Annotated in this window: 102 protein-coding genes, 2 pseudogenes and 1 riboswitch (2 of these 105 running past the window's edge); of the genes and pseudogenes, 50 read left to right on the forward strand and 54 right to left on the reverse strand. The window is 55.6% G+C overall.

The genetic code is table 11. From position 1 onward, the window contains the following. Positions 1 to 519, forward strand: the 3' portion of a protein-coding gene (locus JMJ16_RS31675) for a tyrosine-type recombinase/integrase (RefSeq protein WP_201388087.1). The gene continues 495 nt to the left of window position 1, outside the view; 519 of the gene's 1014 nt are visible here — the last part of the coding sequence; its start codon lies off the left edge, out of view; it ends in the stop codon at positions 517 to 519. A 540-nt stretch (positions 520 to 1059) separates the two neighbouring features. Here the strand turns inward: JMJ16_RS31675 and JMJ16_RS31680 are convergent. Further along, entirely contained in the window at positions 1060 to 1275 is a 216-nt protein-coding gene (locus tag JMJ16_RS31680) for a helix-turn-helix transcriptional regulator (protein ID WP_201388088.1), read from the reverse strand. 303 nt (positions 1276 to 1578) lie between these two features. On the opposite strand from JMJ16_RS31680, the gene JMJ16_RS31685 reads away from it, so the two are divergent. The 3 genes from JMJ16_RS31685 (at position 1579) to JMJ16_RS31695 (ending at position 4704) form a co-directional block, all read left to right on the forward strand. Further along, positions 1579 to 2214: a hypothetical protein gene (locus JMJ16_RS31685; protein WP_201388089.1), complete on the forward strand. Its 636-nt coding sequence runs from the start codon at positions 1579 to 1581 to the stop codon at positions 2212 to 2214. A 3-nt stretch (positions 2215 to 2217) separates the two neighbouring features. Further along, positions 2218 to 2439 (forward strand): hypothetical protein, encoded by a 222-nt coding sequence (locus JMJ16_RS31690; RefSeq protein ID WP_201388090.1) that lies wholly within the window; start codon positions 2218 to 2220, stop codon positions 2437 to 2439. 243 nt (positions 2440 to 2682) lie between these two features. After that, the gene (locus tag JMJ16_RS31695) at positions 2683 to 4704 is read left to right on the forward strand and encodes a recombinase family protein (RefSeq protein WP_201388091.1); all 2022 of its coding nucleotides are present in this window, start codon (positions 2683 to 2685) and stop codon (positions 4702 to 4704) included. Here the strand turns inward: JMJ16_RS31695 and JMJ16_RS31700 are convergent. The 8 genes from JMJ16_RS31700 to JMJ16_RS31735 all read right to left on the reverse strand — a co-directional run bounded on the left by JMJ16_RS31700 (position 4679) and on the right by JMJ16_RS31735 (position 12575). Further along, positions 4679 to 5383: an efflux RND transporter permease subunit gene (locus JMJ16_RS31700; RefSeq protein ID WP_236601758.1), complete on the reverse strand. Its 705-nt coding sequence runs from the start codon at positions 5381 to 5383 to the stop codon at positions 4679 to 4681. The two genes, JMJ16_RS31695 and JMJ16_RS31700, sit on opposite strands and share 26 nt — an antisense overlap. A gap of 175 nt (positions 5384 to 5558) precedes the next feature. After that, positions 5559 to 6158, reverse strand: a complete 600-nt coding sequence (locus tag JMJ16_RS31705; RefSeq protein WP_201388092.1) for a TetR/AcrR family transcriptional regulator — start codon at positions 6156 to 6158, stop codon at positions 5559 to 5561. Between the two features lie 212 nt (positions 6159 to 6370). Next, a complete protein-coding gene (locus JMJ16_RS31710) occupies positions 6371 to 7972 on the reverse strand; it encodes an aldehyde dehydrogenase (NADP(+)) (protein WP_201388093.1) in 1602 nt (533 codons plus the stop codon). Between the two features lie 97 nt (positions 7973 to 8069). Continuing rightward, the gene (locus tag JMJ16_RS31715; protein ID WP_201388094.1) at positions 8070 to 8987 is read right to left on the reverse strand and encodes a dihydrodipicolinate synthase family protein; all 918 of its coding nucleotides are present in this window, start codon (positions 8985 to 8987) and stop codon (positions 8070 to 8072) included. After that, a complete protein-coding gene (locus JMJ16_RS31720) occupies positions 8984 to 10264 on the reverse strand; it encodes an NAD(P)/FAD-dependent oxidoreductase (protein WP_201388096.1) in 1281 nt (426 codons plus the stop codon). Before JMJ16_RS31720 ends, JMJ16_RS31715 begins: the two co-directional genes overlap by 4 nt. Next, positions 10261 to 10524, reverse strand: coding sequence for a (2Fe-2S)-binding protein (locus tag JMJ16_RS31725; RefSeq protein WP_201378605.1), 264 nt, complete (start codon positions 10522 to 10524; stop codon positions 10261 to 10263). Before JMJ16_RS31725 ends, JMJ16_RS31720 begins: the two co-directional genes overlap by 4 nt. Continuing rightward, positions 10517 to 11641 carry an FAD-binding oxidoreductase gene (locus JMJ16_RS31730; RefSeq protein WP_201388098.1) on the reverse strand — a complete coding sequence of 375 codons (1125 nt, stop codon included), beginning with the start codon at positions 11639 to 11641 and terminating at the stop codon, positions 10517 to 10519. Before JMJ16_RS31730 ends, JMJ16_RS31725 begins: the two co-directional genes overlap by 8 nt. Further along, positions 11625 to 12575 (reverse strand): proline racemase family protein, encoded by a 951-nt coding sequence (locus JMJ16_RS31735; protein ID WP_201388100.1) that lies wholly within the window; start codon positions 12573 to 12575, stop codon positions 11625 to 11627. The genes JMJ16_RS31730 and JMJ16_RS31735 overlap by 17 nt, the downstream gene beginning before the upstream one ends. Positions 12576 to 12716: 141 nt before the next feature. Between JMJ16_RS31735 and JMJ16_RS31740 the strand changes: the two genes are divergently transcribed. Both JMJ16_RS31740 and JMJ16_RS31745 read left to right on the forward strand, forming a co-directional pair. Then, on the forward strand, positions 12717 to 13508 hold the full coding sequence (locus JMJ16_RS31740) for an AraC family transcriptional regulator (RefSeq protein ID WP_201388102.1): 792 nt from the start codon (positions 12717 to 12719) through the stop codon (positions 13506 to 13508). Between the two features lie 127 nt (positions 13509 to 13635). Continuing rightward, positions 13636 to 15219, forward strand: a complete 1584-nt coding sequence (locus JMJ16_RS31745; RefSeq protein WP_201388105.1) for a diacylglycerol kinase family protein — start codon at positions 13636 to 13638, stop codon at positions 15217 to 15219. Between the two features lie 69 nt (positions 15220 to 15288). On the opposite strand, the gene JMJ16_RS31750 is transcribed toward JMJ16_RS31745, so the two are convergent. The 21 genes from JMJ16_RS31750 to JMJ16_RS31845 all read right to left on the reverse strand — a co-directional run bounded on the left by JMJ16_RS31750 (position 15289) and on the right by JMJ16_RS31845 (position 32432). Further along, positions 15289 to 15819, reverse strand: a complete 531-nt coding sequence (locus tag JMJ16_RS31750) for a cupin domain-containing protein (protein ID WP_201388108.1) — start codon at positions 15817 to 15819, stop codon at positions 15289 to 15291. A 156-nt stretch (positions 15820 to 15975) separates the two neighbouring features. Then, positions 15976 to 16728: a hypothetical protein gene (locus tag JMJ16_RS31755; protein WP_201388110.1), complete on the reverse strand. Its 753-nt coding sequence runs from the start codon at positions 16726 to 16728 to the stop codon at positions 15976 to 15978. An 81-nt stretch (positions 16729 to 16809) separates the two neighbouring features. Beyond that, positions 16810 to 17124 (reverse strand): DUF5808 domain-containing protein, encoded by a 315-nt coding sequence (locus JMJ16_RS31760; protein ID WP_201388112.1) that lies wholly within the window; start codon positions 17122 to 17124, stop codon positions 16810 to 16812. Positions 17125 to 17296: 172 nt separating this feature from the next. Continuing rightward, positions 17297 to 18409, reverse strand: coding sequence for a hydrogenase expression/formation protein HypE (gene hypE / locus JMJ16_RS31765; RefSeq protein ID WP_236601759.1), 1113 nt, complete (start codon positions 18407 to 18409; stop codon positions 17297 to 17299). Between the two features lie 15 nt (positions 18410 to 18424). Beyond that, entirely contained in the window at positions 18425 to 19579 is a 1155-nt protein-coding gene (hypD, locus tag JMJ16_RS31770; protein WP_236601760.1) for a hydrogenase formation protein HypD, read from the reverse strand. Next, positions 19563 to 20273, reverse strand: a complete 711-nt coding sequence (locus JMJ16_RS31775; RefSeq protein ID WP_201388116.1) for an SIS domain-containing protein — start codon at positions 20271 to 20273, stop codon at positions 19563 to 19565. Before JMJ16_RS31775 ends, hypD begins: the two co-directional genes overlap by 17 nt. Before the next feature lie 159 nt (positions 20274 to 20432). After that, a complete protein-coding gene (locus JMJ16_RS31780; RefSeq protein WP_201388118.1) occupies positions 20433 to 20717 on the reverse strand; it encodes a HypC/HybG/HupF family hydrogenase formation chaperone in 285 nt (94 codons plus the stop codon). Beyond that, positions 20714 to 21337, reverse strand: a complete 624-nt coding sequence (locus JMJ16_RS31785) for an SIS domain-containing protein (RefSeq protein ID WP_201388121.1) — start codon at positions 21335 to 21337, stop codon at positions 20714 to 20716. The genes JMJ16_RS31780 and JMJ16_RS31785 overlap by 4 nt, the downstream gene beginning before the upstream one ends. 50 nt (positions 21338 to 21387) lie before the next feature. Continuing rightward, positions 21388 to 21660, reverse strand: a complete 273-nt coding sequence (locus JMJ16_RS31790; protein WP_007904667.1) for a HypC/HybG/HupF family hydrogenase formation chaperone — start codon at positions 21658 to 21660, stop codon at positions 21388 to 21390. 18 nt (positions 21661 to 21678) lie between these two features. Beyond that, positions 21679 to 24036, reverse strand: a complete 2358-nt coding sequence (gene hypF, locus JMJ16_RS31795) for a carbamoyltransferase HypF (RefSeq protein ID WP_201388123.1) — start codon at positions 24034 to 24036, stop codon at positions 21679 to 21681. A gap of 116 nt (positions 24037 to 24152) precedes the next feature. Next, entirely contained in the window at positions 24153 to 24809 is a 657-nt protein-coding gene (gene hypB / locus JMJ16_RS31800; RefSeq protein ID WP_201388125.1) for a hydrogenase nickel incorporation protein HypB, read from the reverse strand. A gap of 5 nt (positions 24810 to 24814) precedes the next feature. Next, on the reverse strand, positions 24815 to 25180 hold the full coding sequence (gene hypA / locus JMJ16_RS31805; RefSeq protein ID WP_201388127.1) for a hydrogenase maturation nickel metallochaperone HypA: 366 nt from the start codon (positions 25178 to 25180) through the stop codon (positions 24815 to 24817). 33 nt (positions 25181 to 25213) lie between these two features. Then, complete coding sequence (locus JMJ16_RS57350; RefSeq protein WP_374229110.1) at positions 25214 to 25315, reverse strand: hypothetical protein; 102 nt, start codon at positions 25313 to 25315, stop codon at positions 25214 to 25216. A 22-nt stretch (positions 25316 to 25337) separates the two neighbouring features. Continuing rightward, complete coding sequence (locus JMJ16_RS31810) at positions 25338 to 25931, reverse strand: hydrogenase maturation protease (protein WP_201388129.1); 594 nt, start codon at positions 25929 to 25931, stop codon at positions 25338 to 25340. Further along, positions 25928 to 27235, reverse strand: a complete 1308-nt coding sequence (locus JMJ16_RS31815) for a hypothetical protein (RefSeq protein WP_201388130.1) — start codon at positions 27233 to 27235, stop codon at positions 25928 to 25930. The genes JMJ16_RS31810 and JMJ16_RS31815 overlap by 4 nt, the downstream gene beginning before the upstream one ends. Beyond that, entirely contained in the window at positions 27232 to 27882 is a 651-nt protein-coding gene (locus tag JMJ16_RS31820; RefSeq protein WP_201388132.1) for a DUF6084 family protein, read from the reverse strand. Before JMJ16_RS31820 ends, JMJ16_RS31815 begins: the two co-directional genes overlap by 4 nt. Continuing rightward, complete coding sequence (locus JMJ16_RS31825; protein ID WP_201388134.1) at positions 27870 to 28565, reverse strand: DUF5947 family protein; 696 nt, start codon at positions 28563 to 28565, stop codon at positions 27870 to 27872. Before JMJ16_RS31825 ends, JMJ16_RS31820 begins: the two co-directional genes overlap by 13 nt. Beyond that, positions 28562 to 29128 (reverse strand): NifU family protein, encoded by a 567-nt coding sequence (locus JMJ16_RS31830; protein WP_201388136.1) that lies wholly within the window; start codon positions 29126 to 29128, stop codon positions 28562 to 28564. The genes JMJ16_RS31825 and JMJ16_RS31830 overlap by 4 nt, the downstream gene beginning before the upstream one ends. 171 nt (positions 29129 to 29299) lie before the next feature. Continuing rightward, complete coding sequence (locus JMJ16_RS31835) at positions 29300 to 29521, reverse strand: hypothetical protein (protein WP_201388138.1); 222 nt, start codon at positions 29519 to 29521, stop codon at positions 29300 to 29302. Positions 29522 to 29551: 30 nt separating this feature from the next. After that, positions 29552 to 31348 carry a nickel-dependent hydrogenase large subunit gene (locus JMJ16_RS31840; protein WP_201388140.1) on the reverse strand — a complete coding sequence of 599 codons (1797 nt, stop codon included), beginning with the start codon at positions 31346 to 31348 and terminating at the stop codon, positions 29552 to 29554. Positions 31349 to 31403: 55 nt separating this feature from the next. Continuing rightward, positions 31404 to 32432 (reverse strand): hydrogenase expression protein HypE, encoded by a 1029-nt coding sequence (locus JMJ16_RS31845; protein ID WP_201388142.1) that lies wholly within the window; start codon positions 32430 to 32432, stop codon positions 31404 to 31406. 852 nt (positions 32433 to 33284) lie between these two features. On the opposite strand from JMJ16_RS31845, the gene JMJ16_RS31850 reads away from it, so the two are divergent. From JMJ16_RS31850 to JMJ16_RS31900, 11 genes are all read left to right on the forward strand, one after another. Beyond that, positions 33285 to 33953, forward strand: a complete 669-nt coding sequence (locus JMJ16_RS31850) for a LysM peptidoglycan-binding domain-containing protein (RefSeq protein ID WP_201388144.1) — start codon at positions 33285 to 33287, stop codon at positions 33951 to 33953. 361 nt (positions 33954 to 34314) lie between these two features. Beyond that, entirely contained in the window at positions 34315 to 34929 is a 615-nt protein-coding gene (locus tag JMJ16_RS31855) for a TetR/AcrR family transcriptional regulator (RefSeq protein WP_201372033.1), read from the forward strand. A gap of 219 nt (positions 34930 to 35148) precedes the next feature. Beyond that, positions 35149 to 36786: a DHA2 family efflux MFS transporter permease subunit gene (locus JMJ16_RS31860; RefSeq protein ID WP_201388146.1), complete on the forward strand. Its 1638-nt coding sequence runs from the start codon at positions 35149 to 35151 to the stop codon at positions 36784 to 36786. A 163-nt stretch (positions 36787 to 36949) separates the two neighbouring features. Continuing rightward, entirely contained in the window at positions 36950 to 37603 is a 654-nt protein-coding gene (locus JMJ16_RS31865) for an HlyD family secretion protein (protein ID WP_201388147.1), read from the forward strand. Positions 37604 to 37646: 43 nt separating this feature from the next. After that, entirely contained in the window at positions 37647 to 38114 is a 468-nt protein-coding gene (locus tag JMJ16_RS31870; RefSeq protein ID WP_201388149.1) for a hypothetical protein, read from the forward strand. A gap of 132 nt (positions 38115 to 38246) precedes the next feature. Further along, a complete protein-coding gene (gene murD / locus JMJ16_RS31875; protein WP_201388151.1) occupies positions 38247 to 39635 on the forward strand; it encodes a UDP-N-acetylmuramoyl-L-alanine--D-glutamate ligase in 1389 nt (462 codons plus the stop codon). Positions 39636 to 40306: 671 nt separating this feature from the next. After that, entirely contained in the window at positions 40307 to 40519 is a 213-nt protein-coding gene (locus tag JMJ16_RS31880; RefSeq protein WP_201388153.1) for a hypothetical protein, read from the forward strand. Between the two features lie 518 nt (positions 40520 to 41037). After that, on the forward strand, positions 41038 to 42621 hold the full coding sequence (pckA, locus tag JMJ16_RS31885) for a phosphoenolpyruvate carboxykinase (ATP) (protein WP_201388155.1): 1584 nt from the start codon (positions 41038 to 41040) through the stop codon (positions 42619 to 42621). 290 nt (positions 42622 to 42911) lie between these two features. Beyond that, entirely contained in the window at positions 42912 to 43625 is a 714-nt protein-coding gene (locus tag JMJ16_RS31890) for a TetR/AcrR family transcriptional regulator (RefSeq protein ID WP_201388157.1), read from the forward strand. Positions 43626 to 43837: 212 nt separating this feature from the next. Further along, positions 43838 to 44767 (forward strand): ABC transporter ATP-binding protein, encoded by a 930-nt coding sequence (locus JMJ16_RS31895; protein WP_201388159.1) that lies wholly within the window; start codon positions 43838 to 43840, stop codon positions 44765 to 44767. Continuing rightward, the gene (locus JMJ16_RS31900; protein WP_201388161.1) at positions 44754 to 46403 is read left to right on the forward strand and encodes an ABC transporter permease subunit; all 1650 of its coding nucleotides are present in this window, start codon (positions 44754 to 44756) and stop codon (positions 46401 to 46403) included. Before JMJ16_RS31895 ends, JMJ16_RS31900 begins: the two co-directional genes overlap by 14 nt. A 73-nt stretch (positions 46404 to 46476) precedes the next feature. Here the strand turns inward: JMJ16_RS31900 and JMJ16_RS31905 are convergent, their stop codons facing one another. The 3 genes and pseudogenes from JMJ16_RS31905 to JMJ16_RS31920 form a co-directional block, all read right to left on the reverse strand. Further along, positions 46477 to 46827: a hypothetical protein gene (locus tag JMJ16_RS31905; RefSeq protein WP_201388163.1), complete on the reverse strand. Its 351-nt coding sequence runs from the start codon at positions 46825 to 46827 to the stop codon at positions 46477 to 46479. Between the two features lie 136 nt (positions 46828 to 46963). Next, a pseudogene (locus JMJ16_RS31915) lies at positions 46964 to 48558 on the reverse strand (alpha-amylase family glycosyl hydrolase). Between the two features lie 362 nt (positions 48559 to 48920). Further along, positions 48921 to 49214: an antibiotic biosynthesis monooxygenase gene (locus tag JMJ16_RS31920; RefSeq protein WP_201388169.1), complete on the reverse strand. Its 294-nt coding sequence runs from the start codon at positions 49212 to 49214 to the stop codon at positions 48921 to 48923. Between the two features lie 248 nt (positions 49215 to 49462). On the opposite strand from JMJ16_RS31920, the gene JMJ16_RS31925 reads away from it, so the two are divergent. After that, complete coding sequence (locus JMJ16_RS31925) at positions 49463 to 50482, forward strand: hypothetical protein (RefSeq protein ID WP_201388171.1); 1020 nt, start codon at positions 49463 to 49465, stop codon at positions 50480 to 50482. Between the two features lie 83 nt (positions 50483 to 50565). On the opposite strand, the gene JMJ16_RS31930 is transcribed toward JMJ16_RS31925, so the two are convergent. From JMJ16_RS31930 to JMJ16_RS31975, 10 genes are all read right to left on the reverse strand, one after another. Next, the gene (locus JMJ16_RS31930; protein ID WP_255553270.1) at positions 50566 to 52788 is read right to left on the reverse strand and encodes a protein kinase; all 2223 of its coding nucleotides are present in this window, start codon (positions 52786 to 52788) and stop codon (positions 50566 to 50568) included. Next, positions 52788 to 53015 carry a protein kinase gene (locus JMJ16_RS56160; RefSeq protein ID WP_201388173.1) on the reverse strand — a complete coding sequence of 76 codons (228 nt, stop codon included), beginning with the start codon at positions 53013 to 53015 and terminating at the stop codon, positions 52788 to 52790. Before JMJ16_RS56160 ends, JMJ16_RS31930 begins: the two co-directional genes overlap by 1 nt. Before the next feature lie 92 nt (positions 53016 to 53107). Continuing rightward, entirely contained in the window at positions 53108 to 55966 is a 2859-nt protein-coding gene (locus JMJ16_RS31940) for a hypothetical protein (RefSeq protein WP_201388175.1), read from the reverse strand. A 458-nt stretch (positions 55967 to 56424) separates the two neighbouring features. Further along, positions 56425 to 58977, reverse strand: a complete 2553-nt coding sequence (locus tag JMJ16_RS31945) for a protein kinase (protein WP_201388177.1) — start codon at positions 58975 to 58977, stop codon at positions 56425 to 56427. A 274-nt stretch (positions 58978 to 59251) separates the two neighbouring features. Then, on the reverse strand, positions 59252 to 59800 hold the full coding sequence (locus JMJ16_RS31950) for a hypothetical protein (protein WP_201388179.1): 549 nt from the start codon (positions 59798 to 59800) through the stop codon (positions 59252 to 59254). Between the two features lie 389 nt (positions 59801 to 60189). Beyond that, a complete protein-coding gene (locus JMJ16_RS31955) occupies positions 60190 to 60462 on the reverse strand; it encodes a hypothetical protein (protein ID WP_201388181.1) in 273 nt (90 codons plus the stop codon). Between the two features lie 293 nt (positions 60463 to 60755). Further along, a complete protein-coding gene (locus JMJ16_RS31960; RefSeq protein WP_201388183.1) occupies positions 60756 to 61238 on the reverse strand; it encodes a hypothetical protein in 483 nt (160 codons plus the stop codon). 451 nt (positions 61239 to 61689) lie between these two features. After that, on the reverse strand, positions 61690 to 62112 hold the full coding sequence (locus tag JMJ16_RS31965; RefSeq protein ID WP_201388185.1) for a hypothetical protein: 423 nt from the start codon (positions 62110 to 62112) through the stop codon (positions 61690 to 61692). Between the two features lie 299 nt (positions 62113 to 62411). Then, positions 62412 to 63200 (reverse strand): type I methionyl aminopeptidase, encoded by a 789-nt coding sequence (gene map / locus JMJ16_RS31970; protein WP_201388187.1) that lies wholly within the window; start codon positions 63198 to 63200, stop codon positions 62412 to 62414. 214 nt (positions 63201 to 63414) lie between these two features. After that, positions 63415 to 63714: a helix-turn-helix transcriptional regulator gene (locus JMJ16_RS31975; RefSeq protein ID WP_201388189.1), complete on the reverse strand. Its 300-nt coding sequence runs from the start codon at positions 63712 to 63714 to the stop codon at positions 63415 to 63417. 339 nt (positions 63715 to 64053) lie between these two features. Between JMJ16_RS31975 and JMJ16_RS31980 the strand changes: the two genes are divergently transcribed. From JMJ16_RS31980 to JMJ16_RS32010, 7 genes and pseudogenes are all read left to right on the forward strand, one after another. Continuing rightward, positions 64054 to 64539 (forward strand): hypothetical protein, encoded by a 486-nt coding sequence (locus JMJ16_RS31980; protein WP_201388191.1) that lies wholly within the window; start codon positions 64054 to 64056, stop codon positions 64537 to 64539. Between the two features lie 142 nt (positions 64540 to 64681). Further along, positions 64682 to 65059 carry a hypothetical protein gene (locus tag JMJ16_RS31985; RefSeq protein ID WP_201388193.1) on the forward strand — a complete coding sequence of 126 codons (378 nt, stop codon included), beginning with the start codon at positions 64682 to 64684 and terminating at the stop codon, positions 65057 to 65059. A gap of 513 nt (positions 65060 to 65572) precedes the next feature. Next, positions 65573 to 66939: pseudogene (locus tag JMJ16_RS57355) on the forward strand (cystathionine beta-synthase). 325 nt (positions 66940 to 67264) lie between these two features. Further along, entirely contained in the window at positions 67265 to 67699 is a 435-nt protein-coding gene (locus JMJ16_RS31995; RefSeq protein ID WP_201388195.1) for an archease, read from the forward strand. 516 nt (positions 67700 to 68215) lie between these two features. Further along, positions 68216 to 68425, forward strand: coding sequence for a hypothetical protein (locus JMJ16_RS32000; protein WP_201388197.1), 210 nt, complete (start codon positions 68216 to 68218; stop codon positions 68423 to 68425). Between the two features lie 141 nt (positions 68426 to 68566). Then, positions 68567 to 69586, forward strand: a complete 1020-nt coding sequence (locus JMJ16_RS32005) for an RNA ligase (ATP) (protein ID WP_201388199.1) — start codon at positions 68567 to 68569, stop codon at positions 69584 to 69586. A 207-nt stretch (positions 69587 to 69793) separates the two neighbouring features. Further along, positions 69794 to 71251, forward strand: coding sequence for an RtcB family protein (locus JMJ16_RS32010; protein ID WP_201388201.1), 1458 nt, complete (start codon positions 69794 to 69796; stop codon positions 71249 to 71251). Positions 71252 to 71319: 68 nt separating this feature from the next. On the opposite strand, the gene JMJ16_RS32015 is transcribed toward JMJ16_RS32010, so the two are convergent. Beyond that, positions 71320 to 72117, reverse strand: a complete 798-nt coding sequence (locus JMJ16_RS32015; RefSeq protein WP_201388202.1) for an AraC family transcriptional regulator — start codon at positions 72115 to 72117, stop codon at positions 71320 to 71322. Positions 72118 to 72191: 74 nt separating this feature from the next. On the opposite strand from JMJ16_RS32015, the gene JMJ16_RS32020 reads away from it, so the two are divergent. Then, positions 72192 to 72506 (forward strand): hypothetical protein, encoded by a 315-nt coding sequence (locus JMJ16_RS32020; RefSeq protein WP_236601761.1) that lies wholly within the window; start codon positions 72192 to 72194, stop codon positions 72504 to 72506. A gap of 55 nt (positions 72507 to 72561) precedes the next feature. Here JMJ16_RS32020 and JMJ16_RS32025 read toward each other — a convergent pair whose 3' ends face one another. Further along, positions 72562 to 73866: a sugar MFS transporter gene (locus JMJ16_RS32025; protein ID WP_201388206.1), complete on the reverse strand. Its 1305-nt coding sequence runs from the start codon at positions 73864 to 73866 to the stop codon at positions 72562 to 72564. 413 nt (positions 73867 to 74279) lie between these two features. After that, positions 74280 to 74732, reverse strand: a complete 453-nt coding sequence (locus JMJ16_RS32030) for a metalloregulator ArsR/SmtB family transcription factor (RefSeq protein ID WP_201372123.1) — start codon at positions 74730 to 74732, stop codon at positions 74280 to 74282. A 277-nt stretch (positions 74733 to 75009) separates the two neighbouring features. On the opposite strand from JMJ16_RS32030, the gene JMJ16_RS32035 reads away from it, so the two are divergent. The 6 genes from JMJ16_RS32035 to JMJ16_RS32060 all read left to right on the forward strand — a co-directional run bounded on the left by JMJ16_RS32035 (position 75010) and on the right by JMJ16_RS32060 (position 82887). Then, complete coding sequence (locus tag JMJ16_RS32035) at positions 75010 to 77451, forward strand: cation-translocating P-type ATPase (protein ID WP_201388208.1); 2442 nt, start codon at positions 75010 to 75012, stop codon at positions 77449 to 77451. A gap of 31 nt (positions 77452 to 77482) precedes the next feature. Continuing rightward, the gene (locus tag JMJ16_RS32040) at positions 77483 to 79864 is read left to right on the forward strand and encodes a DUF2298 domain-containing protein (protein WP_201388210.1); all 2382 of its coding nucleotides are present in this window, start codon (positions 77483 to 77485) and stop codon (positions 79862 to 79864) included. A 15-nt stretch (positions 79865 to 79879) separates the two neighbouring features. Further along, positions 79880 to 81088 (forward strand): PQQ-like beta-propeller repeat protein, encoded by a 1209-nt coding sequence (locus JMJ16_RS32045; protein WP_201388212.1) that lies wholly within the window; start codon positions 79880 to 79882, stop codon positions 81086 to 81088. A gap of 167 nt (positions 81089 to 81255) precedes the next feature. After that, positions 81256 to 81522 (forward strand): universal stress protein, encoded by a 267-nt coding sequence (locus JMJ16_RS32050; protein WP_201388214.1) that lies wholly within the window; start codon positions 81256 to 81258, stop codon positions 81520 to 81522. Beyond that, positions 81516 to 82223 (forward strand): universal stress protein, encoded by a 708-nt coding sequence (locus JMJ16_RS32055; RefSeq protein ID WP_201388216.1) that lies wholly within the window; start codon positions 81516 to 81518, stop codon positions 82221 to 82223. Before JMJ16_RS32050 ends, JMJ16_RS32055 begins: the two co-directional genes overlap by 7 nt. 70 nt (positions 82224 to 82293) lie before the next feature. After that, positions 82294 to 82887: an HdeD family acid-resistance protein gene (locus tag JMJ16_RS32060; RefSeq protein ID WP_201388218.1), complete on the forward strand. Its 594-nt coding sequence runs from the start codon at positions 82294 to 82296 to the stop codon at positions 82885 to 82887. Here the strand turns inward: JMJ16_RS32060 and JMJ16_RS32065 are convergent. Further along, positions 82884 to 84629 carry an aldehyde dehydrogenase family protein gene (locus tag JMJ16_RS32065; protein ID WP_201388220.1) on the reverse strand — a complete coding sequence of 582 codons (1746 nt, stop codon included), beginning with the start codon at positions 84627 to 84629 and terminating at the stop codon, positions 82884 to 82886. The two genes, JMJ16_RS32060 and JMJ16_RS32065, sit on opposite strands and share 4 nt — an antisense overlap. A 201-nt stretch (positions 84630 to 84830) precedes the next feature. Further along, positions 84831 to 85211 carry a hypothetical protein gene (locus JMJ16_RS32070; protein WP_201388222.1) on the reverse strand — a complete coding sequence of 127 codons (381 nt, stop codon included), beginning with the start codon at positions 85209 to 85211 and terminating at the stop codon, positions 84831 to 84833. A 384-nt stretch (positions 85212 to 85595) separates the two neighbouring features. Here JMJ16_RS32070 and JMJ16_RS32075 point away from each other — a divergent pair, with 384 nt between their 5' ends. Continuing rightward, complete coding sequence (locus tag JMJ16_RS32075; RefSeq protein WP_201388224.1) at positions 85596 to 86621, forward strand: NAD(P)-dependent oxidoreductase; 1026 nt, start codon at positions 85596 to 85598, stop codon at positions 86619 to 86621. Here the strand turns inward: JMJ16_RS32075 and JMJ16_RS32080 are convergent. After that, positions 86616 to 88013, reverse strand: coding sequence for a glycosyltransferase 87 family protein (locus JMJ16_RS32080; protein ID WP_201388226.1), 1398 nt, complete (start codon positions 88011 to 88013; stop codon positions 86616 to 86618). The genes JMJ16_RS32075 and JMJ16_RS32080 overlap by 6 nt on opposite strands. A 427-nt stretch (positions 88014 to 88440) precedes the next feature. Between JMJ16_RS32080 and JMJ16_RS32085 the strand changes: the two genes are divergently transcribed. The 4 genes from JMJ16_RS32085 to JMJ16_RS32100 all read left to right on the forward strand — a co-directional run bounded on the left by JMJ16_RS32085 (position 88441) and on the right by JMJ16_RS32100 (position 92137). Next, complete coding sequence (locus JMJ16_RS32085; RefSeq protein WP_201388228.1) at positions 88441 to 88926, forward strand: redoxin domain-containing protein; 486 nt, start codon at positions 88441 to 88443, stop codon at positions 88924 to 88926. A 198-nt stretch (positions 88927 to 89124) separates the two neighbouring features. After that, positions 89125 to 89290: riboswitch (FMN riboswitch) on the forward strand. 219 nt (positions 89291 to 89509) lie between these two features. Beyond that, positions 89510 to 90379, forward strand: coding sequence for an ABC transporter permease (locus JMJ16_RS32090; RefSeq protein ID WP_201388230.1), 870 nt, complete (start codon positions 89510 to 89512; stop codon positions 90377 to 90379). Positions 90380 to 90520: 141 nt separating this feature from the next. Next, the gene (locus tag JMJ16_RS32095; RefSeq protein WP_201388232.1) at positions 90521 to 91540 is read left to right on the forward strand and encodes an ABC transporter substrate-binding protein; all 1020 of its coding nucleotides are present in this window, start codon (positions 90521 to 90523) and stop codon (positions 91538 to 91540) included. Positions 91541 to 91783: 243 nt separating this feature from the next. Beyond that, entirely contained in the window at positions 91784 to 92137 is a 354-nt protein-coding gene (locus JMJ16_RS32100; protein ID WP_201388234.1) for a hypothetical protein, read from the forward strand. A 101-nt stretch (positions 92138 to 92238) separates the two neighbouring features. Here the strand turns inward: JMJ16_RS32100 and JMJ16_RS32105 are convergent, their stop codons facing one another. After that, positions 92239 to 94299 carry a serine/threonine-protein kinase gene (locus JMJ16_RS32105; protein WP_201388236.1) on the reverse strand — a complete coding sequence of 687 codons (2061 nt, stop codon included), beginning with the start codon at positions 94297 to 94299 and terminating at the stop codon, positions 92239 to 92241. Between the two features lie 577 nt (positions 94300 to 94876). Further along, positions 94877 to 96826, reverse strand: coding sequence for a serine/threonine-protein kinase (locus JMJ16_RS32110; RefSeq protein WP_201388238.1), 1950 nt, complete (start codon positions 96824 to 96826; stop codon positions 94877 to 94879). A 669-nt stretch (positions 96827 to 97495) separates the two neighbouring features. Between JMJ16_RS32110 and argC the strand changes: the two genes are divergently transcribed. The 8 genes from argC to hisF all read left to right on the forward strand — a co-directional run bounded on the left by argC (position 97496) and on the right by hisF (position 106855). Further along, positions 97496 to 98563, forward strand: coding sequence for an N-acetyl-gamma-glutamyl-phosphate reductase (argC, locus tag JMJ16_RS32115; RefSeq protein ID WP_201388240.1), 1068 nt, complete (start codon positions 97496 to 97498; stop codon positions 98561 to 98563). 95 nt (positions 98564 to 98658) lie between these two features. Beyond that, positions 98659 to 99528, forward strand: coding sequence for an acetylglutamate kinase (argB, locus tag JMJ16_RS32120; protein WP_201388242.1), 870 nt, complete (start codon positions 98659 to 98661; stop codon positions 99526 to 99528). Positions 99529 to 99775: 247 nt separating this feature from the next. Beyond that, the gene (locus tag JMJ16_RS32125) at positions 99776 to 101308 is read left to right on the forward strand and encodes a HisS family protein (protein ID WP_201388244.1); all 1533 of its coding nucleotides are present in this window, start codon (positions 99776 to 99778) and stop codon (positions 101306 to 101308) included. Beyond that, positions 101305 to 102384: an ATP phosphoribosyltransferase gene (gene hisG / locus JMJ16_RS32130; protein ID WP_201378396.1), complete on the forward strand. Its 1080-nt coding sequence runs from the start codon at positions 101305 to 101307 to the stop codon at positions 102382 to 102384. Before JMJ16_RS32125 ends, hisG begins: the two co-directional genes overlap by 4 nt. After that, positions 102381 to 104729, forward strand: a complete 2349-nt coding sequence (locus JMJ16_RS32135; RefSeq protein WP_201388246.1) for an HAD family hydrolase — start codon at positions 102381 to 102383, stop codon at positions 104727 to 104729. The genes hisG and JMJ16_RS32135 overlap by 4 nt, the downstream gene beginning before the upstream one ends. Positions 104730 to 104747: 18 nt before the next feature. Then, positions 104748 to 105359 (forward strand): imidazole glycerol phosphate synthase subunit HisH, encoded by a 612-nt coding sequence (gene hisH, locus JMJ16_RS32140; protein WP_201388248.1) that lies wholly within the window; start codon positions 104748 to 104750, stop codon positions 105357 to 105359. After that, positions 105356 to 106078: a 1-(5-phosphoribosyl)-5-[(5-phosphoribosylamino)methylideneamino]imidazole-4-carboxamide isomerase gene (gene hisA, locus JMJ16_RS32145; protein ID WP_201388250.1), complete on the forward strand. Its 723-nt coding sequence runs from the start codon at positions 105356 to 105358 to the stop codon at positions 106076 to 106078. Before hisH ends, hisA begins: the two co-directional genes overlap by 4 nt. Positions 106079 to 106087: 9 nt before the next feature. Further along, complete coding sequence (hisF, locus tag JMJ16_RS32150; RefSeq protein WP_201388252.1) at positions 106088 to 106855, forward strand: imidazole glycerol phosphate synthase subunit HisF; 768 nt, start codon at positions 106088 to 106090, stop codon at positions 106853 to 106855. Positions 106856 to 106925: 70 nt separating this feature from the next. Here the strand turns inward: hisF and JMJ16_RS32155 are convergent, their stop codons facing one another. Next, positions 106926 to 107333, reverse strand: a complete 408-nt coding sequence (locus tag JMJ16_RS32155) for an NUDIX domain-containing protein (protein WP_201388254.1) — start codon at positions 107331 to 107333, stop codon at positions 106926 to 106928. A 148-nt stretch (positions 107334 to 107481) separates the two neighbouring features. Next, positions 107482 to 108918: a helix-turn-helix transcriptional regulator gene (locus tag JMJ16_RS32160; protein ID WP_201388256.1), complete on the reverse strand. Its 1437-nt coding sequence runs from the start codon at positions 108916 to 108918 to the stop codon at positions 107482 to 107484. A 325-nt stretch (positions 108919 to 109243) separates the two neighbouring features. Here JMJ16_RS32160 and JMJ16_RS32165 point away from each other — a divergent pair, with 325 nt between their 5' ends. The 5 genes from JMJ16_RS32165 to JMJ16_RS32185 all read left to right on the forward strand — a co-directional run bounded on the left by JMJ16_RS32165 (position 109244) and on the right by JMJ16_RS32185 (position 114304). Then, positions 109244 to 110983 carry a cellulase family glycosylhydrolase gene (locus tag JMJ16_RS32165; protein WP_201388258.1) on the forward strand — a complete coding sequence of 580 codons (1740 nt, stop codon included), beginning with the start codon at positions 109244 to 109246 and terminating at the stop codon, positions 110981 to 110983. A gap of 257 nt (positions 110984 to 111240) precedes the next feature. After that, complete coding sequence (locus tag JMJ16_RS32170) at positions 111241 to 112107, forward strand: TrmB family transcriptional regulator (protein WP_236601845.1); 867 nt, start codon at positions 111241 to 111243, stop codon at positions 112105 to 112107. A gap of 23 nt (positions 112108 to 112130) precedes the next feature. Next, positions 112131 to 113405: an adenylosuccinate synthase gene (locus tag JMJ16_RS32175; protein ID WP_201378375.1), complete on the forward strand. Its 1275-nt coding sequence runs from the start codon at positions 112131 to 112133 to the stop codon at positions 113403 to 113405. Between the two features lie 165 nt (positions 113406 to 113570). Then, positions 113571 to 113960, forward strand: a complete 390-nt coding sequence (locus JMJ16_RS32180) for a PIG-L deacetylase family protein (RefSeq protein WP_201388262.1) — start codon at positions 113571 to 113573, stop codon at positions 113958 to 113960. After that, positions 113957 to 114304 (forward strand): PIG-L deacetylase family protein, encoded by a 348-nt coding sequence (locus tag JMJ16_RS32185; RefSeq protein ID WP_201388264.1) that lies wholly within the window; start codon positions 113957 to 113959, stop codon positions 114302 to 114304. Before JMJ16_RS32180 ends, JMJ16_RS32185 begins: the two co-directional genes overlap by 4 nt. A 104-nt stretch (positions 114305 to 114408) precedes the next feature. On the opposite strand, the gene JMJ16_RS32190 is transcribed toward JMJ16_RS32185, so the two are convergent. Continuing rightward, on the reverse strand, positions 114409 to 115343 hold the 3' portion of the coding sequence (locus JMJ16_RS32190; RefSeq protein WP_201388266.1) for a bifunctional cytochrome P450/NADPH--P450 reductase. It continues 2308 nt past the right edge of the window; 935 of the gene's 3243 nt are visible here — the last part of the coding sequence; the start codon falls outside the window, past its right edge — the gene reads right to left on this strand; its stop codon occupies positions 114409 to 114411.

The raw sequence follows: 115343 nt of genomic DNA on the forward strand, positions 1-115343 counted from the left end.
ACCTCTGTCAGTGTCGCACATGCCGGTATGCTAAAGAGCCAGCCTGACGATAAACAAGGCCGTCGTGATCGTGCTATGATGTGCCTCTTCTTAGACCATGGGCTACGCTGTGGAGAGCTAACAGCCTTATTAGTCGAGAATATAGACCTACAGGCAGGTACTATTACCTTCTATCGTGAGAAGGTAGATATGATACAGACGCACAACCTCACACCTGACACGCTAAAGGCGCTTATGGCCTATCTGCCTGATGTACAAGGGCCTTATCTCTTTGGTGGCTACAAAGGGAAGGCTATCACGACCAGAGCTATTAATAAACGTGTGGGAGAGCTAGGGAAGGCCATAGGGCTAGAGGCGCTAAGTCCCCATGATTGTAGGCATTATTGGGCTACTGTCGCAATGAGGAACGGTACAGACGTGAAAAGCCTACAGGTAGCGGGGGGATGGAAAAGCCCACACATGCCCCTACGCTATGCAGAGGCGACTAGCATAGCCAACCAGGGCGTAAAGCTGTCATAGCCTAGCCCTTGCCCCCTCCTCTGCCTTTCCCCTGGTGATATGCCAGAGGATATATTTATGCCTCATTACGTAGCATCTCATCACGCACACATGCCATTTAATCGCTCTGAGAGCCTAAATAGACGTTTTTATATATGGCAGTAATGCCGACTATTACACGCGCTACTATAGGGGCCTAGATTTGCGTCTCAGGGACAAATAGCAATATCCTTGCTACATGTAAGGCTGAAAGAAGGCAAAGAGAGGCCCCTGGAAGAAAGGAGAGCAACCAGGGGCCATAGCAACAACCAAGGAGTTAGAGACAACGCCCCTCACCGGAGGCTTTTATTTATCGTGTTGTACACCCTATTCTACCATACAGAGATGCAAATATACGCTATTTACGGCCCCCTCTCAAATAAACGCGCTACAGTGGGCAAGAAGGGGCTTGCTATAGCTGGCTGGTATCTTCCATAGTCATGGTAGCGTTAAACCCTCGGATTTGCGTTGTAGAGCCAAGGAATAGCATTGTAGGGCATTCAATGAGAGGCGTATAAAGACCTACGCCCCTGGTATATCTGGCACGTCTTCTATGAGATCAGCAGAGGGAACGCTAAGAGCCTGTGCCAGTTTAGCGACAATAAGCGTAGATACCTCTTTCGTAGGATCTTTATAAATACGTCGTAGCGTTCTTATGTCGATATCTGCTTTTCTGGCAAGCTGTGCCATCTTGAAGCCTTGCTTCTCAGCCTCTTCTTTAACCCGTAATTTAATCATATAAGCCCTCTTTGCATGTCGTGTTGTTCGCATTCTAACATGTTGCCCCTCTTGACGGGCAGTACATTGAATGGCTATCATTGTAATAGATGCTACGATTGTAGCACGTTGAAAGAGAGCCTTTAACAGAGGGCCTTAGTATGCCAGAGAGGAGGGCATAGAGAAGCCCCCTTGTGTGTACTAGACACAAGAGGGCCATTGTCGAGAAACCTTTTAAAACCGTTCGTAGCAGTTCTTTGGGCCTCTCTACGCCTATTCTTGCATAGGGAGTGCCCTACCGTCAAGGAAAAGGCATAACAGCACATGTATAAACCTGTTAGAGATCTTCAGGGGCAAGAAGAGCCAACGACTAGCAAGGGCAAAGGCAAGCTAGAAGTCCGTTCCCTCTCTCGCCATAACTGGTATGAGGGTGATGAGGTCGTACTTGTTCCCCGCGTAAAGGGCCATGGTATCAAGGGCAAGCATAAGTCAGTCAAGACACGGCCTATCTATGAGGCTGAAGAGCCAGAGGAGCCAGAGGCCCGCCCCCGTCAAAGTAACGCTCTCCTCATCATAGGGGCTGGTATGGCAGGCGCATTGCTTCTCATATGGCTAATGGTCATGGTTGTAATTCCCCTATGGAATGGCTTACAAACGCAGTGGCACTACGGAGATAGCCACGTATCCCACTACGATTTAGGGGAGCATCACTTTGTAGGTGAGGTGTATAGGGGCTATGTTACTGTGTACGACATTCCACAGGGACACCCCGAAAAGTCTCGCGTCTTTATGCTTCAGAGCGCTACTGATAACGCAGTTGTGCAGTTTGAAGCCAGAGACGCTAATAGCGACGGTATACCAGATATCACGGTTGGTACAGAGGGTTCTAGTATCGGCATAACCCTCTACGGGTATAAAGACGGTAGTTACAACCAGCAACCCCCACAGGAGGGCAAGTAGACTATGATCGTGTTACATCTCCCCTTTGATCTAGAGCACCCCGCTTTGAGGGCTGGCTATGAGAGTGCTAGGCGTCCAGCATTCCAGGCTGATAAACCAACCAACGATATAGACTTTGTGCGACTGGTAAGGGATAGTTGCGAAGACGACCCCGCTACACTTGCCTATCACGTGGGCTTCTTAATCGGCTTGTTTGCTGTTCCCTACGAAGAGCAGCAACCATAGGCTAACCAGCTTCTAGCCTCTCAAAGATTAGAAATTGTCTGGAGAGGCTAGAATAGCCCTTCCACTAGGAATATTCCTACCTCTTCTTTGTATCTAGGTAATTAGGAGCATTAATACATAGATGCAAGAGGTAGGAAGATATGAGCCAGGAAGAAAAGCTAAACAGGATAATGCTTATCCTATGCCAAGTGTGTTTAAGATTAGAGGCTGAAGACGAAGCCAAAGAACTAGAGGAGATAAACAATGCCACGAAGCTACGCGAAGAAGGAAAAAACAGCGATTAACCCTAATGCGTATGTAGACGAGCATCTAAATTTCCCCCTTCAACAAGGGGTTATTATCACCTATGCAAGACAGAGCAAAGAGGAATACTACGGTAACGTCTCTACTGAGATACAAACAAAGCACATGCTAGAGCACGCTAGAGGGCTATGTGTTGCCCCTGATAAGCAAGTAGTATTTATTGATGAGAACCTACAGGAAGATGGCTCTATCAAGTCTATTAGCGGGACGTGGGGGGCTGATAAGCGTAAGGGGTTAGCCGCTCTCTACGAAGCGATAGCCAACGGGGTAAATGGTCAGCGTGTCGCCCTGGTGCTTGCCTTTGCTGAAGACCGTATGTTCAGGGATGATAGTGCTATTGAGTATAACAACTACATCCAGATCGCACATAAATACAAAGTGCAGACGAAGATGTTTCAAAGTGGCAAGATTTACAACTTTGCTAACCAGTGGGATAAAAAGCAGTTTCGTGACAAGTGTGAGTGGGCTGCTGACGAACTGACTACGAAGATATTAGGCCGTATGCTAGGTGCCAGGGAGTACATGACCACTATGGGACAGTATAGCGGCCTCGGTAGCTTGCCTCTTGGCCTCGTGAGGGGAGAGGGCAAACTGGACGAAGAAGGGAAGCCTAACAAGTACTATCGCAAGCCTGTGCCTCTAGAGCCTCATGCCAGCAAGATTAAAGAGCTATTTGAAGCCTACTACGAGAATGGAAGCCCACGCACCGTATACAACGAGCTGGTGAAAGATCGTTACGTATTTACCCCGCTTCCTGAAGGCACACCTGACTTCTATTCTTCAACCTTCACTTCGGAGGGGGCTAGACTCTCCTATACCGGTCTAATCTCCATTCTAACCAACCCCATGTACATAGGCTGGTGGTACGATAGCGTCAATGGTCGTTGGTTAAAAGACAACCACCCGGCTATAGTGAAGCCGGACGTATTCTGGTATGCCTTCAATCGACTCTCAACCACTAATCTAGACGGTACTCCTAACCATGGGCGTGTACGTGTGCAAGCGCAACGGGAGGGCAAGATAGAGGCGAAAGGGGGCATACTGGAGGGGCATATATACCACCGGGATAGTGCAGTGAAGGTGTATTGTACTGTACGCAAGGGAATAAAGCATTACGACCTTGTAGACAGCAAGGGATATGGAGAGAAGAGCGCCTTTATGTCTATTCGCTGTGCTGAGATTGACGGGGTAGTGTTGAAGCTACTTAAGCAAAAGTTGGCTCAAGATGGAAGGCTACAGGAGTTTAAGAAATACGAAGAAGAACTTGCAAAGAAAAGGAAGGACAGAATTACAGCACGTGCTGTTACCCTGGCAGCTCTCGAAGCTCAGATGACAGACCTTAAGGGGCGCATTAAACGAGTCAAGACTCTTGACTTGATCGAGTCGTTAGACGCTGACTATGCAGAGTTGGCTGCTGAGAAGAAGCGGCTACTAGAAGAGCCTGAAGAGACGAATGGCAAAGGGAAGAATGGTAAAGGGAAAGGCAGGCGCTACGACTACTTCACCTTATTGGAGAGGCTAGGCCCCCAACTAGGCGCACTCAAAGATGATGAGCACAAGATATTCATAAAGGCCACTTGTGATATTTACCTAGAGGCCCTGTCGCCACGGTTTTACTTGCTTTCTATCCACTGGCAAGTGTGGGGGCAAGAGGTGTACATAATGGAGAGGGAAAATAGAGGGGCTGTCAAGTTTACCACAGAAGAAGACGATCTTATCAGACAGCTATACAATACCGTCTACTCCCCTGACGACATTACGAAGCGCCTTCCTACTCGCATATGGGGTGCTATCAAGAATAGGGCCTTTGCTTTGGGAGTAGCCAACAGACCGCGATTAGGGGATGTGATCGACAAGAGAATATGGAAGTTTTCACAAGAGGAGATAGCAATACTAGACCAGTATGGGGTAAAGGAGTTAAATGGGTACGCCGAAGTCACAAAAGATATAACCCCGTCGTGATAGGAATAGTCTTGCCATCACTCGTTGTCGAGCCAGCGGGGAGGGTGATGTTATTGGCCTGTAGGGCACCCTGTAACTGGCTAAAGCTCACACCATGATCTTTCAACTTCTGGAGATCAACTGTGATGGTTACGATCTGTGTGCGCACGCCAGTGACATTGACGGTACCAACACCATCGATGCGCTGCAAATCTGGCACCACATCATGCTTGAGTGCGTCAGCCAGCACCTGCTGATCCTCATCCGCGCTCACTGCGAGTTGGATGATGGGGAGGTCGGTGAAGCTGAAGCTCTGTACCTGCGGCGTCACATTGCTCGGAAGGCTGGTCTGTGCTTTATTCATGCGCTGTGTGACGGTCTGGGTCGCGCTATCAATGTCGGTTCCATAGTCGAAGGAAACGACGAGGACCGCTGTTCCCTGATTGGAGTAAGACGTGACTTTTTGTACGCCTTTAATGCCCTGAATATTTTGTTCCAGGGGATTGGTGACATCGCGTTCGACGACGGAGGGCGATGCGCCTGGATAGACCGCGACAACCGAGAGCGCTGGGTACGTAATGGAAGGAAAGAGTTCCTGCTTGAGGGATGGAATAAGATAACCACCCACCAGGAGGATTGCGATGGTCAGTAATGCGACCGCACTTCTATTAGCGAGGCTGAGCCTCGAGAGGTATGACATACCTCGTGATCTCCTTTCATAATGGCCGCGAGGCACATTATTGAAACAGTGATGGCTGTAGAGATGAAAAAAGTTCGCAGGCTCTGGTAACGGCAAGATGTTTACACATAATGGCCTGTTCAGAGCATGCTCTGGATTGGTATACGCGTAGAAACGCTAGCTTCTGTCAGATATCTCAGGACTGCTCCTGCGCGTGAGGATGGTCCGGAACGTAGGTTTGCAGGACTTTGCGAACCTCTGCCTCCATCTGCTCTGGCGGTGTCTTCACCTCAAGGAAGACATAGCCAAAGATGAGGCCCAGGCCCAGGCAATGCAGCAGATCCGCCGTTGCCTGGGAACCTTGGAGTTGCACCTCTTCCTGGCAACGATCTCTGTCACGCTGGCGTAAAGAGGCAAAAAAATCTCGTAGACGCTCGCCGATGTCGGGTCGATGGATGGAAGAAGAGGCAAAATGGAGTAACAGCAGGTAGAGTGAGCGGTCAGCATCAACTGATTGGCAAAGAGCTTGAAAGAAACGATTCAGAGAGCGCGGTGTTCCCTCTTCCGACTGTGTTTCTTTAAAACGCGCATGCAGTCGCTGAATGACATCTTCCAGAACGGCAAATAAGATCTCGTCTTTATCTTTGAAGTGATGTGTCAGGCCGCCAACCGATATATCAGCCTTTTTGCATATATCGGCGATAGTTGTCTCGGCCCATCCTCGCTGCGCTGCGAGTTCTTCAGCGGCTTGAATGATTTGCCTGCGCCGGATGGAGCGGATGTCGATCCTGCTCATAGGCTCTCCTGTGCTCTCCTTCTCGTCCCTGTTGCTATCACCTTACAGAATTATCGTTCGATAAACAGAATATACATTCTGTCCAGGTAATCGTCAAGCCTATTAGGAGTAAGGGATGAGGGGAAGGTGATGTGATATGCCCTGGCGGCCGCAGGCTGCCAGGGCATATCACATCACCTTCCCCTTTTTCTGGCTTATGAGCAGGCGCGATGCTAAGCGTGCTGCGGCGCTGCTATTGCGTCGCGTGTCCATGCGCCGTCGATGACGCGCCAGGCATGGGTGGGATTCTCATCCTGAAGTTCATGTGGCAGGCGCGAGGGGCGGACATTGTCATAGCTTTGCAAGACTGTGAAGCGACTGATAGAGGCTGGGATGCCGACGGAGGTAAAGCCCGCGTGCCCCGTGGAGGGGAAGGGTCCGCCATGCTGCATAGCCGGGCTGACCTCGACGCCCGTAGGCATTTTGTCATTGAGCAGGCGCCCCACGCGCTGACGCAGGACCGGTTCCAGGCTCTGGTACAGGGTCTCGTCGACGCTTCCGGTGTGACTGTAGATGGCGCCGGTCAGGTTGCCCTCCAGGTGACGCGCAATCTCCACCATTTGCTGCTCATTCTCGACGACAACAAAGAGGCTGGCGGGGCCAAAGACTTCGGTTTGCAAGGCCTCGCTCTCGCGCAGGAACTGTTCCCCGGAGACGCGAAGCAGGGTATTGTTGAAGCGGAAGCCCTGCCCCTCTACAGGCGTTCCACCTGTGAGTAACTCGGCACCATGCGCGGTAAGTGCCTTGAGACTTTCCTGTAGCCCACTAGAGGTGCGCTCGTTGAGCAGGACGCCTGGAGCTTTCTCCTGAAAGAGTGCGGCCACGCGCTGGACAAACGTCTCGCTCTGGGGGCCACCAGGGAGGACCACGAGTCCGGGATTGGTACAGAACTGGCCCGTGCCCATCAGGCATGAGGTGGCGAATTCGTTTGCCAGAGCCTCCAGGCGCTCTTCAAGCGCTCCCGGAAGGATAAAGATTGGATTGACGCTTGAGAGTTCGAGATAAATGGGCTTGCCTGCTCGGTCCGCAGCCGCTTTCAAAGCCAGTCCCGCGGGGCGTGACCCCGTGAAGCCCGTGGCACCAATCAGGGGATGGGAGACAAGCTCCAATGCGAGCTCGTTGGGGAAGTGATAGAGCAATTGAAATGTGCCTGCTGGCAGGCCAACGCTTTGTAGTGCCTGCGAGGTCAGCTCCGCTAGCAGACGTGTCGTTCCTGGATGGCCAGGATTGGCCTTGGCGATGACGGGATTACGTGCCACGAGTGCAGCGGTAAAGTCGCCTCCGGCCACGGCATTGAAGGCGAAGGGGAAATTATTGGGGCCAAAGACGACGACTGGCGCTCCCAGAGGGGCATGGTATGAACGAATGTTACGTTTGGTATCGATGACGGGATTGGTCCAGGACCCTTCGTGAGCAGCCTGCGCCCCCAGGCGGAGCTGGTTAGAGGTGCGGGGCAGCTCGTTTGAGTTCAGGCGTGGCTCTTTTGGTAGACCGGTCTCGCGGTGAGCGATCTCGACCAGGGCCACGCGGTTGACTTCAATCAACTCCGCGAACTGTTCGAGAAAGGCTGCGATCTGCTCAGGCGATGTCGATGAGAGCACCTCTGCCGCCTGGTGCGCGGCCATGATTGTCTCATAGACATCCTCTTTGCCAGAGATGGGGTAGCTGCCTTCCAGGGCCTGCCCCGTGCTTGGATCAACTGCCTGAAAGTGTCCTACCGGGTTGTGCGCCTCGCGCCATTGTCCTGCGATAAAGACTGGTTGGGTGCTACTCATCGTCTCGCCTCCTTGTGGCTTCTCGTAATCTATGCGAGTGAGCGAAGCCAGTTCTACATCGCTCACTCGCTATCGCTCACTCGCTTTTTGGCATTGCTTAATTTAGGACTGGCCTGTGCTTCAGAGCCTCCTCGATGATCTGCCTGGCGCTGGCAAGCTCCTCTCCTTCCAGTTCGAGGCGTGGTCCTCGCACCTGGGCGCTGCCCATGCCGACCATCTCCTGGGCCAGTTTAATAAGCTGGACAAACTTGGGAACCGTGTCCAGGCGTAGCAGCGGCAGGAACCAGTTATAGAGCGCTTCGAGCTGCGCGTGGTCTCCCTGTCCCAGGCGGGCCTGCTGTGCAAGCTGGAGGAGCGCGACCGATTCGTGGGGGAAGGCATTGACCAGGCCAGCGATCCAGCCCACGGCGCCTGCTTGCACTGCCTCGACAAGGCAATCATCAACGCCCACAAGCAGCTCTAGACGCTCGCCAATCAGGGCTCGAATGGCCGCGATGCGCCGCACATCGGCGCTGGATTCTTTGACAGCCTGCAGGTTGCTATGTTCACGCGCCAGTTCCGCAATCTGTTCGGGCAGAAAGTCGGTCTTATAGGCCAGTGGATTGTTATAGAGCATAGCTGGCAGCGAGGTCGCGCGTAAAACCGCGTCGACGTGTGCCTTCATCTCGCGCCAGTCTGTCGAGTAGACATAGGGTGGGAGGACCATGAGACCACTACAACCTATGTGTTCCGCGGCTTGTGCCAGGCGTACCGCCTCTGTGGTAGAGAGCGACGCGATACCAGGAATAACTGGGACACGGTCTCCGATTGCCTCAAGGGCCGTTTTGAGCAGGGTAATCTTCTCTTCAAAGCTTAGAGTTGCCCCTTCCCCAAGTGAGCCGAGTGGTACAAGCCCTATACATCCCGCATCGACCAGCCAACGACAATGGTTGGCAAAGAACGTATAGTCAATTGTATCATCTCTATTGAATTTTGTGGTAATAGCCGGAATAACGCCTTGCCAGTTGACTTTCATCGAGAAATCTCCTTTGAGTGTGTGTCTTGCATGGATGCGAGACTTGCTATGCGTGTGGAAGCGAGAGGGGGACGGATGGAATCCTGGGTCCAGCCAAAGAGAAAATCAGTCGCGGCGCCACAGACGCGCCCCTGGCAGGGACCCATCCCACAGCGTGTCTGTAGCTTGGCACCACGCCAGCTTGTATGTTGTTCAAGCTCGCCATAAGTAACGTCTTCACAGCGGCAGACAATAGTTCTGGCATCGGCCAGGGTGCGCAGCTCCGGGCGGAGCGCGAAATATTTGGTTTGCAGGGTGGCGAAAGCGCGTGCGCGTACGCGTCGAGTGAAGAGCTGGCGCGCTTCCTCGAAGCATTCAGTCGCAGCCAGGCCCGCAATCTGCCCCTCAAGCAGAGAGAGCTCCAGTCCACCGATACCAGTAACCTCGCCCGCGCAGTAGATGCCAGGCTGGTTCGTTTCCTGCCACTCATTGACGTGGACTAACCCTTCCTGACGCTCACAGTTAAGCGCAGCTGCCAGCTCCACGTTGGGCGCGAGCCCAAAGCCACAGGCCAGGTAGTCACAATCCAGGGCCAGGCTTCGCTTCCCATACTGGAGAATGACCGCCTCAAGTCGCTGGTCGCCCAGGGCTCGCGTAACCCAACAACTAGTTTTTAATGGTACTCCTGCCAGCTCGCGAGCGAAGCCAGCAGCTTGCCAGAGGTACGAGGTGTGGCGTGGCAGGTGGAGCGCGAAGCGCGCCAGGTTGCTCCGTGAGGTCTGCTCTGCGATCAGGCACACCCGGGCACCCTGGTGCTTGAGGTAGACCGCCACCGCCAGGAGGAGCGGCCCACTACCAGCGATGACGACTCTTTTTCCTGCGATTGGAAGACCTCCCTTGACCAGAGCCTGAAGACCACCCACTCCCATGATACCAGGCAGCGTCCAGCCAGGGAAAGGGAGAAAGCGCTCGCGCGCCCCCGTCGCCAGAATAAGCTTCTTATAGCACAGCTCCAGCGAGCCATCGGGAGTTTCTACAAGCAGTTTTCCAGGCTCAAAGGACCCGATGACACGGGAGCGCATATAGTGAGTGATGCGCTCATTTTTGCTCTTTAAGAGCCAGGAGTGAGCCTGGATCCCTGGCTGCTTTGTATGGTCTGCGCGCCAGATTTGCCCACCGGGTGCGGGATTATCGTCCACGAGGGCTACGCTAGCCCCACCTTGGTAGGCGCTACTGGCTGCGGCCAGTCCTGCTGGACCCGCGCCAATGACCAGGACATCAAAAGAGGTGTGTTTCATGTTGTCGTCACCACCATTCCTTCCTCGCAAAGTGTCTGGCAACTCAGGGTGTGCTCTCGCTGGTTGATTGTGACCCGGCACTCGTAGCAGATGCCCATGCCACAAAGAGGAGCGCGAGCTTCTCCCTGTACCGAATGGCGATAGGCCTCCACGGGGAGCCGGGCGATGGCCGCAGCCACCGTACTACCCACGGGAACGCGAATGGCCTGTCCATTGATTGTAAGCTGGACGTGATGATGCATGAGTTGTGTATCAGTCATGTGTCGCCTCCTCCAGCTTGCGGGTTGGGAGATAAGGCCCCCAGGGAATGGCTGAGGGTCGACCAAGCATCTGAGACGCGAGCAGGTGTGCCGTGCTTAGAGAGGTGGTGATGCCCAGCCCCTCATGCCCGGTCGCCAGCCAGATATTTTCGCGCTCTGGGTAGGGGCCAATGAGAGGGAGTCCATCGGGTGTGGCTGCACGCAGCCCGGTCCAGGCGCGAATGCAAGCGCAGTTTCCTAAGTCTGGCAGGTACTCAAGCGCTCCGGCGAGCACCTTTGCCAAGATAGACTGCTCTATCTCGCGGGAGGCGACGCCTGGCTGGCGCGAGGAGCCGATGAGGATCTGCCCGGTTGCGCGTGGCTGGACGTTGAAAGAGACAGTATCGCCGCTGGCTGCATGGGCGTTTTTGACGTAGCCTAGCTCTACCAGTTGGTGGCGTAGAAAACCTGGATAGCGATCCGTGATCAGGAGATGGCCTTTCTTCGGCTCGATGGGGAGTCCTGGTACGAGTGCGGCCGCTCGGACGCCATTAGCTAGAACGACCTTTGAGCCACTGATCACCTGACCATCCTCCAGACGGACGCCATCATTCAGGACATGGGTTACCTGCCCATAGAGCAGCCTGGCGCCGTGTTTCTGTGCTTGCTGGAGCAGCCAGTTCGCGCTACGCGGGGGATAGACAACGCTATCGCTGGGGACCAGAAGCCCTCCCGCCAGACCCCGGCGTAGACGTGGCTCCAGCTCATAGAGCTGTGTCGCGTCGAGGACAGAGCTGGGAATCGTATGTGTCGCATATAGGCTGTGCTTGTGCTCTACCTCCTGCATCTCCTCGGCATTGGCGGCTACCCAGATTGTGCCACAGCGTGTGTACTCGTGCTGGTCGGGCGCCTCCTGGACCAGCTCGTCCCAGAGTAATTGCGAATGGCGCGTGAGCGCAAGCTGGGCGGGACTGTCATCCATGACAACGATATGACCCATGCCTGCCGCCGTCGCGCCGCTACCCACCGTATCGCCTTCGAGGATGCCTACGCTGCAACCCCCTTTAGCGAGCTCCAGGGCGCATGCCGTACCCACGATTCCCGCGCCTACGATGAGCACGTCAAAGGTCTTGCCCATAGCGAATCCCCTTCCAGAAAGGATCGTGCTCGTCAAGGACCAGTCTCCCTTGCAGGGTGACGAAGGCTTCCCCGGTAATCTGGGGAGAGATCCGCCCATTCTCTACCTGGTAGCTGGCTATAAAACGGCTGCCGATAATGCTCTCCTGTATCCAGGACTCTCCTGGAGCCAGTTTGCCATCGGCTGCCAGGCAAGCCACTTTGGCGCTGGTCCCGGTCCCACAGGGGGAGCGGTCATAGGCTTTGCCCGGGCAGAGCACGAAGTTTTTGCTTTGTGTGCCGGGGGAACCCGGACCAAAGAGTTCAATATGGTCGATGAGTGCGCCCTGTGCTCCGGTGATGCCTGCGCCTTCCAGAGCCTCGCGAATGCGCCAGCAGAAGGCGGTGAGTTGCTCAACACACTCAAAACTGAGTTCTTGCCCATGCTCCTCTACCAGGAAGAACCAGTTGCCACCCCAGGCGATATCACCCTTAAGAGGACCATAGCCCGCTACGTCAATGGTGACCTGGCTGGCATAGCGATAGCTGGGCACGTTGTGAACGGTAACGCGTCCATCCTCATGCAACTCAGTTGTGACGATTCCAACCGGGGTTTCGATCAAGTGCCGCCCGGGCTGAATACGTCCCAGGTGCGCCAGGGTTGCGACCAGGCCAATGGTTCCATGTCCGCACATGCCCAGGTAAGAAACGTTATTGAAATAAATGACGCCAGCGCTACAGCGCGGATCGACTGGCTGACAGAGGAGGGCTCCCACCAAAACATCTGAGCCGCGTGGCTCATTGATAACGGCGCTGCGGAACCAGTCAAACTGCTCGCGAAAGATACGTAATCTCTCAGAGAGGCTCGTCCCCGTTCCCAGGTCCGGCCCACCCTCAAGCACGACGCGTGTTGGCTCACCCGCAGTGTGTGAGTCAATCACATCGACATAGCGCATGTCTTTACCACCTTCTCTTTGTCTCGTACAAGTCGGAGCTTAAGATTCTTGTATGCCTTTATCTTATGCGCTAGGAAGGCATAGTTTCTTGTACAATTAAGGGAAGATATATGCGGATTTTGGCATAAGTGAGGTGCGAGAATGTCTTCGTTCCAAACAGAGGCGCGCTCAAGGCAGTCGGTGGAGTGGGTAATGTCTGCTCGCCAGCAGCTCGCGCACGCGCTCATTGACCCCTTTTTCGTCGAGGTGCTTTTTGATCAATTGTCCGATGTCGTTTTCTTTATCAAAGACCTGCATGGTAGATACCTGGTGGTCAATGATACATTGAGGCGGCGCTGTGGGTATAAGCGGAAGAGTGAGCTTTTAGGCTGTTCATCCCTGGAGGTCTTCCCCGCCGAGCTGGGGGCGATCTACCTGGCTCAGGACCTCGAAGTAATCAGACAGGGACGAGCGATCTCGAATCGCCTTGAGCTTCACCTGTATAACGATGGTGCGCGTGGCTGGTGTCTGACACATAAGATTCCCTTGCTTGACCAGAACTCTCAGGTCGCCGGGCTGGCCGGTATTTCGCGCGACCTGCATATGCCCGATGAATCTCACCCTGTCTATCAGCGTCTCTCTGAGGTCGTAGCTCATATTCAGCGTTTCTATGCTCAACCGCTCAGGCTTGAGGATCTGGCTGCGATCTCACACCTCTCTGTATCGCAACTTGAGCGACATATGCAGCGTATTTTTGAACTAACCCCCAAGCAATTTATTATTAAAACACGTCTCGAAGCGGCGACACGCCTGCTGGAAAGTGATGCCTCCATCACGACCATTGCCCACGCCTGTGGTTATACCGATCACAGCGCATTTTCAAGGCAGTTCAGGCAGGTCGTTGGTCTCGCCCCCGCCAAATATAGGGAGCTTTTACGTAGCCACAGTAAGTGAAGGAGTGCTTTGCTGCATCCAGTCTCGGTCTGCTCACGTAAATAGAATAGAGCGAATACAAAGTGGAAAATATGTTGAAGAACGGTTTAAAAAACATCGCATACTTGTAAAAAAGAGGATTGGTATTATGCAAAGCGAAAAAGCATTATTGGCGATCAATCCCCGGGCAGGGCAGAACGTTACCAAGATTCCGGATGTCGTCTCAGTGCTCTCTGCGGCTGGCTGGGAGACCGAGGTGGCCCTGAAGCAGTACGGCGGCCAGTCGATTGAGATGGCGCGTGAGGCCAGCGAGGATGGCCACGATCTCGTAATTAGCTACGGTGGTGATGGAACAGTCAACCAGGTGGTAAATGGTATTATGCGCGCGAAGAAGCCTGGCAAGAGTGTGGTGGGCGTCATTCCAGGCGGTACCGCAAACCTGTGGGCTGGTGATATTGGTGTGCCAACTGAACCTGTCAAGGCTGCCCTGGCATTGGTGAATAGCGAAGTTCGCCGTGTCGATGTGGGCCATGTGGAAGTTTCTTCAGTCTCTTTCCCGGAGAACGTAGAGTCTCAACGAGCGACACAGAACGGGAAGAAAGCGAAGAAGCGCGCGCGCAAGCAGGTTGGTTCACGTGTGCGCAACCATTTCTTGCTCATGGCGGGTTTGGGTTTTGATGCCGAGGTGATGCGTCACGCTCCCAAGCCGCTGAAGTATCGACTCGGTCCGCTTGCCGTTGGTCTGACGGTCGCGCAGAAGTTGCCTGACCATCAGACTTTTCCCATTGAGATTCGTGGTGTTGGTGAGAGTGGGGAGAGCGATATGATCTGGCAGGGCGAGGCGCTCCAGGTTATTATCGGTAACACTCGTCGCTATGCCATGGTGCTGGAGACCACACCTGAAGCTTATATTGATGATGGTGTACTTGATGTCTGTATCATCGTAGGTGGCGATCCTGTCTCAACCATGCAGCAGGTAGGTTCGCTGTTACTGCGCCATAAGCCTCACAACACGACGAGTCAATACTTCCATGGCTCGCACCTGGAGATCAAGGTTCCGGCCTCCGTGCCTATGGAACTGGATGGAAGCGCGGTCAAGCTCAAAGACTACGTAAGCAAGGAAGATTACGAGCTGATTGGCCAGGTGGAGGACTCCAGCCAGGTGATGGTTTCCTATCGTTTTGATGCGCTCCACAAGGCGCTTCCCATGGCCTTCCCCTGTACCTACAATGAGGAATTGTTCCAGCATCCCCGGCGACACAAGAAGCTGGATCTGGAGCAAGAAGAGGAACATAAGGCCAGTAACATTGGTGATAAGAAGAAAGATGATCCCGCACAGACCGAACTGCAAGAGGCAACCGAGCGAGCCATTTCGCAGCCAGAGCATTCTGTAGACGTGGAGAAAGAGAAGCGCCAGGAAGAGATTCGTGCTGAACTGCCGAGTCTTGTTACCTCGCTCTTCGAGAATGGGCGCAAGGTGACCGTGATAGGAAAGGCGCAACACCCAGAGAAACCCGGTACCTATATCGTGGCGGGTACAACGATAAACGCCTTGACCAGCGAGCAGAAGCCCGCCGCGGTCATTATTGGTAACAATACCGAGGTCTTTGACCAGAACGGCCAGCATATCCTCAGCTCTGCCGTCGCGGATATTCAGGAGGGTGGCACGATGGTAGTTGAGGGCAAACGCAGCAAGCTTGGGGTGATCAAGGCTACGCGCGTGGTCCTTTAAGGGTAAGGTAGGAGGTGTGAGATGGCCCCTGGTTGTCGCAGGCAACCAGGGGCCATCTCACACCTCCTATTAAGCCAAAAAACTGATGCCATATTGGCGGGCGAGCTTCTTCAGGCCCTCTGGCGTCAGTTCATCCTGACGAATGCGTTGCCCCATGGTGATAAAAAAGTCTTCCAGCCCGGCTGGAGTGACCATGATCAGGACATGCCAATGCCCAGATCCTGTGGTGTGAAAGGTGTGGGGGATGTTGCGTGGCCCAAAGATGGTCATCCCTGGACTGGCGGAGACGAGATTATCGCCAATACGGAACTCATACTCGCCTTCGAGGATGTACCATGTCTCATCCTCACGCGTGTGGACATGTAGTGGTGGCCCGACATTGGGAACCAAAGAGTAGGCATTGATCAGGAAGAAGGCTCCCCCTGTCTCCTTCCCTGTCAGGGTGATCGCGGTCGGATCCCCAGGAGAGCCCGCGATACCGATTCCTTCACCAGGCTGCCTGATGAGTGGCTGGAGAGCAGGGAATGTCCGGACCTGTGTATGTGCCTCTTGGCTCGTGTTGCGCTTCCTTGCCTCATAACCTATTTTGTTATCTGGCATGCAGTCACCCTTTCTGCTTGAAGAACGGGGAACAGGGAGACATTGGCTTCTTGAATGCAACAGAGAGAGGCCAGCTATACTGGCGCTTCTCTGACTAGTATAGTCCCATAAAAAAGAGCTTGTAGGGGTCCATACCAGCATGAGCCCTACAATGTGTTATTCTATTTCCAGTTTAGCTGAGGCGCGACGTCGAGAGAATTTTTCCAGGCTCTTGTGGACGTAGCGGGGGAGGAATAAGCCCGCTAGAAAGGCGATACCAGCCGCGACAATAGGTAGATAGGGGGTTGCAAACGTGTGGGCTAGCCACACGCTTAGGAGTAGAAAGAGTCCTGTGAGCAGGCCACCTACCAGGCTGACAATTATTCCTTTGAGCAGAGAGCCAAAGATGGTATCGCCAAGCTCGCGACGAAAAACCTGTGCCCCTATCTGCTTGAGCAAGGCGCTTCTCTCTTGCGGCTCAAGCGCCTCGATGGCACTGACCAAACGAGCGCGCTCCTCTTTGGAGAGCTTGCGTGTGAAAAGCGAGCGTAGCATGTGCAGAAAAGCGAGCAGGGCAAAGAGCAGGAAGCCAAGGAAGAAGGCTATCAGGGTGGCGAGCGTGGTCAAAAAAGCTGAGCCTGGGGCTTGTAATAGCGCCAGCAGGAAGACACAGGCGACCGCCGCCACGATATAGATAGCTGACCAGAGGATGCCTTTGACATAGTGCTCTATAAGCAGTTTGAGCGCCAGGTGCGGTACCTGGTGTTTGAGAAACTGGATGCCAGCCGCCCCCAGCACCTCACTCTTCTCTTTTGTACCCAGCGATCGCGTCGCTTTAAAGAGAATCTCAACCTTCTCCCGCGTCGTAATGAGAGGGAGCTTGCTCTGAATAAGCTGGTGCGAGCTTACATGCTCTGGCGGCTGGTTCATTGTCTTATGTGCTTTCCTCAGAGATAAGAGCCAATGTTCTATATGCTGAATTGAAGCAGAAAAACATTGGCCCTTTATCTCTTATACGCGACTAAGCTCACGTTCCGCTTCATTGCGTGATTTGGGGTGCACAAGAGGATAGAAGTTGATGGTCCAGCCTACGCCAAAGATATGAGGCGTGAAAATGCTTGAGGTGTTGGGGTTCCACATTCGCTCACGGATACGCTCAGGCGTGGGGGCGCGGAAGTCATAGGGCACGCCCAGGATCTGCCCTTCCCAGGTGCGCTCCTCTTGCGGTTTGCGCAGTTGCTCACTCAGGGCGGCCCCGGTCAGTGCGATTACGGCCACGCCAAGGGCAAAGCTTTTAGCATCGAACTTTTTCCGTCGTCGACTCATGGTTTGTATGTCTCCTTGTTTTTCATCTTGATAATGAGCGTGGTACGCCCTGGTGCGCATGCGCACTAGGGCGTACCACGCTCATTATGGTCAGGTGCATGCACGTGGTACTCATAATCATTTACGTGTATCGGTATTCCCGGTTGCAATGGATATGCTCTCTCTGCTATTTCTAACAGATGCGCGGCAGGGGATCACCCACCAGCATGTCCAGGACGCGCAGGCCGCCGATATCAGTATGCAGGAAGACCATGCCGGGCGGCTCTGCTTGCACGGTGCCTATCAAGGCCGCCTCGCGCCCCAGTGGGTGTGCGTGGAGCACATCAAGGGCGTGCTCAGCCTGCTCTGGCGCGATGACTGCCAGTAGCTTGCCTTCATTGGCGATGGTCAGGGGATCGAGGCCGAGAATCTCGCAGGCGCCACGCACTCCAGCATGAACTGGGATGGCGTGTTCTTCGAGGCCAATTGAGACCTCTGAACTCATGGCCATCTCATTGAGCGAGGTCGCGACGCCTCCGCGTGTAGGATCCTTCAGACAGTGCACGCCCTCGCCCACGGCTGAGAGCAACGCCTCAGTCAGGGAGTGTAGCGGCGCTGTATCGCTCTCGACGTCGGTCTCGATATCGAGAGCCTCGCGCGCCATCATGATTGCGATGCCGTGATCCCCTACAGGCCCGTTGAGTAGGATCTTATCCCCCACTCGCAAGAAGTTCTGTCCCATGTTCCAGGTGGCCTGAATGTGCCCGACACCGGCAGTATTGATAAAGAGACCATCGGCCTTGCCGCGCTGAACGACCTTGGTATCTCCCGTCACAATTGCGATTCCCGCTTCGCGGGCGGCGTTTGCCATCGAGTCGACGATGCGGCGTAGCTCGCTGATGGGAAACCCCTCCTCCAGGATAAAGCCCGCCGAGAGGTAGAGCGGCCTGGCACCTGCCATGGCCAGGTCATTGACTGTGCCATGGACCGCGAGCTTGCCGATATCGCCGCCGGGAAAGAAGAGCGGACTCACCACATAGGTATCGGTAGTGAACGCCAGTCTTGGCTGTTCGACAGTGACGGTGAAGATCGCTGAATCATCCATGATATCTAGCATAGGATTAGAAAAGGCCGGTGCGAAGACGCCCTCAATGAGGTTATGCGTGGCCTTGCCGCCGCTGCCATGGCTCAAGGTAATGCGTTCATCTCGCAGGTAGAACTTGTGCTTGCGCGCCTGCCGCGTGCGCTCAATCTTTTGTAAAACGCTCTCAACCATGTCCGGGCTGCCTGGGATATGTGCTTGCATCGCGACCCCTCCTCTTTATGAACGGGTGGGAATAGTAGCGTTCGATTCTATATGCAGGCGGGAGCGCTCAGCCGCCATCGAGAAGCGTCCATAGTTAAAGTAGGCGGCGCAGGCCCCCTCCGGTGAGACCATGCAGGTGCCAATGGGTGTCTCAGGGGTGCAGGCCGTGCCAAAGACCTTACACTCCCATGGCTTGATCACGCCCTTGAGCACTTCGCCACACTGGCAGGCCTTGGGATCGGCCACGCGGAGCCCAGGCACGTCGAAGCGTAGCTCGGCATCCCACTCCGCGAACTCCGGGCGGAGCTTCAATGCGCTATGCGTGATAAAGCCCAGTCCGCGCCACTCGAAGAAGGGGCGTAGCTCCATCGTGCGTGCCATGGCCTCCAGGGCTTTGATGTTCCCCTCCGGGCGGACGACACGTGTATACTGGTTCTCGACCTCTGAGCGCCCCTCGCTGATCTGCTTGACGATCATATAGACAGATTGAATAATGTCGAGCGGCTCAAAGCCTGCGATGACGACTGGCTTGCGATGCTGCTGCGCAATAAAGTTATAGGGCCGCATGCCGATGACCATGCTCACATGTCCAGGTCCGACAAAGCCGTCCAGGCGCAGATCGGGCGAGTCGAGGATGGCCTTGATGGCGGGAATGATGGTCACGTGGTTACAGAAGACCGAGAAGTTATGCACACCTTCGGCCTTGGCGCGCAGGAGTGTGACCGCTGTTGAGGGCGCTGTCGTCTCAAAGCCGATGGCGAAGAAGACCACCTGGCGGTCGGGATATTGACGGGCCAGCTTAAAAGCGTCCAGGGGTGAGTAGACGAAGCGCACATCGGCTCCCTCTGCTTTGGCATCCAGCAAACTCCCCTTAGAACCCGGGACGCGCATCATATCGCCAAAGGTGGTGAAGATGACGTTATCCATGCGCGCGATCGCCAGGGCATCGTCGATGCGGCCCATGGGCAGCACACAGACGGGGCAGCCTGGGCCATGCACCAGGTCGATATTGTGTGGTAGGACGTCCTCAATCCCATGTTTATAGATGGTGTGAGTGTGCCCGCCACAGACCTCCATAAGCTTGAGCGACTGACCCTGGCTCAGGCGATCTACTTCCGTGGAGATGCGCTTCGCCAGTTCGGCGTCGCGGTATTCATCGATGTATTTCATGCCCATTCGCTTGCTCTTTCTGTTGCTGCTCGTTGAGCAGGAAGTGTATTATTTCAAGGAGCGTGTGATAGACGGTGGCCTGCGCCTCCTGAATGCGTGGAATATGATCGCTTGGTGAGTTGATGCAGTAGTCAAGGGCCTTCGAGCGCAGCATTTTCCCGCCCTCATAGCCTGTCAGGCCGATGGTCAGCATCTGTTGCTTTTTGGCTTGCTCCAGGGCCAGAAGGACATTCGCGGAGTTGCCACTGGTCGAGACGCCCAGCGCGATATCGCCGGGATGGCCAAAGGCGATGACCTGGCGTAGGAAGACGTTTTCATAGCCTACGTCATTGCCTACTGCCGTGACGACGGCGATGTCATTGGTGAGGGAGATGGCTGGCAGAGGCCTCCCACCTGGAAAGGGTGGGTCCAGCAGCTCGGCCACGATATCCTGGGCGTCGGTCGCGCTGCCACCGTTGCCAAAGGCCAGGAGCAGCGCTCCATTGGCGAAGGCGTGCATCATGGCCTCGCCCGCGGCGACGATCTGTTCTTCAAACTCCGCGAGCGTGGCCCGCCTGAGCGCCACGACCTCGTGGCATTTCTCCAGTGTAGAGTGTCGTACCTCTGCCAGCACCTCTGCTACATCAGCTTTGCCCCCTTCAAAGAGGAAGGGGTAGAAGAGCTTGTCGTATTCCGAACCTTGTGCTTCACTCATCGCTTTCTTCCTCCTACTTTCTCTCCAGCACAGGATAGCCCCTGCCTTGCCCTCATTGGTTAATTCACGCAATGCGTAGGGTCCATGCTGGCATGGACTCTCTGGCACCTGGAACGTCGTTTCACTCGGAGTCCATGCCAGCATGGACCCTACATCCGCTTAAGTCCGTTCTGTGTACAGAGATATGCCTGTGCCTCCATGTACCAGGATCATGTCGCCTGGCTCCAGGTGATCGAGCAGCGTAACATCGACTTCGGTCTGCTCATCTGCAATCTCTACCAGCGCTATTCCACATGCCTCGTCAACGCTCAGAATGCGTGCGGGTAGCGCCTGGTCCGAGCAGGTAATACAGTGCCCATCCACACCTGTAGTGCAGTTGCTGTATGTATCCTGCATCCGTTGTAAGAGCGTCTCTTCCTGATTGTGTGCTTTATGTTTCTTCATTGCGAAAGTAAGCCCTCATGCTCGAAGAAGACGTGAACCAGTTCCCAGAGGACGTGATAGAGCGTCTCATGCGTCTCTTGAATGACCAGTGGATCGTTGGCCTGGACGACGAAGCAGAAGTCGAGATCGCTTCGCGCGATCTCTCCGCCATCACGCCCCAGCAGGGCCAGGGTTAGCAGCCCTCGTTGCCGGGCGAGCGCCAGTCCAGCAAGCACATTGGCGTCCTGCCCATCAACGGAATAGCCAACGGCGATATCCTGGGGGCGTGCCAGGGCTTGCAGTTGGCGCGCGAAGGGCATGGTAGGCGCGCCACCAGCCATTAAACCGCTAATGGTGGCGCTATCATTGGTCAGGGCCATGGCCGGAAGGGCGCGTTTCCCCACGATGACCGGGTGCACAAACTCCACCGAGATATGCTGGGCATCGGTGGCCCAGGCGCCATTGCCAAAGGCAATCAGGCGGCCCTGCTGGTGAAAGCGGCGCGCCATGGCCCAGCAGGCCTCCGCGATATGTGGAGCCTGAGCAGCGAAAAACGTTTCGGGGACCGAGGTGCTCTGGGCGAAACGTGCCTCGACGAGTGTGCGCAGGTCGATATGTTTTTGTGGCATTGCTTGCGTCATGCTGTCCCCCTCAATCTAGCGTAACAATAACCATGGCTGGCTGGATAAATTTATTCAATTTGACTTGAGCGCAGCATCTTCAATTCATCGGTGTAGACATCGCCCATCTGGTGGAGGGCGGTCATCGTCTCCTGGGCCTCGTGCTCATCGATCTTGCTCATGGCGAAGCCGACATGAATCAGCACCCAGTCGCCAGGACCAATGCCCTCAGGCCGCACCAGTCCGACATTTACGTTGCGCTTGACGCCCGAGACATCGACTTTTGCAATCGAGTTGGCGTCGTCAACAATATCTACAATCTTGCCAGGGATGCCAAGACACATAGCGTTTCTCCTCTTATATTAGCTAGCTGCTGTACGCAGGCGTGCCGCCGCTGTGGCGAGCTGCCCCAGGCAGAGCCCGCCATCATTAGGCGGGACCTGCCGATTGACGTAGACATGAAACCCGGAGGCCTCCAGGCGCCGCTGCACTTCTTCAAGCAGGAAGCGATTCTGGAAGACGCCCCCGCTCAGCGCGACGCGCCGCTGCTCGCTGCCCGCTCCCAACTCGCAACAGGCCGTGGCAAGCATCTCCGCAATGGTGCGATGAAAACGAGCGGCGATATTGGCTGAGACTTCACCGCGCCTCATGTCCTCGACTATAGCTTGTATGGCAGGCGCGACATTCAGGAGCCTGGGATGTTGCTCACCCTGCTCCTGGATGGCGAAGGGATAGCAGTCGTCTTCCGTGTCCAGGCCTGCCTTGTGCGCCAGGATTTCAAGCTCAATCGCGGCCTGTCCCTCGTAGAGTACCTCCTGGCGTAGCCCCAGGAGCGCGGCCACGGCGTCAAAGAGCCGACCCAGGCTGGAGGTAGCTGGACTATTGAGTTGGCGCTCGATCATCTGTGAGATGGGGCGCCAGGCGCGGCGATCAAGCATATGAGTGAAAGGGATGGGTAGCTCAGGGAAGCTCGCGCCAAAGGCCTGGTCCAGGTAGACCGCCGCCATGCGCCAGGGCTGACGGATAGCTTGCTCGCCCCCTGGGAGTGGTACGTAGTCAAGGTGCGCCAGGCGCGTGAAGTCGCCAAGCGTGGCCTGCATAATCTCGCAGCCCCAGATGGCGCCATCCGTCCCATATCCCGTGCCATCGGCGGCGATACCGAGTACGCTCCCCTCAAGCTGGTGCTCTGCTATAACGCTGGTAATGTGCGCGTGGTGGTGCTGGACACCAATCTTCTGAGGAATGTCCGTCTCAAGGGCATATTTGGTCGTCAGGTACTCGGGATGCAGATCGTATGCTATGGCCTGTGGCTCGATATCGAAGAGGCGCTGAAAGTGTGTGATGCCTTCGCGGAACGAGGTCAAGGTCTCCAGGTTCTCCAGGTCGCCAATGTGGTGGCTGAGGAAGGCGCGGTGCTGCTTGCCAACGCAGAAGGTGTTTTTCAGATGTCCACCACAGGCCAGCAGGGGGACAGGCAGGTCAATGCCCAGCGCGATAGGCTCGGGCACATAGCCGCGTGCGCGGCGCAGAAACTGTACCCCTCCGCCAGTAACGCGGGCGACCGAGTCATCAGTACGCATATGAATCTCGCGGTTATGGCTGAGCATACCCTCCGCGATGGGGGCGAGCCGCGCCCGCGCATCCGCGTCACGATAGGCAATGGGTTCCTCGCTCAGGTTCCCGCTCGTCATTACCAGGACTGGCACGCCATTCGCCCCGACGTACTCACGAAAATGCCGGAGCAGGAGATGGTGGAGTGGGGTATAGGGCAGCATTATCCCCAGCGTGTCATAGCCTGGCGCGACGTCGGAAGCCACTGAATTCTCAGATAACCTATCCAGCAGAACAATCGGGCGGCGATGAGATTGAAGCAGGGTCGCCTCGTTCTCGTGGATATGGCAGAGCTGTTGCGCCGTCTCAATATCCGGTACCATCAAGGCGAAAGGCTTGGCCTCGCGCCGCTTGCGCTGTCGCAGGCGCTGCACAGCTTCGGCGTTGCAGGCATCACAGGCCAGGTGATAGCCGCCCAATCCCTTGATGGCGAGGATGGCTCCTTGCGCAAGCTGTTCAGCCGCGAGCGCGATCTGATTTCTATGCGGGTCGAGATCAACTTGTGTTTCTTGCCATGCCTGGAACTGCACATGGGGTCCGCACACAGGGCAGGCGTTGGGCTGGGCATGGAAGCGTCGATTGGCTGGATCCTCGTATTCCGCCTGGCAGGCGGGACACATGGTGAAGGCGCTCATGGTGGTCTTCTCCCGGTCGTAGGGGACATCCTGGATGATGGTGAAGCGTGGACCACAGTTGGTGCAGTTGATAAAGGGATAGGCGAAACGCCGGTCGCCTGGCGTGAAGAGTTCGCGCTGGCAGTCAAGGCAGGTCGCGCAGTCTGGCGAGATGAGAGCCTGCCGCTCGTCTCCTGCCTCGCTGTGAGCAATGCGAAAGTCTTGCTCATGACACAGGGGAATGGACTCGACTTCCATGGTATCGACGTGTGCCAGGGGAGGTGTGTCATAGCGCATAGCGTGCTGGAAGTGCTCAAGTTGGGCAAGGGTGCCTTCGACCTCGATGGTGACTCCCAGGCTGTTGTTGAGCACAAAGCCTGCCAGCCCGCACTGGAGGGCCTGGGTGTAGACGAATGGGCGGAAGCCTACCCCCTGGACGATGCCCCGGATTGTGAGGTGTCTACGCTCAATTGTCATGCCACTGACCGTTGCCATGACTGCTCCTTCGCAGGGCTACCCGCGTCACTGCGACCTTACACCTGATCCTTCCCTGACTCTGCAAAAACATTACAATTCTAACTATGGCGCTCATTCCTCTTTAACATAGGCGCCTATGGGGAGGCGACAGCGCTAGAATTGAGCCAGTCGCACCAGGCTGGTAGGCCGGTACCTGTTCGGCAGCTTATCTCGAAGACCGTCAGATCTGGATTGATAGCCTGCGCCTGCCGTTTGACCTTTTCCAGGTCATAGTCGACATAGGGCAGGAGATCCAGTTTGTTGATGACCAGGGCCTGGGCACTGGCGAACATCTCGGGATACTTGGCTGGTTTATCGTCCCCTTCGCTGGTGCTGACCATCACGACACGCAGGTCTTCGCCCAGGTCCCAGGCAGAGGGACAGACCAGGTTGCCGATGTTCTCAATGAAGAGCAGGCGCAGGGGTGCCAGGTCCATCTGCGCGAGCGCGTCACGCACCATATGGGCCTCCAGGTGGCAGGCCCCACGCGTATTGATCTGGACGGAGGTGCCACCTGCCGCCTCAATACGCTCGGCGTCCGCGCTGGTCTCGATATCGCCCTCGATGACGCCGATGCCGATGCGCGTATGCAGGCGCGCAATAGTCTGCTCCAGCAGCGTGGTCTTCCCGGCACCCGGTCCGCTCATGAGGTTGATCGTGCGGATGCCGTGTGCTCGTAGCTGCTGGCGTATCTCCTGGGCGATATCCTCGTTGACCGCCAGGATCTTTTGCGCGATGGTAACCTTGGGCATGCTCACTACTCCTCTGCCTGCATGGGGGCATCAATCTCTATATTGTCGATCTGCATCTCGGTGCCAGAAATGACCTCTGTCTCCCAGCCCTGACAGGCTGGACACTGGCGAATAAAGTTTATGACGGTGAACTCGCTGGCACAGTGCTGACAGCGCGCGCGATATGGGATGAACTCAATTGAGAGCCGCGATCCCTCCAGCAGTGGGTAGAGGCTGGCCACCATCTCAAAGCAGAAGGTGAGCGAGTCATTCACTACGCCCTGGGCCTCCCCAATCTGGAGGTGGATCTCGCGTACATGCGTGGCCTGGTGTTTCTGCGCCTGAGCGTCGACGGCTTCGGCTATGCCCTGCGCGATGGCGAGTTCATGCATGGTGGCCCTCTATTACATATTACATGTTACATATCACATATGGCGTATGCGCATATAGCGCTGATAGTCGGGATAAAGTTGCCTGATAATGAGCACTATCAGACCAAGCACGGCGAGTAAGGTAAATGGTTTCATAACATTGCCAGACCTTTCCTTGCTAAAAGGATGACTCCTTTGTCCTGGATGAAATGGTTGCCTGCTGAGTATCTACGAGGGTCTCCGCTACAAGTGTGTCAATAAGTTGAATGGCCTCACTAATCGCGGCCTCGACTGGCTGACTTAACCCTGGATGAATGTCGAAGTCGTCTGCCTGGATGTCGAGTGGCGAGGGTTCGCAGCCAACCAGCAGGGTGCGCCTGGGCTGGCATCCGAGTGTATGGGCGAAGGCCAGCATCTTGACCGGGTCCATGCTGTGCGCATCCAGGGCGATGCGACCTGCCTCTGTTCCTTGCCCAGGTGTCGGTTGTGCCTGGTCTATTTCGAGCAGGTAGAGGGTGCCGGGTGCTCCTCCCCGTGCCACCGTGTCGATCAGGATCAAGGTATCGTAGCCATCGAGCAGGGTATAGGCGAGTTCCACGCCTCGGATGCCGAAATCAACTACCTCTACACCTGTGGGATACGGCCTGGTCTCGCGGCGCAGGAGGCGCTGAGCCACCTCGCAGCCGAAGCCATCATCGCCCAGAAAGATGTTGCCAATCCCGGCGATCAGAATGGATGGTTGGCTTTGGGCCCTGGATGCAGACTGACTCATAGCGTTCCCTCCACCAGTGGTTCAACCTCCTCAGGCGCGAAGAAGAAGCGATGCCCGGGCAGGACGCGCTCATCCCATTGCTCGCGCCCGGGATCATCATCCAGCGTCACGACGAGGAAGAGCCGGTTTTCAAAATCCTGCTGGATGCCTTCGACGCGTGCCACCTTGCCATTGAGCAAGAGATCAAAGGCATCTGCCCGCAGTTTGGGATGCAGACGCACACGATCGCCAGCGCTTACCTCGCGGTTAGCGATGCGTATCGCCCGTGGCGGCGGATAGTCCTCACCAGGAAAGGTCTGCTCATAGGTCTTGCTCGCCGGTTGCGGCTTGCTGGTCTGCCACTCGCGAATGGTGCCATGAAGCGCCATCAATTGTTCTGGCGCCAGAGTCTCGACTCGTTCGAGGAGCTGGCGCGCCTGCTCGCTCCCGTGACGCATGGCGTCTTTCTCCTCATCGCTGAGCGTCAAAATGCGCAGTGTGAGCAATTCGTCGATCTCGGTACCGTCGAAGAAGGTGCCGGGACTCTCGGGTGCGATCTGAGGATAATCATAGAGAATGATGGGTGCTGAGAGCATCGTGTCATGTGCACCCTGTTCTCCAACCAGTACCGGCCAAGTGCGCACATTCTGGCAGCCCTGTACCGCCTGGCTCATCTCGTCGGGGTACTCCAGCAGCGAGATAAAGCTACCGTGCTCTACCTGCAAGATTGTGTGAGTGGAGACGAAGGCATGCAAGAGAATGGCATCGTGGCGATTGCTGATCTGCTCCGTGCCGGGCGTCGTGTTTTCGATCTCCACCCTGAGCTTGAAGAGTTGCGACTCAAGCCGTGTCGCGCTAATATGTAACCTGCCCTGAAGTGGCTGCTGTACCCGTGTGACAGCGGTTCCGCCAGGCGAGGTGGACGCATCTGTCTGTTGCATGCCCTCGAAGCTAATCTCTATTGTCTGGGGCTGCGTAAGCAGATCGCCAAGCACCATCTCAGGGGCCAGAACCTCGCGCTCCATGCCCTCTTGCCAGCTCTCTTGGTCGTTTGCCTCACTTTGTGGTGTGTCTGGGGTGCAGGCAAGCAGGTGAAGGAAGCGGGCAAGGACCACCATGCGAGTGGAGGGTGAACCCTGAATCAGGCATTCGGTGCGCATATGCCAGGGTTCAATATTACCTTGCGCCTCGCTATAGGGGCGAGGATAGACCACGCCGATGGTCCAGCGCAGGCGATTTTTGAGCGCGTCGTGACGATAGGGGTAGAGCAGGTAGCCCTCGTAGAGCACCGCGTCAGCGATGGCTTTGATATGCTCTGATATCATGGCTCTACCTCCTTGCTGGCTGTATAGAGCAGGCGTTGCAGGGTATCATCCCAGGTCAGCAATTTATGCCCCATCTTATAGGCATAGAGAAGATCAAAGACATCTTTATGCATGCGAATCCAGGCGCTATTGGGATAGTAATGATTCATCATGTCATGCCAGTGGCTGACTGGTAGGCGATAGAAGGCCTCTTTCGACCAGGGGATCTGTCCGATTTGCAACTGTCCCTGCTCTCCACTGTAGAAGACCGTCCCGCTAAAGAGAAAGCTGAGAGGGATCTCGCCATCCTCAAGGGCGTCAAAGTATTTTGCTCCGATGACATCAAAGTCGTAGGTGCAGGGAACGGGCAGGTCTACAAGTGTGCTGCCGCGAAACTGTGGTACAACGACCCCCACATGCGTCCAGTGCAGGCTGCGCAGGGTCTCGCCCCAGCGCTGAGGTTCGCCAAAGACTTCAAGCAGGCGGGCCTGGGCGCGGGGGCTGTAGTGGCGCTGCATGACCGCGATCTGGATCTGGCAGCGGAGCGCGATGCTGTGAATGGTCTCTTCTGCGTCTTCATTGCTCACACGTAACTGAAAGAGCAGCATGGGCGTCGCGGCATATGTTGGAACCTCGGCCTGGACAATTTCGAAGTTCAGCTCTGGCATGGCTGCTCTCCTCCATCTGTGGGCGAATTTGTCGGCCTGGTATAGATCGTTGCCTGCGCCCGCAGGTGCTCGAAGAAAGCCCCGATCTCCTCCCATGCCTCCTGTCCGCCACTGAGGCCACGCCAGTACAGACGAATCTTGCCGACAAGCTGATAACAGACATCGATAGGCGCCAGGTAGTATTCGCGCTGCTCGCGCACCCGGTTAATCAGCAAGGCCTCTACATCCTCCTCCATCTCCTCCAATACTGGATTGGCCGCGAGGATACTCTGCCACTGTTCCAGGCCTAGCAGCGACTCCATAGCGCCAGCCGGACTGGGATAGAAGGCGCGTGCCCCTTGAGCCGTGCGAAAGATGTAGACCATGTTGACCGGGAGCATAAGCGCCTCCCACTGGGCCTCGTCGAGCTGAAAGTCTGAGAGGAGCAGGACGCGCCGGGGAATAGCCCGGTAGCGTGCCTGCTGGCGCTCAGCTGCAAAGAGGAGCGTGCAGGCGTTACAGGAACAGAGGCAGGCGCGGCTGGAGAGGTCCAGGAGGTGGCGATGCTCTGACGCGAGGACCTCGCCACACAGCTCACAGTGTTCCGCAGAGGCCTGCTCGATAGGTTGCGTGCGCGCGAACCTCCTCAGCGCCCGCAGGGGAGGCGGCACGATATGCCCGTCATCTGGATAATTCGCTGTCATAGCGCTTCCCCCATGCTCTTCTTCTGGCGCTGCCTGGGAACAAAGGTCACAGGCCTCGTTGTCTTATGATGATTGTTCTGCTCGATCAGGATCTCTTCCAACTCAGGAGCCACCTCATGCACAGCCTGTTCAATCTTTGCCGTCAGGGAGGCGTTTGAGGAGGGGCAACTGGAGTGGCTCCCATTGAGAACGAGGTAGGCTCTGGCTTGTTCAATCTTGAGCAGGTCGAGCGTGCCTCCGCGCGGTCCAAGCGTGGTTTGCAGTTTGCCCAGAGCCTGGCGCACACGCGTCTCCAGGTCGAGGGGGTGAAGTCCATGTAGCAGCAAGAGCGAGGCCAGAAGCTCATCCTGGGCAAAGCGTTCCACGAGCGCGTCTCCCGTGCTCTGAGCGCGTCGGGCGATATCGAGCAGGCGTGCCAGGCCCTCGCCATAGAGGTCGAGCAGCAATTGTACAAGCTCTTCGGTGGCCTCGCGAGCCTGGTGATCGCGAAATTGCGCTACCTCTTGAAGTAGCGCCTCGATGCGCTCTGCTCGCTGCTGGTGCTCCTGTAGATGTTGCTGCATGGAACCTTTCTCCCTCGCTACCAGGATGCTGTAGGGTCCAGGCTGGCATGGCCTTCTCCCGTGACTCCACCTCGTCAGCGGGAGGAGTCCAGGCCAGCCTGGACCCTACAATGTACTGACTGCTGCTGGGTAGATGCTTCTAGAGAAGCATCTACCCATGCTATTTACTGTTTAAGGAGGTGGCAGGTATGGGCTGTTGGGATCAATCGGTTCTTCCCTTTCGGGGTTGATACCCGTAGAGAAGCGACCCGAGGCCTTACCTGTGCGGCGCTGTGCTCCGCTGATGCCAGTATCATGGCGTCCGGCCTCCTGCCCAGTCTTTTGCATTGCCTCCTCACCCTTGCCTGTCCCACTCTGGTGTACGGGTTCAGAGTGTTTCTTGCCTTTTGGCATCGTCGCACCTCTTTCTATGGTGGAAATGTGCTACAAGGGCTGTCCGAATGTTGGCGAATGGACAACCTGTAATTCTTTCCCCTCGCCCAGGTACATATGCACGCCACAGGGTAAGCAGGGATCAAAGCTGCGTACCGTGCGCATGATATCAATGCCCTTGAAGTTATCTGGACCATTCTCCTCGAATATGGGCGTGTTCTGAACGGCATCTTCATAGGGACCAGGCGTGCCATAGATGTCGCGCACGCTGGCGTTCCAGGGCGTGGGTGGATAGGGATGATAGTTGGCGATCTTCCCGTTCTCGATCACCATATGGTGCGAGAGCACGCCGCGAACCGCTTCATGGAAGCCGCAGCCAATGGCCTCCTTCGGCACCGAGAAGTCGCTCCAGGTCTTGGTGTGCCCGGCGCGGATCTCGGCCAGGGCCTTATCCATACAGTAGAGGGCTACCGCCGCCGCATAGGCCTGGAAGTAGGTACGCGCGCGGTCGCGCTCGAGAGCGTTGCTCCACTGCGGAATCTTCCACTCATACTCGACTTCTGGCTTCATGGCCGTCTTGGGCAGGCGGATCTTCACGCTATGGCCTGTGGCCTCGATATAGCCATCCAGGTTGACCAGGCCAGCCAGGGCTGTGGCCCATAGGCGCGCGATGGGGCCGCCGCCGGTATCCAGGGCCAGGTGCTTGCCACTACGCTGGTCATACCAGCGGGGCGACATGACCCAGCTATACTTCTCATTGAAGTCGCGCTTCTGCGGTTTTGGAATCGTTGTCTGGTTCCAGGGATGATGCTTATCGACCGGGTTCCCCAGGGGATCGCGATCAACAAAGGTGCGCTCGTTCTGCCAGTCATCGTAGTACGAGCTGCCCAGCAGAATGCGAATGCCCAGGTTGATGTCTACGAGGTTCGTGGTGATTAGTTCGTTGTCGACGATGATGCCCGGCGTCACAAGCATGGCCTTGCCCCACTCATTCATGGTGCGATAGTCATAATCGCAGACATCCGGGTCCTGGAACGAACCCCAGCAGCCGAGCAGTGTCTGCCGATAGCCCACTTTCTCATAGCCTGGGAGGGCCTGGTAGAAGAAGTCAAAGAGGTCATCGTGTAGGGGGACAACCTTCTTCATGAACTCGACATACTTCATCAAGCGGACCAGGTAGTCGGTGAAGAGCTGGACGGTCGCCACTGTACCAACGCCACCGGGATAGAGCGTCGAGGGATGGACGTGGCGCCCCTCCATCAGGCAGAACTTCTCGCGTGCCAGCCGGCTCATTTGCAGGGCTTCGCGATAGAACTCGCCGCTAAAGGGATTGAGCGAGCGCATGATGTCAGCAATTGTGCGATAGCCATGCTCTTTGGCATGCGGAGCCTCGGTCTTCTCCGCCAGGTCCAGTACGCCAGGATTGGTCTCGCGCACCATCTGCTCGCAGAAATCGACCGCCGCCAGGTTCTCCTGGTAGAGGTTATGGTCGAACATATACTCCGCGGCCTCGCCCAGGTTCAGAATCCACTCGCCGAGCGCGGGCGGTTTGACGCCATAGGCCATGTTCTGGGTATAGACCGAACAGGTGGCGTGGTTATCGCCACAGATGCCACAGATGCGGCTGGTAATAAAGTGCGCGTCGCGTGGATCCTTGCCCTGCATAAAGAGGCTATAGCCACGGAAGATCGAGGATGTGCTGTGACACTCGGCGACCTTGCGCTGCTGAAAATCGATTTTGGTGTAGATGCCCAGGCTTCCTACGATACGGGTAATAGGATCCCATGCCATTTCTACGAGCTGGGTTGGTGGCGCTGGAGCTGCTCCTCTCTTGATTTGAGTCGCCATAAATCTCTCTCTTTCTGTCGAAATGCCTGAACATACTGGCATTTCGTGGTGGCGTTTACCATGTCGGGTGATAGCTCGTCGCCAACTCCCGGCCCTTGTGCCGCCAGGATGGCTCTTTGTTAAGCGTCGTGTTGGTGATGCCGCGCAGCTTGCGCATGACCGGGCCATAGAGGTTGATCAGGTTGGTAGAGGCCTTGGCGCCGGGTGGCTCATCCATGAAGGGCATGAACTTGTCGGGGAAGCCGGGCATGGTGCAGCCAATGCAGATGCCGCCCACATTGGGGCAACCGCCCAGGCCCGCCATCCAACCACGCTTGGGTACGTTGCATTGCACGACCGGCCCCCAGCAGCCCAGTTTGACCAGGCACTTGGGCGAACCATACTCGGTCGCGAAGTCGCTCTCCTCGTAGTAGCTGCCTCGGTCGCAACCCTCATGGACGGTTTTGCCGAAGAGCCAGGTGGGGCGTAGGGCCTCATCGAGGGGGATCATCGGAGCCATGCCAGCGGCCTGGTAGAGCAGGTAGAGCAGGGTCTCCATGAAGTTATCGGGTTGGACTGGGCAACCTGGCACATTCACGATTGGGATGCCGGCCCATGAGCGCCAGTTCTTGCCCAGGTAGTCTGCCAGTCCCATAGCGCCAGTAGCATTGCCCTGCATGGCATGGATGCCACCATACGTGGCGCAGGTTCCTGCGGCAACGACGGCCCAGGCCTTGGGGGCCAGGCGATCTATCCACGCGGTCGTGGGAATAGGTTGGTTAGTTACCGGGTCATTGCCTTGGGCGGCCCAGTAGCCCTCTGCTTTGATGTTTTCATTGGGAATGGAGCCCTCAACAACGAGGACAAAGGGGTCGATCTCTCCGCGCTCGGCCTTATACCACCACGACATAAAGCCTTCTCCAACCTCGTAGGCCAGTACCGGATTGTGTAGATACACCTGAGGAAGTCCAGGGATGGCGCCCATTACCACGTCTTCGACGCTTGGTTGGCTGGCTGCGGTAATCGAGATGGTATCTCCATCACAGCTCAATCCCCCTGTCATCCAGATAATATGAACTTCCTCTACGCGTGCTCGCGTTGCCATACTATCCTTCCTTGAGCATCTCTGCTCCTGGTTGGTAGCTCTGCCCAGGCTGCTCATGTGCTGAGCTGAGGACAGAAGCGGAGGTTGTACAAAACAGATCACGAAACTCTGGAGAACAGGCCAGATAGCCGCCTGGCGTTTTCTTTTTTTATGCTATGAAGAGGTTATAGAAGCATACCTTCAGGTTGTGTTTTGCTGGTAAGGAAGAGAAACAGGCAGCGCTCCGAGCAGAAATTAGCCTGCCGCAGCACATACTTGTTGCTATCCATAGGGCATATGCAGCGAAGACGGTGCGACTTCTCCTCTGCCCTATCCTTACAAGCGAGCAAAATGTACCATAAAAAAAGTAGATTAGCAAGCTAAGCTATATATAGAATAATAGCTGTGTTTGTGTGTAAATAGACGATGCTACTACATTGTCGCTCTCACATTGCCTAAATTATGGTACCACTAGGTACTTTGTCCTATATATCGACGTGTATCATTGCATATCTGGCAATTTCAAGATAATATATCCTTGATCTCAGAAACACCGCTTGTTTGTTGAAGCGATGGTAAGAGATGCGCGTAAGGTTAAGGCAAAGGATTGTCTGCGCGTACAAATGGTAGTCGTTATATTGGCTTTTCTCAATGTATGCTTTGAGACCTGTGATCTCACAAGAAATCACAGAGCAGCAGGCGAGAACGCGAGCAAGGATTATAACCCTAGCCCTGGCCGTGCCAGGACGCAGCAGAGTGTCAATGGGATGGGTGGACTGCTCGTATGAGGAATACACAACCTGACGTTACGAAGAAGGGTTGACTGTTTTAGTTCCTGGCCAATGAGTTATGTAGAAAGTCGAGAGGTCCTAATTGAAGGATTTTAAGCAGATCCGTAATGCCTTACGTTTAAACAACATTCAGCGCTTCGGCCTGGTGCGCTTCGCGCTTGTGCTTACCGTGCTCTGTCTGAGCATTCTCTGGGGAGCCAACACGATGGGCGCTCATGCCCAGACCCGTTGTAGCGGAAAGTCCTATGACGTGGTGAGTGGTGATACGTTGAGTGCTATTGCAGAGCAATTTGGCCTGAAATGGCAAGATCTGGCGAAGCAGAACGAACTGACAAATCCCAATCTTATTTTTGTCGGTCAGCAAATCTGTCTTTCGAATGCAGAGAAGAGTAATCCCGCCCCGGCTCCCGCGCCTGTGCAGAAGCAGCCCGTCACTACTGCGCCTGCCGCGCCTGCACAGACCACAAGCACGAGCATTGATGGGATGATTGACCAGGTATTTGGCGCTTACGCTCCTGGGGCCAAGCATGTCGCGATGTGTGAATCATCGATGAATCCCAATGCGACTAATTCATATGCCATTGGTGGTAGCCATGCCGCCGGCCTGTTCCAGATTCTCTATCCAAGCACCTGGAATACGACGTCGCAGGCCAGCCAGTCGCCTTACAACGCTCAGGCGAATATCAAGGCCGCCTATGAAATCTTCCAGCGCGACGGCTATAGCTGGCGCGAGTGGGTCTGCCAGCCCTAATCCTGGCAAATGGATTTACTAACAGCCCAAAGTATGGACCCGGCTAGCGATATGCTCTAGCCGGGTCCATACTTTGGGCTGGGACTCGAGCCATGTGTCAGTCGTGGTGGACGACGCTGCTAAACACACGTCAGTAGAGTACTCTGCCAATAAGACATTTATGTTACCTCCCTCTTTGGGGAAACATTCCCCGCCGATCTATGCTACAAATAGCCATGCTTTCCCCCTATTGACAAAACGATGACGTTCTGTTAAATTTATGACTACAAAGTCAAAGATTTAAATGTTAAGTCAAACTGAGCGAGGAAAAGTCACACTTTGGCTTTGTAAGTCAAGTATTGGGAGGCATGGAACGGATCGTATGGCTCAATCCCTCTCTCTGAAGGAGCGACAACGCAAGGAGCGCGAGGACCTGATTCTACAGGTCACCCAGGAGATACTGTTTGAACAGGGCTATCACCAGATGTCTATGGACGAAATTGCGTCTCGCGTGGGAATTGCCAAAGGTACGCTCTATCTGCATTTTCAACACAAAGGAGATCTTGTAACTGAACTCTTTGCGCGTCGCCTGCATTCTTTTCAGGAGATGGTTGAGCAAGCTATGGCGACTCCGGGCTCTCCTCGCGAACGCCTGGTCTGTGTGCTTGATTCAATGCTGCTGTACCTTTCCGATAAGTACGCACACTTTATGTATGCGTACCATAATAATCTGGAACTGGCATCTTTGCTCCAGGCGAAGCTTTCACAACCCTTTACCTGTATTCGGCAGGGCATTGCCACGTTGCTGGAGGAGGGGAAGCAGGTTGGTGAGTTTGAAGCCTCTCTGCCTACCTTTGTGATGGTGCAGACGTTTTTTAGTGTACTCTCGCCCCTGGCCTATACCCATGTGCTACGGGAGAATCCTCAGCTCACACCTGAAGAACTGTCGGGCTACCTGAAGCGCATTTACTTTCAGGGCATCACTGCTCATCGATGAACTGAATACACTGCCGTTATTTCCTATCGTGCTGTTATAAACTATTGTTAACCTGATGACCAGACGTACATATTACCCGTCACCGGTAACTGGATATGCTGTCTTATTCTTCTATCCACTACCAATGTATGTATGTTTGCTTAAATCTTTCTCGTTTGCCTTGTGTGTTTTTTAGATTGATGTATTGAAATTTTCGTATGCATACTAGGAGGTGCTTGCGTGCAAGTTTCCGTCCCCGCTGCAAAGCGAGAGGGAGGCCTCCCGTATAAGTGGATTGTGGCTGGCGTGGTGATTTTTGGTATCTTCATGTCTATTCTGGATGGTACCATCGTCAATATCGCTGTCCCCCGGCTAGAGACGGCCTTTGGTTCTGATCTTAATAGCGTACAGTGGGTGCTTACCGCTTATACGCTGGCTCAGGGCGTCGCTACTCCGCTTACGGCTTTCCTTGCCGATCGTATCGGTACTAAACGTTTATACATTCTGGCTCTGGCAGGCTTTACCCTTGGCTCGGTCTTGTGTGGCATCTCCTGGAGCTTGCCTATGCTCATCCTCTTCCGTATCATGCAGGGTGTGGCCGGTGCCTTTCTCTCGCCTCTAGCGATTACCTTACTCTACCGCGAGTTCCCTCCCCAGGAGCGTGGTACTGTGATGGGGGCGCTGGGTATTCCTATCTTGCTTGGCCCGGCTCTGGGACCCACCATTGGTGGCTACATCGTGACCTATATGGACTGGCGGTTGATCTTCTATATTAATCTGCCAATCGGTATTCTGGGCGTCTTGCTGGCCTTCTTCTTCCTGCACGAGGGCGAGATCGTTCCGGATAAAAAGTTTGATATTCCTGGCTTCTTATGCTCAAGCATTGGCCTGGCTCTCCTGCTGTATGGCCTCTCTGATGCCAGTACAGATGGTTGGACCTCACCTATCGTCATGGGCTCGTTGATCGTGGGTATCGTTCTGCTGATAGCTTTCGTTGCTGTGGAACTGAGACTCTCGCGTCGCAATGGGCAGCCACTGCTCGACCTGGCGGTGTTCGCAGATCGCTCGTTCTCTACCAGTAGTGTGGCGAGTATTCTTGTGACCTTCGCGCTCTATGGTGGCCTGTTCTTGATTCCCATCTATCTACAAAACCTGCGCGGTTTGAGCGCGTATCAGGCTGGCCTGGTGCTTCTGCCGCAGGCGCTGGCTTCGATGGCGGCTGTACTTATTGGTGGCCGCCTGGTGGATAGGATTGGTGTGCGAGCCGTGGTTATTCCAGGCTTGATTATTCTGGCGATTGCCATGTGGCTTTATACCTCGCTGAACACCTCAATTCCCATTGGTGATTTCCAGTGGCTCTTGATCTTGCGTAGCTTTGGCATTGGCCTCTGCATGCAGCCATTGAGCGTCTCGGCGCTGGCCAATATCCAACCTCGCCGCCTCTCGCAGGCTTCTTCCGTGAGTACGACGCTGCGCTTTGTGGGTAGCTCTCTAGCTGTGGCGATTCTCGCGACGCTGGTGCAATCACAGAACAAGGTTCACTACGCTCACCTGGCTGAGCAGGTGACTCCTACGTCTTCGTTTGGTCACATGGTAATGATGATTCAGGCGGGACTGATGGGGAAAGGCGCTTCCGCGATGGCGGCGTATGCCTACGCGCTGAAGACTATTGGTGGACTTCTGCAACGCCAATCATATATGCTGGCTATTCAAGATGCCTTCCGCGTGAGCCTCTTCCTGGCCATTGTTGCCATCATTGCAACGCTCTTTGTGACTGGCAGCAAGAAAAATGCTGTCGTGGTTGACGAGGCGTCGATGACCGCTGAAGAGCGTGCGGAGGCGGAAAAAGCCCGTGAGGAAGCGTCGATGGCGCTCTAATCCAGCATACTCTCGATTCATAATTTATGAGCTTGCGTAAGCACTTTTGATATTCTTCGTTCTTCTCATTTTACTACTTCATATCCGAAAACCCTGAGCGCGAAGCGCTAGTCACGCAAGTGACGTTGGGGTTCGGAATAAGATCCTTAGGAGGAAACGCATCGTGCGTCGTCTCATTCTTGTTCCAGTTCTTGTCTTTGTGGCCCTGCTGGCTATCGCGGGTGCCGGTGCCTACTGGTTTTATAATAGCTATAATTTCTACTCCACCGATGATGCTCAGATTTCCGGGCAGATTCTCAATATCAGCAGCCCCCAGGCGGGTCAGTTAACGCAACTGAATGTCAAACAGGGCGATAAAGTTCAGGCTGGACAGGTTATTGGTAGCGTGGCGGCTGTCGCGCAGACCGGCCAGAAGGTGAACGTCAATCTGACCAGTCCTATTGATGGCACCATCGTGCAGGAGACCGGTGTTGAGGGACAGCTTGTCAGCGCTGGCCTCTCCCTGGCTCAGGTCGTTGACCTCTCGAAGCTCAATGTGACCGCATATGTTGACGAGGCTCAGCTCAACAATATCAAAAATGGTCAGGACGTGGATGTCAGTGTCGATGCCTACTCCGGTGATTCCTTCACTGGTCATATCGATCACATCGTGCAGGCGACTGCTGGCCAGTTCTCGCTGCTGCCTTCTTCCGATAACTCAAGCGGCAACTTCACCAAGGTCGGTCAGCGTGTCCCCGTGGTTGTGAGCCTGGATGGCAACGGCGGTCATACCCTGGTCCCTGGCTTGAGTGCTACTGTAAAGATCCACCTGCACTAATTTGTAGGGGGTTACCGTACCACTCACTAGAAAGGAATGTCGCATGTTTATCGTCGGAGGTTTGATCGCGGTCGCGATCCTGGCGATTATTGGAGCCTTCCTCCTGGCGCGCGGCGGCGGAGCCACCAGAGAAGCGAAAAAAGCGGCGCCCGCCGCGCCAGTTCAGGTTCAGGAAGCCATCCAGCAACAGCCGGATGTGCCTGCCGAGGAGGGTGTGCATACACGCCCACTCGTGTCTGAGTCTACCGTGCAGACGCCTGTCGCTATCGCTGACGCGCCCACAGCTGCTATCCCGGTTCAGGTCTCTCAGCCTCTCGCTGCGATGCCATCTCTGGACCATTTTGAGCAAGAGATTCACATGCTGCAGGATAATGTCTATCAACTGACCGAGCAGCTTCAGATTCTCAATCATCACTCCCGTGAGATCGAGCAGCGCCTGGGACGCATCTATGCCTCCCTCTCCCAACGCGAGCACAGTGCTCCGGTCCCAAAGGAAGAGCGCACCTACTAAAAAGGGAGAAGCGGAAGTGCTGATGGGGCGGTCGCCCCATCAGCACTTCCGCTTCTCCCTTTCTTATTTGTCTCTACTTGGGGATTCTGGTATGATGGAAGCACGAAAAAAGGGAAGCGAGGGTTTGAAGATATGAACCTGCGAGGAAAGCGTGTGCTGGTCATGGGCCTGGGGCTACAGGGCTCGGGCATGGCTTCAGCTCGCTACGCCGCTCAGCAAGGCGCGGTTGTACGTGTGACCGATATGAAATCGCCTGAGGTCCTGGCCCCCAGCGTGCGTGCGCTGGCTGGCCTTCCCATCGAGTTTATCCTGGGCGAGCATCGCGACGAGGATTTCATCTGGGCCGACGTGGTGATCCGCAATCCTGGAGTGCCGCGTACCTCGCGCTATCTCCTGCTGGCACAGGAGCACGGGGCACAGATTGAGATGGAGATTGGCCTCTTCTTTCTGGCCTGCCCCGGACGCATTATCGGTATCACCGGGACGCGCGGCAAGACGACTACTACCAGCCTGATCTATGAGTTACTGCGTGCCCATGGACAGGCGCCAGTCGTGATCGGTGGCAATGTCGCAGGCGTGGAGACGCTCTCGCTCTTACCACAGATTACCCCTGAGACACTGGTGGTGCTGGAGTTGTCGAGCTGGCAGCTTGAAGGGCTGGCCCCACACAGCATCAGTCCCTCGGTCGCAGTCATGACCAATATTTATCCCGACCACCTCAATACCTACAACGGCATGGAGGACTATGCCGAGGCCAAGGCCAATATCTTCCGCTTCCAGACGGAGCATGGCATTGCCGTCTTCAATTATGACAATCCCTGGACGCGCCGCTTTGGCCTGGAGGCCCCAGGCGAGACCTGGTTTACCAGCGTCGAGCATGGTGGTAGCTTCCCGCGTTCGGCCCTGGTTGACGGCGCACCCACACAGGTTGAGCCCCTCGCCTTCGCCGAGACGCCCTTGAAGGGGAGGCATAACCTGGAGAATATCTTGCTGGCGACGACGACTGCGCGCCTCCTCGGGGTACCCGAAAGTGTGATCGTTGAGACTGTGCGCGGCTTCAAAGGCGTCTCGCATCGCCTCGAAGAGGTCTGCGAGTGGCGTGGCGTACGCATTGTAAACGATAGCACCAGTACCTCACCTATCGCGGGCCAGGTGGCGCTGGAGGCCTTTGAGCAACCCATCGTGCTCGTCGCGGGCGGCAACACTAAACACCTTCCATTGGAGCAATGGCCCGAAACGATCATTAAACGCTGTCGCGATGTGATCCTGTTGCCTGGCAGCGGTACCGATGAACTTCTGCCTGAGCTACGTCAGGAGATAGAGCGGCAAGGTGTGATCGATCCTATTCGTGGTACCTTTGCTGACTTCCATCAGGCTATCGATGCCGCCATGGCCCTGACGTACCCCGGCGATGTCCTGCTCTTCTCGCCCGGATTTACCAGCTTTGGCATGTTCCTAAACGAATTTGATCGAGGCGATAAGTTCGTCGCCTATATTCGCGAGAAGGCAAAAGACCAATAACCTGGCATCGCCTCGACGCATATCCAGCAAATTTATTATCGATCACACCGTCGCTTCTCTAAGAGAGGCAACAGTGTGATCGATTGCTTTTTCCGCCTATGGCGGATTCCCCTCTCTTCTACCGCGCTTGTGGTTGGGGAATTTGTCTTTGTATACGTATGTGTGAATATGTGGAATTGTTATGAGACAATTGTGAAGTAGTTGATAGTGCTATTCTGTGTCATCGTTTATGATATCTAGCAATTAGACGCGGTGAAGAGTGAAAGAGGATAAATAAGGGCATGAATAGATGGATGAGACCTATAAATATATATCTGGGTTTGAGTTGTCTTCTGCTATTGTGCAGCGTTGTAACTGGAGCCTATCTCTCTGAGCCCTCTCAGGAGGAGAGTATTAAGCATGAGATCAGAAATGCGTCGACGCTGTTGGCGCGAGCAGCTCACCCTGCATTGCCAGTCATGAGCTTCGCGCAGGGAAAGGGCGTGAATGCTATTTTGACGAGCCAGGGGCGCCCATGTACATGCAGACACACTACTACTTACCACTACCACAGTTCATATCATAGCTCATCTGGCTCATCTATGCCCACCTGGATGGTTTGGCCTCTTCTTGGCGTTATCGTCCTGATCGGGATCGTCTCCTGGATTGTGAAGTATAGGCGAGGCGGTGATATGGATGACGACTGTGAGGACTATACCTGGAGACGCGAGAATCATGCAAGTGGTAGCCCCTTTACCTCGAGTTCCGACAATAGCTGGCCGAGTAGCAGCAGTAGTAGTGATAGTGGTAATACGAACGAGGGTGGTGGCTTCTTCGGTTCGGATACCTCAATCAACTGGAGCGATAGCGATACGTCCAGCAGCAATGGCGATGGTAGCTTCTAAGTGGCGGATTCACAAAATTTGTAGGGTCCATGCTGGCATGGACTTTCGAGGCCCGCAGGCCGAAATTCTGGCGTGGAGAAATCGCGTCGCTTGGCAGTCCATGCCAGCATGGACCCTACAACTTGCTGGATGAACCAATTAGCATCATTGGGCGAAGGGAAGATATCTAAAGAGGTCTGGAGTAGTATCTCCAGACCTCTTTTATATTTTGTGCAAGGAGAGAGATGGATGGCTGTGAAACCAGACAGGGGTGCCAGTCGTTTGGAAGATGAATCACACTTATGTGTAAGGTGAATATGTATTTACTTTTTTATTGAGTTATTATTAACATTTATTGCTAGATCTGGCTATTCAGACTGAAAATGGGTTGCTTTATAGCCATGAATTGTATTAAACTAACGGTGGTTAGGTTGGGGCCGGACGCGTTGAATGGTACTCAGTGGATGAGTGCCAACACCATTGTAGTTGTGAAGCGCGCAAACCAAGAGATGACCTGGCCCCGAAGGAGATTAAACAGTATGACAATGATGATGAGCAGGAAGGCTCTTGAAGATTACGGTTTAACAAATCTAGGCTCTATTAATTGGAATTTAGATCCTGCTGTGTTGATTGAGCAAGCGCTGTCTCGTAAAGAGGGCGTTCTGGCGTCGAATGGTGCTTTTCGTGCGACGACAGGAAGCCACACTGGTCGCTCCCCCAAGGATAAATTTATCGTTTCAAACGAGGAGATCGCCTCGAAGATCTGGTGGGGCGAGAATAATCATCCCATGTCTCCCGAGACATTTGCTCTTATTCGCCAGAGCCTGTCGGACTATCTTCAGGGGCGCGATGTCTATGTCTTAGACGCGGCCGCTGGTGCTGATCCCAAGTATCGTATGCCGATCCAGGTCATTACTGAACTGGCCTGGCATAATCTCTTCGCACGCCAGCTTTTCTTACGCGCGAACGAGAGCGATCAGACGAGCGAGAATCCCGGCTTTACGATTCTCTGCGTTCCTCATTTCCGCATGAATCCACGCGCTCATGGTACACGTTCCGAAACCGCTATTATTATTGATTTTGAAGAGCGCCTGGTCTTGATCGCGGGTACAGAGTACGCAGGCGAGATGAAGAAGTCGATCTTTACTGTGCTTAACTTTATTCTTCCGGCCCAGGGAGTGCTGCCGATGCACTGCTCCGCCAATATTGGCGAAGATGGTGATGTGGCGCTCTTCTTCGGCCTCTCTGGCACGGGTAAGACCAGCCTCTCCGCCGACCCCGAGCGCCGACTGATCGGTGACGACGAGCATGGCTGGGGTGATAATGGCGTCTTCAACTTTGAGGGCGGCTGTTATGCCAAGTGCATCAACCTCTCTGAGAAGTACGAGCCTCAGATCTGGAACGCGATCCGCTTTGGCTCGGTCTACGAGAATGTTGTTCTCGATGAGAAGACTCGTAACCCTAAATACGAAGATAGCTCACTGACCGAGAACACACGCGTGGCCTACCCTATCGACTTCATCGACAATGTTGTGGAATCTGGCATGGGCGGCCAGCCCCAGGCGGTGATCTTCTTGACGGCTGACTCCTTTGGCGTCTTGCCTCCCATCTCGAAGCTGACGACTAAGCAGGCTATGTACTACTTCCTCTCGGGCTATACCAGTAAGCTGGCGGGTACCGAGCGGGGTGTGACCTCGCCCCAGGCTACCTTTAGCTCCTGCTTTGGTGCGGCCTTCTTGCCCTTGCGCCCAGGTGAGTATGCGAACCTGCTGCGTGAGCGCATTGAGAAGCACAATGTGCGCTGCTACCTGATCAACACCGGCTGGACGGGTGGTGCCTATGGCATTGGTTCGCGTATCAACATCAACTACACGCGCCAGATGGTCAAGGCCGCGATTAATGGCGATATTGAGCGGGCGGAGATCATGACCGATCCCATCTTTGGCCTGCAAATTCCAACGACCTGTCCAGGCGTCCCGGCTGAGGTCTTGCAGCCGCGCAACACCTGGATCGACCAGGACGGCTATGACCAGCAAGCCACCTACTTGGCTGAGCTGTTCAAAAAGAATTTTGAGCAGTTCACCCTCGTTAGCGAGGATATACGCGCCGCTGGCCCACGCTAAGCTAATAACCTCATCAAGAGAAAAGCCAGTTCGAGTGATTCACGCAATGTGAATAACTCGAACTGGCTTTTTGCGTCTGCCTTCGCGCCTCCGGCGCTCGGGGTAAGGGGTGTCTGGCGGAGCCAGCCTCCACCAGACACCCCTTACCCCGAGCCGAGATGACAAGAGCACCTCAAGAAATTTTGAGAACCTCGGATAATGATGGACATTTTTATTGACAGCGATCCATGTATGAGCTTATACTATGAATAATAAACCGAGAGTATGTTTGTTAATTGGGAGAGGGAGATATGGCACGAGTCGTTAATGAGGCAGCCCATGCAGCCAGGCGTAACGCCATTCTTGACGCGGCCCAACGCGCTATCGCGACGAAAGGCTATGAGCAGATGGCAATTGCTGACCTGCTGGGCGAACTGGGGATTTCATCCGGGGCGTTCTATCACTACTTTGACTCCAAACCGGCATTGCTCGCGGCGCTTGTCGAGCGCTTGGCAGATGAGATTGAGGAGCATATGCTTACCATCGTGCATGACTCAGAGCCTGGCGCCATTGAAAAATTTCAGCGTTTCTTTGCTACAGCTGATCGCTGGAAGCTGGCGCACAGGGACCTGGTGCTTGCATATATCCGCGTCTGGTATGCCGATGACAATGCCATTGTGCGCCACAAGCTGCATTTTGCCAGGATCAGGCGCCTGACTCCCTGGCTGGAGGAGATGATCCTGCAAGGGGTTCGGGAAGGTGTTTTCCAGACCGCCTATCCCGACCAGGCAGCGAGATTGGTTATCTCCCTACTTGAGGATATGGGCTCTGCCTGTGCTGAACTGCTTCTCTCTGAAGGATGCTCGTCAAGTGACTTGCCCCGCCTCGAACGAATAGCTACCGCGACCTCTGACGCCATGGAGCGTGTGCTAGGCGCGCCCGCGAACAGTCTGTGGCTTGCTACAGACGACGACCTCGCCCAATGGCTGCCACCCTCTCCTAATAGAGAGGAACAGGAAGTTTAAAGCATTATCCCTGGGGAGAGTCCAAGCCAGCTTGGACCCTATAAATAGGATAGTAGGGTGTGGTTGCAGGCTGGCTACGCCAGCCTGCAACCACACCCTACTATCCGGCGAGCCACGCAGTGGCGAGAATTCACAGTTATTGCATTTTTCCCTTGCAAAGAGATTAGAAAAAGGAATGTTTAGAGCCTCTAAAAGAGGAAAAGGACGCTAACATGACAGCGATTATTGAAGTGGACCACCTGACCAAGCGCTATGGTAGCAAGCGCGGCATTACCGATGTCTCCTTCCAGGTGGAAGAGGGCGAGGTCTTTGGCTTTCTTGGCCCCAATGGCGCGGGCAAAACCACGACGATTCGCCTGCTAATGGCGCTGTTACGCGCCGACGCGGGCACGGCACGCATCGCTGGACTGGATATCTGGCAGCAGTCTGTAGAGATCAAGCGCCTGGTCGGCTACCTGCCGGGCGAACTCTCGCTTGATCCCAATCTGACCGGGGGCCAGATTCTCCAATACTTTGGCCATCTACGCGGCGGCATCGATCAGAGCTATCTCAAGCAACTGATCGCCCGGCTGGATTTCGATCCCACTCGTAAGATCCGCCAGTATTCCACTGGCAATAAGCGTAAACTTGGCATCATTCAGGCCTTTATGCATCGTCCGCGCGTGCTGATCCTGGATGAGCCGACCAGTGGCCTGGACCCGCTGAACCAGCAGGAGTTTGATCGCATGGTTACAGAGGTGCGCGATGATGGGCGCACGGTTTTTCTCTCTTCGCACATCCTGACCGAGGTTGAGCAGACGTGTAATCGCGTCGCCATTATTCGCGGCGGCGAGCTCGTGCGCGTAGGTCTTATTAATGATTTGAAGGATATCAAGCGTCATGAGCTGACTATCACCTTTGCCAGCCCGGTTCCTGCTGAAGCCTTCAAAGGGCTTGCTGGTGTGGAACAGGTGGAATCGCTGGTCGATGGGCATACCTTGCGCCTGTTTGTACAGGGCCAGGCGGATGCTGTGATCAAAGAGGCGGCTCAGTTTTCCGTTATAGGTTTGACGAGCCACGAGCCTAGCCTGGAAGACATCTTCATGCGCTATTATGAGAGCGACGGTCAGGCCGTTAAGGAGGCCAGCCATGTGGTTCACTAGCGTCTACCTCAAGACTCTGCGTGAGGCCCGCATCGCCATTTTAGGCTGGGGCCTGGGCCTGGGCCTGCTCATGTATGTTGTGCTCTCCGCCGTTCCCTCGCTGATAAATACGGCGCAGGCACGGGCCGCGCTCGTCAGCCTGTCTAGCTCGTACGCCTGGCTGGCTGAGCCGATCGCCGTGGATACCCCCGGAGGCTATGCAACCTTTAAGTATGGCTTTACCATCTTGATCGTCGCCATCTGGCCACTCCTGGTATGCAGTCGTATGCTGCGTGGCGAGGAGGAGCGTAGCTCCATGGATGTCCTGCTCTCGCTGCCGCGTGGACGCGTGCGCATCGCGCTAGAGAAGCTGGCCGCCGTGTGGACCGCCCTGCTGGGTATGGGCTTGCTGATTGGGCTCCTGACCTTCGCAGGTGGCCAGTCTGTGAAAGGATCCTTTGGCCTGGGCGATGCCCTGTTCTATGGCTTGAATATATCGCTTATCAGCGGTGTGTTTGGATCTATCGCACTGCTACTCTCCCAATTCTTGCCTGAGCGTGGCAAAGCGGCTGGCGTGACCGGTGGCCTGCTGGTACTCTTTATCATGCTGGATATGGTCCACCGGGTGACCCCCAATACCGAATGGATCAGCCGTTTGTCGCCCATTTACTACTATAATCTGAGCAAGCCTCTGGTACCGGGTCACAGCGCCGACACTCTTGGGCTACTTGTCCTGCTGGGCCTGAGCGTTCTGCTGAGTGTCGCGGCGCTCGTCTTCTTTGTGCGGCGTGATGTTGGAGGCGTGGTGCAGCTGCCACGCTGGCTGCGCCTGCCAGAGCGAACTATGTCCCTGGAGCGAGCGCTCCCGGTAAATTCCTGGTCGCTGAAGTCCGTCTATACACGCAGCCTGGGGATGATTATAGCTCCCGCCTGCTGGTGGACGCTGGGTATCGCTGGCTTCGCCGGGTGGGTGGTTGTGATTGTGAAGCAGTCTGAGGCGCAACTCACCTCCATGTACCAGGACTCGCCCTTGCTCAAAGGGTTTATCACAAAAGTTGGTGGGAGTGATGTCAATACCAATGCCACCTTGCTCAGCGCGCTCTTCTCCTTCCTGCCGCTGCTCCTGATGGCCTTCGCCATTACCCAGGCTAGCCGCTGGTCGGCTGATGAAGAGGATGGTTTGCATGAAATGGTGCTGGCAACGCCGCAGTCGCGCCTGACCGTCATTCTGGCACGCTTTGGTGCGCTCACCACGGCCACGGTGCTTATCGGTCTGGTAACCCTGGGCGCCACGGCGCTGGCCTCGGTCGCCAGCGGCCTGAAGCTCGACGGAGGTAACCTGGCTGCCGCGACGCTCTCGCTTATTCCCCTGGGGCTGCTGATGGCCGCCATCGGCTACCTGCTGTCCGGCTGGCTGCGCGCGGCGGTGGATACTGGTATCCTGAGCTTCTTGCTGGTAATCTGGTTTTTCATCAGCTATGTCGGTCCAGAGTTGAGCTGGCCGGAGACGACGCTGCGCCTCTCCGCCTTTTACTACTATGGAACGCCACTGATTCATGGCCTGTCGCTGGGCAATATGCTAGGGGTGCTGGCGGTTGCCATCGTGGCCCTGGTGCTGGCTACGGCGCGCTTTGTCCGAAAAGATATTGGGCGCTAATTCAAAAGTAAGTGTATTGGTATTGAGATAAAGAGAGGCCCTTCTGAAGGGCCTCTCTTTATCTCAATACCAATTAAAATATCAACAGGTGAAAGCCATTTTTGAGTGTGATCGGTTGGTTTTTGTAGAAGGATTTCCAGGCGTACTTGCTCATATGGGCCTGGGTACGAATGTGATCTAGTAGTTCATCGCAAAAGTGTTCCGAGGCAAATAAGATAGCGCGATGAAGTTCTGTGCGTTGGCGAGTGATATCATTGGCCAGGAGGTCTAGCTGGCGTTCATTGTAGGGAAGGTGCTGAATGGCGAGCCGTGCCAAGTAGGCCCACTGCTGGTAGGGGAGACGCAGCGCCGCGTAGTGCTGGCTGATATACGCCGCCAGGGTTGGGAAATCCGGCTTATCGTGGTAATCAATCATGACGTGCATTCATTCCTCCTTCCTGGATACTGTAATGAGAAAAGCATACCACGGGCAGATATGAAAAACAATAGATATAAATAGAGAAGAGGACCATGATATGTAGGCGCTGCTAAAGCGCGCCTACATATCATGGTCCTCTTCTCTATAACCTGATCAGGCAGCCTTCGTGGGCGCGGAGCTGGAGGTGCGCCAGGTCGACGTCCTCTTCGCGGTCCAGGTGTGTGGAGAGGATGATGTGCCCCTGACCAGTTGGCAAGGGTTTCACTACCTGCTCGGTCTCCGCGAAGTTGAGGACGACCAGGTAGCGTGTGCCCTCGTGTTCGCGCAGAAAGGCGAAGCAGTTGGCATTATCCTGGTCCAGGGTCTGATAGGTACCCTGGGAGAGAGCCGGAAGTGCGCGGCGCAGCGTCAGGAGTGTGCGCGTTAGAGTCAGGAAGGAGCGTGGGTCCTGCTGTTCTGCGGCGACGTTATTGTTCTGATAGTCTGAGGCGATGGGAAGCCAGGTCTGGATACCCGCCGGGCTGAAGCCCGCGTTCGGCGTGTCGTCCCACTGCATGGGTGTGCGATTTGGATCGCGGCCATTGGCGGGATTATCCTTGCCCTGGGGATCATGCATCATCTCAAGCGGGATCGCTACGTCTTGCATGCCCAATTCATCGCCATAGTAGCATGTGGGGTGCCGCGTAGGGTCAGCAGGAGCATCTGCGCGGCGCGTGCCTGCTCGCGACCCAGGCGTGAGGCCACGCGTGGGCGGTCGTGATTCCCCAGCACCCAGTTAGGCCAGGCTCCCTCGGGCAGGGCCTCCTCGTACTCATGGACCATGCTCTGGATGGAGCGTGCCTCCCAGGTTGGCGTGGTCACAAACTGGAAGTTGAAGGGGAGATGGGCCTCGTCCAGCATCTCACCGTAGTAATGCATCAAGCGGTGGATGGGGAGGTAGATCTCGCCGATGAAGACCCGCTCGCCAAACTCGTCGAGGGTCTTGCGCATCTCGCGTACAATCTCGTGTATGCCGGGCTGGTCCTCGGTATAGCGGCCTTCCTGGCGGGCATAAGGGGGATCGCCGGGCTTCCAATCTGGACGCTGTGGGTTGTCGCGCAATTGTTCATCTTTAAGCAGCATCCAGAGTACATCGACACGGAAGCCATCGATGCCGCGCTCCAGCCAGAAGCGCAGGACATTATACATCGCTTCGCGCACATCGGGATTGCGCCAGTTCAGGTCAGGCTGCTTAACATCAAACATGTGCAGATAGTATTGTCCCGTCTGCTCATCGAATTGCCAGGCCGAGCCACCAAAGAAACTGGTCCAGTTATTGGGAGGGCCACCATCGGACGCGGGATCATGCCACATATACCAATCGCGGCGTGGATTGTCGCGGCTAGAGCGTGACTCCTGGAACCAGGGATGCTCGTCCGAGGTATGGTTGGGCACAAAGTCGAGGATGACCTTGAGGTTACGCTTATGAGCCTCCACTATGAGTTGCTCCATATCGGAGAGCTTGCCGAAGATCGGATGGACATCGGTATAATCTGCGATATCATAGCCGAAGTCGGCCATAGGTGAGGGATAGATTGGCGAGAGCCAGATCGCATCGATGCCAAGCCAGCGGAGATAATCGAGTTTGCTAATAATGCCAGGGATGTCACCGATGCCATCCCCATTGCCATCCATAAAGCTACGTGGATAGATCTGATATATAGTCCCGGTCTGCCACCAGGAGGGAGTCTGCGCCATAGATTAAAAATTACCTCTCTGTAAAGGATTCTGTTTCGTATAGTAGAGCATGAATATGAAGGATGCAAGAGGTCAGAGCTTGCCGAATATTGTCAAATTTTGATAATAGGCCCCCAATCTCATAAGTGCCGCCCCATATCTCATAGGCGCCCGATTTATCGCAGTAATACGGCATAGCAGGTATGTACCCATACGCCTTGGCCTTGCCCCGGGTGAAAAGAAGCTCTATAGGAGGCGTCATCAGATGATGGGATTCATTGCGACCCTGTACTCGAGCGATAAATCGCCTTGCGCGCGATAAATCGGGCGCCTATGGTAGTTGGGCCCGGCAGTCGCGAGGATTGGATCTGGGTGATACTATCTCACATGCGATGTACGACAAAATAATTATCCTGGTCGGTGTTCTCAATCAGTTCGCCCAGGCGCTCCATATGCATGTGAATCTCTGCGGGCGGTTCGCTTGCCAGTAGATCTTCCACGCTGGCCCAGAAGCTCATGACGATCAGGCGATTGGGATCACTATCGCTATGCTGAATCTGAGCACCTTTAAAGCCCTTCTGCTCCTGTGCGCTGGGGAGAATAATGTCGCGAAAGAGGGCAATGGCCTCCTCATATGTGTCCGGGACGAGACGGATGATCGAGGTGCGTACGTGCATGATCTTCTCCTCTCCGTGGTCTGCAACGCGGAATATATGCGTCTATTCTGCTCATATAATATCACACTGGCATGTGTGCCCACATTCCATTCCACAACTATTTTTTCTCACTCTAAAGGGTCAGGGGAGAATCACTCCTTCGTGGGATGTAGCAAGAAGTAGGGGTAGCATATACTGATCGTACGTGTTGTGTAGCGGTTTGCATGGTGTGTGTTAGCCGGTTAATTTGGTTTGGAGGTTTGGCATATATGGAGAACGAATATCAGCGTGACCAGAATCTTGATGGTGAGCTGGGAGGCGGATCTCAGCGTGACCAGAATCTCGAGGGTGAGCTGGGTGGTGGGTCTCAGCGTGACTTAGGTACTGAACAGGGGACAGAAAAGAAGGGGCTGTTTGAGCGCGCGAAGGAAGTGTTTCAGAAACCGAGTGAGCGGCACGACCAGGATGTAACACAGAGTGATGTTCCGCAACGCGATGAGGACCTGGCAGGACGTTCCTGGCAGGGTGATGCGGGTGCCTATGAGCGGGATCAGGGAGTGACGCAGAGGCCGTTGCAGGGCGACGTTACCCAGCAGCAGAACATCAACCAGGAGCCGCTTCAAAGTGGTATCCCTCAGCAGGGCCAGGATGTTTCAGGGGTGGGCCAGCGAGATGTCTATCAACGTGACCGGGATGTGGGCCAGACGCCCCTCACAGGCGGGACCCAACGAGACCAGGATGTGAACCAGTCTCCCCTCTCTGGTGGGATGCAGCGGGATCAAGATGTAATACAGATGCCGCCTGCAGGCGGGATGCAGCGCGACCAGGATGTGACGCAGACACCAGGTGTACAGCCAGGGCCGGATATCACTTCTGGCTCGGCCCAGCGAGATGTATACGAGCGTGATCAGAATCTCAATCAGGGACAGGGGCCGCTGACAGGCAGGGATAGGGATGTGACCCAGAACCGTGATGTAAGCCAGGCTCCGTGGAGTGGGCAGCAATTTGATAACCAGCCAGAGGAGAATTACTCTGCGGGAAAGACCCCACAGACAGAATCAGGCTTCGACCTCATACGCGAGCGTGATGATGAGCTGCGAAGCGCTGAGCCCACGGGCGCGACAGGCGTGACGGGGAACGAGCCCTATACGCAAAGGGGCGACCAGGGAGACATTACAGAGAATCGCCCCCCTGAAGCCGAAAGACATCCCAATGATTGGATTGACCGGGCGAAGGACAAACTTGAGGGCCTCTTCGGGAATCCCGATGACCCCAGCCCCGAACGCTAAGAAAGTAAGTAAGTAAAGCAAAACAGCGATCATACCGGACATGTCCGGTATGATCGCTGTTTTGCTTTACTTACTTACCCTTATTATTGGCCAGTGCTGATGATGATGATTTTGATCTGGTCGGTCTCGGAGGGGAAGTGGTCGCTGTTGAAGGGGAGGCGGAGCTCGACGCGTGCCACGCCAGGTTGCTGGTTCAGGTAGGCGAGGGCGGTAGTGCTGGTAGAGCCTTTGAGATTAGTGGGCCAGCTTGCGATCTGGCTCTGACTGAAGTTGTAGATCCACTGGCCGTGTACCTGGATATTGAGATAGAGGGCATTGTTCTGCCCGGCCTTGACACTGGTTGCCCCAACCTGGCTTACCTGGTCGTGGAGGGTATAGTTCGCTCCCAGGGAGTGCTGCGCCTCGGTGGTAAGCAGTTGTGCTGCGATATGCGTGGCTAGGTCTTTGTTATAGGCCAGGGTGTCGCCAGTAATTGTGACATCAATTTTTACCTGGTTGGTGGCGGTTCCAACAGGCTGCTCAGGCGTGATATTCATGTCGTAGTGAGGCTGGGCGCCCAGAACTTCGCCGGAGGAGAGGTTCTTTTGGAATTGTTGCTCAAGCTGCTGGCGCAGGCGCGGGATGAGATCGGTTTTGACGCTATCGACATCGCTCTGCTGGATGGTGTGGATGGTCTGCCCGTTGCTGCCACCGGTAAAGGGGCTGGGATTGGCGACGCTGACACCTGTGGCATTATAGTTGCCGTCCAGGACATGCGCACCCAGGTTGCCTGCGTCTCCTGGTGTGGTGACGAGCGCCGGGACAACGGCGGTGGCGGGTTTATTGCTACGCTGCCCTTCGAGCTGTACAGGCTGGGTGGTGCGTATTGTCAGGCCGTTGCGGGTCAGGGTTACGACGCCCAGGTTTACGGGTAAGAAGCCGCTATTGCTAAAAATAAGGGTGCCTGTGGCCTGGGTCGGGTTGCTGGTCTTGGTGCCCGTGGCTTTGACGGTGCTATTGCCCTTCACTGTATATTTGAGATGGCGCGCGGGAAGGCGGTGCGTGGTGGGGTCGGCGGTCTGCACCAAGGGCGAGGCAGTCAGGACATAGGTATTCTGGAGGGTCTTGCTCTCCGCCGTCACATAGACGGTGGCGACCGATGAGCCGCCGAAGAGGTTAAAGTCGAAGACGCGCGGCACGATGAGTAAGAGCAGCGCAAGTGCCGTAAGAAACATAGATATGATGATCAAGGGGAGGGCGACGCGCCTCTGCTTGCGGCGTCGTTTGATCTTTCCCGGACGCATGACCCTGAAATCGGTGGGCTCCTCTGTCACGCGGTGCTGTTGAGTGCGGGCCATCGAGGGGCGAATATCGCCTGTTGTGCGCGCCCGGCGCTCCTGCATGATAATGGGCTGGGGCTGTGCGATCTCAGTATCCAGCGTCGTGCCCTGGTGAGGTGCCCCGGCAACCTCGCGCATAAGTTCCTGGCTGGCGGTGGCTTCGCGTGGGAAGGGACGAGGCGAACGCCCCGTATTGGGCAGCGTGGCCTGGCTGTGGAGGTCCGCGGAGGTCTGATGCCTCTCCTCGTCGAGATCGGGGGCGAGGAATTGATCTATATGCTCGCCGGGTTGCTCATCACTATCGGTAAAGATTTCGACGCGCGGGCCGGAGGTGGCCTTGAGAAATGCCTCACGCAGCTCGGCAACGTTCTGGAAGCGCTGGGCTGGATCTTTGGCCATGGCTTTACGCACAACCTCGCCTAATTCTATGGGAATGGAGGCATCGCGGTCGCATGGTGAGGGGATGGGATTGTAGAGCTGCATCTCGATAACGCGTACATCATCGGGATCATCATAGGGTAGTTCGCCGGTAAGCACCTGGTAGAGCAGGACGCCGAGCGCGTAAATATCGGTTAAAGGTGTGATGATGCCTCGTGTCTGTTCGGGGGCCATATAGTGTGGCGTTCCCGGCACCTGGTCGAGGGGAATGGGCTTCCCGGCCTGCGTGGGATCACCGGGCCAACTCGCGCCGGAGCGCCGCCTGCCACGGCCCGCAATGTTTTTACTCGGCCGAACGAGGCCAAAATCAGCCAGGTAGAGGTGCGGAACCTTGCCGCGTCGCATCTCCAGCAGAACATTCGAGGATTTAATGTCGCGATGGATCAGGTCCTCGTCGTGCGCATACTCGACGGCATCAAGAATCTGCTGATAAAGCGCGGTGACCTCCGCCAGGTCTGGGAGACTACGCCTGAGATAGCTGGTAAGGGTGCCGCCATCGATAAAGGGCATAACCAGGAAGAGGACGCCGCGCTCCTCACCAAACTCAATTAAGGGAGAATGTTTGGATGGTGCAGACGAGCGACGGTACGCGCCTCGCGCATGAAGCGGCGGCGCATGTCCTGGTCAGTGGCATAGTCGCCCAGGATGACCTTGATGGCGACACGCCTGCCAAAGGCACTGCGTTGCCGCCCCTCGTAGACGGCCCCCATGCCACCTACACGGATGCGACGTATAACGTCATAATTTCCAAGTTGCTTGCCTTCCAACGACAGCATTGGCAGCAATGTTCCTTTCCAAATAAATTACTGGAGGTGTGGAGTGGTGTCCCTGGCGGCCAGCGGCCGCCAGGGACACCACTCCACACCTCCTACCCCTTCCCCCCCTGGGGAGTTGCGCTGGGTGCGGTAACGGTGGGTGTGCCCTGGCCTGGGGGAACGTCGCCCAGGCCCTCGATGTTCTGAATGGTAAAGGTGATCTGGTTGGGATCGCCAGGCAGGGTATCGCTATCGACCTGGATATTATTGACCTTGCCGACACCCTTGGTACTGCTCAGGATGGTCTGGGCCTCGTTGACGTGTTTCCCCGCGATATGCCGGGCCAGCTCCTGCTCAATGCTGGTCGTGATCTGGTAGACCCAGAGGCCTCGCGCCTCCATGACCCAGGAGATGCCTTTGTCATTCTGGCGCTGCTGAACAGCGCGTGTCTGGATCTTGCCAACCAGCTTGTAGCCGCTACCCAGATCGGTATTGGCCTTATCCTGGAGCTTGCTTGCGACCAGGCTCTGAAGCTGTTGCCTGTTATAGACCTGGGCCGTACAGGTCACGCTGACACTGACACTGGTCGAAGGTACATTGGCCCCGGTATCGCCGATGGGTTGGCTATACTTCGGTGCCGATGGTTGGCACTGCGGATTGCTTGCCATCTCCTCGCCGTTCTGTATCTGCCCACGTAGCTTGGTCAGGGCGCTCTGCGTAGTCTGGGTTTGCAGATCATTCGCCACTTTGCCAGCCTCGTCATTCGTGACGAAGGTATAGTTCTGCGGGTCCTGCCCGCCGCTGAAGGCATTCAGATTCTTAACAAAGACTGAGTTGCTTGCAGAACAGCAGCCTTTGTTAATTTGAAGGGATGCTATGTTCCCATTAGCGCCAGGATCAGCGGCGTGGGCAGATACTGATGTACTGCCAACCAATCCAGTTCCGGTATCTTGTGGTGGAATAATGGCTGGGCCATCAATTACTACAGACACGCCGTTTTTTGCTACTATGGTTGTCCCACCTGCAACAGTAAAGGATGTAAATGATCCATTCGTGAACGTGAGCCGACCAGAAGCACGGATGCCTGGCGTTTGCTTGTGACCGCTGCCGTTGACGGTCCGGGTGTTGGATTGCACGGTCGCGGAGATCTGGCGGGCCGAGACCTCCAGCTTGGCCGGGTCGGGATTAGTCGTCACGCCATTGACGATATAGTCGTTCTTGACGAGCTGACTATCAGGTGTGATTGTGACCGTAGCCGGGGATTGGCCCGTGATGGCATGTAGGACCTGGGTGCGCAGGGCGGGCTGGGCGTAGGCCGTCATGCCGCAGGCCGCCAGGAGGACGAGCACTACTATGGCAACGATGACCCAGGGCAGGCCACGGCGCTTCTGACGCTGGTTGGGCTGGAAGCGCCCGCCGCCACTGCCACGACCACCGCCGCCTCCGCCACGTGTGGGTGGCAGACCACCGCCTCCACCATTATTAGGTAGGGTCGCGGCCCCGGTGCCCGCGCCAACGGCGGCGGTCTTGCCAGTGCTGCGAGAACCGCTGGCGAGGGCCTCGCCCGCTGCAAGGCCAGCGGCGCCAGCCGCGACTATCTTACCACTATCACGCTTAGAGGTGCGGGTTGCCGGATCGTCGTTCACATTCTTCTTGTCAATTTTTCCGCTGGGGTGTCGCTTGTTCGCGAGGGCGGCGGCGGTTGCCGCACCCTCGGGATTGGCGCTCTTGAGATTGACGGTGGTGCGCCTGCGCGGGGCTACTGTCAGGTCGATGGGTTCTGGCTCTGGCGCGCCCGATCTGGAGTTGGACGCGGCCTTTGCGCCCAGCGCGCCACCCACGGCGGCTGCGGCGCCCAGCCCTGCCAGGCCCGCGCCTCTTCCCGTGCCTTCCTCGTTTTCATCACGCGGCGAGATGCGCCCCCGGCCAGTCTTGCCAGTGGTCCGGCGCCTGGGGCCGGCTTCTTGCAGCTCACGCGATGGGCGTGGTGCTGGGAGGGTCTCACGCCGCAGGTTGAAGGGGCGTGGGGTCGCCTCGTCGTCCTCCAGTTGCATATCGACGGTCTCATAGTCCTCGGCGCGCATCATGCCAGCACGCTGGAGGCCAGGTCCTTTATCGCCGAACTGCTCATCCATCTGCTCAGGTGTGGGAGGGGCCAGCAGGTCGCCCTCATCATCAAAGGCTGGATCGAAGTCGAGTGGCTGTGGCCTCCCCTTCACGGGACCGATAGGCTCGGCATCCTCGTCCAGGTTCGGCGTGTTTGCTACCTCATCAAAATCGGAATCATCCTGTGGCCCGTTACTGGTAGGTGTGGCCCTGGTAGGGGCAGCCTTGCTTGGGCTAACAGGCTCGGCATCGACGATACGTGGAAGCTGCTGCGCGTCCCGCTGTGGAGGACGTGAGGCCATAGCGGCACCTACCGCGGCGGCGGCTCCGCCCAGCACAACTGGATTGACCTCTTGCGATTTACGGCGACCGCTTCCCGATGGTGGCTCGCTGGTGTCCTGGCTCGTGGATGGTGCAGTCTGAGGAGTATTCTTCTTAGCAGGCGTGGCGCTTTTCTTCTCGCCGCGCTTAAAGATGCCACCCAGGAAGCCAGTGGCTTTGGGTTCTGCCTCGGCGACTGGCGTCTCCTCAAGGGATTGCGTAAAACCCTCAAGCGATGAGAAAACCGTGAAGTTGCGATGGCGAGCGAAATTGGCGGGAGGCGAACCGCTGGGAGCTACAAATACAACCTGGGCATGCAGCTTCTTGCGGAGCGACTTGAGGCCATCAAAATCCGCCGGGCGCTGAAAAGCTTTATTCTGAGCTGGCAAAACAACCGCAATTCTCTCGCGGCCGACCTTTTCCTGGGTAAGGATCGCTGTGAGCACATTTTTATGCTCATCATTGGCCGTTACATAGATCATGCCTATCTTCTGGCTGCGGGGATCATTAGGCCCCAACACATCCGAGCCATTTCCTTGTCTCATCTTACAAACCTCTGAATCCTTCAAAGTCTGTTTCTTCTCGCTCCGCAGATATTGTACTATATCGAGCCCTTCTCGTACATACCCATGTACCCGAATACGACGCCCATGGGCGCGCGGGGGGCCGCGCTGCTAAAGCACGCGCTTACATATAATGGTACGAGGCGTATCGCGCATGTACATAAAATTTGTTGAATTTGTCATATAAGTGCTTGCTTATAAAAAGCAAGAGCCCGAGCGCTTATTGTTGTTATCACGAACTGTCCATATGCCCGGCTTCAAGCTTGCCCTCTCTACATTGGAACCCTCCCCCAACCATCATTAGGCGCCCGAACCCCAATACCCATAGGCGCCCGATTTATCGCGCGAGGCGATTTATCGCACGAATACAGCATAGCACGTATTCTTCCATAACGGAGTGATATCCTATGGCACGCCACACCGTGATATTGTGGGTGGTTTCACCCGGTATCATTGCGATAAATCGCCTCGCGCGCGATAAATCGGGCGCCTATGATGGTTGGGGGCCGGGCGCCTATGAAAGCGGAAAGGGGTGCCTGTGGTGATAATCCGGTTGATTTTATTAAGGTGCTGTATATGGACTCTCCCATAGGATTAAACGCTTGTGGGGCTGGTTTTGGCTGGTTAGTGATGGTAAAGGTGATCTGGTTGGGATCACCGGGCAGGGTTGCGCCGTTGAATTGGACATTGGCGCGGGCGACGCCATGGGTGTTCTGGAGCAGGGTCTGGGCCTCGGCGGGGCTCTTGCCGGCGATGAGGCGGGCCAGCGCTTGCTGGGCGGTGGCGTCGAACTGGTAGGCCCAGGTGCCCTGTGCCTCTATGTTCCAGGTGACGTTGGCGCCATCGAGTTGCTGCTGGAGCACGTGCAACTGGAGTGGGCTGGCAAGTTTGCTGCCACTACCCAGGTCGTTATCGGCCTGGGGTTGCAGCTTTCCAGCCAGGAGGGCTTGCATCTGCTGCCGAGGATAGGCGAAGGCGTTACAGCTAACGGTCACACTGATGCTGGTGCTGGCTACATTGGCCCCGGTATCCCCGATGGGGTTAGTGTGATTGATCGTGTTTTTGCACTGTGGATTATCCGCCATCTCCTCTCCTCCCTGAATCATCCCACGGAGCTGCTGAAGGGCCTGCGCCTGCGCGCTATTCTGAAGCCCCCTGCTCACACCGTCCACATCCTGCTGCGTGACCAAGGTATAGTTTTGCGGGTCCTGCCCACCTGTGAAAGGGACCAAGTTTCTTACAAAGATTGTATTGTTGGCAGCGCAGCAGGTTTTATTTATATTCATGGTTGGTATGTTACCCCTGGTACCAGGAGTATCTGCATGAGCAGTTACTTCTGCTTGGCTTACTTTCCCTGTTGCAGAGTTTGCGGCAGGTATGACAATCTCCGTATCTGTGCTTACTTGAATACCGTTTGTACTTGTGATAGTAGTTCCTACACCTACTGTAAAGCTATTAAAGGACCCATTGAAAAATGTCAGCGTTCCGCTTGCCTTTGTCCCTGCTGTTTGTTTTTTGCCGGTACCCTGGATGGTCTGAGTGTTGGATTGGGCGCTGGCGGCGAGTGGGTGGGCCTGGACCTGGGATTGGGCAGCGTCGGGATTGGTAGGGACGCCGGTTACGTGGTAGGTATGTTGCTCCAGGTGGCTGGAGGTGGTCAGGGCGATGGTGGCGCGGTTGCCGTTCAGGAGGGTCGCGATGGGGCCTGGCATGCCACGCAGGCCGGGAAGGGCAACGATCACACCTGCAATGAGGATGAGGGCCAGGGACGCTGCCAGTAGCCACGTGCGCCAGGAGTGCCGTGGGGGGACGACGCTCGGTCGAGGCCCTGTTGGTCGGGGAGCAGGTGTGACCGGTGAGTTTTCCACTCCGGAACGCGAGCGGCGGGCGGAGGATGGTAGCACGACCGGTTGGGGCTTTGGACGCAATTTGGGAGCAGGTGTGATCGATAGATTTTCACCGCTGCTCTCTAGATCACTCTCCTCCAGGATATCAATATCGCTCTCCTCGCCCTCCTTTATAAACGAGCGGCTCACAGGTGTGATCGATCCTCTATCCAGGTCCTGCTCCATTGCGTAGGTATGTATCATGTGTCCTTTAGGGTAGTAAGTAGCGCTCCTCCCTTGCTCAGCAGCCCTGCTAAAATCATCCCAGAGCGCCTCCGCATCCTGGTAGCGCTGTGTGGGATCGTGGGCGAGGGCGCGCAGGATGACGGCATCCAGGTTGGGCGAGAGGAGGGGATGAAGGCTACTGGGCCTGGGCGGAGACGTGAGCGGTTGCTGGCGCGCCAGGTCGCGTCCAACCTCGAAGAGGGTGCGGCGGAAGGGGAGGCGCCCGGTGCAGAGCTGGTAGAGGATTACGCCCAGGGCGAAGATATCGCTTTGAGGGAGGGCACCACCCCGGAACTGCTCAGGAGCCATATAGGGGAGCGTGCCCCCTCCGGGAAAGGTGTGATGGGTCGCGTTGACCTCGACTGCCAGGCCAAAGTCGCTCAGCACGGCCTGCTCTGAACCATTGGGGAGGACGCGAAAGAGAATGTTCAGCGGCTTGAGATCGCGATGAATCACACCATGGGTGTGGGCATAGGCCACGGCGCTACAGATCTGGGGCGCGAGGGTCAGAATTTTATTGAGCAGGTAGGGCTGGCCTGGACGGAGGCGTTTATGCAGGTCGCCCCCGGCGGCATATTCCATTACTATATAAGGAATCATTGAGCCGCGAGTGGGATCAACCAGCTCAAGTTTGAGATCGCTATAGATATGTAGAATGTTGGGATGACTCCATTGCGCGACCTTGGCGGCCTCCTTCACAAAGCGATCCAGTGTGCGCTGATCAAGCTCGTCGGGCTTGATGACCTTGATGGCGACCTCGTGCTGGTCGTGCTCATCCCAGGCCAGACAGACATCGGCCATGCCGCCACTACCCAGAGAGCCCAGGAGTTGATAGCGCTGTCCAAGTGTCTCAAATGCGCGGTTATAGCGCCACAATTTCACAACAGATGCCTCCACTACTGGCGTACGCGGCTACTGGGGTTGCGCCCTGGCGTACGCGGCTGCTGGTAGACTTTTATGTTGAGGGAGTATACCCAATTAAAAGCATTATTGCATGCGAATAGACAAAAAGGCAACATATTTGCAGGGACAGTGGAAAAGAGCTGCATAACGCCACAAAATTAGACGTGAATCGTCGGGGGATGGGAGGCGAAGACGCGCCTACACATTGAGTGTAGGCGCGTCCTGTGAATGTATATGGATGTGAATGTGAGTGTTATTGATTAGGAGTGACGCTGGTGATTGCAGGAGCGTTCATCTCCGGGCTGTAGGTGGTGCTGGGCTCGTTAGACGCGGTGTTGGGCGCGCTGGGAACCGTAGGAGCACTGGCCTCGGTGGCCTGGTTGGCGTCAGACATCGAGCTGCTCTGCTCGTTCATGTCGGAGGGATCGCTCTTCATCCAGCCATCACGCTTCATCATACCATGATGATAGTGGTGGTGGTGATAACCTTTACCACTGATCTTGATGATGCAGTTGGCATCCTTCTCAAGCTCAAGCTCGAAGTCACGATTGACATTGACGGTCATGTTGGTACTATTCTTGCCATCGACGGCGAGAATGATAAAGGTGGAGCAGATTGAGAGGGCGCGTGGTGACCCTTTAGAACCCATAGGATAGTCCTGGTGGCTCTGAGGCAGATTGGCCCGTCCAGGTGTGAGGCTGGAGGCGTGAGCGGATGCCGTATGCCCAAAGGCCATGTAGAGGAGGAAGAGGCTAGTGATAGCGAATATGCATGTGCTTTTCTGGATGCACGAACGCGACATTCTCTGTTCCTTTCCACTGTGTCATCTCTGATGGTGAGGATGACAATTTGCTTTTCTTATAGTGATGGGTGCAGATGTGCTGATGCGCGCTACAAGGTTCACTCTACAAAACCATCCCAGGAGCCATAGCTGTTATCCGTAGATGAGTCTTCGCTATGTCTGCTCTCTATTGTTATAGAGGGTCAACCAAGCTCAAGCGTTATGTATACAGAGAAAGCCGGAGCTACCACGATGACGGCATGTCGTCATCGTGGTAGCTCCGGCTTTCTCTGTATGACAAATTTTATGACGACAAATTTTATGACAAAAATTTAAAAGGAGCATAAAAATTGGGAGGGAGCGTTTTGTACGCTCGCCTCCCTCGTTGTGCTTATAGGTCTGGCAGGTGCTTACCAGTAGTGACAGCCGTACCAGCAAGTGCGATAGAAACTGTGGTTGATGTTATAACTATAACTAACGCTATAGCTGTAACTAACGCTATAGCTGCTGCCAATGCTGCTGCCAATGCCGCCACCCCATTGTGCGGTGGCATGAGTTTGTGCTTTCGTGGGGGTCAGGCTGGCCGCGGAAGCGGTATGAATGCTTCCAAACAATAGCGCTACTGCTACAACACCGCTAAGCATAACGAGACAGACAGCCTTGCGGAGAGTTGAAAGTGCCATTGTTTACTCCTTTTCCTTTGCTTGGGAATGTGCTTCATGGGATGCCGAATCCAGTCACGCCTTGGGAAAACGGCTGGAGCCGGACTGCTGGAAGCGGTGCGCTTATACCGTTTCCTTCTTATGCGGAAACCAATGTCGCTCTTGCGACTAGCGCTTCCCCCATTCGGGGACAGGCGCGCTCAGATTTCCGAATAGCACTTCGCTTACCATCTGGCGTGGCCTCTAGGGTCACGCCAGCATTGGTTTTGCATGTGTAATTGTCTGTTCTGGTCTTAAGATCTGACCTCTGCTGACTAGCGGAAGCCACGGCCGCCGAAGCCCCCGCCGAAGCCACGGCCGCCGAAGCCACCGCCGAAGCCACGACCGAAGCCAAAGCCACGACCGAAGCCAAAGCCACGACCGAAGCCAAAGCCACGCCCGAAGCCAAAGCCACGCCCATAGAAGCCGCGCCCATAGAAGCCGCGACCGAAGCCAAAGCCGCGCCCATAGAAGCCGCGCCCATAGAAGCCGCGACCGAAGCCAAAGCCGCGACCATAGAAGCCACGTCCGTAGAAGCCGCCCCCGTAGAAACCACGACCGAAGCCAAAGCCACGTCCGTAGCCGTAGCCACCACCCCAACCGGGGCCACCCCATGTAGTGGTTACGTGAGTTTGTGCTTTTGTGGGGGTAAGGCTTGCTGCGGAGGCGTTAGCTGTCGTTCCCATGACTAAGGCAACGGCGACGATCGCGCTGAGCATGACCAGACATAGGGTTTTCCGTATGGCGGAAAGTTGCATGTCTTTTTTTCTCCTTAGTGCCTGAGCCTAGATTGCTCCTATCATGTATATCGTTTTGAGGATGCTCTACAAGTGATGCTTTCCAGGGGATGCACTACAGGTTTCGGCTTTTTCTGGTTTTAGTATACAGGCATGTATAAACTCATGTATGTATGCTACTGGCGTACGCAGCTACTGTAACTGTGCTCTGGCCTACGTGATTACTGGTTTCAGTAAGTACACTTTGAAGATACGTTGTAGGTTACAGAGGGGCTTGAGGAGCGGCGTTATGGGAATGGGTGTGGATCACCCCACGCCTATGCATGCCTGACAGGTAGGTGTGCCATTGAGAAGCACTGCTCAATTTGTATCTTCCCAATCTGGCATAGAGAGAGCAGGACCAACATAGGTCCTGCTCTCAGAAGGTTTGGATGCTGTAGTGGTTAGAGGCTAGGCGTTATTTACAGCCGCACTAGAAGCCGAAGCCACGACCGAAGCCACCAAAGCCGAGGCCACGACCGAAGCCGAAGCCACCAAAGCCGAGGCCACGACCGAAGCCGAAGCTACCACCTTTGAAGCCTTTACCGCCACCGAAGCCGAAGCCACCACCTTTGAAGCCTTTACCGCCACCGAAGCCGAAGCCACCACCTTTGAAGCCTTTACCGCCACCGAAGCCACCACCATAGCCATAGTCACCGAAGCCACCATAGCCACCATCGTAGCCAAGGCCATAACCATAATTGCCGAAGCCACCACCATAACCAGCGCCATAGCCGAGGCCATTACCACAGCCGCAGGAGCTGGCTGAGGCATGGCTGGTAGGGCCTACCATCAGCATCAGGGCGAAGATGGCGGTAAATATGATCGTACAAACGGTCTTCTTAGCAAGTGACATGTTTGTTCCTTTCCTTGCTTAGGTTTATGCCAATTACTCCCTTTTCCTGTGCAGGAGCAGGGGTTTTTGGGCATAAACCAGTAACATTCTGGAAACTGTTTGTCTTCTCTTATGGCTCGAGAAGGCGATGTAGCGCGCTCTGTATGTTGCAGAGTTTGGCTACCAGTGCCATTATACGTAGGCTTATAAACTTATACATGTGTATATATGGAAGGGAAGGAACAGCATTGAATAGTGTGTGGCCCGACGTGTGCTTTTGCACACGTCGGGCCACACACTATTCAATGCTACGTATTGTTCTAGAGGATGGTCAAAAGTTCGGGGGCGCCATCGGTCACGGCCAGCGTATGCTCGAACTGCGCGGAACGCTTGCCATCGGCGGTGCAGACGGTCCATTGGTCCGCGAGCACGCGGGTCTTGGCGGTTCCCACGTTGATCATAGGCTCGACGGTGAAGACCATGCCCTGGCGGATACGTAGGCCAGTGCCATGCTTGCCAAAGTGCGAGACGTGGGGATCTTCGTGCAGGGAGCGTCCAACGCCATGACCTCCCAATTCACGCACAGTGGAGAAGCCATTGGACTCGGCGTATTCCTGGATGGCCGCGCCCACATCGCCGAGACGTTTATTGTGGCGAGCTTCGGCGATACCCAGTTCAGTGCAGCGTTTAGCGACCTCCATGAGCTTTTGCGCCTCCTCATCGATCTCGCCAACGGCATAGGTCACGCAGGAGTCGCCGACCCAGCCATTGAGCAGGACGCCGATATCTACGCCGACGATATCGCCCTCCTTCAACTTGACCTCTGCGCTGGGAATGCCGTGGCAGACCACCTCATTGATAGAGATACAGATGGTACCCGGGAAGGCAGGAACGGCGGGATGCCCGTTATAGGCGGGGCGAGCGCCATAGCCTTTATAGATGGGGAGCGCGCCCTTGCCGCGAATATAATCCTCGGCGATCTGGTCCAACTCAAGGGTCGTCACGCCCGGTTTAACATATGGGCGCATAACCTCAAAGGTCTGGGCCACCAGTCGCCCGGCCTCGCGTAGTTTTGCAATCTCCTGGCGAGATTTCATCATCACTGCCATCGTATGTAATCCTCGTTTCTTCAATTTGTAGGGTCCATGCTGGCATGGACTTAAAACCTCGCCAGGCGAGAACTTGCCCGATCCGCAACCGCCTTGCTTGGCGGCGTTTGAGTCCGTACAAGCATGGACCCTACAAGTCTCTCTCGGGGCTGGCATATATTTACCATGATAGGGCGTTTGAGTCCATGCCAGCATGGACCCTACAGGCATTTTGTCAGGTGGCGTGTCCTCGGCTCGCATCGAGGGTGAGAGGGACCTCATCCTGAAGGGTGTGTTCCCAGGTGAGGAGATCATTGACCGTCACACCGAAATAGCGGTTAAAGTAGTTGAGTAGCTGATCGATGGTGGTATAGTCAACGCGTCGGCTCTGGCCACGATGAAGCGCGGCCAGGACACTCAACGAGACGCCGCTTTCCTGAGCCAGGCGGCGCAGGCTCAAGGGGGGCAGGCCCTCTTTTGCTCGCTCTACATTTGCCCTTGCCAATAGCAAGCGTAGTTTGCACGAGATGGTCAAAGTATTCTAGCCTCCCATAAAGCTTATGGAAACGTGTGCCGTTTGGGTCGCACGCGTCCCCATGACCCGCGACATATGTCCTGATTTCAAGAATGTTTGTGTTCCTAAGTTAGCAGAAGTGTAGTGGAATGTCAATACAAATGTGAGTGATTTCAGGTACAAAGGAGTGATGGTCAGGTGTTGTATCGGTAAATATCAATTTTATGATACAATCGCATCGGTATGATCCCTGATGCTAGAAATGGCGGGCGGTGGCGGTTGAGAAGAGAGATAGCGTTGAATATGCAGGTAGATGCGTGTGAGTAAGCAGATAAAAATGTGCAAAGGAAGCGATAAACAATGGTCAAATTCTGGGGCATAATTGTGCTTGGCATTCTTGTATATGCTATAGCTTTATTTGGAGCCGTCTTATTTAGCAGGCTGGACCCGCTGAACAAGTATCGCTGGCAGCGTGAGAAGTCGTTCACGTTCAAACTGGCACGCTTCATGCTCGACTATGGGCAAGGCTTATTGATCGGCCTCTTCTTTGTGCTCGCGACGGTGGCGACAGGCGCGCTCAGTTTGTATACCACAAATACGACGGAAGCGCTCCCCAAGGATTGGTACGCCCTGGTCAGCGAGAACCTGGCTTGGCTGAGCAATGGTTTCCTGGTGATCGCGGGCTTGACGGCTGTTATCTGGATCCTGGCGGCGCTTGGAACCACCATTATAGGGAACAAGGGCGCGCGTGGGCGTGGCCTGGGGCTGATGACCAGCCTGGTGGCAATCGTATTTGAGTTCCTCTATGGAGCACAATGGTATCACATGTTTGTACACGTGAAATAGAAAAATGCCAGAAGCTCCAGGGGATTGCCTGGCAATCCCCTGGAGCTTCTGGCATTTTTCTATGTTTTAAAAGAGGCATGAGCATACGTTCTTCTAATAGGAGAGTTTTACTGGCAATGTTCATGCTAAGAGGAAGAGAACTATGTTAAATGAACTAGCAAAAACGTTTTTTGATAATATCTGGCTAATTATGATCTTTTTGTTTATTTTCGGCGGGTCGATTACAAGCATCGTGCGAGGGATATTCAAAGCTTCTTTCGAGCAGCAGTTGAAGATGCAGGAGAAGAAGAATGAGGAATTACGGTTGCGGTTGGAATTGGAGCACTTGCAGAAAGGGCCGGGCAGAGGGTCTAACATGCCCCAGCCGAAGGAGTCGGCCTGGGACGAGCAGCCGCTGGCGGGCTACGATGGTGGCTACCAGGGGCAGGACCTGGATCGGAGCGCAAAAGAGCGCGAACAGCAGCCAGTAGAGCCATATGTATCAGAAGGACAGAAACTGCCGCCGCAGGTCCAGGGGTAGAGGGGCAACCCACACATAAGCGCCCCTTTACGGCGCACAAGGCGATTTATCGCAGTAATACCGGGTTGCGACCAGTCCCATGGCGAGACGGTGCTTGTCACGAGATGTTATATTGTTATGGTGAAATAACTGCAATTGTGTATCGCTGCGATAAAGCGCCTTGTGCGCGATAAATCGGGCGCCTATGGGAGTGAGGGGGCGCTTAGGGAGTGGAAGAGCGGTGTAGTCGCGGGAAGGTTTGTGTTATACTGTGGAAACGTGACATATGCTGTAATGTCTTATCAGTTCTGACGACATTACATCTGTATGCTTGTTTGACGCTGACACAGGGAGATTGTAAGGGCCAGGGTTGGCTAAGCTGCGGGGCTTCGAAGTGGAATCGCTGTTGATCTCACGCGCTTTATCCCGCCATGTCCTCGTGTCGTCCGCGTTTCGCTGTGTCGTCATTTGTACATCGACGAGGTCGAAATGATAGAAACCAATAAGGATAAGGCTCCCTTGCGGGAGGGGAATATGCGTTATTACGATTCGCTATTAGAGGGGATCGGGAATACGCCGCTGGTGCAGTTGAAGCGCATCGCAAGCGATGTGCCGCCGATGGTGCTGGCGAAGGTGGAGTTTTTTAATCCGGGTGGGAGCGTGAAGGATCGCATTGGCCCAGCGATGATTGAGTACTGCGAGCAGCAAGGCCTGCTGCGTCCAGGCGGGACGATTGTCGAGCCAACAAGCGGTAACACCGGGCATGGCCTGGCAATCGCGGCAGCGATCAAAGGCTATCACTGTATCTTCGTCATGACCGACAAGGCCAGCGAGGAGAAGCGGAGCCTGTTGCGGGCGTATGGCGCGGAGGTTGTGATCTGCCCGAGCAGTGTTACCCATGACTCGCCGGAGTACTATAAAAACGTCGCCTATCGTCTGGCAAAGGAGATTCCGGGCGCGTGCTGCCCCGACCAGTACTCGAATCCGGCCAACCCGGCGGCGCACTATGGCTCCACGGGTCCAGAGATCTGGCGCGATACGGCGGGCAAGATCACGGCCTTCGTCGCGGGCATCGGCACAGGTGGAACTATTTCTGGGACCAGCCGCTATCTCAAAGAGCAGAATCCACAGATCAAAATTATTGGCGCGGACCCTCCAGGCTCAGTCTACTCGGGCGATACCCCAAGCCCTACAAGGTCGAGGGTATCGGCATGGACATGTTCCCGCGCAACTATGATACCGCTGTTGTCGACGACGTGATTCGTGTTGATGACCGTACCTCGTTCTACTGGGCCAGGCGCCTGGCACGCGAGGAGGGTATCCTGGTTGGTGGCTCGGGGGGCACGGCCCTGGCGGCAGCTATGACCTATGCCAAGCGTCTTACCCCCCAGGATGTGCTGGTCGTGTTGCTCCCCGACACGGGTCGCGGCTACCTGACCAAGCAGTTTAACGACACCTGGATGCGCGAGAACAACCTGCTGGTCCCAGCCGAGAGCGAGCAGCCAGTCATGCAGGATGTGCTGGCGTATCGCCGCTCACACTCACAGAGCATGCCCCTGGTAGTCAGCATCACCCCCAACGACTCGGTCGCCGATGCCGTTGAGTTGCTGCGGCGCTATGGTATCAGCCAGACGCCCGTCATGGAGGGCGGCAAGATGGTGGGCAGCCTGACCGAAGACCTGCTGCTACGTCGCCTGGCGAGCGGAGAGCCCCTGGAATCGACCACGGTTGGCCAGTTGCAGGGACCAGCCTTCCCCGTACTGGACGCGGTCTCTGAGGCCCGTGAGGCCTATACGCTCTTCAACATGGGGCACTCGGCGGTCGCCGTCGTTCACAATGGCCTGCTTGAGGGCATCGTTACCAAAAGCGACCTGCTCGAATTCTGGGCCCACGCTAGATAAAAAAGAACGAAAAGCAAATGGGCCGACTACCCGCGGGTGATCGGTCCATTTGCTTTTCGTTCTTGCTTGATTTTTATTGAAGTTCTTCAATTTGGTGGCAAAATGTATTGACAAATCACAATGTCGTGGGTACTATTAAAGCATCTACTACGATCTTATGCCGAAACCCAACATCACTTACGTGACTAGCGCTTCGCGCTCAGGGTTTTCGGAGAAGAATTACTAATACTTCATAGGAAAAGGAGGGCAGTCATATGTATCGCAGTAATAGCTTTGCCTCTGCATATATCCCCTGTCTGAGACTGCCCTGGAAAGGTTGGCGCTCGTGAAGAACTTTGCGCGCCCCTATGAAGTGTTTGAGCATACTGCGGATGTCGGGCTACATGCCTATGGTCAGGATCTACCAGAACTCTTTTCTCATGCCGCGCAGGGTATGGAGAGTCTGATGGTCGCGCCGGAGCAGATAAAGCCAGCGACAACGCGGGAAGTCACAGTCGAGGCCCATGATCACCTCTCATTATTGATCGGCTGGCTCGATGAACTGATCTTCCTGTTTGATACGCAGTTTCTCCTCGTACGCGATGTCGAGATCCTGGATCTGGCGAAGACGCGTTTAAAAGCCCGAGTGACGGGTGAGGCATATGATGCCCAACGTCATGAACTGGCAAGCGCGATCAAGGCTGTTACCTGGCACGAGGCTGCCATCACCCGTGATGAGGCCAGTGGCTCTTACCAGGCAAGGATCATTTTCGACATTTAGGGATTCGCGGAGTCGCTCGCCCACCTTCCAGTTCATCTCCCGCACTTTTTGGTAGGGACCAGCCGTGTCTCCGAATGGGGGGCTTTAGCGCGCCCGAATGCCATTCATGGCAGTGCGGCGCAAGCCGATTTTTTGCTGAGGAATAGGCAATCCATCAAGCGAAGTAGCTCCCCAGGAACGTTTTGAGCTGCGCCTATGGGCGATTAATCGCCTTTGGACGCGCTGAAGCGGGTTCCTAGCGAGAGAGAGGGGTATCCCCAGCAGATCCGTAAATGTGCCAATCATGATGGGCGAGTTCGACCATATGATAGGTGATGTTTTTGTACTGTTGTAAGGTTGTATTGTTTGCTTTTTATAGATGAGCTTATAAAGAGGGCAAGTGATATGGATTTAGTAAGCAAGCGAGTGTGAGAAATCTCATAGACGCTTGCTTCTAGATAAAGCAGAATTGGCTCTGTAAGCGAGTCGATGATGCAAGGCTTAATGTGTTGTTACAGTTCCGGAGGAACGGCAAAGATGATGCAGAATGTAAAGACGAGAACCAGGACTACCGGGTCGTATGTGACCAGGCGGTGGGACATTGGTAATGAGCAGCCCCAGCTCCGCCGCGCCGTGACCGTTTCCGCCCCGGTGACTGGCGAGACAATACGCCTGACGAGGCGCCCAACGTATGTCTACACGCGTATTGGACGCGCGATGTTGAAGCGGGGTGGACGCGCGAAGTAAGCGCCTCAAATCACGGAATTGTAGGGTTCAGGCTGGCTTGGACTTGAGCGTACAGGTTGCATTGTGCTTGGGCGGGAGTAAGTCCAAGCCAGCCTGAACCCTACAGGATGCCAGATGGATTGATTAGGAAGGAGCCAGCCAATGAGTAGCTTGATTGTGCCGGTGGCGACCATTGATAAGATTGGGCCACATAGCAATGCTGACGCGCTGGAACTGGCGCAGGTGCTTGGGTGGCAGATTGTGGTTCCCAAGGGGCAGTACACGGTAGGCGACAAAATTGTGTACTTCCCACCGGATACTGTGCTGCCACTGGAGTTATCGGAGCGCTTTGGTGTGACGAAATACCTTAGCAAGCAGCGTATCAGATGCGCGAAGCTGCGTGGTGAGCCATCCTTTGGCCTGATCGTGAAGCCCGAGGATGCAGCCTGGGAGCCGGGGCAGAACGTTGCTGATTTTTACGGCGTGAAGAAGTATGAGCCACCTTTACGTTCCAGCGCCGGAGATGCTGAGGTAGACCACCCACTCTTCTGGGAGTATACCGAGATTGAGAACATGCGGAATTTTCCAGACATCTTTGCTGAGGGCGAAACGGTCCTGGTCAGCGAGAAGATTCATGGTACTTCTTCGCGCGTGGGCATGGTTGAGGGCGAGTTGATGGCTGGCTCCAAGGCCCTGCGGCGCAAGCGGCCAGATGACGATAGGTTCGCGGTGAGCACCTACTGGTTTCCCCTGACGCTAGAGTCAGTGCGGAGGCTGGTTGAAGACCTGGGCCAGGAGCACCGGCAGGTCATTCTCTTTGGCGAGGTCTATGGGAGCCGCATCCAATCCTTTGCCTATGGCTTGAGCAATGGGCGCATCGGCTTTCGCGCCTTTGATTTGCTCGTGGATGGTGCTTACCTGGATTGGCCGGAGTTCCTGACGTATTGTGAGCGCTATGGCATTGAGACAGTGCCCGTCATGGCCAGCATACCGTTTAGCCTGGACGACATCAAGCGTTTGAGCGAGGGGTCAACTCTGCTGGCTGAGAACGCGCATATCCGAGAAGGTGTCGTCGTGCGCCCGGTACAAGAGCGTACCTCGCCCAAGACCGGGCGCGTCATCCTGAAGTATGTCAGCGACTCATACCTCTTTGGCTCAAAGACTGATTACACTGATAAGTAACGCAGCGCGCTGGAGGGGAGAGGCAGGAGGGTCTCCCTCCTGCCGAGGTGTGGGGCTTCCTTTCCGCTCACTTGAGCCATTAGGCTAGGTGTGAAAGTGCCGCTGCGCCCCCGAATGGGGGTGAGTGAGCGGAATAAAAACCATCTCCCACAAAATCCTTTCCTCCTAATGCGCTGATGTAACAGATAAATTGAGGGGAACAGAGACATGGGCAATGCGAATATCCCATTGGAACGGATCGATCCTAACCGCTGGCAGATACCCAAGCGGTATAATGACGCAATGAACGTGCCGGGCATTGTATATGCCGACGATGAACTCATTCAGCAGATATTGTCCGACAACGCCCTGACACAGGTGGCCAACGTGGCCACGCTTCCGGGTATCGTCGGGCATTCGCTGGGTATGCCTGACATTCACTGGGGCTATGGCTTCCCCGTGGGCGGGGTTGCCGCGACCGATGCCGAGCATGGAGTCGTCTCCCCAGGAGGGATTGGCTTTGACATCAACTGTGGCGTGCGCCTGCTCGCGACTGACCTTGTGCGCGACCAGATCAAGGGCAAGGCAGATAGGCTCGCAGATGCCCTCTTCAATACCCTGCCCTCGGGCGTGGGTGGCTATGGCATGCGGCGCCTGACCGAGCGCGAGATGCGCGAGGTCATGAAGCGTGGCTCGGCCTGGGCCGTTGAAGAGGGATATGGTGTCGAGGAGGACCTGGAGGTCACCGAAGAGAATGGTTGCTTGAAGGGGGCCAGGCCTGAGGCCGTGAGCCGCAAGGCCCTGGAGCGTGGCATTGGCCAGCTTGGGAGCCTGGGTTCAGGGAACCACTTCGCCGAGGTGCAGTACGTAGACCATATCTATGACCAGGAGGCCGCTGAGGCTCTGGGCATCGGACAACTGGGTCAGGTTGTTACCACCATCCACTGCGGGAGCCGGGGCTTTGGGCACCAGATCGCGGAGGATTATATCAAAATCGCCGAGGCGAAGCAGAAGGCGTACGGCTATCACCTGGCGGACCGGCAGCTGGCGTGTATGCCTATCCATTCCCAGGAGGGGCAGGACTATCTCGGCGCCATGGCCTGCGCGGCGAACTTTGCCTGGGCCAACCGGCAGTTGCTGATGCATGGTGTGCGCGAGGCCTTCTCCAGCGTCTTTGGACGTAAGGCGCGGGCTAAGGACCTGCCGATGGTCTACGACGTGTGTCATAACATCGCCAAAATGGAGGAGTACGAGATCGACGGCGAGAAGAAGCGTGTTTGCGTCCACCGCAAGGGGGCGACGCGGGCTTTCCCTCCGGGGCATCCCGCCATTCCGGAGAAGTATCGTGCTGTGGGGCAGCCAGTACTCATCCCAGGCGACATGGGGCGTTACTCATTCGTCCTGGTTGGCGCGCAGGGCTCGATGGAACAGAGCTTCGGCTCATGCTGCCACGGTGCGGGTCGCCGCCAGAGCCGTACCGCGGCCAAAAAGTCCATCACCGGCAAGGATCTCTTGTCGCAGCTTGAAGCGAAGGGCATCACTGTCCGCGTTCACAGCAAGAACTTGCTGGCTGAAGAGGCTCCCACTGCTTATAAGGACGCACAGCAAGTCGTCAACGTCGTCCACAACGCCGGCCTGGCGAAGCTGGTCGTGCGCTTGAAGCCCATCATTGTTGTGAAGGGGTAACAGTAAAAAGAAAGAGAGGGACTGTGAGGCCAGCGCGCTGGCCTCACAGTCCCTCTCTTTCTTTTTATTTATCTTAGCCAGGAGCGGCGGCGGACCTCCTGGGGGCCGTAGCCGAGTTCCTGACGCACGCGGCGCGAGAAGTGATGGCGGGTCTGGAACCCGCATTGGTCGGCAATGGTCTGGACGGAGAGGCCGGTCTGCTGGAGAAGCGAGATGCCGTGTGTCACGCGTAGCCGCCAGAGATAGGCCATAGGTGTCGTCTGAAGTTGGGCCTGGAAGAGGCGAATAAGGTATGAGGGGCTAATCGAGACCGCCTGGGCGACCTGTTCCAATATCAGTGGTTCATGCAGGTGCTCATAGATGTAGAGACGGGCCTGCTCGATGGTGGCGTGAGTGGGAGCCAGGTTGTGTTGCACGTGGAGTTCTCCCTCGCCGATGTAGAGCCAGAGCATCTGTGTGCCCAGGGATTGCAGGAGTTCGCTTGTTGTGGAGAGGCGTGCAGGCTGAAGCGTGAGCGCGGTATGAATAAGCTGTTGCATCAGGGGCGTTAACGGCAGAGGGCGTGGGAGGGCCAGGAGGCGGGTGTGTAGCTCAGGGGAGAGTTCGGGAACATCCAGGTGTAGCCAGGAGTGATGCGTCTCCTCACTTTCGGCAAAGGCAAAGCGCTCCTGGTGTCCGGGGAAGAGCAGGAAAACGGTATTGGCCTCCGCCTGGTGCGCGACATTGTCGATCCAGACTGTCATACAGCCGGTATGGAGAAAAACGAGTTGTAGACACGGCTGATAGCGGGGTCCGAAGTGGCTACCAGGTGGGTAGTGAATAGTGCCCACATTAGCGTCAGTGGGCCAGAGGAGCGGGTGTTCCATAGTCATAGATTCCTGGATGATGCGCATTACAGACACCTTCTGGTCAATTCTAGCTCTCTCTATTTTGCGTGGAGGTGGGTAAACTGTCAAGAGTGATGAATGTCAATAAGCGGAGGGCTTTTGTCGGCCATTACTGTAACGCGCGCTCCTGGGTGCCCTGGAATCATGGCGAGCCATATGAGGGCGAGGCCGCCAACGACAAGCATATCCTGGTGCGCGGAACGACGCACCTGCCCTATGCGCAGCCAAAGTTTGGCACACCCTGTGCGGCCAACACTCCTGACCTTGCCCAGCGCCATCGCGTCGCAGGCAAGGCCATGTCCATGATGGGAAATATGGACGGGACGATGGGCATGAGTGAGCATGGCGAAGAGGTGCATGAGGATTAATTGTAACAAAAGGAGCACGGCCCTATCCAGGACCGTGCTCCTTTTGTTACGTTTATTACGCGAAGGCCGGAATGGCTGGCAGCTCGCGTGTAGCCACCTCATGCATGGGCGTTGAGACGGGTTCCACCTGCACGTTGCCGCGACGATGGACCACTACCTGGCGCTCGCTGCGATTAGCCAGGCTAAAAGGAACCGCTACACAGAGGCAGAGCAGAGCTGGGATAATCATTCCACCACGTGTACCCAGGAAGGGAATCAGCATCCCGATTGAGAGCGGAACCGTCATACCCGCCAGGCCCGCGCTCATCAGAACCATGCTCGAAACGAGCGTTGGCGAGTGCGAGAAACGGCGCGTCGCCATCGACTGCAAGCTCGGGAAGATGGGCCCGATACAGAAGCCTTCAAGCAGACTGCCAATAAAGCAGATGTAGGGCTGGTTCAGTGAAGCCGTGACCAGGATGCCACTCAGGCCACCACCGAGAATGCAGGCATAGAGCAGGTGTACATCAGAGATCAGCCCACGCTTAATCAACTGCGCGACGGTAACACGACCAAGGGCCATACCGATCCAGAAGAAGGTCGCGGCAGGAGTCGCCACCGTCACAGCTACATTTGCGCTCTGACTAATTGAGGTCACCAGCCAGTTGCTAAAGCCAGCTTCCGCGCCCACGTAGAGACAGATTTGCAGCGCCATAAACCAGAGCAGCGTATGCTTAAAGATGCGAGACATGCTGGCTTTATCCGAAACCTGGACGTTACTGCCAGTGCTTGTAGTCGCAGGAGCCTCCTTCGAGACGAAGCGCAGCATATTGAACGCAAGCAGACAGGTAAGGCTGACCAGGGCCACAATAACAAAGGAGACCAGCAGGCTACCCGTGAGCGACATCGTAAACGAGAGTAGGAGCGGGGCCAGCAGCGAGCCAACACCTGCGAAACTATAGAGCATGTTGAGCTTTTCGCCCAGGTTCTGGCGAAAGTTCAGCGTCATCGTAATTGAGAGACCAATGCTAATAAAGCTACCGCTCATGCCCTGGAGAACCTGAGCAGCCAGCCAGAATGTGAAGATAGGCGTCGTAGGAATAATCAGGCTGGCGATGGTAAGACCCGCCAGGCCAAGCATGATCACGGGCTTGGCGCCAATTTTTTTGATAAAGAGGCTACTGAGCAGAACCGCGATAATGGAGCCAAAGGCGCTACCGGTAAAGGCCAGCCCGGCAGTACCAAGCGCGACATGTGTATGTTGGGCTAGCAGAGTCAGTCCTGCACTGGGGAGCACGCCCAGCAGGCCACTGGCGATATAGGCCAGGCAACAAATGGCAAAAAGAACGGTTGGATTGTGGCGTATGGTTCCAAGTGACATGTGCGTAACAAAATCCTTTAGTTACAATATCAATCACAATTTCAATTGGGACGAAAGTTTTCTTCTTCTAACGACGTGCTTTTGAACAAATTGTGGTCGTAGTATTTATGTATTCTGCGAAGACGTTAATGCTCAGGGCTACGACTTGTTGAATTCTATCTGTCTCTGACTGATGGCATTATCGATTCTGGAACCACCAAGAGGAGGCTATCTACCGTAGATAAGCGCGAAGATAAAAAGCTGTTTATGCCTCAGATAGAATGTTTGATGTGGAATCAGGAACGTGTCTTTGTGTTGTTACCTCGTTGTTGTTTACCATCGACGAGAGAGTAACATACTTGAATAGCGGCTGCTAGACTGCACGCTGGGCGGTGAGAAAATTCAGTACTTTTTTGGGGGTGAATAGATTTATACTAGAGTTTTGTCGGGGTATCTTGCTCGACCGTGAAAAGTTCGAGCATTCTGCCCAATTCCTCGTGATGTTGATCTGCGTCATGCACATGGCTTAAGCAGACGACCAGGAGGGTGCGAATATGAGCGTCGTCGAGACTATAGAAGACCTGTTTGCCCCGGCGCTGATTTTTGACCAGGCGGAGCTGGCGCAGAATGCGTAGATGCTGAGAGACAGAGGACTCTGAGCTACCGATAATGGCGGCGAGGTCACAGGTGCATAGCTCCTGTTTGAGCAGGCTATAGACAATCTTAATGCGGCTGGAGTCGCCAAGCGCGCGAAAGATCTCAGCAACCTCAATAGCGGTATCATCGGAGAAGAGGTTGGCGCGCCCACTTTCTACCCGCTCACGGTTAGCACCTGGAATCTGGCAGCGCTCGTCGCCTGATTTCTGCTTTGCCAAATGGGACTGCATGACTTTCCTCCCCGGATAAAGAACCTGATGTATGCACAATTGGTATTTTAACTGGAGTTCCTCTACGCATTATAGCCTTACTTTTTGGCTCCCACAAGTGGAGGATAGAGCTGATAGGTGCTTGCGAAGAAGCATTTTTTTGAGTACAATTTAGTAAATGCTAAATTGTTTAATTGACAGGGAGTCGTGTGCAGGGGAGTGTGTGAGATAAGAGGGCAGCGACCTTGTTGAGCGCATAAAGCATGTTTCGTAATCCGTAAGAAAAAGGGGAAGACGTATGGCGTTGCACACCACAACCTTAAAACTCGCTCCCAATAATGGGAATGCGTGTGGGTCCTGTTTACAGCAGGAGTTGCTCAAGGCCGAGGGCATCAAGGCGGTGGATGAGGGGAAGGGTAATTTGCTTGTAGTGACCTATGAGGATCTACCTGATCCAGCCTTCGATGTCGAGCGCCTGATCGCGCAGACGCAAACGTCGTTGGAGCAGAGGTTGCGCCATGAAACGCTCATCCTGAGCGGACTCGATTGCGCCGATTGCGCGGCCACCCTGGAGAAGGGGCTGCGCAGGATGCAGGGGCTGGTACACGTCAGCGTCAACTTCGCGACCTCAAAGATGGCGGTTGGCTATGAAGCGAGAGGTGTGAGTCACGCCAGGCTGGTGAAGCGTGTGCGGGAACTGGGCTATAGCGTCGTCTCCCCTTTGCAAGTATCAGTGCTGAATGAACAGGTTGCCGAAAAGCAGGAGGCTGGCGCAAGCTGTGGCTGTGGCTCGTGTGGTGACGAACACGCGGATGAGTATGCGCATGCAGAAGAGGTCCCTGTTGCCAGGCAGAATGCGCTCCAGCAGTACTGGCAGAGCGCTCGGGCCTGGCTGCCGACCCTGGTGGCGGCGCTCCTATGGGGCATAGCCTTTCTGTTGAGCCATATTCCTGGCGTGGGCTGGTTGTCGACCCTGTTTTATGCGCTCGCCATCTGTGTTGGTGGATATCGCGTGGCCTTGAGCGGTTTTTTTGCCCTGGTGCGTGGGCGCACACTAGGTATTAACCTCCTGATGACGATTGCCGTTGTGGGTGCGGTCGCGCTGGGTCAGTGGTCGGAGGGGGCCGCGGTGGTTGTCCTCTTCGCCCTGGGCGAGTTCCTGGAAGGCTTTACCATGGAACGGGTGCGCGACTCCCTGCGCAGCCTGGTAGATCTCTCACCCAAGAGCGCGCGCATCAAGGTAGAAGGTGAAGAGCGCCAGGTTCTCGTAGACGCGCTACGCGCCGGAGATATTGTCCTGGTGCGCCCCGGTGAGCGTATCGCCGCCGATGGCAAGATCTTGAGCGGCACCACAACTGTCAACCAGGCGCCCATCACTGGTGAGAGCATCCCGGTTGAGAAGCAGGTTGGCGACGAGGTCTTCGCTGGAACACTGAATGAGCATGGCTTTATCGAAGTGCAGGCCAGCAAGCGTGCCCAGGACTCTATGCTGGCAAAGATCATTGCCCTGGTGCAAGAGGCGCAGGGATCACGCGCGCCTGTACAGCGTTTCGTCGATCGCTTCGCCCAGATCTATACGCCCACGATCATGGTCTTAGCCTTGCTGGTCGCCATCGTCCCTCCGCTGACGTTCCACGGAGTGTGGACGACGTGGATCTACAAGGCGCTGGTGTTGCTCGTCATTGCCTGCCCATGTGCGCTGGTGATCTCGACACCGGTCTCGATTGTGGCCGCGATTGGGCGTGCCTCGCGTAGTGGTGTCTTAATCAAGGGCGGAGCGTACCTCGAGGCGCTGGCGCGCGTCAAGGTGCTGGCCTTTGACAAGACGGGAACCCTCACCCAGGGACGGCCTGTTGTCACGGATGTCTTGCCGCTAGGAACGCTCACGGAAGATGAACTATTGAGCCTGGCGGCAGCGGTGGAGAGTCGTTCGGAGCATCCCCTGGCGCGAGCTATTCTCCGGGAGGCCGAGCGGCGTCAGCTAGCGTGGAACGCGCCAGAGAGCTTCCTGGCCTTGCCGGGCCTGGGCGCGCAGGCCACAATAGGCGCGGATACCGTGCTCGTGGGGAGCGCGAAGCTCTTTCCCGCGTGTGACGCACATACCCTCAAGAGCATTGAGACCCTTCAGCGAGCAGGGAAAACGATTTTAATTGTGGGACGCAATGAGGAGCCACTGGGCCTTATCGCCGTCGCGGACCAGATACGCCCCGAGGCAGCGCAGGCTATCGTTCAGCTTAAGCAAGCAGGAGTTGAGCAGATAGTCATGCTGACCGGGGATAATGAGCAGACGGCAAGGGCCGTGGCGCAGCATATAGGTGTTGACCAGGTGTATGCTGGCTTGCTTCCTGACCAAAAAGTAAGAGAGATCAAAAAACTCTTGACGGCGCATACGTCAGTGGCTATGCTTGGAGATGGAATAAATGATGCTCCAGCTATCGCGCTTTCGAGTGTGGGTATCGCCATGGGTGCCGCAGGCAGCGATACTGCGATCGAGACGGCGGACGTTGCGCTAATGAAAGATGACCTGGCGCAGCTCCCGTTTGTGATCAGGCTCAGTCGCGCGGCGTTACGAACCATCCAGACCAATATTGCATTCTCTCTCTTCATCAAGGCGCTTTTCCTGCTTTTAACCCTGTTAGGGGTAACCAATCTCTGGCTCGCCATCTTTGCCGACACCGGGGCCGCGCTGCTCGTCATTGCATACAGCATGCGCTTATTGCGCTTTGAGAAGAGCAAGTAATAGCTAGAAGTAAGCACGCGAAAGAGAAAATATGATAGACCTGCTTGCAATGATCGTGCTGGCGGAGGTGCTGGGCCTGTTCTGCCTACCCCTCACGTTCAGCGTATTTCGCCATCTCCCAGATCGTGGCTGGGCCTTTAGCAAGGGCCTGGCCATCGCCCTCCTGACGTTCTGTGCCTGGTTCCCCCTCATGGTCGTGCGCGCTCTCCCCTATACTCAGATGCTTCTTATAGTCGAAGTATTGGTACTGGCGATATGTAGTATCCCGGGACTGCTTAAGATGCGGGGCGAGGTTGGTCGGTTTGTGGAGACGCAGTGGCCGTATGTCGTGGCGAGCGAGGTTGTTTTTATCGGCATGGTCCTGGGGCTGGGGTGGATTCGCGGCTATGGGCCGGATATCCGTTCATATGAGATGTTTATGGATGGGGGCTTTCTGGCATCGATTATGCGCAGCGAGCATCTGCCGCCGAGCGATATGTGGTACTCGGGTTCAAGCATCAACTACTACTACTATGGGCATTTTACGGTCGCCACGCTGGCAAAATTGCTGGGTCAGGTGCCAGCGGTCGCGTTCAATACGGGTTTCTGCCTCTTATTTGGCGTCTGTGCTGCGAACCTTTTTGGCGTTGCTAGTAATATCGTCGCCTGGTCAAAGGGATTGCGCGCCAGGAGAGATGCGGCCCTGGTCGCGGACGGCGGAGAGCAGAGCGAGCAAGTCTATCCCTTAAGCCAGACTATCCTCTATGGTGGAGCAAGCGTTGCGTCGGGCCTGGTCCTGGGCAACCTGGCGGCCTTTGTGCAGTGGTGGTTTGACTCGCATGCTGGGCGCGTCTATGACTGGTTCTCGCCCTCGCGCGTCATTGGCAAGACCATCAATGAGTTTCCGGCCTTTAGCTATCTACTTGATGACTTCCATGCCCACGTCCTCACGTACTCCTTTACCTTTATGGCCATTGGCCTGGCGTTCTCGCTCTTGCTCGCGCCAGCGGGGAAGGGCCTGGATCTCTTTGGGCAAGGCATCGCGCGTATCGCGACCATTGGCGTGACTGCGCTGGTAGTGGGCAGCCTGTTTGTCATGAATGGCTGGGATTATCCAACCTATATGGGCCTGGTCATTGTCTGTATCGCCTGGCAGCAGTGGCGGGTCTATGAGCATCGCTGGCGGTGGCTGTTGCTCCTGGACATCTTCGCCGCTGCGGGCACGCTGGTCGCGCTTTCCTTCTTGCTCTTCCTGCCTTTTTACATGGGCTTTATCTCGCCATCGCAGGGGATTGGCATCGTGTCACCTGGACAACGCTCGCCACTGTGGGACGAAGTGCTTATCTTTGGCTTGCAGGCTTTTGTCTTCCTCTCATTACTCATCTGCGGCTACTACCGGCTCATTGGCGCTCGCCTGCGTGTGGCGCGTGAGGCCCGAGCAGAAGGCGTCGTGGCAGCGGATTGGAATCCCGCCTGGATTGTGCTGGGTGCGGTCGTTGTACTGGGGATCATTGTCGCGATCATCACGCCGGAGTGGCGGACGTTTTTGATCTCCCTGGCGCTGACGGCGCTTGCGATCTACCTGGCCTTTAAAGTGAGTGATGACCTGGGGCATATGTTTGCGCTCTGGCTGGGGGCGCTGGCCCTGTTGCTGATCGCCGGATGTGAAGTGGTCTTCTTACGTGATGTATTTGCGGACTCCTATCCACGTATGAACAGTGTCTTCAAGTTCTACTTTCAGTCCTGGGGCTTGCTGGCGCTGGCTTCGGGCACGGGCCTCTTTTATATCCGCGAGACGCTGGCGTACTGGTCTAAGCATGTGCGGCAGCCAGCCTGGCTCAAGAGTAGCGCGCAGGGAGTCTGGTATCTTGGACTTGTGGTGCTGGTGGTCATGGCCATGGCCTATCCTCTCGTGGCTCCATACGCGCGCTATGTCCAGAGCAAACCTCTTACGGGCGCACTGTATCTGCAACACACTCTGAACCTGGATGGCATGGAGTATCTGAAAACCTCCTCACCAGGCGATAAAGGGGATTATGAGGCTATTCACTGGCTTAACGCGCATGTGAGTGGCACGCCGGTTATCGTCGAGGCACTGGGCGATGACTACTCTAAGTTCGCTCGCGTCTCCGCATTGACGGGGCTGCCCACTCTAATGGGTTGGGTTGGACACGAGTACCAGTGGCGCGTCAACTGGCTGCGTAATCCGGTGAACGCGGAGGACTTCCAGCAGCGGCAGACAGATATTAAGACTATCTACACCAGCAGCGATAATGCCCAGGTGCAGTCCCTGCTCAAGCACTACCAGGTCACCTATCTCTATGTGGGTGAGATGGAGCGTGAGGCCTATGCTCCTAGCGACCTCCAGCGCTTTAGCAGCTTCATGGATATCGCCTACCAGGCCGATGGCGTCACCATCTATAAGGTCAGGTAGGGAGTAGTTATAGTCATGCCCAGGTTCAGATCGGAGCGTGCGCGGACGCTCTTTGCATTGCTTGCCACCAGCTTAATTGTAGGTACGCTTATATTGAGCGTGCTCGCGCTGGTGGTTCTGCTCAGGGTACAGCAAGATCCCGAGGCCTTTTTTCAAGCCTCGCATGCCAGTCCAGCCACACTCAATCAGCCAACGCCACCCGGAATCTACCTGGAGAATGGTGGGCTAGTCATGCGCATAGATCCCACCACGGGCCGGGTGCGCTGGCTTTATCAGCTTGACCTGATGAAGCAACCTGACACACAACTCACGCAGGCTGATAGCATTGTCAGCGTTAGCCGTAACACAGTCTTTGTCGAGACACGTACAGGAGGCGTCTATGCCCTGGACGCGAGCACAGGTGCGCTACGGTGGCAGAGTGATGTCGCTGGGCAACTGGATATCACACGTACCAGCAGAGCGGAGACTCGAGGCGACAAAGTGTATGTAGCGGGAGAGAACGCCATCTATGCGTTACGTCTCAGCGATGGGAGCCTGGCGCGGACTATCATAACCCGAGGTATCCGCGAGTTCACCCTCGATGGAGATATGCTATACGTCGCTGGTAGCGGGACGCTCGCGGCCTATAGCCTGCCCTCGGGCTCCCTACACTGGCAGGCACAGGTGCAGGGAGCACAGCCTTTGACCCAACCTCATCGAGTAGGGGATATGCTCTTCAGTGTATCTCCGAGCAAAGAGACGAGCACGCTCTACGCATTTGATGTCAGTACGGGAAGGGTTAAGTGGCAGATAGGGCAGGTAGGCGAGGTGCGCGATGCCAGCCTGGCTGGCGGTGTTGTCTATGCTGGCGCGACGGGCAAAGGGATCACGGCCTACGCCGCAAGTGATGGGAAACTGTTCTGGCAGAGCGGGGATATAGGTTTCACAGGTAAGGCACCCCAGGTAGAGGGCGCTCAGGTGTATGTCACCGGTAATCTTGCGCCTGACGAAACAGGAACATCACGAGCGCATAGCGTGTTCTCCCTTGCTACAGAGACTGGACGCATCAACTGGGTGTACACACCCCAGACCAGGGTCGCGATAGACTCAGTAAGCGTACAGCACGGCAAGATATATGTAGATCGTGAGAACGGCATTGATGTGCTTGATACGCAGGGGAAGCTCCTCCTGAGTGCGCGTTCGCGTGGAGGCGCGCAGTATACCGCCATCGCGGTGGTTGTATGAGTTTGAGCCCTGACAATCGTTTTTTCAGATTTAAAACGCGGGACAGAGATAAGGGAAATAGAGATGCAGCGTGGACATTTGTCCATGCTGCATCTCTATTTCCCTTACCCTATAAGAGTATGCTGATTAGGTAGCATAACTATAAATATGAGGAGGGAGTGTAGTGCATGTTTCAGCAGATTCTTGTGCCACTGGATGGCTCAGCGTGTTCTGAACAGGCGCTGGTACTGGCGGCCAGGCTCGCCCGGGCTGTGGATGGAACACTCTACCTTTTGCGTATAGCCAACCAGGAATATACATACGCGTCGACCTCTGTCGCGGGCATTTTCGTACCCGCCGACCTGGCGGAAATGACGGATCTGGAGATGAAGGGGATCATGCCTATCTGGACAAAATCGCGAGCTCTTCTCTCCTGGCAGGCCTCAATGTGGTGAAAGAGGTGCAGGCCGAACTGGCGATTCCAGACGCCATCCTGAATTTTATCACCAGTCACCATATGGAAATTGTCGTGATCGGGAGCCATGGGCGAGGCGGCCTGGCGCGCCTGGTCCTGGGGAGTGTGGCGCAGAAGATTGCCTGGAATTCTCCCATACCTGTCCTGGTTCACCGTGTGCAGAAGCCGGAACAGGACGAACAGATCTCAGAATTGGCGACACCGATTCATGCTCTGGTGCCGTTGGATGGTTCACCGCAGGCCGAAGAGGCTATTGTCCCCGCGGGCTTGCTTGTAGCAGCGCTTAGCGGTGCGGGCGTCGGTTCACTCCACCTGGTTCAAATCATAAAGCCATCAGCCCATCATACAGACGAGCAGCGTGGGCAAGCACGCGAGGAGGCAGAGCGGTATCTGCAAGACCTGGCTGGACGTTTGCGAGGTGGCCTGGCATCAACCTTCCAGCTTGAGATCAAATTCTCAGTATACAGTGATGAGCAGGTCGCACCGACCCTGGTCCATATCGCCGCGTCAGGCGACGGAGCCGCAGCCCCACATAACCTGATCGCGATGACGACTTCGGGGCGCGGAGGGAAGCGGCGTTTTATTATGGGCAGCGTCGCGGAACATATCCTGCAAAAGACGCCGCTTCCCGTCTTGTTGATCAAACCTGAGGCAACATCAGAGCAGCGCAAGGATAGTTGATGATGGAGGAAAGCAAGAGGCCGGAGTTTTTGCGTAATAAACGGAGGTAAGCATGTTAAGGCGAAGTATTATGTGTCCAGGAAGGGCACACGCTGAACCCATGACCTGGCAGAGGCGTTTATGGCTGGTGTTCCGTGCGATAATGATTGTTGTCTTTGGCATTGTGCTCGCGCTTTTGCCACGAATCTCCTTCTTCCTGTTTCTTGCCGCCTTTGCCACGCTGGGCATCATCGATGGGATTGCCGCACTGGCAATTGGCTTTAGTAAGAGAAGGCAGAATCCTCGCTGGTGGCTGATCGCCTTGAGTGGTGTCGCGGGCCTGGTTATCGCGGGTCTGATCATCTTTGCGCCTGGACTCACCAGGATAACGCTCATCTATGCCTTTGCCATCTGGGCTATTATCGTCGGTGTCACGCAAATGCTCGCCTTCTTCCGCACGCGTAGTCTCCGGACTGACTGGCTCTCGCTGCTCCCGGCGGTGTTTTCCTTGATCATAGGCGGCTATCTGCTGCTGAAGAGCTCGCCAAATGTGGTTACAGATGTGCGCTTCATTGGTCTCTACGCGATTGTGTATGGCATCTTGACGTTTTTCCAGGCTTTGCAGCCAGCGAGGACACGCGAGGTGGTGCCTCCTGAGGCACCACCTCGCCATGGCTATGACTAGCGGCCAAGCGCCGCGAGCACGATGGAGGGAACCTTCCAGGGCGAGGACCGGGCCTCAAAATCCGCGAGCAGTGGAAAGGTTTTGGTAAGGACCTGGCCCCTGGTTGCGAACCAGGGAGGCGTGGGCGTGCTTTTGAAGGGAGCACGCACCACGCTTTTCTGTGGATGCGAGAACATGTACGTGTTATGTACAACGCCAACGCCAGACTGGATATCATCGATGGTGTGGCCGGGATAGGCGCCCCAGGTCGTGCTGCCCAGTGTAAAACTGGTGCCAGCCCAGTAGTTCAGGCTGACCGTTCCATAGCGCAGATCGGCGATGGCCTGCTCCACAGCCGTGGAGACGGCGGGATCTTTGAGCGATTTGGGATGGGCAAGCAGCGTGACGTTGAGCGTCCCCCAGAGATCCTCATTGGCGAAGTTGACGGCCTTCTGAATGTAGTCAATCACGCCGTTAGCCTCCAGGGCCGTCTCTGCAAAGAGGCTACAGAAGGCCTCCGTGGTAAAGCAGATATCATCTTCAGCCTTAGGATCGACATCGGTAATCAATGTCCAGGGGAGATTGCCGTTGTCGGTTCCGCCAAAGCGCTCGGCCTGGGGATGGGCCTCGACAAAGCTCTGCATACGCTGCTGCGCGCCTGGGTAGTAGGCCTGGCGTGCAGGTTGGGCCGCCATAAGGTCGCGCAGCTTGTTTAAGAGAGCCTCGCGTTGGTCCCAGCCCTTGTGCGTAATAATCACACGCGTTGCATTGCAGTTAAAGCCAGCATTGGTGGTGAGCATCGAGAAGATGTGTTCGGCCTGGTAGCGCAGATCAGCCTCGCTCCAGGGACCGGGGACAACGATGACGGGGCTGACATTCCCCAGCTCGCCCGTGACACGTTTAGTACGTAAGGGCTGCTTCTCCACCTTGCGCCGCGCTCCCTCGCTGCCAGGGCCAAAGACGATGGCATCAAAGGTCTTATCGGAACCGGTGACGTGAATTTCTTCAATGCCGGGATGATTGCAGAGATATGAACCCTCCTCGGCTCCGCCATAGGTTACGCGCAGGAAACCCTGCTCGACGAGGGGCTGAAAGCCCTCTTCAATCAAGGGTCCCAGATAGGCGTTGACCGGATTCATCTTCAGCAGGGCCACCTGGTTCTCCACAAAAAGCTTATAGAGCACATCGGTAGGCGCGATAGAGGAGACATTGCCCGCGCCCAGCACAAGGGCCACCATGCCTGGCTGCTGGGCCTGGCCTTCCTGATAAATAAGAGCCTGTGTCTGCGGGAGGGTTTCGGCGCTCACGCCCGGCTCCATCCAGATCTCGGCGGTCATGTTTGTAAAGAAGATGCGATCATAATTATTTGTGGGGAAGACCTGGGCCACCACCTGCCCGTTATCGCGAGTTGTGACGGGACCGGGGATGCGCGGGCGGCCAAAGGCCTCGATATCCAGCAGGGATTGGCGGAGCAGGCGGAGATTGCGCAGAATGGGCCAGGGACCCATGCTCCACTCCTCGCCGGTCAACTGAGGCGAGAGATGCTTGGCCTGGCTACAGGCCTCAACCCAGCGTGGTGCGAGAGAAGCCATGTTCTGAATCAATTCTGTGAGGAGGGAGACACGCTGCTGGAGCGTAGTCGCGACCCAGGTGTCCTTGTGCTCCTGTAGCGCGTGAATGGCCTGATCCATCTCCTCATGGGTTGAGACCTTGTTGGCGATGGTGGGAAATTGTGGCGAACCCGCTGGTGTGAGTGTGGACATGAGTGTCCCCTCCTTCTCTTCTGTGCGAAGCGCATACGACTGCGTATATCTACGTGCGATTGCCTGGCGTGTGAATAGCGACGCTCTATTATATGCCACGTCATAGATCAACGACCAGTACTGGAGGAAATCATAGGTGTTTCCTCCAGATTAGAGTGAAGAGGGGGCACGTTGGAGAAAGAGCGAGTGCCACCACCTATCTCATACAGGGCCAGGTAGACCAGGGTCAGACTGAATGTTGGCTCCACTCAGCGTGAAAAGCACAATGTGGGCGATGCTACTCCCAATACAGATAGGAAAACCGATAAGCATCAGCCAGAAACCTGGACCGGAAGTGTGAATCTCGGTCACACGACCACCCCACCGAGAGAAGGATAGGAGAAGTAGCGAAAAGGCTAGAAATTCTAGGAGCCCCAGGGTGGCAAATATCAAGCTGAGGATGAAAATGGCGCGCTTCCTTCTACCAAAAAGCCCGGCAAGAAAGGTCAATAGCGGAACGAGGATAGAGAGCAAAAATGATCCAATACTGATCTGTTCTGGCGCCATAAAGATGGAGCCACCAGTTACTGTATTAACGAGCATGCTCCAAAACGAATCTGTCGAATATAACGGCGGCTGCTGGTAGAATATTATTGTGTCAAAGCGAGCCGGCAAGAAGAAGCCAATGATTACAAGCCCAGAGCCCAAGAGGCCAATTAAATTCACAAGGCGGAGAGAATAGAAGCGTGACATCATTCTTGGTCCTTTCTGATAGCCTATGACTGCCAGTGGCGCGTCCTGACTGTTTTGTAGAGCTTTTGAGAAAAGTATGGATATCATTTTTGATCCCTGCAAGTGTCATTTGTCCTATATCTACCTTAAGTAAGGTTTTTACTGCTGTGTTGTGTAGCGGGCAAAGGGTGATAAAAAAGTTCGAGTTATACGTTAGAGATGTAGAGTGACATATATGGGTGGAAAGGGAAGATAATGGTCAAGGTATTAGTGACGGGTGGAGCTGGATTTCTGGGAGGACACCTGGTGGAGATGTTGCTGGAGCGTGGAAATGAGGTGCGCGCCCTGGTACGGCCCACAGAAGATAGCGTGCACCTGCACTCCCTCAAGCAGGTGGAAATATGCTCCGGCGATATCTGTGATCCCCTCTCATTGAGACGCGCCGTACATGGCGTGCGCTATGTCTACCACACCGCGGCTCGTACGGGACCCTGGGGCATTGAGAAAGAGTATTATGAGGTCAACGTAGAGGGGACGATCAACCTGGTGAAAGCCGCACTGGAGGCTGGGGTCAGGCGGATTGTCCATACGAGCTCGATTACGGTCTACGGGCATCACCTGTTTGGGAAGATCAGTGAGGAGCATCCCTTGCACGCGGAGAATAACCCCTATAGTCGCAGCAAGGTCGCCGCAGAGTTGGCTCTGTTGCGGCTGGCAAGGGAGAGAAAAGCGCCGATTGTGATTGTGCGCCCTGGCTGGATCTATGGTCCACGCGATTGGGCCAGCTTTGGTCGCCTGGCAGGGCTGATTCAGGCGGGAGGGGGTGTCATCTTCGGGTCGGGACAGAACATTCTGCCCGCGATATATGTACGTGATGTGGCCCAGGGCATGATCCAGGCTGCTGAAGCAGGAAAGCAGGTGTTTGGGGAGGCCTATACCCTGGTCGATGACCGGCGCGTCACGCAAGAGGAGGTTTTTCAGTTGATTGCCAGCTACCTGGGCGCAAGGCCTATTCGCTGGCATCTTCCCTACTGGCCAACATATGGCGCGGCGTGGGTGGCGGAAAAGCTCTGGGGCCTGCCTGGACCGGGTCGTGTGGGGCCGCCGCCCCTGACGACTTATGGCGTCACGCTCTTTGGCAGTGACCAGTATTTTGCTTTAGAAAAGGCACGTGCGCAACTGGATTTTGTACCCGCGTATGACATTACCCGCGGGATCGAGGAGAGTGTGCGCTGGTACTTGCGGGAGCAGAAGTTACGTCAGGGCATGCGTGAGCTATGAGCGCATGACCTGAACCCCCGTTATGTGCTGTGTCTCGCGTATCCTGAACCAGTTGGCAAGGTAGGCCAGGGTTAACAGGACGAAGAGCAGATTGCGCAGCGCGACCCACTCAAAAAAGCCCGGCACCTGCATAATATCAGGCGAGCGAGAATAGAGGTAGGCATAAATGAAGGTCGTCAGGGCTGAAATGGTACCCCAGTAGAAGAGCCAGAGTCCCTCCGCAGAGTAGACATAGGCCAGCAGTGGCAGGAGCCAGATCAAGTACTGGGGGCTGAATACCTTTCCAGTCGTGATAAAGACCAGGTGTAACGCGATCAGCGTTTGCCCCAGGCTGAGTTTGCCGCGCCATTGCAGGTAGAGCGTATATGCGTAGCCAAGAACCAGGCCCAACGTGCTCAACTTGGAGACGATATCCCCCAGCGCGCTATCCATATTGAGCGAACCAAAGTCATAAACAACCCTGAACGAAACGCCAAAGCGGCTGGCAAGCCAGAGGAGTGAACTGCCGCTTGCCTCTACCTGGAGAGGGCGCTTGAAGAAGTAGTTGAGCTGGCTGAGAACGGCCCCATCAAAGTTTAACAGCGCAAAGCCGCCGGTTAGAACGACCAGGCAAGCCAGGAAGAGTAGGCAGTTGCGCCACGACCAGCGGCGGAATTCGCGTAGGGTCAGCCAGAGCTGGCGCGGAATATCACGCGGTTTGAGACCGGTTGGAGGTCGGTGGAAGCGCCCCAGGGCGCGTTGTTCAGCGATAAAGAAGGCTGGAAGTAAGAGTAGAGGATAGAGCTTCAGGAGCGTTCCGATGGCCAGGGCGAGATAGGCCATGGTCCAATGTTTGCGCTCAGCGGCGATCAAGGCCACCAGGGTGAGCGCCGCAGGCAGGATGTCAAAGCGTACTTGAGTCGTCGCGATAGCTCCAATGAGCAGATAGAAAGCGCAGGTAAGCGCGGAATTGCGAGGTCCGTAGCGTAGCAGGAGCCAGTAGATAAGGAAGGCCACGAGTGACATCAAGAAGGCAAAGACAAATTGATAGTAGGAGAGGGGAGCCAGGAGCGCCAGCGAGAAAGGGATGAGGGTAAGCGGCGGGTATTCAAGGGGCAGCATATGAAAAGGCGCCTGCTGGGTGCTCCCTTGTAGAAAGGCGCACTGCTCAACTGGCAGGCGTTTGAGCGCATCGCCACCGAACCAGAATGACAGGGCATAGCACTGGTAGCGCGCGGGATCGCTTTTGGGGAGAAAGAGTTGCCAGGATGTGCCCACAAACATGGCGATGGTAACAAAGATAATCGGGGTATAGGAAACGAGATCGCGTGGATTATGCATATACGCAAGCAAAGCTGAGAAGACACCACGCTGTTTGTGGGTATAGTCGAGATGTAGCTCTTTCTGTGACACGATAACCAGCCCCTCTCCGTCAATGTTGCAATGTGTATTGGTAAGTAGAAACATGCATAGTTAGTCTATAGGTTAGTATAAAAGCCTGCCTTAACCATGTTTGTTGATGTATGCGAGCTTACTAGTTGTACTCCGGTGTACCTGATATATAGAGCTGCGTAAAGGGCGTTTGCGCCCTGGCAGATAGCTAAACTATGGGTCACGAGCAGGATATGCCCTGACGCTACACCAGCACACAGGCTTTGAATGGTGGTATACTTCAACATGGTTTCGCGCACCATACAAGACGAGCCATGTGCATGTCAGGTAACCAGAACGCGGACACGATCTCGCTATTCGTTGCCTGGGAGAGTATAGTGGGTAGTATCAGTCTGAAGATATCATCCACTCTATTTGTGTTAGAAGAGGGAAGGTTAACACAAAGCCAATGGATACTAGAAATCGCACCGAGACAAAGACTTTGAAGGTGGGCGATGTCGCCCCCGATTTTACATTGATGACTGAAGGGAAAGAAGATTGGCGCCTCAGCGATTTTCGCGGTAAAAAGAACGTCGTTCTCGCTTTTGTGCCTTTCGCGTTCAGCAGCGTCTGCTCCGCCCAGTTGCCCTCATATGAGGCCGATCTGGAGCGTTTCAAGGATTATGACACTGAGATAGTTAGTATCAGCATGGATAGCCACTTTGCCCTTGAGGCCTGGAAGAAGTCCATGCATACATCTTTCCATCATCTCTCAGACTTCTATCCCCAGGGGAAGGTTGTAGACCTGTATGGGATACGGCATCCCGCGGGTATGCCCGAGCGCGCCCTCTTTGTCGTCGACAAAGAAGGCATCATCCGTTATATTGAGATCCAGCATGCGCCGGGTGAGATGCCCGACAACGAAGACCTCTTTGAGGCGTTGCGCAAACTCTAAGATCTTATTCCGAACCCCAACGTCACTCTCGTGACTAGCGCTTTGCCCCCATTCGGGGATAAACGCTCAGGGTTTTCGGATCAGAAGTAAGCAGCAAAAAAGCGGCCTGGGCGAACGTACGTTCGCCCAGGCCGCTTTTTTGCTGCTTATAAAATTCCCCTTGCGTATTGGTGGCGTCTGTGGCATACTAAGGAAAAGTAAGACCTTCGGGGCAGGGTGTAATTCCCGACCGGCGGTATTGCCAATGTGGTTCGCAAGGAACCAGTGGCAGAGCCCGCGAGTCCTCAGGCATGGAAATGCCTGGCGTGATTGATTCGGTGCGAATCCGAAGCCGACGGTATAGTCCGGATGGGAGAAGGTTTCTATAAGGACCAGTTTATACTTATCCAACCACTATGAAGGGTTGGTGAGTGGCATAGTTACGCATACTTATCACGCATATCTGTGATGCATGCGGGCTATGTTCTATATGGTCGTTACTGCTCTCCCCCCAATGCCTCCCCGAATCAGTTGAATTGACGGATCTCTATGCCTTGTTCTGGCTGAGGCCTGTCAGTAGAGCTATCGAGGGATGTTCATGAGCATGACAACTTCTACACAGCAGCACACTGTGCTGCCTGAGTATGAGGCAGCGGCTGTGCGGAGTGAGGCGCAAGCGCGACGAAGTGCTAGCCGCGCCTCTCAGGTGCCCAGGCGCAATTTCACCTGGATGCTATCGGTTGTTCCCCCCCTAATCCTGGCTGTGGCCCTGCTAATTGGCTGGTTTGTGAGCAGCGCTTATGGGCATGTCAACACCCTGTTCTTGCCTGCGCCAGCCGATGTCTTAGATAGCTTGAGCAGCGGCTTTAGCTCGGGAATATATCTCAGCAATCTTTGGGTTACAGTGCAGGAGAGCGTGGTAGGCTTTCTTCTGGCGCTGGCGCTTGCTTTGCCGCTAGGATATGCCCTGACTAAGTCGCGTGTGCTTGCCGCAGCCATTCATCCTTACCTGGCGGCGGGCCAGGCTATTCCAGTGGTCGTAATCGCGCCGTTGTTGGTCTTATGGTTGGGCTATGGCTGGGTTCCCAACATGTATGTTTGCGCGCTCGTGGTTGTCTTTCCCATGGTGGTAAATACCATGCTGGGTGTGCAGACGATAGATCGCGCGCTGACAGATGCGGCGCGTGTGGAGGGGGCCGCCGGTTGGGCCATGTTCGCGCATATCGAGTTTCCCCTGGCGCTGCCCTCGATTATCGCGGGTGTGCGTACGGGATTGACGCTCTCCGTCATGGGAGCGCTCGTGGGTGAATTTGTCCAGGGAGGTGACCAGGGTTTGGGATCGCTGCTCCTGGTGGCAAAGAATCAATATAATACACCGCTGATGTTCGCCACGCTTGTGGTACTGGCGGCTCTGGCGGTCTTGTTCTATAGTAGCACCTGGTTGCTTGGTAAGCTGGCTCAAGTGGTTTACTAGCTTCTTAAACGAAAACCCACCCCCATTCGGGGGCGCAGCGCCACTGTCGTGGCTAGCGCTCCGCGCTCAGGTTTTCGAAAGGCAGTAGGCTAGCTGTAACCAGGCTATAAAAGATTTTTAGGGAGAATGGAGTAGTCCACGATGTCTGCACGTCATCGTTCTTCAACTGTGGCAACGTTCGGCATTCTTTCGCTGCTATTTATGCTGTTGATAACGGCATGCGGGGGAACGTCCACTACAAATACAAGTTCTAATTCATCCTCGCAGGGAAAACAGGCGATCTCGATTGGCCTGGGCTATGTCCCTGATATTCAGTTCGCGCCGTTTTATGTGGCAAAGTCAAAGGGCTATTATAGCCAGGCAGGGCTGGATGTCACCTTCCACCACGGGATTGTGCCTGACTTGATTGGCTCAATGGTCGCCGGGAAAAATACATTTGTCTTCGCCGGTGGCGATGAGCTTTTGACCGCGCGCAATAGCAATAAGCAGATCAAGGCGCTAGATGTCGCCACGATCTTCCAGAAATATCCGGTTAGCTTGATCGTACCTGCGGACTCCTCTATTAAGAGCCTGAGCGATCTGAAGGGGCATACCATCGGCGTTCCTGGAGCCTATGGCTCGACCTATACGGCGCTGCTGGCCTTCCTCTACAAAACGCATCTCTCAACCTCGGATGTCAAGATCCAATCGATTGGCTTTACCCAGGTGCCCGCGCTGTTGGCGCATCGTGTGGATGCTGTGATGGGCTACTCGAACAACGAGCCGCTGCAACTGGAGCAGCATGGTCTCAAGGTGCGTACCTTCCCGATCTCTGATTATCAGCCCATTGTCTCAAACGGCATTATCGCGCCCGAGGGGACCTATCAGCAGCAGCCAGCCATGGTGCGCAGCTTTGTGCAGGCCACACTCAAGGGGCTACGCGACGTAATTTCCAACCCCGACGAGGCTTTGCAGGTGAGCCAGAGTTATATTCCCGGCATGAATACCACGCAGGCGCGCGCGGTGTTAAAGGCTACAATTCCTATCTACCGGGGGGATGGCAAACTGGGCAATAATGATGATGCCACCTGGCAGTCTATGGAACAATTCATGGTCGCGGAGAAATTGATCGCGCCCGTTGATAATCTCACATCTATATACACCAATAAAACAGTCGCCTAAGCTAGTTATAGTTAGCAAGCCGTTTTATAACGCAAACATGCTCCCTCTCATTAGCGATGAGAGGGAGCATGTTTATATAAAAAACCTACGTTTCGGGCTAGGAGCTAGTGAGATAAAAGGACCGTTAACACATATGCACATTGCATACTAGATGCTTTGTGGTGTATAAAGGCGGTAGGATAGTCTTTGTTCTGACTATTTTGTCAATCAAGCGATGATTTTCAAGCGATTGCGAGGGAATCCATGACTCATAATTCTGATCGCTGTAGCCAGCTCCGTACGCTTCACGATCACCTGACCAATGAAGTAAAAAATATGCGTGAGAGTCTTCAGAGGGCGCAACAGGAGGGCATCAGCACCTCAGCAGAGTCGCTCAATACACTCCGAAGCCTTCAGGCTGCTTTAAATAACATTTCGCGCGAACTGCAAAAATGCCCTCCCGAAAAGAGCGAGGAGAGCGCGACCGAGGGGGAGAAGTCAAACTTACTGCGCCAGGTGAAGGCGGTCTTGCCGGAGCAGCGAGTGCGTAACTGGTTCCCTGACTCCGTGCAGCGCGACGATGAAGAGAGTATCGTGGACGCCATGGAGCCGCGATAGGCCTGAAGTCATAGAAGGGAGCGCTTGACGTACACGCTCACACGTTCGGGGCCAGGTATTCGCCCCCCAGTGTAGGCGCGTACGTCAAGCGCTCCCTCTTATTAGGCGGCGAAGACCTGCAAGTTTTTCAGGGTAACGTGCGAGCCGGGAGTGACAAGAATGCCAATCGCGGCATTCGTACTCGTTCCGTTGTTGGCATTCCCCCAATACGTTCCATCCACGGTATAGGTATAGCTTGTCCCCAGCACCTGAACATCCACGGTGTGTGCCTTGGTAGTATCGCCCTGTGTTGGACCCGAGGCGAGTTGTCCTTGGCTTTGCCAGGAGGAGGGATCATAGTTGTCGCTATGCCAGTTGCCTGTCGAGAGAATAAAGACATTTGACGTCTTGCTATCGGGCAGGTTGCGGTAGAGAATGCCGTAGTCACCGCTGGCGCTCTCGACCTGAACCTGGATAATATAATTGCTCGGGAAGGTCTGACCTTGTGGCAGACCTGTCAGGAGGAGGATGCCTGTGCCGCCATTGCTGCTAAGCTCAACATCTGTGTCATGACAGGTCACGTTGAGATTGATTTCGTTCCAGGTGCCTCCACGTTTATCACATGACTTTCCAGGTAGATCGGTCCCATAGACACGGTTTCCAGCGGAGACCTTTGCTCCTGGTAACGAAAGCGGTCTGGGGGTCGCGGTCGCGATAGGCGTCGACTTGTTTGTCAACGTCACATCATGCGTGGGCTGGGCCGTTGGAGCCTTGGAGGCTGTTTGGCCGCCAGCAAAATGCTGGTAGGAGGCAATCGAGCCGATGATGATCAAAAGCACCAGGAGTGCTCCTCCAAGTGCGACTGCCAGTGGCTGACGACGCGCACGAGGACCCTGGGGTCCAGGCTGAGGTGAGGGCTGGGGCATGGGCGAGAATGGTGGCGGACTCAGCGGCGCGTTGGTACGCGGCTCTCTCATCTGGGGAGAGGCCGGTACCTGCTCTATGACGGGCTGGGGCCTGGGTGCCACCTTCACTTTGGCTGGCATAGGAGGCGCTGGTTCGTCGTGTTTGCTTTCAACCTGGGCAACAACGCGTGGTGCGGCCTCTGTCGAGGCGTTGTAAATTGTCGTTGGTGTATTTTCTAGCTGGGTCACCGCATCATGCTCAATTACGGGCTGAGGGTGTTTGTGCTCAAGCTGCTCTTCGATGTTGGGTGTGCCCTGATCTGGTAGCGTGACAAAGACGGTCTGTGCCTCAGTGATGAGTGGCGTACGCTGTGACAGCATTCCTGCTTGCGAGGGAGTAGTAAGCGTGGCCTTGAGAATCCGAGCTAACTCGCTCGCGCTATTGTGGCGTTCGGCGGGATTTTTTGCTAGCGCCTTCATGACGATACCCTCGATCTCAGGGGTGATCTGGGGATTGAGGGCGGAGAGAGAGGGAGGGGTCTCCAGCGTGTGCTTGATGGCAATCGCGACTGGGGAAGTGCCAGTGAAGGGGACCTGTCCTCCCAGCATCTGGTAGATCATCACGCCAAGGGAGTAGATGTCGGTACGGTGATCGACATCTTTGCCGGTGCCCTGTTCGGGCGAGAGATATTCAGGGGTGCCAACGATTGTGCCGGCGCTGGTCAAGCCCTCCTGACTGGAGCGCCCCTTTACGCCACTTTCGTGTAGGTCGCGTACAACTTTGGCCAGGCCAAAATCGGCCAGGAGTACCCGGCCATCGGCATGGAAGAGAATATTGGCTGGTTTGAGGTCACGATGGATTATACCTTGCTTATGAGCGGCCTCAAGTGCGTCGGCAGCCTGCTCGATAATGCGCGCGACCTCATCAAAGGGGAGGATGCCTCGTTCTTCGAGCAGGTCGCGCAGGGTCCCTCCTGTGACATGAGGCATAACCAGGTAGGCCATATCCTCCTGCTCGCCATATTCGTAGAGCGGTAAAATATTAATATGGTCGAGGGCCGCGATAGAATCGGCCTCTCGCCGGAAGCGTGCGAGGAATTCTTCTCGGGGTCGCTTGTCCATAAGCGTATTGGGCAGAAGTACCTTCACGGCGACAGTGCGTCGTGGACGGCTCTGTTGTGCTAGATAGACTGCGCCCATGCCACCTCGTCCAATAAGGCGTCGGATTGTGCATGTTCCGAGCGTTTTGCCTATCAGATCATTTGTATCTAAGATCACGCTCGTAATGTCCTCTCAGAAATAAGCTTAGGTCCTCTCGGAAACCTGAGCGCGAAGCGCTAGCCACCCCCATTCGGGGGCACGGCGACCTGGCGTTGGTTTCCGCATAAGAAGTTGCTGCTGCTGATATGTAAATGCATTTAAATGTATTTTATGTCTGGGTAAGGTAAATGTGTTTTTAAATCATGTACTTTGTACTATTGTTTGCTGTTGACCCCACTACCACTGAGTCTACTCGTACTTATGCTCATCATCCAACCTGGCTAGCCTGTCCGCACACACATGTACCCTAATACTATAACCACTTCTGCTGAGAAAAGCCAGGAAAGTAGCGAAGAAGTACGGAAATATGTAAGAAAAGCTGATACCTGCGACGTATCCGGCACTCATTATAGTATATATACAGCAATAAGGAAAGTTTTCCCGGACCTTTTTATGTAATAGATAGGTGGAGACCTCCTTTATCGCGCATGTATAGGCGAATGCTAGCCTTGTAGAGTGATACATGAAGATTGGCCAATACGGGCTATCTACCCGGATCAGGTATGTTTCTTGTTATTAAAAGGTGTAAGGATGATTAGACCTGGTAGAGCGTAAAGCTCTGTACTGTGATGCTTGCACCTTTATCGACTGCTATGCCAGCGGTTCCCTGAGCATAAGTGGTATCTGTTATCTCTCCCAATTTGTGCCCGTTGGCGTAGAATGCGAATGACTGACCATTGGCGATAACCGCGAGGAGGATGGCGGCATGGGCATTGCCAAGATTGCCACCCGCTAGCTTCGTCGGTGCGCCCGTGTTGTTGTCGTACACATAGGTATTCCAGGTGCCATCAGGGTGGACAAGAAGCGTGTAGACGCCTTGCTGTTGTCCAGGTTGATTGCGGAAGTAGAGGCCAAAGTCGCTGCTGTAGGCGTTGTCTTGTTGGAGTTGGGCCTCGACAACATAGTTGGGTGTATAAGCCTGTCCCTGTACCTTGCTGAGAAAGGTGCCTTGAAGCTGTGCCGTTGAGGCTGTGTTGCGGATCACCGTCTGGTTGCCGGAACAGGTGATGTCGACGCCATTGTAATCACTCCAGGTTCCCCCATTATGATCACAGCTCTGACCCACACCCGTTGCTTGATAGAGGCGTGCTCCATGCGGAACCTGAGATGTATCTGGTGTCTTTGTGGCAGGCGCGGAGGTGCCTATCGTGGAAGGCGTGTATTGTGCTCCCCTGGAGGTTGTTGCCGTCGTATGTCCAGAAACGGATGTCGCTGTTGGCGAGGGCACAGTGCTGTTTCTGGTGAGGAGTTGCTGGGCAAAGACAACGCTACCCCCAAGGAGAAGGAGAATGATTATCATAGTGAGCGCGATGGTCCAGGGGGAGCGTCTCCGCGTTGCCTGTGGTGCATAATATGCAGGTGTATAAGGATGCGGTTGTGGTTGTGTCTGACGGTTCCCTACTGTGTAGGGAGCATAGGTGGCGGGCGTATCCTGCCTGTTGTTAGGCCAGTGAGAAGCTGATTCCGGCTGGGGTTGCCACTGCGCCTGCACTGGTGGTTGCTGGACTTCGGGCGCGGCAAAGGGCGGAGGTACTGGCTGCGCTGAGGCGTTAGAGAATGCAGGCGCCTCAGTATTGTGTGCAGAAATCTCAGTAGGAGGTTCTACCAGCTTGAATGTGCCTGGGGAGATCGCGGCCTGGTGCAGGTCACGCATGAGAGCTTGTGCCGATTGATAGCGCTCCTCGCGCTGCTTAGCGCATGCCTTTTGCAGAATTTCATCGTAAACCTGGGGGAGCTCGGGACGCAACTGGTGTAGCGAGGGAAGTGGTTGCTGAACATGACTCATCGCCAGGGCATAGAGCGTTGTGCCAGGGTAAGGGAGACGCCCACTCAAGAGCTGAAAGAGCACGATCCCAAATTCGTAGATATCGGCCAGATGATTTATCTCTTCTCCCAGCATCATTTCGGGCGCCATATATTCAGGCGTCCCTGGCAGCATACCTGTGGTTGTCAGCGTGGGCATTGTGCCCGGTTGATCCTGGAGGATGCGGGCAATGCCAAAGTCAGCCAGTACCAGGCGGCCATCGGCGTGCAGCAAGAGATTGGATGGCTTGAGATCGCGATGCAGGATACCTTGAGCGTGAGCGTAGTCAAGGGCTGAGGCTGCCTGGTTGCCATAGGTGAGTACGGTATTGAGTGGCAGGCGCCCCTCACGTGCCAGGAGATCGCGCAGGCTTCCGCCGCTGAAGTAGGGCATGACGAGATAGGCAAAATGCTCTTGCTCACCGTATTCATAGATAGGGGTGATATTAACGTGCTCCAGGCGCGCGACAATGTTAGCCTCGCGGCGAAAGCGCTGGAGAAATTGTATGTAGTGTTCGGAATCTGTTGAGCCAGGTGGCTGAAGAATCTTGACCGCGACTTTGCGAGCGGGGAGTTGTTGTTGCGCAAGGTAGACCGCTCCCATGCCTCCCCTGCCCAAGAGACGCTCCAGAGTGTAATTTCCAAGTTTTGTACCGATGAAATGATCTGTCTTCTCAGCCATAATTTTCCCTGCCATATTGTTTTTTAGTTTTTTTATGCGAAGTATGTGGAGTGATATGGTTGCTGAAATAGGACTTTTGCAATGTTCTGCCAAGAGAAGAGTGGAATGCCAATAAAGCTGTTTTTATTGTATGCTATGCTAATCATAAGAGCAAGAAGAGAGCCCTTTGGATAGCATAAACACTACCGAGAGCACATATGTGTGTATTTCGGCCACTTTTTCGGCTTTTGGCGCACCAGAGTTCCTGGTGGGGGAAAAGTTGGTTGACATTGCCACCCCTGGCTGTTATTCTTGGTCATAATAGAACATAAACTGAAGATCCTCGTATTCTCTCAGTAGTATAGTGTTTTTTGCCCGTGATGACCGGAAGAAGTATGAGGTGCGGAGCCAGACAGCGATCCGACGTCCAGTGCAAGGTCGGAATGGAGTAGCCCTCAGAACGCGTCCGCGAGCGGCTGGCGGAAGAAAATCGTCTCGTGACGATAAGTACGCCGGGTGTGCGGCTCACACGTAAATTTTTTGAGTCGAAATGAGTGGTCTTTGCTCTCAATTGAGGAAAGGCAAACTGGGTGGCACCGCGGGAGCCAGGCTGTAGCTCTCGTCCCTGTATCATATGATAGGGATGAGGGTTTTTTTTGTTCCAATATCTTAACTCTTGGGGGCCAGATAATGATTTCTACCGCTATTATTAACGTTACTAGTTATACCGGCCTGGAACTCTTGCGCCTGCTTGCACAGCATCCTCAATTAAAGGTTACCTCCGTCACCGCACGCAGCCAGGCGGGCAAGACGCTGGCAGATGTCTTCCCACAACTGCAAGCCCTTGCAGCCACGACCGCGATTGATCCAACGATGATGATCGCGGATGAGCCAGCACAGACAGACCTGGCGTTTGTCTGCTTGCCCCATGCCGCCGCCGCAGAGGCGGTCGTACGCCTGCTTGAGCGCGGCACAAAGGTCGTCGATCTCTCAGCGGACTTCCGCTTGCATGATGTGACGGTATATGAAGAATGGTATAAGCATACCCATCCTGCTCCAGCCTTGCTCGAAAGCGCGGTCTTTGGTCTCTGTGAGCGCTATCGTGAGCGGATCGCAGGGGCTAGCCTCGTCGCCAGTCCCGGTTGCCACTCAACCACCGCCATTCTTGCCCTGCTACCCGCTTTTGCCCGGGGCATTGTAGAGCCAGACGTCATCGTGGACTCGAAAACGGGCATTAGTGGCGCGGGCCGTGGCTTGACGCTGGGGACACATTTTGCCGAGGCGAACGAAGATATGAGTCCCTATAGTGTAGGCGGTCATCGGCATATGCCTGAGATCAAGCAAGAGTTGCTCGCGGCTGCCAGGGATGGCGGACATGCACTCTCCGATATCCGCATGACATTCCTGCCGCACCTGGTACCCATGACGCGGGGCATCCTGGCGACTTGCTATGCCACGCTTGCGCCTGGCGCTGTAGAGAGCCTCTCATCAGAGGCTATCGTGGAGTTGTATCGCGAGTATTATGCAGGTGAGCCTTTTGTGCATGTAGTGGATCAGCCTCCCCATACCAAGTGGGCCTATGGCAGCAATCACTGTTTTATCTATCCAACGTTTGATGCCCGAACGGGACGCCTGATTGTAATGTCCTGCACCGATAACCTGGTTAAAGGCGCGGTGGGTCAGGCTATTCAGAACGCGAACTGTATGCTTGGTTGGCCCGAGAGCCTGGGCCTGGCAGGGGCTGGTGTCAATCCCTAGTCTGAAAAAATGTATGCAATGTGATCCCTCTACTGTTGTGTGTAACCCGCGAGCTTCGGAGCACATGATGTAGAGTGAGGAGGAACATAGGAACGATGACAATAGCGTTTGAACGCACACCAGATGGTGAAATTATCAATGATCAACATCTTATAGCCAGAGTGTTAAGCGAAGCAATTAATTATATTAACTACCTTAAAGGCAAGATCCTGGTGTTTAAGCTTGGTGGCAGTATGCTGGAGCATCAGCAAGAGGTATTGCAGGATATCGTCTGGCTGCATCAACTGGGCGCGCTTCCTGTACTGGTGCATGGTGGTGGACCCTATATTAATGACTGGTTGACGAAGCTCAGTATTCCGACGCGTTTCCAGGATGGTATGCGCGTCACCGACGCGGAGACCTTAGAGGTGGTACGCATGGTGTTGCGCGGGCAGGTCAATCAGCGCCTGGTACTGATGCTCTCGCAGTTGGGAGCTAATGCGGTTGGCCTGTGCGGGACAGATGGCAATATGGTACAGGCACGTATGTTAGATGAGCGCCTGGGCTTTGTGGGTGAAGTGGAGTCAATTGATTCCTCATCTGTGCATACCTTGCTGGAGCAGGGCTTTATTCCTGTGATCGCGCCACTGGGTCAGGGACCAGATGGCACCTGCCTCAATATTAACGCGGATCTGGTCGCCGCGCACCTGGCGGGCGCGTTAAACGCGGAGAAGCTGATCTTTTTGAGTAACGTGGTCGGCATCTGTCGTGCCGATGGAACCTTGATTTCCGAATTGAGCGATGCCGAGGCTCGCCGCTTGATCGACGAGGGAGTGATCAGCGGTGGCATGATCCCCAAGGTTTCGGCCTGCCTGGATGCGCTGGCGGCAGTGCCGCGTGTGCATATCGTGGATGGTCGCGAGCCGCATGTGCTCCTACGCGAACTCTGCACAGACCAGGGCGCGGGTACGATGATTATCCGCTAATGCTTGTGATTTTCGTGTGTGGTGATGCGCGTTGGGAAGTTGAGAAGTACTTTAGGTGAAGCGATGCATAGCCTCACCGCAAGTCAGCAAATATGTTTTATACTACATAGCAGAGAACAAGAGAGTTGTCCCCGTCAGCGTTGACATCTGGAAAGGGCAGAGTCTTTCCAAACGCTAACGGGGACATGCGTTTATTGCCGCCTGCATTACGCAGGAAATGTGACAGTAACAGTGGAGAGGACGTTCCATGAAGAAGCGCGTTGAGCGATTGCGAGGTATGTACGACCTTTTACCAGAGGTCTATCAGCAACAGCAGTGGGTAAGCGAGAAGGTGAGCAAGCTGTTAGAGCACGCGGGCTATGCCCATGTCGATTCCCCCGTGCTAGAGCATAGCGACCTCTTTCATGCCAGCTTTGGTCAGGAGCTATGGCAGAACCTCTACGCCTTTCGTATCCATCAACGCGACCTCTGCCTGCGCCCAGAATATACCGCCTCCATCTGCCGTTTGTACCTGGACCATTATCAGCAGCAGGGGCTGCCGCAGCGTTTTCAGTACGCTGGCCCAATTTTTCGCTATGAGGCTCCGGGACGCAGCCGTTATCGGCAGCATACGCAGCTTGGCATTGAAATCTTTGGTGGTCAACCAGCGGCTGCGGATGCTGAGATGATCCAGCTGGCATGCGAGGTTCTCCACGATCTAGGGATCTCACGTTATCGCCTGGAACTGGGGCATGTGGGCGTCGCGAGCGGCTTCATCAACCGCCTGCACCTCGATGACCACGCGGCCCGCCTCTTGCTTGGCCTGATGGAACAGATCAGCCGGTCGGAGGAGGGGGAGCGCCTGGCGCAGGAGCGGCTGGAGCGCCTCTATCCTGCGGACCAGGCCATGAACAAGATGGCGTCAGAAGTTTCGCCGCCAGCCACGGTTCTGAGTGGAGTAGATGCACGCTATATCTCGTCGCTCTTGAGCGGTATCAGCATCTCCTTTGGCGATGACGACGTACGGCGCGAGGTCGTGGAGCGCTTCTTGTGGAAAATGGGACGCAATGAGCAGCGGCGGCAGATCCTGAACGCACTAGAGTTTTTGCGTGAGCTGCATGCCGTCTCGGGTCCTCCTCCAGCCGTCTTTGAGGCAGTGGCAGAACTGCTAGAACGCTATGGTCTCGACACCGCCCCCCTCAATGAGTTGCGCCAACTGGTGGCCGTTGTTGAGCAGTGTGGTGTGCCGAGCGAGCAGATCCTGCTGAACCTCTCACTGGGGCGTGGGGTGAGCTATTATACGGGCCTGGTCTTCGAGATTCACGCGCAGGAGGCAGACGGCTTCGATGCCCAGCTCTGTGGCGGAGGGCGCTATGATCGCCTCATGCGAGCCGTAGGCAGTTCGCGCGATATCGCGGCCTGTGGCTTCGCCATTGGCCTTGAGCGCTTACTCGCGCACATTCCCCAGGCCACGCTACCAGTGTTAACTCAGACACAGGCCCTGGTGATTCCAGTCAGCGCGAATGAATTTCCCTATGCCCTTCGCGTGGCGCGAGCCGCACGCGAGGCGGGTCAGCCCGTAGAGGTGGATATCAGCGGGCATGGTGTCGGCGCGGGATTGAAGCAAGCTGTTAAGAAGCAGATCCTTCTAGCGCTGATTGTGGGCGAGGATGAAGCCAGGCAGAACGAGGTAACGGTACGCAATCTAGAGACAAGCGTCGAGTGGCGTCTTCCATTTGGTGAGCTTGCCAATGGCCTGGTAGCAGATTTTGGTGAAGAGCAGAAGGAGCAGTTGGTATGAGTGCCCAGGAACGAGTGCGTTTAGCCTTGCCAGGGAAGGGAGCCCTGGAGGGCGCGACTATGTCATTCCTTGCCGAGTGCGGCCTGAAGGTCAGCCGCAGTAATCCGCGTCAATACCTGGCGCGCATCAAAAGCATGCCTGACCTGGAGGTTGTCTTCCAGCGGGCCGCCGATATACCGGCCCTGGTCCAGAGTGGCGACGCGACCCTGGGTGTCTCGGGCTATGATATCCTGGCGGAACATCGAGGATACGGTGATGACCTGGACGAAGAGGACCATCTGGATGAAGACCTGCTGGTGCTTATGCGTGACCTGGGGTATGGGAGCTGCCGCCTCGTCCTGGCTGTGCCAGAGACCTGGATTGATGTCAGCTCCTGCGCGGATCTCTGGCACCTATCAGGGTATTATCGTACACATCGAGGGCGGGGACTGCGTATCGCCACCAAGTATCCCCTGCTGACCTCGCAGTTCCTACGACGGCATAACATTACGCACTGCAAGATATTTTCACCGCATGGCGCGCTAGAGGCTGCTCCGCTGACCGACACCGCCGACCTGATCGCGGACCTGACCGAGACGGGCACGACCCTACGCGAGAACCATCTCAAGCTGCTGGACGATGGCGTGATCCTACGCTCTCAGGCTTGCTTGATGGGCAATGCGCGTCTCCTCAAGCAGCATCCACTCGCGCTCAAGCTGACCGAGACGGTCCTGGAGCTGATTGATGCGCGCAACCAGGCACGCAACCGCTCACTGCTAACCGCCTATATGCGCGCAGAGAGCTTTGAGGGGATGCGCGATGCCTGTGGACGGCTCAACCAGCGCCTAAAGGCCATGGGGGCCGGCATCGAGTTCCGTATGGTCAATTCAGAGCTGGATGGTGAGTCGGCCCCTGACCAGTACACGCTCTCGGGTGTGGCCAAAGTCGGTGAGGCCGCGCCTCAACTGCTGGAGACGGTGGCGGTACTGCGCCAGGCCGGAGCCACGCATATCAACGTGACGCCGCTGACCTATCGCTTCGCGCAGGAATCCGTGAATGCGCGTGCACTCAGGGAAAGGCTGAAGAGGTTATCTTGAAAAAAACAGTGATTTTTGATCTGGATGGCGTGATTACCAGCGAGGAGATGTACTGGACGACGGCGGGCCTGGTCTTGCATGAACTGCTCTATAGCCCGCGCTACTGGAATGTAGATGGACGCTCTGAGTACATACCACCCCAGACCGTCAATGAGTGCCGCGCCTGGAGTGATGCGGTCTTTCCCGAGGCCTTGATTCAGGGCTTAAAGGCACGGGCCGTGAACTCAAACTGGGATACCTGCTATGCCGCTTTCTGCCTCTACCTGATCGATGTGCTTGCCCAGGTGAGCGACCATGCCGCCCTCTGGCCACCGCGTGTAGAAGATGCCGCCTGGAATGCGCGCTTACGCGGGCAACTGGCCCAGGCCCGTCCCCAGGTAGACCCTGAGCGCCTACGACCGCTCACCGATCCTACGCTTGCTAGCTATACTGGCTTTGATTTGCTGGCGCGCCTGGATATCCTGGCTCGCCAGGTTTTGAATGTCGAGGGCGAGGGCGGCCTTGGGCATTATAGTTCCTCCTGGAAGTTCTGCCGCGACCTCTTCCAGGAATGGTACCTGGGCGATGCGCTCTTCACGCAGGATTATGGGCGAGCACCCTGGCAGACAGGCAAGATTGGTTGCATCAACTTTGAGCAGCCTCTTCTACCAATTGAGCAGTTGCGCACAACGCTTGAGGATTTGCAGGCCCAGGGATATACCCTGGGCATCTGCACCGGGCGTGGCAGCTTCGAGGCCCTCACCCCCCTGCGTAACTATGGCCTGCTCGTCTTCTTTGACGCTGAGCATATCGTGACGCATACCGAAGTAGCGGAGGCGGAGCGGCGCTTGCGGGAAGAAGGACGACCCCTGACCCTGGCCAAGCCGCATCCCTTCCCCTTCTTGCGCGCCGCCTTCCCGGAGTATATGCCGGGTGATCCTCTGCCGCCGCATGGCAGCTTTCTCGTGGTTGGAGATACGACCAGTGATGTGCGAGGGGCGCACGCGGGAGATGCCTTCTGTATCGCGGTCCGAACCGGGGCCAGAACTGAGGAGGCACGGACACTGCTTGCGCAGAGCGCTCCCGACTTTCTGTTAGAGGATGTGACGCATGTCCCTGCCCTGGTGCGCCAGATCGATGACCTGGGCACGATCCAGCGGCTCCAATTTCACGAGCGTGAAAAAGCAGAGCAACTCCTACAACGCTGGTTCGCGGTTCAGATGGATCTGCGTATCGACAGCATTCAGCTTACGCCCAAAGCCGTCTCGCTCAATTCATTTAATGGTTTCTATCGGGTTGGTGGAGAGGAGTACTTCTTTAAGACGCATGTAGAGGACCAGGGGGTTCTGGCGGAGTACTATAACGCCACGCTCCTGCACGAGGCGGGCTATAACGTGGTCTTGCCCGTACGTACGTTGCGCAGGAGCGGCCAGCAGATGGTCATCTACCCGGTTATTCGCTGGCCGGTCATGTTCGATATGATGCGTGCCCTGGAGACCGAGCAGCCAGCCCAGGCCTCCCTCGAGCAACTGGTCGCCGCTGAGCGACTGGAGTGCGAGCGCCTCTTGCGTATTTACCAGGAGACAGAGGCCCCAGTGAGCGCCGAGGAGCACGAGGCGGCCCCCATTCACCAGCTGTTCTGGCATCGCTTGACCGGGGGACGCCTGGCCAGCTTCTACGAGGGGAAGAGCCTTCCGCTTCCTACGCAGCCCGAGCGTGAAATTACCTTTGCGCAGCTCTGCGCCTATCGCTGGCGTATTAATGGGCAGGTGCAGCGCCTGACGCTGGGTGAGTTGATTGAGCGCGCCAAAAGCGTGCTCCAGCCAGCTCAGGCCGGGCTGACCGTAGTAGGGCATGGCGATGCCCACTTTGGCAACGTCTTTCTGGAGGAGGGGCGCGAATACCTTTACTTCGATCCCGCCTTCGCTGGTCGACACTCACCATTGCTGGACGTTATTAAGCCGCTCTTTCATAATATCTTCGCAAGCTGGATGTACTTCCCGCAGGAGATCGCGCCGGACTGCTCCTTGCAGGTGAAGGTCGATGAACAGGAAGACTGTATCGAGGTCGTGTATGACTTCACGCTCCCACCCGTACGCGAGGCCATCCTCCAGACCAAGCGCGAACACTTGTTGAGACCATTGCTTGCCTGGCTCTCTTCACAGGGGGCCTTGCCGGAGAATTGGGAAGAGATCATGCATTCTGCGTTGCTCTGCTGCCCCTTGCTGACAATCAACCTCTTTGATGAGCAGCGTCTACCGCCGCTCATTGGCTGGCTGGGATTGACCTATGTTGTGTCGCTGGGACAGGAGACGGAGATACTCTCGCCGCGTCTGTTGGTGGAGACGGTTGAGCAGGAATGCTAGAAGGGAGAGGTGTTATTCATGATTGCCATTGTTGACTATGGAGCGGGCAATATTCACAGTATCGCCAAGGCCTTAGAGCACGTTGGGGGCGAGGTATGTGTCACCGACGAGGCGGCGGTGGTCTCGCGGGCCCGTGCCGTCGTCCTGCCTGGTGTTGGCTCGGGAGGCTCGGCCATGAAGCGTATGCGCGAGCGCGGTCTGGATGACGCCATTCGTGAAGCCACGCGGGTGGGCAAGCCATTTTTAGGGATTTGCCTGGGAATGCAACTTCTCTCAGAGCACCATGACGAAGGGGAGACGGCGGGCTTAGGCCTCTTCCCAGGCGAGGTGCGGCGTATTCCTCATGGTCCGAAGATTCCGCACATGGGCTGGAACCAGGTGCAACCACTGCGTGAGGATCTGCCCATCTTCGCAGGCATCCCCAACGAGGCATATTTCTACTTCGCGCATTCGTATTATGTGGAGCCACGTGACCAGGCGGGTGTCGCAGGCGTGACCGAATATGGCTCGCCCTATTGTTCCGTCATCGTCACTGAGCAGGTTTGGGGCACGCAGTTTCACCCAGAGAAGAGTGGCGCGATTGGCCTGCGTATGTTGCAAAACTTTGTGGATTGGACGGAACGCGCATGATTATTCTTCCCGCGATAGATATCAAAGATGGCGTGTGTGTACGCCTCTACCAGGGTGACTACGCGCAGGTGACGACCTATGACCGTGATCCCGTGCAGGTCGCGCAGCGCTGGCAGGAGGCCGGAGCGAACTGGTTGCATGTCGTTGACCTGGATGGCGCAGCCCAGGGACGCCCGGTTAATACCGATCTCATCCAGCGAATGCGGCGAGAGACAACGCTGCAGATCGAGGTTGGCGGGGGCATGCGCAGCCTGGAGCAGATTGAGCAGGTGCTGGCCCTGGGAGTGGAGCGTGTTATTCTGGGCACAGTCGCACTGCGTGATCGTGCGCTGCTGGAGGCGGCGCTTGCGCGCTGGGGAGAGCAAATCGCGGTTGGCCTGGATGCGCGTGATGGCTTTGTCGCCGTCTCTGGCTGGTACGAGACCTCGCAGGTGCGCGCCACAGAACTGGCTGGCGAACTGTCCAGGCTGGGCGTGCGGCGCTTTGTGTACACCGATATCGCGCGCGATGGCGCGCTGAGCGGTCCCAATCTGCCCGCCTTGCGCGAGATGCAACAGGCGTCCGAGAGCGCGCTGATCGCCTCGGGCGGGGTCAGTTCACTTGAGGACCTACGCGAACTGGCACAATCAGGCGTAGAGGGCGCAATTGTTGGCAAGGCCATTTATACCGGCGCGGTCGACCTGGTGCAGGCGGTACGCGAGTTAGAGAAGGGAGCGTGATCAAAGGCTATGTTGACCAAGCGTATTATTCCCTGTCTCGACGTCGCCAATGGGCGTGTCGTCAAAGGCGTGAACTTTGTCAACCTGCGTGACGCGGGCGATCCCGTAGCCCTGGCGACCTTCTATAACGACGAGGGCGCCGATGAGGTGGTTTTTCTTGATATCACCGCCTCCTATGAGCAACGCGCGACTATGCTCGACGTGGTGCGGCGTACCGCCGAGCAGGTTTTTATTCCGGTTACCGTGGGTGGAGGTATCCGCACAGTAGAAGATATCCGTGCTACACTGGGGGCCGGCGCCGACAAGACCTCGCTGAACACCGCCGCGGTCCAGCAGCCTGAGCTTTTGCGCGCGGGAGCCGAGCAATTTGGCGCGCAGTGTATCGTGTTGGCGATTGATGCGCGGGCCAATTCCGCCATGCCTAGCGGCTACGAGGTCTTTGTACATGGTGGGCGCACTCCGACCGGGAAGGACGCCCTGGAGTGGGCGCAGTATGGCGTCGAGCTTGGCGCGGGCGAGATCCTGCTGACAAGTATGGATCGCGATGGCACCAAGCAGGGGTATGATCTGGCATTGACGCGTAAGATCGCGAGCGCGGTGAGCGTTCCGGTAATCGCCTCGGGCGGCGTAGGCACGCTAGAGCATCTCTATGCCGGTTTAACGGAAGGGGAGGCCGATGCTGTCCTGGCTGCCTCTATCTTCCACTTTGGCGAGTATCGCGTACGCGACGCGAAGGCATATCTGCATGCGCGTAATGTGATTGTGCGCCCAGCATAAAATTTATAAATCTAAAGAATGTGGAGCATGCTGTCAGTATGCTCCACATTCTTTAGATTGGCGTTGGGTGTTAGACGAGCAGGTCTTTGGCGAGGAGGTCGTCGAGGACGAGTTGGAGCACGGTAGAGCAGCGTGCACGGTCGGCGTATGCCACAAAGGCAATCTCCTCGATCTCGCTGCTGGCCTGGGGTGCTCCCTGTATCTTCGCGCTATAGCAGGTTGTGCGCACGAGGGTCCCGGCGGCTTTCCCGTGTGCCTGCGCCTCAAAGGTACCGAAGTAGCGTTCTGCCCCAGGCTCAAGCGAGACATTCAATTCTTCCAGTACCTCGCGGCTGAGCGCGGCATAATCGTTCTCCCCAGCCTCGCGCTTGCCGCCAGGCAGATAGTACAAATCTTTCCCCTGTGAGCGTGTCACCAAGAGCTTACTGTCCTTTAGATAGATAAGTGCTAATTTATCGATGAAATGTGTCTCTTGCATAGTGATACGATGCCTCCTGAATTCCTGAACAAGGAACCAGGCAGTATCATAGCAGAGGTATATGCGGACTGTCCATAGCCCGCTACTGGTGTACGCGGCTACTGTGGACCTGAAGGAGTAGCCGCGTACACCAGTAGCGGGCCAACCATTAACGCGTTGGTATGGTATGAGCGATGAACTTGCGCACTCCTGGATCGCGGGGGAAGGCCTCGATGAGCACATGTTGGTATTCGAGGAGGCGGTTCATCAGCATTTTGGAGGAGAGCGTATGTACCTCTGAGGCTGCTTCCTGGGCCATCACCAGGCTGGCCTCTTTCTCGCGCTTTTTGGCGTAGGCCTCCGCCAGGGGAATAAGTGTCAGGGCGCGTCGTGAGCGCCAGTGTTCTGGAAACTGAGCGAGAGATTGTTCGAAATGGGTAATGGCCTCGTTGTAGCGTCCATTCATCAACGTGCAGTTGCCCGCTATTTGATGCCAGGTCGCGGCGTCAAATTCATCATTAGGAGTCAGGGTTTTGAGCAGTTGTCCCGAGGCTTCAAGCTTCTCCTGGACAATGGCATAGTCCTGGAGGGTAGCTGCGTTGTAGGCCCAGTTCGCCAGTAAGTGTGCTTTGGAACAGAGAAACTCTTCACCCTCCTGCTCTTCAATCAGGCGATAGGCCTCCTCGATATACTGGATAGCGCGACTGTAGCGACCCGCAAAGTTGGCGGCAATCGCCTGCCAGTTCCGGCTTTGAGCCTGGTGCCAGGGGTCTTGCGCCTCGGAGGCCGCGGCATAGGCTCGGGCATACATTTGTTCCTCAGCCTCGCTGGCATCCAGGTGATGGAGGGCCGAGCCAATCAGATTGTAGATTGAGGCCGAGAAGATGGCCTGGACGCGCGGAGGGAGTAAGGTATGAATGTAGTCCAGGAGCATACGCAGGGCATGACCAACGGCAAGAACCTGTTCAGGCCGGCTGGCGTGAGAGAATTGCCAGGCCTGGTTGACGCTATGAGTAAAGGACTCTTGCAATTGGAAGCACTCGCTAGCAGACATATGCTCCTTGAGATGCAAAGAACCAATACCATAGTGTTGCAGCGCCAGGCGCACGGATGTGGGCATACCGCGTAGACTTTGGGAGACGATGTGTAGTGATTCAAAGAGTGTTTCGGGCGTCCATTGCTGTTCGAAGGCTGAGGAGAGTTGACTCGCGCCAAGAATGAGCCAGAGTCCTGTCTGTTCCTGGAAGGGCGTCGTCGCGATGGGTGTGACCGTTGTGTGAGTGGCGTGTCCTTCGTGCCGGGGATAGGTGGTAGTAGGGTCTAGCTCATGTAAGTGTGCAGGGGCTAGTGCCGGCGACGATGAAGTGGCTCGTGTCGTCAGTAATTTTTTTTGCCCACGCTCAGGGGTTATGGCTAATCCCAATTCTTGCGAGGTCAAGCCAAAATAAGTGCATAAACGCCGACGTGACTCCGCGTTGATGGAATAATTATGTTCCGCGCGCCAGATAGTGGCTGTACTCATACTCGTCTCCTGAGCCAGTTGTTCAATCGTCAGGTTGTAGCGAGTACGCACGGCACGCAGGGGATGGGTAGCTGCTTTCCTCATTTTCGACCTCTATGTCGTTAGCGATGCAAAGCACTGAAGATACGCTTATCTTTTACAGTATGTTATTTGTTCATAGCTGTCAAGTAAGCCACCCTACCTTCTTTAGTCTGTTTTTGGACTTTTTTACATTGTATAGGTATATCTCTCCTCTTCTAATGGGATGTGATGTAGAGTGAAGATGCATCTCCTGCTGATTTCTATTCAGTTTTTTATCAATCACGCCGCCGAAATTGACTCGCTCCCAAATAAAAAGGTATATCAAGAAGAGAGTTAACTATTTTGTATCTCCAAAGCAGGGAAGCAAGCTATGAAAGCGAGGAGGTCTATGTCTGCGCAAATGCTCCAACGTCGCAGTTGGTGGCAACAGGGACGTTTCACTCTCCCAATAGTTGTGTTATTAGTGCTCATATCGTGTCTCACTATGGAATTTACGACTCACACCACGGCCCAGGCTGCTGGCACGGGCTACTGGCATACCAACGGATCACAGATCTTAGATGCAAATAATCAGCCGGTGCGTATAGCGGGCATTAACTGGTTTGGCATGGAAACGGCCAACTATGCGCCCCACGGGCTCTGGACGCGTAGCTACAAGGACATGCTGGATCAGGTCAAGAGCCTGGGGTATAATACCCTGCGCCTGCCCTATTCAAACCAACTCTTTGATGCGGGGAGCACCCCCAACGGGATCGATTACAATAAAAATCCCGACTTACAGGGTTTAAGTGGTATCCAGATCATGGACAAGGTAATTGCCTATGCCAGCCAGATTGGCTTACGGACCATTCTGGACCAGCATCGCCCAGATTCTGGCGCCCAATCTGCCCTCTGGTATACCTCTGCGTATCCTGAATCGCGCTGGATCTCAGACTGGCAGATGCTGGCCCAGCGCTACAAGGGGAATCCCATGGTCATCGGTGCAGATCTGCACAACGAGCCGCATTCGCCTGCCTGTTGGGGCTGTGGCGACCAGACTGTAGACTGGCGTCTTGCAGCCGAACGAGCCGGTAATGCGATCCTCTCGGTCAACTCCAACTGGTTAATCTTTGTAGAGGGTGTCGACTGCTTTGGACCGGGTGGTCAGGCCAGTGGCGACTGCTACTGGTGGGGTGGCAATCTCGAGGGAGCGGCGCAGTATCCTGTGACCTTGAATGTTGCTAATCGCCTCGTCTACTCCGCACATGACTATCCCGCAAGTGTCTACAATCAGACCTGGTTTAGCGCTCCAAACTATCCCAACAATCTGCCTGGCGTCTGGGATACGCATTGGGGCTATCTCATCAAGCAAAACATTGCCCCCGTCTGGCTGGGCGAGTTTGGTACGAGGCTAGCGACTACCTCGGATCAGCAGTGGCTCACAGCATTGACCAACTACCTGGGCAAAGGTGCGAGCGGCATTAACTGGACGTTCTGGTGCTTGAATCCAAATTCCGGCGATACAGGCGGCATCTTAAATGATGACTGGACGACCGTCAACCAGACGAAGCAGGCCTATCTTACGCCGATTGAGTTCCCGCTTGATGCGAGCTCTGGTGGGGGTGGTACACCGACGCCCACACCAACGACAACTACTACGCCCACACCCACACCCACACCGCCTCCTGGCTCGGCCTCTGTAAAGGTGTACTACAAAAATAATGACTCTAATCCCACCGACAACCAGATCAGGCCGGGACTGGAGGTTGCCAACACAGGGAGCAACACCATTAATCTGAGCGATATCACCGTTCGCTACTGGTATACCAGCGATAGTAATGTCTCCCAGGCGTACTCGTGTGACTATGCCCAGATCGGTTGCTCCAATATCAACGCTAGGTTCGTAGCCGTCTCCCCGACGCGTACAAACGCCGACTATTACCTGGAAATTAGCTTTACCTCGGGCGCGGGAACGCTTGCCCCTGGCGCTAACACTGGTGATATTCAGAACCGCTTCAACAAGACTGATTGGAGTAATTACAACGAGAACAATGATTACTCGTACAGCCAGAGCACGACAAGTTATACGGCCTGGACGAAGGTGACCGCCTACTATAAAGGCCAGCTCATCTGGGGAACGGAGCCATAGACGAAGGGCCTTTCTTTTCCCCTACCCTTCTAGCGCCCCTACCCTGTCTCAAGACAAGGCAGGGGCTTTTCTGTGTGGTCGAGGTTAGCTATCAACATGGATAAAGTTTATCGTGTGCCGGGTCGATAGAAGAGAGCGGTAGATCGTGCTAGCTTTGTTCGTGGTGTGCCCCCTTGACAAATCGTTGGGGAACCGATTATAGTAGTAGTGGTTACTACTACTAAAGATGAAAGGGAGAGCGAACTGCGGTGGGTGCGATGATTGAAGAGCTAAAGTATCTGGGCTTTACCGGAGCGGAGGCGCAGGTCTACATCTATCTTTTGCAATATCCCAATGCAACGGGCTATGAAGTAAGTAAGGGGACCGGGCTGCCACGCGCCAATACCTACCAGGCGTTGGAGACGCTGGTTACTAAAGAGGGCGTGATTGCTGTTACACCTGACCCGGTGCGTTACGCTTCGGTGCCGCCTGCGCAGTTGCTCAAGCGCATTCAGCAGGAGACGGCGCAGCGTTGTCACGACCTGGAGCAGCAGCTCTCAGCCCTGGAGCAGCCTGATACCATTGGACACTTCTGGGAGTTGCGGGAGCGCCAGCGTATAGAGACGCGCCTCACCGAATTGATCGCGGGCGCGCAGCATCGAATCGCGGCCAGCCTCTGGGCTGAGGATGTCGAGCGTCTCTCGGGCGTCTTGCGTGCGGCGCGTGATCGTGGCTGTGCCATTATTTTGAATCTCTTTGGTGAAGTGGACGCGGATTTTGCGACCATCTACCGGCACGAGGTGCCCGAAAAGGTCGTAGGCGGCCATGTAGTCGCGCTGGCAATCGATTTTCAAGAGGCCCTGGTAGCCTCCCTGGATGCTCCGGCAAGCGGAGTGGTAACACAGAACCGCACCATGGTACGTGTGGTGGAGAAGTTGATCCGAGACGAAGCCTATCTGGCCGCGATCTATGAGCAGTTCTCACAAGAGCTGGAGACGGCCTTTGGCACGCACCTGGTTCATTTACGTCGTCGCCTCCTGCCGCAGGCGGACGCCGAGCGGCTGGTTGCTGTCACCAGGTTGGACGCACAAACCCTGCATCTCTCATCCGAACTCGGGCGAGAAGTTAACACGGAAATGCTTTAATTGATAAGGAGCACGAATAGGTTATGACTGCATCGGTAACTGTTGTAGTTGGTACACAATGGGGGGATGAGGGGAAGGGAAAGATTGTTGATCTCCTGAGCACAGAAGCGAACATGTGCGTTCGCTTCCAGGGCGGCGGCAATGCTGGCCATACCGTGATCAACGAGTACGGAACATTCAAGCTGCACCTGGTGCCCTCGGGCGTCTTTAATCCTCAGTGTCTCTCCATCCTGGGTACCGGCACCGTCATCGATCCGCCCGCGATGCTTGAGGAGTTGCAGGAGATCGCCTCCCAGGGTGTGAATATCGATAATGTGAAGATCTCCGATCGCGCACACGTCGTCATGCCTTATCATAAAGTGCTGGACAAAGTCGAGGACCAGGCGCGTGGAGCGTATCGTGTAGATACAACCGGGCGTGGTATTGGCCCTGCGTACACCGATAAAGTAGGTCGCATCGGTATCCGCATCAGCGATTTGCAGCATGAGCAGGTGTTGCGCGACAAGCTGGCGATTATCCTGCGCCGGCATAATGCAGTGTTGACAAATGTCTATGGCGAGCAGCCGTTTGATTTGGAGCAACTGGTGGCTGAGGCCCTGACCTGGGGCGAGCAGCTCAAAGCACGCATAGTAGACACGGTTCCTTTGATGCGAGCCGCCTTGCGTGATGGGAAGCGTATTATGCTCGAAGGCCAGTTGAGTGTCATGAAAGACATCGACTGGGGCTCCTATCCCTTTGTCACCAGTTCATCGCCCTCGGCTGGCGGAGCCGCGGTGGGCGCGGGCATCCCTCCACGCTATATTAATCGCGTGATTGGTGTTGCCAAGGCCTATAGCTCTCAGGTTGGCACGGGTCCCATGCCAACGGAGCTCCTGGACGAGCTGGGCGCGCACCTGCGTGAACTGGGCGGAGAGTTTGGCGCGACCACGGGCCGCTCCCGACGTATTGGCTGGTTTGATTCGGTCGTCACACGCTATGTTACCGAGCTTAATGGGTGCACAGGCCTGGCTATTACCAAGCTAGATGTACTGGATACCTTTGCCGAAATTCCCGTCTGCACTGGCTATCGTTATCGCGGTGAGCTGATTACCGACCTTCCTGATCCATTAATTCATGAGGCATGTGAGCCTGTCTACGAGGTACTTCCTGGCTGGCAGCAGCAGACCAGCAGCATTCAGTCTTTGACGGGCCTCCCCTACAATGCGCGTGCCTACCTGGATCGCCTGGCCGAATTGACCGGTGTCCCCCTGCATAGCGTGGGGGTCGGTCCGCATCGCAACCAGACGTTACTGGCGTAAGGCTAGAGCTGATGAAGAGGGGCGTTGCCTGGAGCCTGTGGGCTACATGCAGCGTCCCTTCTGCTATCAAGAGCGTCTTCGCGCCTGCGAGCCGCGAAGAATATATTATAATATCTCTGGAATTTAAGAATAGAGATAGTTGGATTCAAAGGAATTTGTAACATAATGAGTGAGCAAATACTCAATAAAGTAGCGCTATGTGTTGTGGCGCATGCCGACGATACCGAATTTGGCATTGCAGGAACGGTCGCGAGCTGGGTGCGCGACGGCTGGGATGTCTATTATGTTATTTGCACCGATTGTAGTGGTGGTGGTCCCGATGACGCTGAGAACCTCAACCCTGCTGCCCGCCAGCGTACGGTGGAGACACGCAAACTGGAACAGCGTGCGGCGGCCCAGATTCTAGGTGTGAAGGATGTTATCTTCCTGGATTATCCTGATGGCCTGTTGCAGCCAACACTGGAGCTACGTCGCGAGATTGTGCGCCTGATCAGGCAGTATCGCCCTCGCGCCTCGTCTGCCAGTCTCCAGAGCGCTCCTGGGCGCCTACCATGATTATCCCGCGCTACCATCCAGACCACCTTGCGGCGGGTGAGGCCGCTCTGGCGGCGGCCTATCCTGCCGCACAGAATCCCTGGGACTTCCCCGAATTATTTGAGGAGGGGCTAAAGCCACATAAGGTCTCAGAGATCTATATTACCGCCGCGCCGATCTTAAATCACTATGTCGATATTACTGAGACCATGGATACGAAACTGGAGGCCCTGCGCGCACATGAGAGCCAGGTAGGCCATAACCTGGAGTTCCTGGAGCGAATGCTGCGTGATGGCGCGGGCGCCCTGGGCGAGCCACACGGCTATACCTACGCCGAAGCCTTCCACCTGACTCGTAACGGCTAAATCTCTCGTAGAGAGCCTATATATATAAAGTAAGTAGAAGAGGAGCGCTGGGGGCGCTGCCATGGCAGCGCCCCCAGCGCTCCTCTTCTACTTGCGACCTTACCTTAACTGGTGCCCCAGATGTCGACCAGGTAGCGGTTCTGGGCACTCATGTCTTGTAGCCACTGATCGGCCTCCTGGCCGCTTTTGCCGGTTTTTGCCTGGTATATCTGTTTATAGCTCTCGGCAACGGCGGGAACCATACGGGTAGTATCGCCACACACATATGTGACGGCGCCCTGTTGTAGCAGAATCCAGATGGCATCCTGCTGTTCCAGCACCTTATCCTGGACGTAGGCCCTGGGTTGTGAGGCTACACGTGAGTAGACCGCGAATATCTTGACAATACCATTGTCTTCGCCGCGTTTGATCTCCTCTGGATAGAGTAGGTGCTGTGGATCGCGACAGCCAAAGAAGAGCAGGGCTGGTCCAATCTCTTTTCCAGCTTGCTTCTGCCTTCCTCGCTCCTGCAAGAAGCCACGGAAGGGCGATACCCCGGTGCCTGCCGCAATCATAATAATGGGCGTGCGTGGATCTTCTGGGAGGTGGAAGGGACCATTAGTGTTCTGCACAAAGGCATAGACGATATCACCGGCATGCTGATTGCGCAGGTAGCTTGTGCAGACGCCCTCAAAGGTGCCATGTCCCGACCAGGCGGGCCCCTGGACAATTCCCACGGAGAGGCTGCACTCGTCGGGCTTGAGCAGAGGCGACGAGGAGATGGAGTAGTACCTGGGGCGTAAAGGTGTCAGGCAGTCCAGGAAGACATTGAAGGGCATCGTACACGAGGGATATTCTTCGAGCAGGTCAATGAGCGATTTGCGTTGCTCAAGCACCTCTTTTTTGTAGGCTGCCTCGCTTTCTGGACCTGAGCCAACCAGCATTTCCAGGCGCGCTCGCTCACTATCATCACTGGTATATTCAAGCATACGCTCGATATGAGTGCGTGTGGCGACGTCCTGGAGTTCGATATAATTGGCAAGCAGATCATAGACAGAAA

It is taken from the genome of Ktedonobacter sp. SOSP1-52, assembly GCF_016587395.1.

Bases quoted from the DNA above. Each gene is read 5' to 3' on its own strand.
- JMJ16_RS31680 (WP_201388088.1), bottom strand. From the start codon at position 1,275: ATGATTAAATTACGGGTTAAAGAAGAGGCTGAGAAGCAAGGCTTCAAG.
- JMJ16_RS31685 (WP_201388089.1), top strand. From the start codon at position 1,579: ATGTATAAACCTGTTAGAGATCTTCAGGGGCAAGAAGAGCCAACGACT.
- JMJ16_RS31690 (WP_201388090.1), top strand. From the start codon at position 2,218: ATGATCGTGTTACATCTCCCCTTTGATCTAGAGCACCCCGCTTTGAGG.
- JMJ16_RS31695 (WP_201388091.1), top strand. From the start codon at position 2,683: ATGCCACGAAGCTACGCGAAGAAGGAAAAAACAGCGATTAACCCTAAT.
- JMJ16_RS31700 (WP_236601758.1), bottom strand. From the start codon at position 5,383: ATGTCATACCTCTCGAGGCTCAGCCTCGCTAATAGAAGTGCGGTCGCA.
- JMJ16_RS31705 (WP_201388092.1), bottom strand. From the start codon at position 6,158: ATGAGCAGGATCGACATCCGCTCCATCCGGCGCAGGCAAATCATTCAA.
- JMJ16_RS31710 (WP_201388093.1), bottom strand. From the start codon at position 7,972: ATGAGTAGCACCCAACCAGTCTTTATCGCAGGACAATGGCGCGAGGCG.
- JMJ16_RS31715 (WP_201388094.1), bottom strand. From the start codon at position 8,987: ATGAAAGTCAACTGGCAAGGCGTTATTCCGGCTATTACCACAAAATTC.
- JMJ16_RS31720 (WP_201388096.1), bottom strand. From the start codon at position 10,264: ATGAAACACACCTCTTTTGATGTCCTGGTCATTGGCGCGGGTCCAGCA.
- JMJ16_RS31725 (WP_201378605.1), bottom strand. From the start codon at position 10,524: ATGACTGATACACAACTCATGCATCATCACGTCCAGCTTACAATCAAT.
- JMJ16_RS31730 (WP_201388098.1), bottom strand. From the start codon at position 11,641: ATGGGCAAGACCTTTGACGTGCTCATCGTAGGCGCGGGAATCGTGGGT.
- JMJ16_RS31735 (WP_201388100.1), bottom strand. From the start codon at position 12,575: ATGCGCTATGTCGATGTGATTGACTCACACACTGCGGGTGAGCCAACA.
- JMJ16_RS31740 (WP_201388102.1), top strand. From the start codon at position 12,717: ATGTCTTCGTTCCAAACAGAGGCGCGCTCAAGGCAGTCGGTGGAGTGG.
- JMJ16_RS31745 (WP_201388105.1), top strand. From the start codon at position 13,636: ATGCAAAGCGAAAAAGCATTATTGGCGATCAATCCCCGGGCAGGGCAG.
- JMJ16_RS31750 (WP_201388108.1), bottom strand. From the start codon at position 15,819: ATGCCAGATAACAAAATAGGTTATGAGGCAAGGAAGCGCAACACGAGC.
- JMJ16_RS31755 (WP_201388110.1), bottom strand. From the start codon at position 16,728: ATGAACCAGCCGCCAGAGCATGTAAGCTCGCACCAGCTTATTCAGAGC.
- JMJ16_RS31760 (WP_201388112.1), bottom strand. From the start codon at position 17,124: ATGAGTCGACGACGGAAAAAGTTCGATGCTAAAAGCTTTGCCCTTGGC.
- hypE (WP_236601759.1), bottom strand. From the start codon at position 18,409: ATGCAAGCACATATCCCAGGCAGCCCGGACATGGTTGAGAGCGTTTTA.
- hypD (WP_236601760.1), bottom strand. From the start codon at position 19,579: ATGAAATACATCGATGAATACCGCGACGCCGAACTGGCGAAGCGCATC.
- JMJ16_RS31775 (WP_201388116.1), bottom strand. From the start codon at position 20,273: ATGAGTGAAGCACAAGGTTCGGAATACGACAAGCTCTTCTACCCCTTC.
- JMJ16_RS31780 (WP_201388118.1), bottom strand. From the start codon at position 20,717: ATGAAGAAACATAAAGCACACAATCAGGAAGAGACGCTCTTACAACGG.
- JMJ16_RS31785 (WP_201388121.1), bottom strand. From the start codon at position 21,337: ATGACGCAAGCAATGCCACAAAAACATATCGACCTGCGCACACTCGTC.
- JMJ16_RS31790 (WP_007904667.1), bottom strand. From the start codon at position 21,660: ATGTGTCTTGGCATCCCTGGCAAGATTGTAGATATTGTTGACGACGCC.
- hypF (WP_201388123.1), bottom strand. From the start codon at position 24,036: ATGGCAACGGTCAGTGGCATGACAATTGAGCGTAGACACCTCACAATC.
- hypB (WP_201388125.1), bottom strand. From the start codon at position 24,809: ATGCCCAAGGTTACCATCGCGCAAAAGATCCTGGCGGTCAACGAGGAT.
- hypA (WP_201388127.1), bottom strand. From the start codon at position 25,180: ATGCATGAACTCGCCATCGCGCAGGGCATAGCCGAAGCCGTCGACGCT.
- JMJ16_RS57350 (WP_374229110.1), bottom strand. From the start codon at position 25,315: ATGAAACCATTTACCTTACTCGCCGTGCTTGGTCTGATAGTGCTCATT.
- JMJ16_RS31810 (WP_201388129.1), bottom strand. From the start codon at position 25,931: ATGAGTCAGTCTGCATCCAGGGCCCAAAGCCAACCATCCATTCTGATC.
- JMJ16_RS31815 (WP_201388130.1), bottom strand. From the start codon at position 27,235: ATGATATCAGAGCATATCAAAGCCATCGCTGACGCGGTGCTCTACGAG.
- JMJ16_RS31820 (WP_201388132.1), bottom strand. From the start codon at position 27,882: ATGCCAGAGCTGAACTTCGAAATTGTCCAGGCCGAGGTTCCAACATAT.
- JMJ16_RS31825 (WP_201388134.1), bottom strand. From the start codon at position 28,565: ATGACAGCGAATTATCCAGATGACGGGCATATCGTGCCGCCTCCCCTG.
- JMJ16_RS31830 (WP_201388136.1), bottom strand. From the start codon at position 29,128: ATGCAGCAACATCTACAGGAGCACCAGCAGCGAGCAGAGCGCATCGAG.
- JMJ16_RS31835 (WP_201388138.1), bottom strand. From the start codon at position 29,521: ATGCCAAAAGGCAAGAAACACTCTGAACCCGTACACCAGAGTGGGACA.
- JMJ16_RS31840 (WP_201388140.1), bottom strand. From the start codon at position 31,348: ATGGCGACTCAAATCAAGAGAGGAGCAGCTCCAGCGCCACCAACCCAG.
- JMJ16_RS31845 (WP_201388142.1), bottom strand. From the start codon at position 32,432: ATGGCAACGCGAGCACGCGTAGAGGAAGTTCATATTATCTGGATGACA.
- JMJ16_RS31855 (WP_201372033.1), top strand. From the start codon at position 34,315: ATGGCTCAATCCCTCTCTCTGAAGGAGCGACAACGCAAGGAGCGCGAG.
- JMJ16_RS31870 (WP_201388149.1), top strand. From the start codon at position 37,647: ATGTTTATCGTCGGAGGTTTGATCGCGGTCGCGATCCTGGCGATTATT.
- murD (WP_201388151.1), top strand. From the start codon at position 38,247: ATGAACCTGCGAGGAAAGCGTGTGCTGGTCATGGGCCTGGGGCTACAG.
- JMJ16_RS31880 (WP_201388153.1), top strand. From the start codon at position 40,307: ATGGATGACGACTGTGAGGACTATACCTGGAGACGCGAGAATCATGCA.
- pckA (WP_201388155.1), top strand. From the start codon at position 41,038: ATGACAATGATGATGAGCAGGAAGGCTCTTGAAGATTACGGTTTAACA.
- JMJ16_RS31890 (WP_201388157.1), top strand. From the start codon at position 42,912: ATGGCACGAGTCGTTAATGAGGCAGCCCATGCAGCCAGGCGTAACGCC.
- JMJ16_RS31895 (WP_201388159.1), top strand. From the start codon at position 43,838: ATGACAGCGATTATTGAAGTGGACCACCTGACCAAGCGCTATGGTAGC.
- JMJ16_RS31900 (WP_201388161.1), top strand. From the start codon at position 44,754: ATGTGGTTCACTAGCGTCTACCTCAAGACTCTGCGTGAGGCCCGCATC.
- JMJ16_RS31905 (WP_201388163.1), bottom strand. From the start codon at position 46,827: ATGCACGTCATGATTGATTACCACGATAAGCCGGATTTCCCAACCCTG.
- JMJ16_RS31920 (WP_201388169.1), bottom strand. From the start codon at position 49,214: ATGCACGTACGCACCTCGATCATCCGTCTCGTCCCGGACACATATGAG.
- JMJ16_RS31925 (WP_201388171.1), top strand. From the start codon at position 49,463: ATGGAGAACGAATATCAGCGTGACCAGAATCTTGATGGTGAGCTGGGA.
- JMJ16_RS56160 (WP_201388173.1), bottom strand. From the start codon at position 53,015: ATGCTGTCGTTGGAAGGCAAGCAACTTGGAAATTATGACGTTATACGT.
- JMJ16_RS31940 (WP_201388175.1), bottom strand. From the start codon at position 55,966: ATGAGACAAGGAAATGGCTCGGATGTGTTGGGGCCTAATGATCCCCGC.
- JMJ16_RS31950 (WP_201388179.1), bottom strand. From the start codon at position 59,800: ATGTCGCGTTCGTGCATCCAGAAAAGCACATGCATATTCGCTATCACT.
- JMJ16_RS31955 (WP_201388181.1), bottom strand. From the start codon at position 60,462: ATGGCACTTTCAACTCTCCGCAAGGCTGTCTGTCTCGTTATGCTTAGC.
- JMJ16_RS31960 (WP_201388183.1), bottom strand. From the start codon at position 61,238: ATGCAACTTTCCGCCATACGGAAAACCCTATGTCTGGTCATGCTCAGC.
- JMJ16_RS31965 (WP_201388185.1), bottom strand. From the start codon at position 62,112: ATGTCACTTGCTAAGAAGACCGTTTGTACGATCATATTTACCGCCATC.
- map (WP_201388187.1), bottom strand. From the start codon at position 63,200: ATGGCAGTGATGATGAAATCTCGCCAGGAGATTGCAAAACTACGCGAG.
- JMJ16_RS31980 (WP_201388191.1), top strand. From the start codon at position 64,054: ATGGTCAAATTCTGGGGCATAATTGTGCTTGGCATTCTTGTATATGCT.
- JMJ16_RS31985 (WP_201388193.1), top strand. From the start codon at position 64,682: ATGTTAAATGAACTAGCAAAAACGTTTTTTGATAATATCTGGCTAATT.
- JMJ16_RS32000 (WP_201388197.1), top strand. From the start codon at position 68,216: ATGATGCAGAATGTAAAGACGAGAACCAGGACTACCGGGTCGTATGTG.
- JMJ16_RS32005 (WP_201388199.1), top strand. From the start codon at position 68,567: ATGAGTAGCTTGATTGTGCCGGTGGCGACCATTGATAAGATTGGGCCA.
- JMJ16_RS32010 (WP_201388201.1), top strand. From the start codon at position 69,794: ATGGGCAATGCGAATATCCCATTGGAACGGATCGATCCTAACCGCTGG.
- JMJ16_RS32015 (WP_201388202.1), bottom strand. From the start codon at position 72,117: ATGGAACACCCGCTCCTCTGGCCCACTGACGCTAATGTGGGCACTATT.
- JMJ16_RS32025 (WP_201388206.1), bottom strand. From the start codon at position 73,866: ATGTCACTTGGAACCATACGCCACAATCCAACCGTTCTTTTTGCCATT.
- JMJ16_RS32030 (WP_201372123.1), bottom strand. From the start codon at position 74,732: ATGCAGTCCCATTTGGCAAAGCAGAAATCAGGCGACGAGCGCTGCCAG.
- JMJ16_RS32035 (WP_201388208.1), top strand. From the start codon at position 75,010: ATGGCGTTGCACACCACAACCTTAAAACTCGCTCCCAATAATGGGAAT.
- JMJ16_RS32040 (WP_201388210.1), top strand. From the start codon at position 77,483: ATGATAGACCTGCTTGCAATGATCGTGCTGGCGGAGGTGCTGGGCCTG.
- JMJ16_RS32045 (WP_201388212.1), top strand. From the start codon at position 79,880: ATGCCCAGGTTCAGATCGGAGCGTGCGCGGACGCTCTTTGCATTGCTT.
- JMJ16_RS32050 (WP_201388214.1), top strand. From the start codon at position 81,256: ATGTTTCAGCAGATTCTTGTGCCACTGGATGGCTCAGCGTGTTCTGAA.
- JMJ16_RS32060 (WP_201388218.1), top strand. From the start codon at position 82,294: ATGTGTCCAGGAAGGGCACACGCTGAACCCATGACCTGGCAGAGGCGT.
- JMJ16_RS32065 (WP_201388220.1), bottom strand. From the start codon at position 84,629: ATGTCCACACTCACACCAGCGGGTTCGCCACAATTTCCCACCATCGCC.
- JMJ16_RS32070 (WP_201388222.1), bottom strand. From the start codon at position 85,211: ATGCTCGTTAATACAGTAACTGGTGGCTCCATCTTTATGGCGCCAGAA.
- JMJ16_RS32075 (WP_201388224.1), top strand. From the start codon at position 85,596: ATGGTCAAGGTATTAGTGACGGGTGGAGCTGGATTTCTGGGAGGACAC.
- JMJ16_RS32085 (WP_201388228.1), top strand. From the start codon at position 88,441: ATGGATACTAGAAATCGCACCGAGACAAAGACTTTGAAGGTGGGCGAT.
- JMJ16_RS32090 (WP_201388230.1), top strand. From the start codon at position 89,510: ATGACAACTTCTACACAGCAGCACACTGTGCTGCCTGAGTATGAGGCA.
- JMJ16_RS32095 (WP_201388232.1), top strand. From the start codon at position 90,521: ATGTCTGCACGTCATCGTTCTTCAACTGTGGCAACGTTCGGCATTCTT.
- JMJ16_RS32100 (WP_201388234.1), top strand. From the start codon at position 91,784: ATGACTCATAATTCTGATCGCTGTAGCCAGCTCCGTACGCTTCACGAT.
- JMJ16_RS32110 (WP_201388238.1), bottom strand. From the start codon at position 96,826: ATGGCTGAGAAGACAGATCATTTCATCGGTACAAAACTTGGAAATTAC.
- argC (WP_201388240.1), top strand. From the start codon at position 97,496: ATGATTTCTACCGCTATTATTAACGTTACTAGTTATACCGGCCTGGAA.
- argB (WP_201388242.1), top strand. From the start codon at position 98,659: ATGACAATAGCGTTTGAACGCACACCAGATGGTGAAATTATCAATGAT.
- JMJ16_RS32125 (WP_201388244.1), top strand. From the start codon at position 99,776: ATGAAGAAGCGCGTTGAGCGATTGCGAGGTATGTACGACCTTTTACCA.
- hisG (WP_201378396.1), top strand. From the start codon at position 101,305: ATGAGTGCCCAGGAACGAGTGCGTTTAGCCTTGCCAGGGAAGGGAGCC.
- hisH (WP_201388248.1), top strand. From the start codon at position 104,748: ATGATTGCCATTGTTGACTATGGAGCGGGCAATATTCACAGTATCGCC.
- hisA (WP_201388250.1), top strand. From the start codon at position 105,356: ATGATTATTCTTCCCGCGATAGATATCAAAGATGGCGTGTGTGTACGC.
- hisF (WP_201388252.1), top strand. From the start codon at position 106,088: ATGTTGACCAAGCGTATTATTCCCTGTCTCGACGTCGCCAATGGGCGT.
- JMJ16_RS32155 (WP_201388254.1), bottom strand. From the start codon at position 107,333: ATGCAAGAGACACATTTCATCGATAAATTAGCACTTATCTATCTAAAG.
- JMJ16_RS32160 (WP_201388256.1), bottom strand. From the start codon at position 108,918: ATGAGGAAAGCAGCTACCCATCCCCTGCGTGCCGTGCGTACTCGCTAC.
- JMJ16_RS32165 (WP_201388258.1), top strand. From the start codon at position 109,244: ATGTCTGCGCAAATGCTCCAACGTCGCAGTTGGTGGCAACAGGGACGT.
- JMJ16_RS32170 (WP_236601845.1), top strand. From the start codon at position 111,241: ATGATTGAAGAGCTAAAGTATCTGGGCTTTACCGGAGCGGAGGCGCAG.
- JMJ16_RS32175 (WP_201378375.1), top strand. From the start codon at position 112,131: ATGACTGCATCGGTAACTGTTGTAGTTGGTACACAATGGGGGGATGAG.
- JMJ16_RS32180 (WP_201388262.1), top strand. From the start codon at position 113,571: ATGAGTGAGCAAATACTCAATAAAGTAGCGCTATGTGTTGTGGCGCAT.
- JMJ16_RS32185 (WP_201388264.1), top strand. From the start codon at position 113,957: ATGATTATCCCGCGCTACCATCCAGACCACCTTGCGGCGGGTGAGGCC.